The following is a 115,343-nucleotide window of genomic DNA, read 5'->3' as shown; positions in this document are numbered from 1 at the left end:
TCTTTAGATATACTGCTAAATCAGCTGAATCGGGATTTTGCCATACCCTTGCTGGCTCAGTGTAACAAAATTGCCCAGCTTGATAATAAGACTACACCACAAGAGCGAGAAATAATAGCAGCGATCGCCAGTAAATTTGATATTGATACAAATGGAATTGGGGCATAGGGAATGGGGAATGGGGAAGAAGCAAGGGGGCAGGGAGCAGAGAGAAGGGGGCAGAGGGCAGGGAGCAGCGGGGAAATAACCAATTCCCAATTCCCAATTCCCAATTCCCAATTCCCAATTCCCAATTCCCAATGCCCAATTCCCCACACCATGAAACAAGAATTTTGAGCAATACTGGTACAGGAAGGAATATTTACACAAAATCCCAAAATGACAATTCAACCTAGTGATAAGCCTTTGCTAGAGTGGGCAGGCGATAGTTTAGCAATTGGATTATTTGAAGATGCAGTGGAGTTAACTGGAGAACTGGCAACTTTAGATCAAAAGTTTTCTGGAGTATTAAAAGAATTAATTGCAGAAGAAGAATTTAAAGGTAAAGCCAGCAGTACTATCTTCACTCGTGTAAATGCTGGTAGCCCAGTGCGTAAATTGATTTTGGTAGGTTTGGGTAAAGCAGATGCACTAAAACTCGACACTTTGCGACGTGCGGCGGCGGCTGTAGCCAGAGTAGGAAAAAAGCAAAAAAGCAAAATACTGGGATTTAGTTTTCCATTATGGAATAACGATCCAGCAGCCAGTGCCCAAGCGATCGCAGAAGGTGTAGAATTAGCGCTTTACCAAGATATTCGTTTTAAATCAGAACCCGAAGATAAAGGCTCGCAAATCGAAACAGTAGATTTACTAGGTTTCGGTGGACAAGAAGCAGCCATCACTCGCGCCAATCAAATCGTTTCTGGGGTAAATTTGGCACGAGAGTTAGTGGCAGCACCCGCGAACGCAGTAACACCAATTACTTTAGCCGAAACTGCTCATGCGATCGCCAAGGAGTACGGTTTACAAGTAGAAATTCTGGAAAAAGAAGATTGTGAAAAGTTGGGAATGGGTGCTTTTTTGGGAGTAGCGCAAGGTTCCGAGTTGCCACCTAAATTTATTCACCTGACTTACAAGCCAGAAGGTACACCCAAAAAGAAACTAGCAATTATTGGCAAAGGTGTAACCTTTGATTCCGGCGGACTGAATATTAAAGGTGCGGGTAGTGGCATCGAAACCATGAAAATGGATATGGGCGGTGCAGCAGCTACCTTGGGCGCGGCAAAAGCAATTGCTCAAATTAAGCCAGATGCAGAGGTTCACTTTATCTCGGCGGTAGCTGAAAACATGATTAGCGGTCGCGCCATGCACCCTGGAGACATTCTCACCGCATCAAACGGCAAAACAATCGAAGTGAACAACACCGACGCTGAAGGGCGTTTAACCTTAGCAGATGCCTTGGTGTTTGCCGACAAATTAGGATTAGATGCGATCGTGGATTTAGCCACACTAACCGGTGCTAACGTCATTGCCTTGGGTGACGATATAGCTGGTTTGTACACTCCCGATGATGGCGTAGCTTCCCAGCTAGAGAAAGCTGGCGAAACTTCAGGAGAAAAAATTTGGCGGATGCCAATGGAAGAAAAATATTTTGAAGGGTTAAAATCTGGCATTGCGGACATGAAAAATACTGGCCCGCGTCCAGGTGGTGCTATTACCGCCGCCCTTTTCCTCAAGCAATTTGTTAAAGAGACACCTTGGGCACACTTAGATATCGCCGGCCCAGTGTGGACAGATAAAGAAAATGGCTACAACAGCCCAGGCGCAACCGGCTACGGCGTTCGGGCACTTGTTGACTGGGTACTGGGTACTGGGGAGTAGGGAGAAGAGGCAGGGGGCAGGGAGAAATCAATTCAAAATTCAAAATTCAAAATTCAAAATTAAAGAACTTCTGCCCCTGCCCCTTCTTTTCCAATCCCCAGTCCCCAATCCCCAATCCCCAGTCCCCAACAATTCGTGCTATCTTGAGCTTGCCAGCAAAAATTGTTGCAATAGTAACAGAAATAATTTGGCAATCAGAAAATTAAGCTTTTTCGGGCATTGCCATCTGGTAAAATTTATAAGGTTTCTAAAAGCTCTGAGCAATGGGATCGACTCGCGTAAAGATCGCAATTGACGCAATGGGAGGGGATCACGCACCCGGTGAAATCGTTGCTGGCGCACTGCGAGCAAGGGAAGAATTGGGTGTAGATATATTACTAGTTGGCGATCCCCAACAAATAGAAGCTGCCTTGCCGCCAAAAACGAATTTAGGGCAGATGGAGATCGTGACTGCTGAGGAAGCGATCGCTATGGATGAGGAGCCTTTAAATGCAGTTAGACGCAAACGCAAGGCTTCCATCAATGTAGCGATGGATTTAGTCAAGCAACAAAAGGCAGATGCGGTATTTTCTGCTGGCCACTCAGGGGCAGCTATGGCATCAGCTTTGCTCCGCTTAGGGCGATTGCCAGGAATTGACCGTCCAGCAATTGGGACTGTTTTTCCGACAATTGTTGCTGGGAAGCCAGTGTTAGTACTTGATGTCGGCGCAAACGTAGATTGCCGTCCGAAGTTTTTAGAGCAGTTCGCCGTCATGGGATCGGCTTACAGCCAGTATGTCTTAGGTACAAACGAACCGAAAGTCGGTTTGTTAAATATTGGAGAAGAAGACTCTAAGGGCAATGATGCTGCTGTCCGTGCCCACCAACTCCTCCGCGAAAATTCTCAAATTAATTTTATTGGCAATGCTGAAGGGCGTGATGTGCTTTCCGGTCACTTCGATGTGATTGTCTGCGATGGCTTCGTGGGCAATGTACTATTAAAATTTGCCGAAGCCGTTGGAGAAGTGATTCTGCAAATTCTGCGCGAAGAATTACCCCAAGGATTGCACGGTCAAATTGGTTCAGCAATCTTAAAACCAAACCTGAAACGAGTTAAGCAGCGAATGGATCATGCAGAACATGGTGGTGCTTTGCTCTTAGGCGTGGCAGGAGTTTGTTTTATCGGTCACGGAAGCTCACAAGCACCTTCAATTTTTAATGCAATTCGTATGGCCAAAGAAGCCGTTGACAACCAGGTACTACAACGAATTCAGTCCCAATATATCCTAGAGCGCGAGGGCAGTTAGTCATTAGTCATTAGTCATTGGTCATTTGTCAAGGACAAAGGACAACTGACACAGGACAAATGACACAGGACAAATGACAAAGGACAAAAGCTGAAAGCTTGGGAGATTAGGAGTGCAAAACTTAGGCATCGCAATTACCGGAAGTGGCTCGGCAGTACCAGCAACTTTCCTACACAACCAGACATTGAGTGAAGTAGTTGAAACATCAGATGAGTGGATAGCCACAAGAACGGGAATTCGTCAACGACGATTAGCCACCCCATCTGAGTCCTTGAGTGGACTTGCTACTGCTGCCAGCAGTCAGGCGATCGCAGCTTCAGGAATTAAACCAGAAGACCTAGACCTGATTCTGCTAGCGACTTCCACCCCAGACGATTTATTTGGTAGTGCTTGTAAAGTGCAGGCTCAATTAGGAGCCACCAACGCAGTAGCCTTTGACTTGACAGCAGCCTGCTCTGGCTTTGTATTTGGTCTGGTTACAGCAGCCCAATACATTAGAACAGGTGTATATAAAAATGTACTTTTGATTGGGGCAGATATCCTCTCTCGCTGGGTGGATTGGGAAGATCGGCGCACTTGTGTATTATTCGGTGATGGTGCGGGCGCAGTAGTATTGCAGGCAGACAACAGCGATCGCTTATTAGGATTTGCCCTTAAAAGTGATGGCAGTCAAAACCATCACCTCAATCTTGCTTATACAGGCGCTTCCCAAGAATTGCTCCCCAGTGTAAATATTACTAAAGGCACTTATCAACCTATTACTATGAACGGCAAAGAAGTCTACCGCTTTGCTGTGCAAAAAGTCCCAGAAATTATTGATAAAGCTTTATTTCAAGCCAACCTTAACGTTGACCAAATAGATTGGTTAGTGTTACATCAGGCAAATCAGCGCATTATCGATGCCATTGCCCAACGCCTGAATATTCCAGAACATAAAGTTATAAGTAATCTCGCCCAGTATGGTAATACCTCTGCTGCTTCCATTCCCTTAGCCTTAGATGAAGCAGTACGACAAGGTAAAATTAAACCCAATGACATCGTTGCTACATCCGGCTTTGGTGCCGGTCTTACCTGGGGCGCGGCAATTTTTCAATGGGGAAGATAAATATTTTGTCATTTGTCATTAGTCATTTGTCCTTTGTTAATGACCAATGACCAATGACAAATGACCAATGACCACTGACCACTGACTAATGACTAATGACTAAAACTGCATGGGTGTTTCCCGGACAAGGTTCTCAAGTATTGGGAATGGGAATGGATTTATTAGATATACCTTCCGCTAAAGACAAATTTGCTCAAGCCGAGGAAATTTTGGGTTGGTCTGTAACCGAAATCTGTCAAAACGAAGAAGCAAAGTTATCACAGACGCTATATACTCAGCCAATTCTTTATGTGGTAGAAAGCATTCTTGCCGATCTGCTTCGAGAACGAGGACAACAGCCAGATTTAGTTGCCGGTCACAGTTTGGGAGAATATTCTGCCCTTTATGTAGCGGGTGTCTTTAAGTGGTCGGCTGGTTTATATCTAGTAAAGCGTCGTGCAGAACTCATGGATAATGCCGTCGGTGGAATGATGGCGGCTTTGATGAACTTTGACCGCGAACAGTTAGAAAAAGTCATTGCCGAAAACCCTGATGTAGTACTGGCAAATGACAATAGTTCGGCTCAGGTGGTAATTTCAGGAACGGCTGAAGCTGTACAAGCAGTGATGACTCAAGTTAAAGCCAAGCGTGCTATTCCTTTAAAAGTTTCTGGAGCATTTCATTCGCATTTAATCGCACCTGCGGCTGCCCAATTCCAAGACATTTTAGAATCTGTGGAATTTCAACCAGCTACTGTACCAGTGTTATCTAATGTCGAACCAATTCCGTCTATTGATGCCGAGATTTTAAAGGAACGTTTAAACAAACAAATGACTGGTTCTGTAAGATGGCGAGAAATTTCTCTGCAATTACCAGTTAACGGTATCCAGCGAGTAATAGAAGTTGGCCCTGGTAAAGTCTTAACTGGCTTGATTAAACGTAGTAGCCCTGACTTAATATTAGAAAATATCCAGAATGCTGCTAATTTACAACACTCAGTGCTGAGTGCTGAGTAATGAGTAATGAGTAGCAAGAAGATTACTTAGTACTTCCGCACTATGGTAAAAGCCCCGCTCGCAAGTGGTGCGGAATCTTCTTATAGAGAGAAGGTTAATACCCTGCTTCTTGTGGGCGGTCTTTCAACTCTTAGCCGAGGCACTTGGAACTCAGCACTTTTCATCTGTTTAAATCTAATTACCGCGAATAAAAGACCTGCTTTGGAAACACTTCCTGACAATCGAAGCAATCATCAAATCATGGAATTAGCTTTTATTGGTAGGGTGACGAAAAATTCTGTACCCTTTCCTAGTGTGGAATTACAATGAAGTTTACCTTGATGCAATTCAGTCACAATTTGATAGCTGATAGTTAAACCTAATCCAGATCCTTTACCTACATCTTTAGTTGTGAAAAAGGGATCGAATAACCTTTTGAGAACTGTATCTGGAACTCCAAGACCATTATCTATGATAGAAATTATGATTTGGTTTTCTGATCCCAACTGAGTCTGAATCCAAATTGTGTTGGGATGTGAAGCAATTTCTGTAGGCGGGCGCTGCTGATTTGCATTTTCTAAGGCATCAATAGCATTAGATAGAATATTCATAAATACCTGATTGAGTTGTCCTGGGTAGCAGATTGCTAGAGGCAAATTACCATAGTTTTTTATCACTTCAATTGCTGGACGCTGCGGTTGCTCTTTCAGACGATGTTGCAAAATTAATAAAGTACTATCAATACCTTCATGAATATCAACCGCCTTAAATTCAGCTTCATCTAAACGGGAGAAATTGCGGAGCGATCGCACAATTTCCCGAATGCGATTAGTGCCAACTTTCATCGAAGACAGTATCTTGGGTAAATCATCTCGAATAAATTCCAGATCCAACTCTTTAGCCTCAATTTCAATTTCAGCGACAGGATTAGGATAGTAAGACTGATACAGTTGGATAAATTTCAATAAATCTTGGGTGTAATTTTCTATGTGGGTAAGGTTGCCGTGAATGAAGTTAACAGGATTATTGATCTCATGTGCCACGCCTGCCACCAATTGCCCCAGTGCTGACATTTTTTCACTCTGGATCATCTGGGCTTCAAAGCGGGATATGACATGGATATAGCTCACCCCAGCAGAGACGAGTACCACCACCGTTACTCGCAGTGCCATATTTATTAGTGTTTTGTGGGTAAGTGAGGTAGGGCGACTCTTAACGAAACGGACACACCAATGTTTGTGAAGGATTTGTCTAAATTGGGTAAGCATGGAGTCACAGAGATTAGTGTTTAGGCTGAATACTTCCAGAAAGTTCGCGTGGATATGCTAAATCGGTAGGTGGATCGCAAATTCAGTACCTTCACCTGGTCTAGAATTTAGCTCGATCGCTCCTCCATGTTTCTCTGTGACAATTTGACGTGCGATCGCTAATCCTAATCCCGTACCTTTACCTACAGCTTTTGTAGTAAATAAATGGTCAAAAATCTTTTCTTTTACTTCTTCACTGATTCCCTGACCATTGTCAGCAATAGCAATTTTAACCCCATGATTTTCTAGGGAAGTTTTAATTGTAATTCGGTTAGGATTAGACTTAATCTCATCAAAGCTCCTTCCCATATTTGATTCTTCCAGGGCATCAATAGCATTAGCCAAAATATTCATAAATACCTGATTTAATTGCCCAGGAAAGCATTCTATTTTGGGTAAATTGCCATATTCGGTTATAACTTCAATTGCTGGGCGGAGTTCGTTTTCTTTAAGACGGTGCTTGAGAATTAAAATCGTACTTTCGATACCTTCGTGGATATTAAATGCCACTTTATAATCTTTGTCACCACGGGAAAAAGTTCTTAAACTAGTGCTAATATTTTTGAGGCGATCGCACGCCATCACCATTGAATCAATAATTTTTGGTAAGTCTTCTAAGGTATAATTTAAGTCTATTTCTTCAGCATGGTCAATAATTTTATCGCCCGGATCGGGGAGACTTTCTTGATATAGTTTTAAGTGTTCAACAAGATCGGCAATGGTGGGTTGAGTTTGTTTAAGGCTGGCAGAAATAAAGCCCAAAGGATTATTCATTTCATGGGCTACCCCTGCAACTAAATTACCCAATGCAGACATTTTCTCACTCTGAACCATTTGTAATTGCGCTTGTTGTAAATATTCTAAAGCTGTTCCGAGTGCTTGAGATTTTTCTATTACCGCTTCTTCGGCTTGTTTGCGACCGCTAATATCAATAGTTGTCCCCACGAGGCGATAAGCTTTGCCCGTCTCATCTTTTAATGGACTAAGTGTGCTTAACCACCAAGTTTTTTGGCCATGAAATGTTAGGCATTCTTCATAAGTGATGGGTATTCCGGTTTGGAAACAATGCAGATATTTTTGCTCGACTGCTGCACCTTCATTAGGATTTATTTCTTGCGGAGTTTTACCCAACACTCCCCAAGCAGGTATACCACTCGCTAATTCGCAAGATTTACTCCATCCTGTGTACTCAAACCTACCATTATCCCGGACATCAACCACAAAGATGACACAGCCAACACCTTCGTAAATACTACTTAAAAACTTTTCTCGCTCCTGGAGATGATTATATAATTGGGCATTTTCCAAAGAAATCGCCGCTTGAGTGCAGAGGAGATTTAAAATAGAAAGGCGATCGCTAGTAAATACTCCTTGAGTCAGTTGATTTTCTAGGTAAACAATCCCCACCAAATGCCCTTGATTAATAATCGGGGTACATAATACACTCTGGGGTTGTGAGGAGTGCATATATTCCCCAATTACCCCAGGAATATCTGTTTGACAATTGTCTATAACAACTGTTTTGTGAGTATTTTTGACGTAATGAATAATATTTACGGGAATATCTTGACAATTGTCTAGTAATTGTGATTTGAGGATAGTTTGTATTTCCTCATCCTCAATAAAGGTAATTGCTCGTACTTGCCAAGTGTCATCTTGGGGAAGAATTAATGCAGATTTTTTCGCGCCAGAATTTTCTAGGATAATGCGGTTGAGGTTGGTAATAAGTTGATTTAATTCTAGAGAACTGGACAGAGCTTGAGCCGCTTTCAGGACAGAGGTAAAATCTAGAGTATCGGAAATACTGGTGCTACCAGCGCTAGAAGTGCGAGTGGAAGAAGTTCCACGAAAAGCAAGAGTTTCTGAGGGATTGAGGTTGATTCTTTGCTGTTGCAAAATGGGTTGCAGTAGCAGGGGATAGCGTTTTTCTAAATCTTCTACTTTGGCTTTTGCACCCCAGTGAGCGTAGGAGTAATATGCTTGCTGCATATATGCCTGAGCAACTTTTTCTTTACCCCAGTCTAGGTAAAATTTGGCTGCTAGCTCGTTGCTAATTGCTTCTTCTTGGATGTAACCGTTTTCTTTGGCGAGGGAGATGGCGCGATCGTAATGTTCCATCGCTTTGAGCTTATCTCCCATTACCCGCGCTGTTTCTGCCTCAACTAAGTAATACTTGTGCTGAAAATTAACAGGAGCATAGCCAGCCCAGTAGTGCATGAGTTTTTGGTTGGTAACTACCTGATTTAGCCAGCATTCTTGCCGATCTCGTAGCGTTTCATTCTCGCAGCTAGAATACTTTGCAAGTAAGCACAAAGAGTAGTAAAAGTTATGTCCCACAACTAATAGTAGACCAAAGGCTCCATCGATATACTCAGTGGCTTTTTCTGCACTGGTTGCAGCCTGTTCATACTGATCAAAAGTATAAAGGATAACTGTTTTGGCAACATAGATGGCAAATAGTGACTGATGATTGTGGGTGTTGTGAAGATGCACCAGCATTTCTTTCTCATCAAAATCAATACCAGTCAGGTAATATTGGTGAGAGGATCGTCCGAGTAAGTTTAAGGTGACTTGCCTCCAAATCTGGGCATAATCAACACAATGTTTTTGTTTGAGTTTTAAAAGTAGATCGATATATTTTGCTTGCCTTTCTTCAACAGCATCTAGAGTTTCTCCAATTAATAATAAATGCTTACACTCAGCCATCATCGAATAGCTAGCGTGTTCGATATCTCCAACTTCTAATCCACACTGTATACTTTCTCGTAAAAATGTAAGTGTATTTCGACCATGCTCTTTGTAAGCACAGATAAAAACACCAAACTGCATATAAATTTTTGAACTGATTTCTTTATTGTGGTATTGTTCTACTAGCTTTAAAGATATCTGACCTGAGTGATAACCAGTATCGACATCTCCGATTACAGCACAAAGAAATACACCATAACTTCCATAGGCGAAAGCAGCCAAAGATGAATGTCCCTGTTCCAGACAAAGATGAAGCATTGTCAGTGTTACTGACGGAAACATATCCGGTTTGACATGATGAACAGGAGGTGTGATGCTAATTAGCGATCGCAATGCAGCCAGAGATTCCAGATTGGTCATTTCTGGAATCTTAGCTAAGTTTGTTAAAGTTGGCAGTTGGGCTAAACGATTCTGCGGTTCTACATCAGGTGATATTAACGGAACTTTTAACTGCTCAAGTACTTTTAACCCTGTTTCAATCGCTTTAACTTGCTGATCTTGGGCAATATAAATCTGAACTTTCAACTCATAAGCTTTAATTATGTCTAATATCTGCGTGGTTTGCTGTAAAATCAGGTCTGTAAGTTTGATAGCCTGTTCAAAATTAGTGTTTAAATATTCTGCTTTTGCTACATCTTCATACAGCGCTAGGGTGAGATTATACTGAGTTTGCCAACTATCTGCTGTTAGCAGTTCTATTCCTAGCATTAGATAGTCAATTGCAGCAGTGTAGGCAGTGGCAGTAATAGCTTTCCGTCCAGCTAACAAATTTAACTTAACTAGTTGATCTCGTTCAGTCTGTTGAGTAATTAAGCTCAACCCCAAGTTCAATTGACTAACAATTTGAAAGATTTTCTCTTCTTGTTCGCTTACAGAACTATTATTTAATAGTAGCTGTCCCAGTTTTAAGTGAGTAGTCTGTTTCTGATCTTCTGGAATCAAAGAATAAGCAGCTTGTTGGACACGATCGTGTAAAAATTTATAGGTAGGGACTTGGAAATTGGAATTAAAAGGTTTTGAATCAACATCCTGCCCACTGTGTTGAAAGAATTTATAAACATCATCAGTAGTTAAAAGTAACCCTTCTTCCAAAGCTTTCCACAAATCAGCAGCCGTTTCAATTTCCGAAGATTCTGAAACAATTGCCAAAGTTGCTAAATCAAACTGATTGCCAATACAAGCAGCTAGCTGCAAGATATTTTGAGTTGATTTCGGCAGTCTTTGTAGTTGAAATACCATAAAGGTAACAACATCATCTGTAACCGCTTGCTGATTCACTTGTACAATGTCACATTCCCAACAGCATGATTCAAAGTTAAATTGAATCAGCTTGTCTTGATATAACGCTTTGATAAATTGTGTAGTAAAAAAGGGATTACCTTGAGTTTTCTGAGATACAAGTCGGGAAAGAGGTAACGCTAAATTCTCAGAACACTTAAGTGTATCAGCAACTAATTGATTCACTTGTCTTGGACTTAGCGGTGCTAATGTAATCGTATTAATGGTTGTTTGTGCTTTTTCAATCTCGCTCAAAGCCAACATTAACGGGTGTGCTGTTTCGACTTCATGATCACGGTATGCACCAATTAATAAAAGATGTCCTGTATCAGCCATTAATAATTGCATTAACTTCAGCGATGCTGAATCTGCCCATTGTAAATCATCTAAAAATATCACTAATGGATGTTCAACACTGGTAAAGACTTGAGTAAAGTTTTTGAATAATAAATTAAATCTAATTTGTGCTGCATTACCTGATAATTCTGGAGGCAATGGTTGTTGACCAATAATTATTTCTAATTCCGGAATTACTTCAATAATTACCTGTCCATTTTCACCCACAGCCTCTAATATTTTGCTTTTCCATTGCTGGACATGGGTATAACTTTCTGTTAATAGCTGCCCCATTAAATCTCGAAATGCTTGCACCAATGCACTTAAGGGTATATTCCGTTGAAATTGGTCAAATTTACCTTTGATAAAATAACCGCGTTGTCTAACAATCGGTTTATGAACTTCATTCACAACCGCAGTTTTCCCAATTCCCGAAAATCCAGCTAACAGAATTATTTCACTAGCACCCAGGCTAACTCTTTCAAATGCTTGGAGTAGGGTTTCTACTTCTGTTTCTCTTCCATAAAGTTTGTCGGGGATAATAAAGCGATCGCACACATCCCTTTTGGCAATTTGAAAGCTTTCAATCTTACCAGTTTTTTGGAGTTGAGTTAAACAATTTTCTAAATCAAATTTAATTCCTAATGCACTTTGATAGCGGTCTTCAGCATTTTTCGCCATCAATTTCATCACAATCTCTAAAATAACCTGGGGAATCTCTTCTTTATTCCCCAATACCGCAGGTATTTTCGCAATATGACAATGTACCAATTCCATTGCATCGTTGGAATGAAACGGTAAAACTCCTGTCAGTAATTCGTAAAAAGTTACACCCAAAGAATAAAAGTCTGTGCGATAATCAATCCCCCGATTCATTCTGCCTGTTTGTTCTGGAGATATATAGTCAAGCGTGCCTTCTAACACATTTGGATTGATTAACGTTTGAGTTTCTCGTGGTAAGAAAGATGCAATACTAAAGTCAATTAATTTAACTTGTTTGGTTTCGGGATTAATTAAAATATTCGCGGGTTTAATATCTTTATGAATAATGCGATGGCGGTAGAGTATATCTAAGGTGTTGCACAGTGCGATCGCTATCTGTAAAAACTCTTCACCAGATGCGATATATCGCGTCTGGTCAGCAGCAAAATAATCTTTGAGAGAAATCCCCCCAAAGTCTTCCATCACCAAGGCATAGCCATTTTGATGCGCTTCGAGGCTATAGGTTTGGATAATTAAGGGTGAGTTAAGATTTTTGGCAACGGTGTATTGATTGCGAAACTGCAAAAGTTCGCTAAAAGTAGGATATGGATTTTTCAGCAGTTTAATCACTACGGGTAATGAGTCAGCTTCTCGATACCCTCGATAAACTATGGTTCTGGAACCATTGTAAAGTTCTTCACTGATGCGATATCCGGGAATACTGACCATACGACTAAATCTTTAAGACTTTTAGATTTAGTATTCCCAGATACCTGAATTATTGTACCAAAAATAGCCAAAAACTATACTGGAATTTCAATTACAAATTCTGTACCCTGACCTAGAACTGAGTTAAAGCTCAATTTTCCGCCGTGGGTTTCTTCAACGATCTGACGAGCGATCGCTAATCCTAATCCCGTCCCTTTTCCAACAGCTTTGGTAGTAAATAAATGGTCAAATATTTTTGATTTTACTTCTTGACTCATCCCTTTACCATTATCAGCAATAGCAATTTTAACTAAATCATTTTCAACTGAGGTTGTAATTGTAATGCAGTTAGGATTAGCTTGAATTTCCTCAAAACTGCGTCCCTGATTAGCTTCATCCAAGGCATCAATAGCGTTTGCGATCAGATTCATAAATACCTGATTTAATTTACCAGGAAAACATTCTACCTGGGGCAAATCACCGTAATTTGTGATAACTTCAATGGCCGGACGTTGTTCATTTGTCTTCAGACGATGTTTGAGAATGAGAATGGTGCTATCAATACCTTGGTGGATATTGAAAGGCACTTTATAATCTTGATCGGCACGAGAGAAAGTACGTAAACTGGTACTGATATTTTTGAGGCGATCGCACGCCATAGACATAGAATCAATCATTTTGGGTAAATCTTCTAAGCTATAATCCAAATCGATTTCTTCGGCGTGGTCAAGAATTGCATTATTCTTATTAGGGAAACTTTCTTGATATAATTTTACGTGTTGGGTAATGTCAGTAATAGTGGGTTTAGCAAGTTTTAGACTAGCAGCAATAAAACCCAAAGGATTATTCATTTCGTGAGCCACCCCTGCGACTAAATTTCCCAATGCAGACATCTTTTCACTTTGCACGATTTGTAATTGAGCGCGCTGGAGTTCTTGTAAAGCGGCTTCTAGCTGTTGGGCATATTCTAGCGATCGCTCATACAGTCGAGCATTTTCCAAAGAAATCGCGGCTTGGGCGCAAAGTAAGTTGAGCAGTTCGACGCGATCGTTCGTAAACACCCCCGTTGCTAAATTATTTTCTAGATATAAAATGCCCACCAATTTCCTTTGACGCAAAATCGGGCTACACAAAATACTCTTGGGCTGCTGACGGATGATATAGGGGTCATTGGCTAAGGTGGGATCGGCGCTTGCATTCACCAGCACAGCAGTTTGCTTGTCATGCTTGACTTTGTAAATCAGCCTGTGGGGAATGTCCTGGCTATCTTCAATGGGAATACGCTGCAAGACAACTGGCTTTGAACCTGTGGTAATTGATCCTTTGATTAACAGGCGATCGTCTCGCAAAAGCATTAACACACATTTATTAGCCCCCGCATTTTCAATAACGATGGTCAGCAAAGATGAAAGTAGATTTTCCAGTTCGATTTCACCGGAAATCGCATGAGAAGCTTTGAGAATAGTAGCTAAATCTAAACCTACAGAAACATTACTACTGGATATGGCTGAACTGGTGAAGGTGACACTACCCAATGTGAACATTTCGTGAGTGGAGAGAGGAGAACGGGTTTGCTCTAATATAGGTCTAAGTAGTTGCGGATAGCGAGCTTCTAGGTCAGCGACTTTGGCTTTTGCACCCCAACGAGCATAAGCATAGTAGGCTTCAATCATGTAGTCCCCAGCAATGCGCTGTCTGCCCCAATCTAGGTAGAATTTTGCCGCCAGTTCGTTAGCAAGTGCTTCTTCTTGCGTATATTCGTTAGCTTTAGCTAGAGTTATCGCCTTATCGTAAAACTCAATTGCTTCGGCTTTTTGTCCTAATACTCGACATTTTTCCGCCTCTACTAAATCAAACTTATGTTGATAATTCATGGGTGCATAATCCGCCCATTTCTGTAACTTGGTTTGATTTTCTATGACACCCTGCAATGCTTCTGATGTTTCATTTAACTGTGAATTTAATTGTGCCAGAGTTAGCAGAGAATCATAAAGATAAAATACTGGTTCGCTGACTAATCCCGCACCAGCCATAAAATAGCGCCTGACTTCAATAGCATGATTTTTCGCTGGCTCAATTTCTCCAAACAAGAAACAAAGCATTAGTTTATACAAATGGAAAATATACAATCCATATCCATCTTTGGCAGACTCTAGTTGCTGGAGAAATTCTGTTTCTTCAAGGGCTTTCCCAGACAAAAAAGTGGTATGCTCTGTAAAACCCAGCAGATTTAAAACTGGCTGCCAATAAATCCGACAATAATTTGCGGTTGTCAATTGGTTTAATTGCATCAAACTATGGCAGTAGGCGCTAATATCCTGCTCTAAGGTAGCCAGGGGTTGACTGCTCCAAAAAGAATTGAGACAAAAACTGTGCCCATTGTACCCAGCAAGTACCAAGTTTCCAAATTCTATGGCACTGGTGTAACCTTCTTGCAACAGGGGTAGTGTTTCTTGAATGTGAGAGTTGCGGTGTACAATAAACAACCCCAAGATCATCAAAATCTCTGTTTTACCGGCTTTGGCATCGAGTTTTGAGATAATCTGGAGTGCCAGAGAACCAAACTGTGTTCCTGTATCCACGACTTGGAAGAAATTGCAGAGAATATTGCCATAGTTCGCATAGCCGTAAGCAGAAATCGATGTGTTACCGTACTGAATCGAGAGTTTAACCGACAAAGTATTCAGCAATGGGTACAACGTTGAGCCAGTGAGGTAAGCTGCTGGGCTGATGATATTGACCATTTTAAGAATAGCGAGTTTTTTGGCATCTCGCATCTGTGGCAAGTTAACCAAATCGGCAATTTGCCTATCTCCAATCAGTTCCTCGATCTCTTGAATTTCTTGTTGAATATCTGATGGTGTGGGTGTTTCAGGAAAGGTTATACCAAGCTGTTGTAAGACTGATTGGGCGATCGCGATCGCTGATGTCAGTTTACTTTGGGAAATATGAGATTGAATTCTAAAGCAGTAAACATTGACTTTTTCAGGTAAGGAGCGTGCCTGTTGAATGACAATATCAATAAACTGTTCCATCGCCTCAAAGTTGCCATTTAGCAGTGCCACTTCCGCAGCTAATTCATATAAGGCGAGGGTCATTTCATACTGCTGCTGCCAAGTATTTTCTGACAACAAAGACAATCCCACTGTGGCATATTCACGTGCTGCTTGATAGGCGGTTGAAGTTTTAGCTTTGCGACAGGCAATTAAATTGAGGCCAGCTAATTCTTCTCGTTGAGTTGCTTGGGTAATTAAGACAGTTCCGTGATTTAATTGATTGACGATTTCAAAAATCCGGTCAACTCTAGCTTGTGTGGAAATCTGTTGTAGAAGCAGTTGTCCGATTTTGTAATGAGTCGTTTGTTTTTGGTCATCGGGAATTAGGGAATAGGCTGCTTGTTGAACGCGATCGTGTAAAAATTTATAAGAAACTGTCATTTGTCCATTGTCATTGGTCATTTGTTTTTGACTATCTACTAATGACAGATGACTAATGACTAATGACTCTTGTTGATAAAATTTATAAACATCACCGATTGGTAAAATCAAACCTTCTTGCAATGCTTTCCATAAATTGGCTGCGGTTTCTACTTCTGAGTGTTCTGAAACAATTGCTAATGTTGTTAGCTCAAACTGATTGCCAATACAAGCGGCTAACTTGAGAATATTCTGGGTTGCTAAGGGTAACTTTTCTAACTGCAACGCCATAAATTCTACAACATCATCGGTTAAGGCTTGTTGATTAATTGTGGATAGATCGCATTCCCAACAGCCTAACTGCAAGTTAAATTGAATGAGCTTTTCTTCATGTAGGGCTTTGAGAAATTGGGTGGCAAAAAATGGATTGCCTTTAGTTTTTTGATAAACTAATTGTGAAAGGGGTAATGCTAAATTTTCTGTACTTTTTAGGGTATCAGCAACTAATTGATTGATTTGGGATTGACTCAGGGGTGTTAAAGTAACAGTATTAATGGCTGCTTGGTTTTTTTGAATTTCGCTTAAAGTCAGCATTAATGGATGGGCAGGATTGACTTCGTTATCTCGATAAGCACCAATGATCAAAAGATGACCTGTATCAGCCATTAATAGCTGCATCAACTTTAAGGATGCTGAATCAGCCCATTGTAAATCATCTAAAAACATCACTAATGGATGTTCTTTAGTTGTAAAGACTTGGGTGAATTTTTGAAACAATAAATTAAAACGATTTTGGGCTGCCGTTCCTGATAATTCTACTGCTGGTGGTTGTTCACCAATGATTTTTTCTAATTCGGGAATGACTTCAATAATTACCTGACCGTTGTCTCCTACAGTTTCTAATATTTGATTTTTCCATTGCTCTAGTTGGACATCACTTTCGGTTAACAATTGCCCCATTAAATCCCGAAATGCTTGTACAAAAGCAGAGAAGGGAATATTGCGTTGAAATTGGTCAAATTTTCCTTTGATAAAATAACCGCGTTGCCGAACAATTGGTTTATGAACTTCGTTGACAACGGCGGTTTTCCCAATACCCGAAAAACCTGCTACCAGCATCATTTCTGTTGCACCAAGACTGACTCGCTCAAATGCTTGGAGTAAAGTTTCTGCTTCGGTTTCTCGTCCGTAGAGTTTATCGGGGATGATGAAGCGATCGCACATATCCCGTTGGGCAATCTCAAAACCCTTAATCGTGCCAGAAACTTGTAACTGAGTTAAACAATTTTCTAAATCAAACTTCAATCCCAATGCACTTTGATATCTGGATTCGGCATTTTTTGCCATGAGTTTCATCACGATGTCACAAATAACTTGAGGAATCTCTTCTCTATTACCTAAAAGTGGTGGAAGTTTAGCAATATGAGAATGTACCAACTCCATCGGATCGTTTGATTCAAACGGTAAAACTCCACTGAGTAATTCGTAAAAAGTTACACCCAAAGAATAAAAATCAGTTCGGTAGTCAATCCCCCGATTCATTCTTCCTGTTTGCTCTGGAGAAATATAAGCTAGTGTCCCTTCTAACACATTGGGATTGATTAATGTTTGGGTTTCTCGTGGTAGTAAAGATGCAATACTAAAGTCAATTAATTTGACTTCTTTGGTTTCAGGGTTAATTAAAATATTGGCAGGTTTAATATCTTTATGAATAATCCGCTCTCGGTAGAGTATATCTAAGGTGTTGCAAAGTGCGATCGCAATTCGCAAAAACTCTTGTAGAACAGTGATATGTCGCGTCTGGTTAGAGATGAAATAATCTTTAAGAGAAATCCCGCCAAAATCTTCCATCACCAACGCATAGCCATTTTGATAGGGTTCCAAGCTGTAGGTTTGAATGATTAGAGGTGAGTTGAGATTTTTAGCTATGGTGTACTGATTACGAAACAATAAGAGTTCGCTGAAACTCGGATAAGGATTTTTGAGCAATTTAATCACAACAGGTAATGAGTCAATTTCTCGATAACCGCGATAAACCAGGGTTCGAGAACCGTTGTAAAGTTTTTGACTGATTCGATATCCGGGAATACTGACAAAAGTGTTTACCATAATTACTTCCTATCAACTTCTAGATTTAGTATTCCCAGATACCTAAATTTGTTTATGAATAACACCAAAATTTTAGACGGGAATTTCAATGATAAATTCAGTACCTAGACCCATAACCGAGTTACAACTCAATTTACCCCTGTGGGTTTCTTCAACGATTTGCCGAGCGATCGCTAATCCTAATCCTGTACCTTTTCCGACAGCTTTGGTAGTAAATAAATGGTCAAAAATCTTTTGTTGAATTTCTTCACTCATCCCTTTACCATTATCAGCAATGGCAATTTTTACCTTTTCCTTTTCGACTGATGTTTGAATCTTGATGCAGTTGGGATTCTCTTTAATTTCTGTAAAATTGCGTCCCTGATTAGATTCATCCAAGGCATCAATAGCATTAGCAATAAGATTCATAAATACCTGATTTAATTGCCCAGGAAAACATTCTACTTGAGGTAAATTCCCGTAGTTTGTGACAACATCAATAGCAGGACGTAGATCATTTGCCTTGAGGCGATGCTTGAGAATTAAGATGGTGCTATCAATCCCTTCGTGAAGGTCAAATTTCTGCTTTTGGTCACTATCAGCACGGGAGAAAGCGCGAAGACTCTTGCTGATGGACATGATGCGATCGCCACCATCTTTCATGGCTCTGACTAATTTAGGTAAATCATCTCGTAAATATTCCAGGTCGATTGTCTCTAATTCCTCTGCAATGGTGGGGCTGGGTTGTGGGAGTTCCTCCTGATAGAGGTCAATCAGCCCAAATAGGTCATTGATGGAATTTTGAACAGCACCAACGTTGCCAATAATGCAGCCGACGGGATTGTTGATTTCGTGGGCTACCCCGGCGACTAAGTTACCCAGCGCCGACATTTTTTCACTTTGGACTATTTGTAATTGAGCTTGTTGCAAGTCGGCAAGAGTCTGATGGACTTGATTGTAAAGTCGGGCATTTTCTAGAGAAATAGCCACTTGAGTACAGAGGAAGTCGAGAACAATGATGCGATCGCCGGTAAACACACCACTGGTTAAGCGATTTTTGAGATACAAAATACCAACTAAATGTCCTTGATTGAGAATCGGTAAACACAGGACACTTTTAGGCTGCTGTAGTGTTAAATAATCCTCAATTACAGGTAAATCGGTTTTTAGATCGTCAATCACCACGATTTGTTGAGTGTTTTTGACATATTGAATCAGTTTGACGGGGAGATTGGGGTTGTTTTCCAGGGGTTCGGAGCAGAGTTCGGTGGCGGTGGGTGTGGCGATCGCCCGCACTTCCCAAACATCATTTTCCGAAGGTAAGATTAACGCACAGCGATCGCCCCCAGAGTTTTGCAGAATAATTTGGGTCAGTTGGTGGAGCAGATCCTCTAACTGAATCGTCCTCGCAAGTGCTTGAGAGGCTTTGATAATGCCAGCAAAATCGAGGGTTGTATTGATGCTGGAACTGCTAGAAGTTTTGCGGGTGTTGGAATGAAGTGAATAGTTGGGAGTGGCGAGCGTTGCTAGCGTGCCTAACATTGTCACCGAGGCATCGGACTGTTGCAAAATCGGAGAGAGCAAGTCTGGATAACGAGTTTCTAAGTCATCAGTTTTGGCTTTAGCTTCCCAACGGGAATAACAGTAATAGGCTTCTTGCATATAGCTGGCGGCAACTTTCTCTTTACCCCAATCGAGGTAAAATTTAGCGGCAAGTTCGTTTGCTAAGGCTTCTTCTTGGATATATTCGTTGGCTTTGGCTAGAGTTATGGCGCGATCGAACAGTTCAATTGCTTCTGCTTTCTGTCCTGATAAAATACTTAAAATAGCATTAACTAAATCGTATTTATGAGCAAAGTTTTCCGGGCAACTAATTGCCCAGAGACTAAGTTGAGCTTGATTTGACTTAACTTTTTGAATGTAACTATTGTCTAAACCTAGAGCATGAGTTCGACAGTATTCTGCTATCGCAATAGATTGATAGAAATTGATGGCTGCAACTTGGTATTTTCCTGTAATTGTTCCAACAAGTTCTTCAGCCCCCTGTGCTGCTTCCACAGCCTCCCTATAGCGCCCGTAAAAACATAGAACTTTAGTTTTGAGCAGTAAATAATGGCAAATTGCATAGTCGCTATTGTTGACTCTACAAGATTCAAGATGCTGCTGCTCAGTTGGGAGATTCTCTACAGGAAAAGCTGTAAGTTCAGCTAGCCAAATATTTAATCCTGCGATCACATCCACAGCCAGTTGATAGTTAAGTTTCTTAGCACAAAATTCTAAATATTCGGGAAGATTTTGCTGAACTTCTAATACACTGTCTCCTGCATAAAATGAATTGAGCAACTTGTACATAAAAAGATTACCTGAGAAAACCATCTCTCCCGACTGTAGTCCAGCAATTAATCCTTCATCAAAAATCGAACCGGAGCTACGCAGAGGACGCACCCAAGAAAGGAGATTGTTGCCAAGCATATAGCAAGCTTTGCATAGATTGTCTGCTTGCCTAAATCGTCTAGCTAAATTCTCTGCCAAGACTCCAAATTCATAGCCCAATTGATAGTCATGCTGATAATATCCCAAGTACATCCCATAGGCGGAAAATCCGTTTCCTGATTCAGCTATTACGCCAAAGTTGAGAGATACTGAAACCATTGATAACGCAACGAGAAAGTATAGCTCTCCCTTTTGTAGAACATAAACTGGTACGATTAAATTATTGAGGATTTTGATAATCAAGCGCTTCTCTAGATCGGTAGCTTCTGGTTCATTGACCAGATCCTCTGGCTGGCGATTGGCTAATTTTAATTGAATCTCATTTTGGGATGATTCAAGTTTCTCTGGTAAGTCTATTTCTGATAAATCAAAATTCAAGCAAGATAATGCTTTTTGTCCATACTGAAGTGCTTGCAGATAATGACCTTGTAATGTGAGCATCAAAATTGCCAGGTTAAAGGCTTCGGCTCTTTCAATTTGTCGTTTGGCAAAGCTAGAGATTGTTTCAATAATGGCTAGAGAAGATTGAAAATCTCCAGACAAATACTTAGCTTCTGCTAAATTGAAATAAACCTTTAGGGAGTTTTCATAGTCTTGCTGCCAACTATTTGTCGGCAAACAGCGTTCAGCTGCTGTAAAGTAGTTTACAGCAACCCCATAGGCAGTAGCTTCTTTAGCCCTTTTCCCAGCAATGTAGTTTAGTCGTAAAAGTTCTGAACGTTCTTCCTGGGTTAGATGCAGATTGAAACCCTGATTTAAGTGATTAACGATCGCAAAAATTTTGCTACCTTGTTCTTCCGGTGAACCATTAGCCAGCAGAAGGTTGCCAATTTTGAAGTGAGTTGCTTGTTTTAAACCGTCAGGAATAAGAGAGTAAGCCGCTTGCTGAACGCGATCGTGGATAAAGAGATAACTCACGCTGAGGTTATTCATCGCTTCTATATCTTCAATATCATGTTCATTCCCTTGGAAAAACTTGTAGGTTGAGTTTTCTGGGATAACTAACCCCTCTTGAAGCGATCGCCACAAGTCTACTGCTACACTATCTTGACTAGCTTCACAGACTATGGCTAATGTTTCTAAATCAAATCGATTACCAATGCAAGCCGCTAACTTTAATACTTCTTGTGTTGCTACTGGTAGTCTCCGCAATCGTTCGGTAGTAAATGCAACTACATCATCTGTCAATGCTAATTGCGTCACTTGGCTTAAGTTGCACTGCCAATAACCGGATAAACGATCGAAAATAATACATTCTTCCTCATACAGTGCGGATAAAAACTGGATTGTAAAAAATGCGTTTCCCTGAGTTTTTTGGTAGACCAACTGCGAAAGTGATGCAGCGATATCATTGGAACACAGCAATGTATCGGCAACTAAACAAGTAATATCTGATTCCTCTAAAGGAGCCAAGATTAAAGTATTAAGATTGACACCTCGTTGTCTCATCTCATTCAGGGTTAACATCAGTGGATGAGCCGGAAAAACTTCATTATCCCGATAAGTTCCGAGTACTAATAAATAGCCTGCTTCCGACTCGCTCATCAACAATTTCAACAAGTTCAAAGAAGCAGAATCAGCCCACTGTAAATCATCGAGGAAAATCACTAAAGGATGTTCTTTCTTGGTAAATACCTGAATAAATTTGCCGAACAGCAGATTAAAGCGATTCTGAGAAGCACTACCAACTAGCTCAACTACCGGGGGTTGGGAACCAATAATGTGTTCTAGTTCGGGAATGACTTCAATCAGAACTTGTCCATTTTCACTAACAGCAGCCAGAATTTGCTCCTTCCAGCGAGCTAGTTCTACATCAGATGCGCTCAAGAGTTGTCCCATCAAGCTGCGGAAAGCTTGGACAAAGGCGGAAAACGGAATGTTGCGATTGAACTGGTCATATTTGCCTTTGATGAAATAGCCGCGCTGTCGGGTGATGGGTTTGTGGACTTCATTCACGACTGCTGTTTTGCCAATACCAGAAAAACCAGCTACCAGTATCAGTTCAGAACTACCACTAGCAACACGATCGAAGGCTTTCAGTAGAGTTGATACTTCGGTTTCTCGTCCATAAAGTTTGTCGGGGATGATGAAGCGATCGCACATATCCCTGCACCCAATTTCAAAATTCTGAATTTCACCAGTTTCCTGTAACTGATGTAAACAATTTTCTAAGTCATATTTCAACCCTAATGCACTTTGATATCTATCTTCAGCATTTTTCGCCATTAACTTACTAACAATTGCAGAGAGTACAGATGGAATTGCTGAATTAATTTCATGTACTAAGGTTGCTGATTTTGCAAGATGACAGTGTACCAACTCCATCGCATCCTCTGACTGAAATGGTAAAACTCCCGTCAGTAATTCGTAAAAAGTTACGCCCAAAGAATAAAAATCAGTGCGGTAGTCAATCCCCCGATTCATTCTTCCTGTTTGTTCTGGGGAAATATAAGCTAGTGTTCCTTCCAGTACATTTGGATTTATCAGTGTTTGGGTTTCTCGTGGTAGGAGAGATGCAATACTAAAGTCAATTAATTTAACTTGTTTAGTTTCAGGGTTAATTAAAATATTGGCGGGTTTGATATCTTTATGAATAATCCGTTGGCGGTAGAGTATATCTAAAGTGTTGCTAAGTGCGATCGCAATTCGTAAAAACTCTTGTAAAAAAGGGGTATGTCGCGTCTGGTGAGAGGTAAAATAATCTTTAAGAGAAATCCCGCCAAAATCTTCCATCACCAAAGCATAGCCATTTTGATAGGCTTGGAAGCTGTAGGTTTGAATGATTAGAGATGAGTTAAGATTTTTGGCAATGGTGTACTGATTGCGAAACTGTACCAGTTCACTGAAACTCGGATAGAAATTTTTCAGCAGTTTAATAACTACAGGTTTTTGGTCAGCTTCTCGATACCCTCGATAAACTAGGATTCGAGAACCATTGTATAGTTCTTCGCTAACGTGATATCCGGGAATAGGAACTAAAGTACTAACCATGCTGCTAAATCCTAAAGATTTCCAGATTTAGTATTCCCAGATAGGTAAAGCAATTCATTTCTACAGCTTTTTTGCGTTTGCTCTGGGTGTTGCGATCGCGTATGCTAAATTCAGTTTGATTTGCATTATCTTCTGTGGACAAAAACCGCGAACCATTCATCAGTCTGGCACTTTACCACGCTTTCAAATGGTCAGTTGTCAGCCCCATGCTTCACGCTTACTTTCGGGGTCAGATTTATGGTGCAGAAAATGTCCCCCAATCAGGGCCACTACTAGTAGTGAGTAATCACGCTAGTTACTTTGACCCGCCCATTGTCTCTAATTGTGTACGTCGTCCAGTGGCGTACATGGCGAAAGAAGAGTTATTTAATATCCCCGTTTTGGCACAAGCGATTAAATTGTACGGTGCTTACCCTGTGAGTCGGGGAAATGCTGATCGCAATGCCATCCGTTCCGCCCTAGAATATCTCAATACAGGTTGGGCTGTCGGTGTTTTCTTGCAAGGTACTCGCACCCCAGATGGTCGAATTACAGACCCTAAAAGAGGCGCACTGCTGCTAGCGGCGAAAGCAAAAGCCCCAATATTACCCGTAAGTGTCTGGGGTACTGAGAAGATTTTACAAAAAGGATCGTCCCGACCTCACGCAGTTCCCATTACTGTGAGAATTGGTAACTTGATTGATGCTCCCAGTTCCAGTAATAAAGAGGAATTGGAAGGATTGACACAAAAGTGTGCCACGGTAATTAACGAAATGCATGATTTAGGAAGATAAGTTAGACACGCAAGAAATATCTGCTTTAGGGAGGTAGCGATCGCCTTTTAGTCTCTGTATGTTTAAGGTCAACCCGCTCTAGCAATGAAGTCAGACTTTATGCTTAAATGCAACTGCTAGGCAAATCTACCATCAATTTCACCCTAAACAGCATTATGAGCGGCTTTGAAGCCAAGAATTTTTGGGAGCGATTAAATAATCTGGCGTTAGTCCGCTTTTTGCTTCTAGTTGCTTCTGGCTGGGCGATTGTACAGCTTTTAGCTTACTTTGAAGCAGTCATTGTTATTTTTACATTTGCGGCAATTTTAGCTTTTTTACTCAGCTATCCCGTACAAGGGCTGCGGCGTTTTTTGCCCCACGGTGTAGCTGTTGGCTTAGTTTTTTTACTCAGTATTGTGATTATAGGCGGTCTGATAATTACCGTGGGCTTAACGGTTTTATCTCAAGGACAAGAATTAATTAATAGTATCACTGTGTTTTTAAATTCTTTAGCACCTTTATTAGAAGGACTAGAAGTATTTTTGCGAAGCCGTAATTTACAAATAGATTTAAGTTTTATTGAAGAGCAATTGCGGAATCAAGCTGTATCAAGTCTGGTAACTAGTTTGGCTATTTTACAAGGATTTATGACAAATTTTGTGACATTTATCTTGATTGCAGTTGTAGCTTTCTTCATGCTGTTAGATGGAGACAAATTGTGGAATTTAATTTTGAAAGTAGTCCCAAAAAATCGCCGCAATAGATTTACAAGTATAATTAGACGGTCTTTTTTAGGATTTTTTAGAGGACAGTTATTATTAAGTGCATTTCTGACAAGTACAACTTTTCTGGTTTTCTTAATATTAAAAGTACCTTTTGCTTTGATACTATCAATAATAGTCGGATTTCTTGATATTATTCCTGGTATAGGAGCGACATTAGGAGTAAGCACAGTGACTCTATTTGTGTTGTCTCAAGGTGTTTGGTTAGCATTGAAAGTCTTGATAGCTTGTATTGTCCTCCAGCAGATACAAGACAACTTGATTTCGCCTCGAATTATGCAAGATGCCTTGAACCTTAATCCTGTAGTGATATTTTTTGCTTTGTTAGTAGGTGCTAGAGTAGCAGGATTATTAGGTGTTTTTATATCTATTCCAATTGCAGGAGTAATTGTATCTTTATTTGAAATTGATGAAATGAAATCTGAAGTTTAGCTCAAAGGAGAAAGAGACGCGATTCATCGCGTCTGTACAAAAAGAAAAGGTAGAGACGCGATGCATCGCGTCTATTAAATGTAAAATAGTTTATTAGGCAATACAAATTGAGGAATAATGTCGGATTTAAGAGCGGAATTAACAGAAATTTTGGATGAGGCAGAGTGGGAGTGGCTAATTCCTCATGTACAACGAGATGCAGTAATTTTGGTAGCACCGGAGTTAAACTTGGTGGATGTTGGAGTAGCGATCGCCAGTGATAACATTCCCTCAGTAGAACAATGGATTGATGAGCAATTAATTACCAAACCTACAACAGTACAAGTGGGAGAATGGAATCTTGAGCGCAGTAAGCGATTTAATACTCTCATCGTTCAGCCTTACGTTTTAGTGAAGGAAATAGTCGCTACTTAAATTAGTTTCTGTATTGTTTTCGATAACACTTGATGTTAGGGTAGTTTCTAAGGAAAGATAGCTTGATGTGCCAGTTATTACCACGCACTAACTGACTGATTTAACTAAGTAAATTGGTAGAAATAAATTTAACTATGTTATGAAATGTAAACAGGCTTCAAACTCCTACCAATGACAAAGGACAAATGACAGCCCCCACTAGTTAGCTTTAATTGCACCGACCGACTTAAAGCAAAATTTTCTCCTTTAAGATTTAGCCATCTAGGAGCTAGAATTGTTACGATAATTTCAGATTAGATGTTGAAACCTTGATCCAATCTGAAACCTTAGAACTATTAGAATGGCATCGCCTCTGCCAGCACCTTGCCACCTTCGCGGCAACTAAACTGGGGGCGACAGCTGCGCGTCATCTGAAAATACCCGATTCTCAGATCCAAAGCGAACAGTTGTTAGAGCAAACCAAAGAAGTCTATCAACTGGAAAGTCGGCTGACTACGGGATTATCATTTGAGGGAATTCAAGATATTGGCGATTCCTTAGAACGGGCAGAACGTAGCGGAATTTTGGCAGGAGATGAACTGTTAGCGATCGCCACCACCTTGGCTGGTGCTAGAAGTTTGCGCCGTGTCATCGACAATCAGGAAGATTTGCCGATATTGACTGAGTTAGTTGCTGATTTGCGGACTTATCCAGAACTAGAACAAGAAATTCACCGATGTATTGATGAACGGGCCCAGGTAACTGACCGCGCGAGTCAAAAACTGGGAGAAATTCGCACAGATTTGCGGCGAGTACGCAGCCAAATTACCCAAAAGCTGCAAAACATCTTACAGGCAAAATCTGGAGCAGTTCAAGAACAGCTAATTACCCAACGGGGCGATCGCTTTGTCATCCCGGTAAAAGCACCGCAAAAAGATGCCATCCCCGGTATTGTCCACGACACCTCTACCAGTGGCGCAACGCTATACGTAGAACCGAATTCCGTAGTGCCTCTAGGCAACCAACTGCGGCAAATCATTAGAAAAGAACAAGCCGAAGAAGAAGCGATTCGCCGTATTTTGACGGAACAAGTAGCCGCAGTCAAACCAGATTTAGAGAGATTGTTAGCGATCGCCACAACTTTGGATTTAGCAACCGCTAGATCGCGGTATAGTTACTGGCTAGGCGCAAATCCCCCGCGATTTATCCAGCGTCAAGACAGCGAAACCATTACCTTACGGAACTTACGCCATCCTCTGTTAGTGTGGCAACAACAGCACGAACAGGGGCAACCAGTAGTTCCTGTAGATTTGCTGATCAACCCGCTAATTCGGGTAGTAACGATTACTGGGCCAAATACTGGCGGTAAAACTGTAACCTTAAAAACTTTGGGGTTAGCAGCATTAATGGCGAAAGTAGGTTTATTTGTCCCCGCCCGCGAACCAGTGGAAATACCTTGGTTTGATAAAGTCCTGGCAGATATTGGCGATGAACAATCCTTACAGCAAAGTTTATCTACATTCTCTGGTCACATCCGCCGCATTAGTCGGATTTTAGAAGCATTGGGGAATGGGGAATTGGGATTGAGGACTGGAGACTTGGGACTTGGAACTGAGGAAAAGGAAATTCCTAATCCCCAATCCCTAATCCCCAATCCCCAATCCCTAGTTTTACTCGATGAAGTTGGTGCAGGAACCGATCCAGTTGAAGGTAGTGCGTTAGCGATCGCCTTGTTGCAATATCTAGCTAACCACGCCCAGCTAACGATCGCCACTACTCACTTCGGGGAATTGAAAGCCCTGAAATACGAAGATGAGCGGTTTGAAAACGCCTCTGTTGAATTTGACGAAAGTACCCTTTCGCCTACTTACCGTTTACTGTGGGGCATTCCCGGACGTTCTAACGCCTTAACCATTGCCCTACGCTTGGGATTAAAACCAGAGGTGGTACAACAGGCGAAAACCCAAGTTGGAGAGGCTACAGATGAAGTTAACCAAGTGATTGCAGGGTTAGAAGCCCAACGCCGCCGCCAGGAAACTAAAGCAGCCGAAGCCCAAAGTTTATTGCAGCAAGCGGAACGTTTATACAAAGAGGTATCCGCCAAAGCTGCAAGTTTGGAGGAAAGGGAAAGTAGTTTGCGGGCTTCACAGGAAATAGCAGTCCAACAAGCGATCGCCCAAGCAAAAGGTGAAATTGCCCAAGTGATTCGCCGCTTACAAAAAGGTACACCCACCGCCCAAGAAGCCCAGCAAGCCACCAATGCTTTAAATCAAATTGGCCAACAATATCAGCCAGCAACGCCAGCAAAACCAAAAGCTGGATTTATGCCCAAAGTAGGCGATCGCGTCCGCATTCCCAAACTCGGACAAATAGCGGATGTGATCGCCGCCCCCGATGAAGATGGAGAATTAAGCGTTCGCTTTGGGCTAATGAAGATGAACGTGAAGTTGCAAGACGTAGAATCTTTAGATGGTCAAAAACCCGAACCAATCGTCAAAGCTAAACCAGCCCCAGCACCAGTAACCCCACCAGCACAAAGTGTCCCAGAAATTCGGACTTCCAAAAATACCATCGATTTACGTGGTAAACGGGTAGCTGATGCCGAATACATTTTAGATAAAGCCATCTCCGAAGCTACTGGCCCAGTCTGGATTATTCACGGGTATGGTACTGGTAAGCTGCGCCAAGGAGTTCACGCCTTTTTGCAACAGCATCCCAGAGTGAACAACTACGAACCAGCAGAACAAGCAGATGGCGGTACTGGTGTTACCGTTGCTCACATCAAATAAAGAGCAGGAATGCTATGTTACTTGAACTGAATCAACTAATTGTTAGAGCCGGTCATCAGTTGTTGATTAAAGATGTCTCCTGGTCGGCATACAAACGCATTTTAGCAGAATTGGGAGACAATCGCAGTTCGCGCATAGGTTACAGTCAAGGGATGCTGGAAATAATGGCTCCCTTACCAGAACACTCACTCGATGAAAAGCAACGTATTGAATCGGGATTATTAGCGATGGCTGTGGCTATTGCTGTTCAATCTCCCGGCTGTACCCCATCATTAAGGCGATCGCAAAACATAGATTTTAACCAATGCCCATCAAATAATCAACCAAGCTCTAAAATCTAAAATTTTTATAAAAATCCCTTAACTGTCCTTGTCTTCTCCTAAAAATTGTGAAATATTAGAAAACTTGAGTGTATTATTGATAGATTTCAAAGCACTCCTATTTTTCTTATTTATTAAGCTAATCATTTCAAGCAGGTAACTGTATGTGCTGTTGCAGCACTACTACACACTATGCTAATGCCTTGAAGTGAAAACTGTTGTACGCCCGTTGTCTTCTACATTCATAGGAAAGAAAAAGGCTTACTCAGGTTCAAAATCTAGTAATTTGAAATGTTGATCTATCTTACGAGGTTCTGATGTCAGAAGGAGCAAAATTGATCGCCCTCAACGCAAGTAATGCACCGATAAGAACTAAGCTCTCAAACTATCCTGAACCATTTGCATCGCGTATGGTGGGCAGGGAGAAACACCCATTAGGTGACTTGTTTGGGATTACAAACTTTGGTGTAAACCTAACACATCTGGCTCCCAATGCCGTTTCTGCCCTTCGTCACGCCCACACCTTGCAAGACGAGTTCATCTACATCTTGGAGGGACACCCAACGCTACACACGGACGAAGGTCGCATACAACTCTCCCCAGGTATGTGTGCCGGCTTCAAGGCTGGTACTGGTAACGCCCACCACCTGATCAACGAAACAAAAGAAGATGTTCTTTACCTCGAAATCGGGGACAGAACATCCTCTGACGTTGGCAGCTATCCCGATGACGACCTTATAGCCATAAGAGAAAATGGCTTGTGGAAATTTGTCCACAAAGACGGCACACCATACTAAGTAAGTCGGGGTCATGACAAAATACGGATGTGTCACATAATCTGTTAAAAGTTCAATTTGTTAACAGTGACAAATAATTAGTTAATCCACACGCACTCTTTGATTTTTGATAAATCCGCATTGATTGATGTTCGTCCATCATCCGCCAGTAATACCCCGTAGGCGGCGACTGCACCCTACCACCGCAATGATACAAAAATATTGGCTCACCCCGCCCGCCGTATAACTTTCTTGACTACCTGCTCTAGGCTGGAGTTTGAGTTATTGCTGTCATACCAAATAATGTGCGACTTTCCTTCCTTGTCCTTGTTCTGCATCGCCATTAATAATAAGATTTTGCCCAAGGGTGGCTGCATGGATATGCTTATCAAGCAGAATAGTTGATGAAATTCGTGCTATCAAAGCTCTACTAAAATTTGATATTTTTTGAGATAAAAAAGGAAAAATATCGAGCTTCTTCATGTTTTAGTTATTTATTGGATGGCAAAAATTTTACTACCAACTGCAAGGCTTTATTCTTTAAAATTTGAGAGTTACCAGGTGTAATTTGATCTGACTTGTCAAATATCTGCCATGCATAGTTACCAGATGGATCTGCTATATGTGTGGAAGTTCCTAACTTGATTTCGGGTTGTAGCAAAAAATCCAACAAATTATTTGATGTGATACCAAGTCCCGATCGCACAACAGCAACCATGCGGTTACTAGTGAAGTTTACTACTGGTTCACTTAAACCTTCTTCAAACAATGTCTGAGGATTATCAATATCTGCACTAGCAAAAACATCTGCGGATTTTCCGGTTTCGGAGAATTCTTGTTCTATAAATTCTCGTGTTAAACCAGATGGCCCAAATCGCGTTTCTACTGGAATCCCATATTTCTCGCTAAAAGATTCAGCTATTTTAGTCAGGCTATCACGTAAACTACCAGCACCGTATAGATTAACTGCTAATACCTTAGTTGGTATCACACTGACAGCACAAGCTATCGGTGAAAAGGCAAAAAAATGCTTTTTCATTGTTATTATATTATTGTGTTGTTATTAGTACTCAGTGAATTATCTATAACCCATACTTAAGTATGGAGTTTGGCATACGTCTAAACTATTACCTCTATTCATCATAGTAAAAGTGAGCTTTGATATGTGTGGTTTGCGATTAGAGTTACAATACCAACTAAGTTGGATTAAATCAACTAGCAAACATCTTCAAACGCTGACTTTACCCAATTTTTAATGTGATTAGTTTCAAGGAGACATCAATTGTCCTGATGTTGTCCAGCCTATCCTGAAATAACAGGCTGCACCAAGCAAAACTGCTGTCTAGCAGCAAGAAGTATCTTGAGCAAACAACCAAAAGATTTGTATAGTAATTATGTATACATCAACCCGAAATAATAAACATCAATAAATTTCAAAATTTAAACCGCAAATAAATTAGGAGGCATTCTACACAATTACTTAGCGATAATTAACAGTTAGCATTCAAAACATAGTTTATTTATACTCTTGTACGGAATTAGCAGTGAAAGTCGGGTAAACCTTAATTAGAATTGATACTTTTCTACTTTGTTGAAAATAAATTTTCATCTAGAGTAGGACAAAGATACATGCTGCTTACCACATAGAAAAAATTTAGCTGAAGTCTCTGGCTCATAGCTATGGGAAACCAAGCTTGATGCTTGAGAGTCTGGTTTCAAAATGGGTAACAGCAACATCCCCTATCAGCTTGATCACCTATGCTTAAAGTTATGCACTCGGCCGCCAACTCAGCCACTCCAAATTCCCAGTGGGAGGATTTAATCAAGCTTCCAGCCCCAAACACAGTTCAATGGGATAATATCAAAACCCAATTAGACTTGGTGTTGTTGGCGCTAGAAACCTTAACTGGCATTGGTTCAGAGGCTATGCTTTCGGCGGCAACCGATCTGAATTTGGAGTCAAGAGTGCCAGACCGCGTAGCTTTATGGCGACTACGCCAATCAAATCCGCTACGCAAAGGTCAAGGAGGGCGAAAAAAGCTAGATGTCGAAGAAGCGCGATCGCTTGTTCTGATTGTCTGCTACTTAGCCAAACAGCACCAGGAATTGATTCGCCGCGCTGTCGGTCTGTTAGAACAAATGGCAGAAAATAACCGGGAACCTCACCAGGCTGCTTTACTTGGAGACTATATTGATGCTTTTTGCAACACCTACCAAGAGCGGATGGAAGAGGACGAGCAAATCTCAACGGATTTACTAACCAACCTGGCCCTAAAACTGCTTATAGATTTACTTTTTTACAGTGCCCCTGGTGGGCATCGCCGTCTCTGGCTAGCACTTATAGACCGTTCGACAAAAATTTAGATTTGAAATTTGAAATTCCTCAATCAAAATTCGCTTGTGATTTGTCCGCTAGATCGGGAAACCCTTTTGATAGTCGTTAGCCCAAGGGCGATGCACTCTCAAAACTGCTTTCTCCTAGCACAAGATTACATAACAGAAAAAATCTAACAAACTTTTGAGTGGAGGAATCCACCGTTTCAACTTTCCTTTGCACGCAACTGGCTTAACTTTTTGCAAAATCCTAAATAGTCTTCCTCGCAGTTCCTGCTATGCCTCTATCAAATTCTGTCATTCGTCGCTACACACCCCCTACTTGCACGCTAGAAGTATACGCGCAAAGCTCACCTCTGTCCCGTTGGATGGGCAAAACTGTCCTCAAACACCTCAGCTTTGAGCTACGTTTTGACGATCCCCGACTACCAGAAGAACACAGAATCCCAATTCGGGGCGATCGCGATCAACTTGAAGCTTTATGTGATGCAGTCACAAATTACGTACAGCAATTTCTCCAACAGTCTCCAGAGAGCTTTTGGGTCAGTTTCTCCGGTACTCAAGAGTCAAGCACAGCATTGGGTGAACCGGAATTAAAGTCCTCAATACAAACATTAAATTCTTTTAATACCCAAATTCCTGGGGCAAATATTCGCTTAGAACCAAGCAGCTATTTAACTCACAGTTTATTTCTCGGTTCTCTCGCCAACTACTCATCCGGCCCCGTAATTAAACTCAGTCTGCTGCAATTATTTGATTTGGCCAGTGCTTTAGATGAATACTCAACTGATGTCATGGCACTCCCAACTCTTAATAGCACGAGTTCGACTCTGAGGTTCCCTGCTTGGGCACCTGTTGCCGCAGTATTAGTGTTAGGTATAGGTTTCCTACCAGTTACTTGGCAATATGCTAACAACATTAGGGAAAAGGAACAGCAGACAGCCAAAACATCAGATCCAGCAGCAGTAAAGACTGCTTTAGAACCTTCAACCTCACTAAACTTTCCCACGCCCGATTCCGCACTCACCACTCCATCAGGTAATTTACCTAGTTCTACTGCTCCACTTTCCACATCTACTTTGCCGCAAGCACCTCTAACAGCCCCTAGTTCTAGTAGTTTCTCTGCACCGCCACCTCTATTGCCAAATGCACTGACTATACCTCAAGGGACAACTTCAACCACTCCTACCAATAGAGCAATCGCACCATCAAGCAAAAACTCAGGCCAAGAAATAGCCATACTACCAAATTTGGGACAGAACCTTACAGGGTCAAGTCCTCAAGCTGGAACTCTCCCTAAATTGCGGAATTTACCACCCAGGTTATCTTCTAACACAAGTATCTTACCAACTAATATCTCACCAATTTCCCCGCCGTCTCTTAGCACCATACCCAATAATAATGCTGGCAATATCCCAACTCAACCCTCCTCATCAACACAACAGCTAGATGAAAGAATCAATTCCTTACAGCAATCTTCTGCTGGAGAGAAACCTACTTCACAAACTTCCTCATCTAGAACTGCTGATAATAATCCATTCATCGACCAATTAGGGGACGCACGCAAAACCCCTAAATCTAGAGAAGTGGCTACTGGTACATTATTTGATACACCTCAAGTAGCAGAAGCGAGGACATACCTAAGTAAGCGTTGGCAACCACCTGCCGGACTAGGGCAAACTTTAGAGTACAGCCTGATAGTCAGTGTTGACGGCACAGTTGAACGAATTTTTCCTCTCAATAAGGCAGCAAGAGAATTCGTTGATAGCACTGGAATGCCTGAAGTTGGTAAACCTTTTGTTTCCGCCAATACAAGTGGGCAAAATGTCAGAATTAGAGTTGTTCTCAGTCCTGATGGGAAGGTGCAGACTTTTCCAGATGAATAATTAAATTAATCCTTTTAATGCCACTTATGAAACTGGTACAAACCTTGTGCCAGTTTTTATTTACTTCATTTGATTTGGAGAAAAGATACGTAGGGTGTGTTAGCGACAGCGTAACGCACCAAGCCCAAGATGATCGTGCGTTACGAACTGCGTTCTAACACACCCTACAATACCTAATTTTGTTCAAAAATCAAATATGATTCCTATATGATGTACGAAAAACAAAAGGACTGGATATACCCAGTCCTTCATTTATATTGATTTAACGTTTTTATCTTAATAACGGGATTTTTTGGTTTTTAACTTGTGCTTTTTACGCCGACGTTCGCTAGCAGCAACTGCCTGTTCTACCGGATAACCCACAAGAGGAATTACCTGATATTTTCGCTCTTCTTCTAACTTTTTCAGTGCAGTGTAATCAACCCAGTGAATGCAATCAACCGGACAAGTGTCAATTGCTTCTTGGATAATTTCTTCAGCATCCCCATCTTGGCGAACCACGCGCGATCGCCCGTAATCTGGTTCAATATAAAAAGTGTTACGCGCAACATGAGCGCAATGCTTGCAACCAATACAGGTGATTTCATCAACATAAACACCATTTTGGCGCAGCAAACCACCCAATTCGGGTTCTAAACCAGAACGTTCTGGGGCATCGCGTAAAAAACCCCCTAATTCTGGTTCCAAACCCGAACGGTTGTCAACTTCTTCTTCCGGCGACGGCAGAAAATCAGCCATTACGCACTCCAGCGCTGTACTACCAGGCGAATTGAACCATCTTCATTCTTTTGTTGTTCAGAGACTTGAAAACCAACACGAGCGGTTTCTTTAACAACTGTTTGATAAGCATAACGCTGTGTTACCTGGCGCAAGAATCCGTCCACAGACAGGTTTTGCTGCCAATATTGCAAGTCAGCTACCAATTCATATTCTTTGCCATTCCATCTAAAGCCGATGTCATAGCCATTTTCCTGCTCAATACTAACTTCCGCAGGATGGGTTTGACCGCGATAGCCGCGTACTTCCCGTGGGCCGGGTTTCCAGTCTATGCCCAATTCAGTCAGAGCATCTTTTAAAGAATCAAGGTTACGGATTTGAGTCTTAATTTGGCTAAAGTGTGACATGGTGGTTGTCAATTAATTACACTAAACTACTGTGAAAACTTACCAATCGCTGTAAGTGGTGTGTGTATTCGCCACATTAGACTGCTGCACCTTCGCGGCGAAATATTCTGAGGTTGGCTCATGATTAAGTACTTGCCCCAGCTGTGCCTCTATTGCTGCTGTAACTTCAGCGCAAGAATTACCCACAATGCCAGTGACTTTTTCTTGTACCCGACCGTCTGGATAGATTATGAACTCTAATGTCTCCATGCTCTTGGCCAACCACGATAAGTACGCTTAAAATTTTACTGCCTTAGCAGAAGGCTATATATATAGCCGTAGGAACATTTTTACTTAGATACAAATTTGCCATTTGTTAACTAATGTTCCATCTATCAACATATATATCTCAGAATCTTTACAAAACTTATTAATTTTATAAGCAGTCACATCAGTATTTAGTTAGTCTCTCTTAACCTCATCAATTAGTCAAGGTAAAAACTGAGCTTGCTAGGTAAGCGGCAAAAGTCCTAAGAATAAGCATTAGAGGTACTATAGCCAGCTAGATGGTTACAAAAATATAGAAATTATTATTTAGATTTACCTTATTTTCTTAAGGCTTTCTAAGTAAGTTGGGTGCAGTGTAGTGTCAGCTTAGAGCCAGATGATGGGTTACACGTAGGAATAACTTTATTTAGAATCGTCTATCAACGGATTTTTAGACTGCGATCGCCAGAATATAAAAAATAAATATAATCAAACCTTGGGTTTTCTTGCATCAACCCAACCTATGATTAGGCGATCGCTTGATGGTAGATTTGTAATATACGTAAGTGTAGGCTAATTAGGAAAGTCCTACTTCAATTACCTCACCAGGAAGGATGGCATTTAGCAATTTTTGTACTTCTGGTATGAGCGGTATCAAATCAGCAAGACCATTTTTTGAGGCGATCAACATAATAACCGCAACTCCTGCTTGTTCTAAGTTTTACTGGTATCGCAAATTTTGATCTGTAGTCAGTAGAATGGTGAAGCTTTGTTGTTTCATGAGTTGTAAAAGTTCACTATTCTTTTTCCCTGACCATCTCATCACGACAACTGTGCGTACTTCGTAATCTTTGAATTCACGTTTGAGAGGACGAGGAACATATTCATCAAGCAGGATTCGCATAAGCAGTCAGCATTTCTTTTGCTAATTCTAATGCTGCGTAGGCGTAGCCCGTCGTAGACATCGCTTGCTCACGGCTAACACTGGGAAAATGATCTAAAAACTCATTTAGCGAATCACCTGCTTCTAAATAATCAAGCAAAGTCTTAATTGGTACGCGAGTTCCAACAAAGACAGTAGTTCCCCCTAATATATCAGGGTCACTATGAACAATACGTGATGTTGGCATCATAATAACTCTAGGCATTTATGTGTCAATATTTAGCTACGATCCTAACTCGGAATTACTGCTACTAGAAGCGTAGGTGGATTATCGTTGTCGATATGGTAGCTTACTCTATATTTATTAAAGCATCGCTTTGGATACTACGATAAGCGATCGCTTCCAACACCTTAACTTTGCTTGAGATAAGTAATTATCCAGTGTGTACAATTCTTAGACACATTATTCAGCAAACATTTCAGCCAAAGTATCTAAAACTGCTTTTTGTTCATCAGAGTCAATCTGACCTAGCTTTTTGACTAATCGATTTTTGTCAACTGTACGAATTTGATCCAAAACAATTTGTCCGTCCTTGCCCTGAAACTGACAAGCAACACGAGTTGGATAAGATTGTCCTTTAGTTGTCATGGGAGCAACAATGACCGTGGCAATATATCTGTTCATCTCATCTGGTGAAATTACTACACAGGGTCTTGTCTTCTGAATCTCACTGCCAATCGTTGGGTCAAGGTTAACCAAAAATACATCAAATCGATTGACTACCACTCCCACTCTAGATGCTCCCACTCTGTAGTTACAGCATCATCGAGCAGTGCATCGTCGTGTTGCTTCGCCATAGTTGCAAATGCTTCCTCCCACCCCTGACGCGATTGAGAGGCTGCACGGATAATTAGGTGACAATCTTGAATTTCAATTTCCACCTCTTCATCAATACCACTTTGTTCCAGCAGAAGTTTAGGAATGCGAATACCTTGAGAGTTCCCAATTTTAACAATACGGGTTCTAATTGCTGTTCCCATGAGGATCATTATCCTTGATTGTAATTACATTGTGATTACCCTCAAGGATTTTGTCAACAAGCGCTCATTTTTCAATAATTTTTAAGGCGATGCCTACGGTGGGCTACGCCTACGCACTCATAACTACAATATGCGATCACACAATCTTCTTTGTGTATTATGTATAGAAAGCTTTCTGTTGCCTACGCTGTAACCATTTCCGGGCCTGAATCAGGGGATGCTGGCTCAAAATGTAACACCATAATTTGCTCTGGGCGTAAACCGACAGATTCATAAGTGCGGCCGTGGCGTAGGTATAGCCCAACCCAGGCATTGCTAAATTCAACTTCAAACAATCGAGCTTTATCTACTGTGCGAGAATTCAAGCTCATGATTACATAATTTCTTCAGCCAAAAGTTGACCTTTGACCCGTTCATATTCATCCTCAAGAAGCCACTCTTGGGCTGCTTGGTAGTTGGGGTGAGTGACTACGAGTTTATAGTTAGATGCAGGATTAAAAATACGACAAGTGCCGTCTTGAGCGCCAATTAGCATGAGAATCTTAGGCGGGAAAACAACCGGATCAACCCAGAGTTCTAGAAATTTCCAGGTTTTAGCTTGTTCTGCGAGGGCTGGTGCGTGGGATTGCATGATACTCACCTGTAGTTTTCACAATTTTAATCTCGCCGTAGTAAAGTGGAATTTGGCTCCCGTCTGCTTTAATTATGTAACCGATCGCCTCTGGAAAGTAGAGTCCATATCGTTCGTAATCATCCTCTTGATCGTCTATTCCGGTTCGCTCTCCCTCTGCAATGATAGCCTGCGTGACTTGTTCCAAGGTTACGCGATCGTTGAAAACATGCGCTCTGCCTTCTCTTCGGAGCAGTCGTTGGACTTGGAGAGTGTTCGGCAAATGGCGATCGATAAGGCTTGGTCGGGGATCGGGAGTAATATCTCGGTCAATTCCACTCATGAGTTAGGCGATCGCACGTTATCTCAGAACCGCCATTGTGAGCGATTGTACTGCTTAGGATTGCTAAACTCAACCAGATGTTTGAATCTTTTTGAAGCGATCGCTCTGAGTCCTATCGCTCAAGCTGTAACCATTTCCAGCACTGAATCAGGGGATGCTGGCTCAAAATGTAACACCATAATTTGCTCTGGGCGTAAACCGACAGATTCGTAAGTGCGGCCAGAGCGATCGCTAAATTCAACCTCAAATGCAGCACCATCGGCTAATAATTCGACTACTGTACCAACTTGACCACGGTGCAGGTTGTATTCAGGTAGATCGATTGTCAGTGCTACTACATTCAGCAATTTGATTGTATTTTTAGTCATCTTCTATCACTTCCAAATATTTACAGAGGATAGTAGGTTGTTAATCTTGGGACATCAGAACCATTTTCTATAATGTTATTGCTTCACTCCTGGAGGCAAGCTTATTTACGACCAAAATCTGCTGGAATCTCGCCCCAAGAGACAGTATTCCATTTGAAAATAGGATTGTTATACTCATTATTTTCCAACCACTTTAATGCTCTGTCTAACAAATTAAATATTTCTTGGTTGTCCGTACTTCGGGTTAACTTTGTTCTGACTCTCTTGTTGATTACCCAAAGAATACCTACCTCGGAATCAGAATAAATAGGTATATCCCTACCTTGTTTATTGAGGTATGCAAGAGCATGAACAATAGCCAAAAACTCTCCAAGATTATTTGTTCCGTTTGGCATTGGACTTTTATGGAAAATTACTTTCCGTGTTCCTGTATCAATACCTTTATATTCAACGTACCCAGGATTACCTAAACATGAAGCATCAACACAAACACTATCTATAATTAATTCTTTTGCAGGAAAAATTTTTGTTTTTGTTTCCTGCCGCTCTACTTCTTTCTGCTCACTTATAATCATAAAATTCTTTTCTGCAAGCTCCAATGCTGCTTCTGCTTCTTCTCTAGTCTTAAAAGATTTGTACAACGCACCACTAAAATTTGTGATATGTTCATTACATTCCTCCCAGCTTGTGAATATACCTATTTTTCGACCTTTAAAAACGGTGTAGTATTTCTTGGATGGCATTTAATCTACAACTCCACGAATTTATACATAAATCCTTTTAACTTTGAGAAGATACCTCATTTGATCGAGAACTACTATAACTAAATTAATACAGACAAGACTTAAGTATATCCACTAGATTTAGTCAATAATTTTCCGTAAATACCTTGGTAATACCCAGAAAAATTTTGGAACCGTAAGCGCTAACCTATGTCTTGCTGATGCTTTAAATACTGATTGCAAATTGACTTGATTATGGATTGGCGATGCCCAAGCTGCTTAAAATAGTAGTGATAGAAAAAATTGTAATTATGAACGTCGTTATTCCTAGTGAAATACTAACCGCAACTCGCATGACTGAAGGCGAAATGAAGCAGGAAATTGCGGTGATGCTCTTTCAAAAAGAAAAGTTAACTCTTGCTCAAGCCAGCCGATTTGCAGGCATGAATCGAATAGCATTTCAGCATTTACTCGCAAGCCGTCAAATTTCAGTGCATTACGATGTGGAAGATTTTGAACAAGATATAAATAACTTGCGGGCGATGGGTAGATTGTGATCGTTGTCAGCGATACTTCACCCATCAATAACCTTGCTGCCATTAACCACCTTCATTTGTTACAACAGCTTTACGGAAGAGTCCTAATTCCTGAAGCTGTCTACCGAGAACTGACTGATCCCAACTTTCCAGTTGCAGGTGCAACTGAAGTACAAACTTTTGTCTGGATTCAAACTTGTCCAGTTCAAGATCGTATACTTGTTGAAGCACTCAGCAATGAACTGGATATTGGTGAAGCTGAAGCGATCGCTCTAGCAGTGGAAATGAAAGCAGATCGAGTGTTGATTGATGAACGTCGTGGTCGCATGGTTGCGGCTAGGCTAAATCTCAGTTACACAGGAATTTTAGGGATCTTGGTTGAAGCTAAAAGTCAAAAGCTAATTTCTGCGGTGAAACCTCTGTTAGATGCTCTAATTAATCAAGCAGGATTCTGGGTGCCTAAACCTTTATACAAGAGGATTTTACAGCTTGTTGATGAAGATGACATTATTTAGTATGCTCCAGCCTAGACCAAAGTTGGTATAGCTTTCATCACTACCATCACGCATAGGCGTAGCCAGCCGTAGGGATCACTTCAACGTATATTCAGATTTTTGCTGCTACTTCGCGTGAAAATTTGCTCAAGCCTAAATCACTCAGCAAGAATTTCTGGTGAAAAAACTGATTTGGTTGGGGAAGAAACCAGGATAATAAAGCATAATTAACCTTTATAGCTAAAAGCTGTCAGCCATCAGCCACAAGCTGAGATGGTAAAGTTTGAAAGCTTGTGATTCAACTTAAGTAATTGACTATGAGTACAGCAAATATTTCGTCAGCGATACGCATAGGAGTACTAGGTTTCGGCGGACTCGGACAAGCCGCCGCCAAAGTACTTGCTGCTAAACAGGAAATGATTTTAGTCGCAGCAGCAGATCAAAAAGGTTACGCTTACGCTGCTGAAGGTTTAAATACTCAACAATGTATTGCAACCTACCAGTCCCAAGGTTCTGTAGGTTATTTAGAACCAGTTGGTACATTAACAAATCAAAGTATTCAGGATGTAATTGCAATAGCTCAACCTGTGGATGGGTATTTTCTGGCTTTACCCAACCTACCAAACGATTTTATCCCTTCTGTAGCCAAAGAATTTATTAAATCTGGTTGGCGGGGTGTGCTAGTAGATGCAATTAAGCGCACCACTGCTGTAGAACAACTACTAGCGATGAAAGAAGAACTCCTTGCAGCCGGGATTACCTACATGACAGGCTGTGGTGCTACACCCGGACTGTTAACTGCCGCAGCAGCTTTAGCCGCCCAAAGCTACGCAGAAATTCATCAAGTCGAAATCACCTTCGGGGTGGGAATTGCCAACTGGGAAGCTTATCGCGCCACTGTGCGGGAAGACATTGGACACATGCCTGGTTACACAGTGGAAACCGCTAGGGCGATGACTGATGCAGAAGTAGAAGCACTACTAGATAAGACTAATGGCGTGCTTACCTTGAAGAATATGGAACACGCTGATGATGTGATGCTAGAGGTAGCGGGAATAGTGGGGCGCGATCGCGTTACAGTTGGTGGTGTAGTCGATACTCGCAATCCTAAAAAGCCCCTCAGCACCAACGTTAAGGTAACAGGGCGCACTTTCGAAGGCAAGATTTCCACCCATACCTTTACTCTGGGAGATGAAACCAGTATGGCAGCTAATGTCTGCGGCCCTGCCTTTGGTTATCTTAAAGCTGGTAAGCAATTGCACCAACGCGGCATCTATGGAATATTCACTGCTGCCGAAATTATGCCGCAGTTTGTTAGGTAATAGTTAGGAGTTAGGAGTTAAAAAATTAAACTTGAGATTTTTAAATCTCTGGTTTTGTTTAAAAGTTGCAATTGAAAACTCTTAACTCCTAACTTTTTTAAGCTGGTGGGATTTCTGGACAAAAAGTGTCTGTGAAATTTTCCTCAAGGAGCAAATCTGGCGTTTGGATAATAAATGGAAGTTCGGCTCCTACAAGTCCTCGTTGAATGCGTTCTAAGGTATTACTAAAAACGACAAACAGAGGATATATAGTATTAGCTCCCTCACTCAAAATATGACTGTGGCGCAGAGGCATCAACCACTCATAATCATTGTCTAGGAAAACTTGGGTTTGTCGCCAACGTCCTAACAAATCAGAAAAGTCTTCGTGAGCGCGATGAATAAAGACTAAGATTTCGGCACCGGTTTTGATCTTCCATTCAGGATCACACATCAAAATTGCCACATCACAGGGTAAACAGATTGTTTGTGGAGTTGTTGTAGCTGTGTTGCGAAGACGGACAATTGGCAAAGGGATAGTGATGACACTTTCATCAGGACGGCGCAAACTGGGAATCATCTCTAAGTATGGCCGATATTGCTTTAGTAAGGCGATCGCAGCTAGATGATTGCTGTACTCTGCCAAACTCGCTTCGTAGTGAGATTTTTGCACAGTCATAGTTGATTAGATAGTTAGGAGTTAAGAGTTAGGAGTTTGGAATTTGAAATTATGAGTTTGGAATTTGAAATTTGAAGTTTATAGTTTAGAGTTACAAATAATATTAAGTAGTTAAGAATTAAGAATGAAGATGAAAAATAAATAGTTTCAACTCCTAACTCCTAACTCCTAACTCTCAATCCCTTATCCCAGCTTTTCAAATACTGCAAACATCGGCAAATACATTGCTAGCAAAATGGTTCCAACCATTCCCCCTAAAACTACAATCATCACTGGTTCCAAAATACTGGTCATTGCTTTTACTGCTTGCTCGACTTCATCTTCATAGAAATCAGCAACTTTCATCAACATTCCATCTAATTCTCCAGTTTCTTCTCCGATACTAATCATCTGAATTGCCATAGCTGGAAAAACAGCATCTTTTTGTAAAGCAATACTAATCATACCTCCCTGTTGAATTTCCATCCGGGCTGCGTCTATGGCATTAGCAATTACTTGGTTTCCTGATGTATCTCGGACAATTTCTAAGCAAGTTAAAATTGGTACGCCTGAACGAGTCAAAGAACCAAAAGTCCGGCTAAAGCGGGCAACTGAAGACTTTTGAATTAAGTCACCAAATAAGGGCATTTTGAGAGAAAGACGATCGATTGTTATGCGACCAACAGGAGTTTTAGCATATTGTCCATAGGCAAATTTCAATGCTATGAGAATACCTAGAAGTACGAAAGCCCCCGGACTTCTCAAAAATTTACTAGCATCCATCAAGAATTGCGTTAGAGGTGGTAATGAAATCCCAATTTGTACAAAAATCGTGGCAAAAATCGGAATGAGAAAAATAGTCATGCCAAGAAAGATTGCAACTGCGATAAAACCCACAACAGTTGGATAAGACAATGCTGATTTAATTTGGTTTTGTAGGCGAGCAACATCTTCTAGCAACTTAGCTAAACGATTCAATACTTCGTCTAGAACACCACCCACTTCACCAGCTTGAATCATACTCACATATAAACCATCAAAGCAGTCAGGATGCTTCCGCATTGCCTCTGAAAGGTTCATTCCACTTTGAACATCAGTGCTAATCTCAACTAGGGCTTGTTTGAGTTTAGTATTACTACACTGTTCAGAAAGTACCCCTAGACTTCTAACGATCGCAACCCCCGCATTCATCAAAACGGCAAATTGACGGGAAAAAACGGCTTTGTCTTTCACAGAAACCTTAACTAAGGAATTCTGGAATTTTTTGAAGGCAACATCTGGCTCAAATCCTTGAGATTGTTTGAGTTCTTGGACTACAAAACCTTGATCTCTGAGATTAGTCCGAGCTTGTACCAAGGATTCAGCAGTAATTTTTTCAGTTCGGGATTTTCCTTGAGAATCCCGAACACGGGCAACAAAGTTTGGCATAAATAAATTCAAAATAGTTGTTATTTATTGGGCACAAGGGAAAGACTTACTAAAATATCCTCTCCCTTATCTCCCTACTTCCTTTAATGCGCTTTAGCAGTCGCACCAGGTTTTGCACCTGCCGCCTGTGGTGTAGCATTACCAATGAGACGTTGGATTTCATCAGGCTTAGAAGTCTTAGACATCGCCGCTTCAAAAGAAATCGTTCCTGCTTTGTAAAAATCAGCTAAAACCTTCTCCAGAGTTTGCATCCCCAACTTACCGCCAGTTTGAATAGCTGAGTAAATTTGAGATGTTTTGCCTTCTCGAATCAAGTTGGAAATAGCAGGAGTGACAATCAGAATTTCTTGAGCCATCACCCGACCATATTCACCGGGTTTAGGGTTTTTCTTGGACACCAAGGTTTGACTAAATACCCCTACCAATGAGTTAGACAATTGCACCCGCACTTGGGTTTGTCTTTCATGGGGAAAAACGTCAATAATCCGGTCAACAGTTTGGGCGGCAGAACTCGTGTGTAGCGTACCAAATACTAAGTGTCCTGTTTCCGCAGCTGAAATCGCCAAAGAAATCGTTTCCAAATCGCGCATTTCCCCTACCAGAATAATATCTGGATCTTCCCGCAGGGCTGCTTTCAAAGCATTAGCAAAGCTTTTAGTATCTTCTCCCAGTTGTCGCTGGTGAACCAAGCTTTTAATTGGTTCATAGACAAATTCAATTGGGTCTTCTACCGTTAAAATATGCTCTGCCTTGGTGCGGTTAATCAAGTCAATCATTGCCGCTAGAGTAGTTGTCTTGCCAGAACCTGTAGGGCCTGTCACCAGAATAAGTCCTCTAGGCTTATCGCACATTTCCCGCACGATATCTGGCAGACCTAATTTTTCAAAGTTAGGAATTTTAGAACTTAATGCTCGTAAGCAAGCAGCATAAGCACCACGCTCTTTATAGACATTGACCCGGAAACGGGCCAAACCCTTAACACCATAAGAACAATCCAACTCCCAAGTCTGCTCTAAGGTTTTACGCTGGGTGTTGTTGAGCATACTAAAAATCAGCCTTTGACATTGATCGGCTGTCAATACATGCTCACCGATAGGGGTCAGTTTGCCACTGATGCGGAAGTACGGAGGCAAACCTGCCGATAAATGCATATCTGAACCACCCAGTTCAATCAACTGTTCCATCAAGTCTTCAATCATCATTTCCATAGTTCTGCTTCCTTTTAATGTTTTTTATTTGTCATTTGTCAGTTGTCCTACCCTGCGGGAAGCCGCAGAAGCGTCTATGTCATTTGTTTAAAGTTACTAACCATCGACCAATGACCAATGACTAATGACTAATCTCAAAACCGAGATGTCATACAGTAGGGACAATCCAGCCATTCTTGTTTCAATGTGGCCTTGCAACTCCGGCAGGTAAGACCAGTCTTGCGTTTGGCTTTTAATTCTGCTTCCAAACCAGTATCAGTAAACGTCACTCGTTCTACTTCTTCTAGGGTGGTAGAACCAAGGCGCACTAAGTCTAAACTGTAAGCCAGCAAGGTTTTCATGCCCTCTTCTATTGCCACTTCCTTGATGCGTTCGGTGGGTGCATCTTCGTTGATGAGAGTTTGCAGATTTTCGGTAACTCGCATAACTTCATAGACACCACAACGCCCTTTGTAGCCGCCACCATTACATTTTGAGCAAAGCTGATTTTTGGTTTTAGCTTCAGCAATCCCATCTAATGTCAAGGTGTTAGCTTTATAGAAGGTGACTCCTACATCAGAAGAAGCTGATAAACCATACCGAGCCAGTTCTTCGGTTGTAGGAGTGTAGGGAATGCGACATTCAGAACATACGCGCCGCACCAAACGTTGAGCTAGAACGCCAATTAGGGAACTAGAAACCATGAAAGGCTCAATGCCCATTTCTCCCAAACGAGCGATCGCACCTGGGGCATCATTGGTATGTAAGGTAGTTAATACTAAGTGACCGGTCAAGGCAGCTTCAATTGCTGTTTTTGCTGTTTCCTTATCCCGCGTTTCACCCACCAGTAGCACATCTGGATCTTGTCGCAAGAAAGCCCGCAAAGCGGTAGCAAAATCCAGCCCTTTTTCTCGAATCACCTGTACTTGAGTAATCCCTGGAAGACTGTACTCAATTGGGTCTTCTACAGTACTGATATTAATTCCAGGATCGTTCTTTTCTGATAGTGCAGAATACAGCGAGGTTGTTTTCCCAGAACCAGTTGGCCCAGTTACCAAAATTAGACCAAAGGGACGGCTAACCATATCCTTGACAATATTTAAAGTCTCTGGATCGGTAATTAACTTATCTAATCCCAGTTGGGTTGAGGAATTATCCAAAATCCGCAGTACCACCTTTTCCCCGTAGCGACTGGGCAAAGTATTCACGCGGAAATCCACCTTACGTCCCTCAAATAGCCGCCGAATGCGTCCATCTTGGGGTAAACGGCGTTCGGCAATGTCTAGATTCGAGATGATTTTAAATCGGGCTGTCACCGCCGGGATGATTTTTTTCGGTAGGGGATCGAAAGCTTCCTTCAGTACGCCATCCTTCCGAAAGCGAATGCGTAAGTTTTCTTCTTGCGGTTCGATATGAATGTCAGAAACGCCCTCATGCAAGGCTTTAGCCAGGATTCTGTTCACTAGGTTGATCACTGGGGCATCCTCTGCACCCTTCATCGCTGCCCCTAGATCGGCCTCCATTTCTTCAGGAGCATCGGAAATATCGAGATTTCCGAGGTTTTCTAAATCCTGATTAATATCTGTAAACTTTTCTTGTTCCAGATGCTTTTGCTTAACAGCCATTTCATCCAGATATTGGTTGATTAGCTGCTGATAGTCTTCCTGTGTAATCACCATGCGCTGCAATGCCAGTCCTTGGGGGCGCAAGATGCGATTCAGATCATCGGAAGCCTCTAGATTATCTGGAGCGACCATTGCCACTAAAACTGAGGGCGGGGTTTGGTCTTCGTGTTTCGATAGTGGTACTAAACGATGGCGACGGCAGATATCAACTGGGATGAGGGTTTCAATCAGGTTCCCCATCATCGTGTTGGCAATGGAACTGACCTCCGGATCGAGAAATTCAACTCCGTATAGTATTTTAAGTTCAAATAGCTGCTGTTTTTTGTATTGCCTGAGCAACTCAGGTGATAGTTGTTGTCCAGTAATTGACTCTAATACTTCCGTTAAGGGTCTGCCAGATTTGCGGCTTTCAATTAGTGCCTGCCTCATCTGTTCGGTATTGACATAGCCAGATTGCACTAGCTTGTTGCCGAAGGGCGAAAACTCTGTTCTGGTAGTTAGAGCGGTACTGCGCCGTTGTGGTGACGAGTAAGTCATAAATGAGCGAATGAGTAGGGGAACCTCTGCTTAAAGTATTCCCAGCCTGTGAGATAGAATTCTCATTTCCCAAAAAAGTCACTGAACTTCTGAGCAACGAAAACCTTTACTTAGAGTTATCGCTAAATGCTGAGTGAAAAATAAGTAATAGTAGAGAAAATATAGATTCCTGACTCATTCAATCAACAAATTTTTCGTCAGAAGGGCGAATGAGATTAAATGCCACTCTGACAAATTACTTACTCCTAGAGGTACACTACTCGTTCGGGTTCCCGCCTTGATGGTGTCTACACTAAGGTGTTCACCATTTGTCACAATAAGAAAACGGTTACATCACTTCCAGAAACTTGTCGGCAAAAAATCAGCCTCAGTTGCAAGTCGTGAATGACGACGGTTGCAAGCTATGGAGATACACTGCCATAAATAGCAAGCATCTGGAATGAGTAGACAATAATGGATGAAAATAAACAGATAAACAATACTAGTCAGCAATTGGGTGAACCAACAGAGGTAAAGCAAGCAATGAAGAGTGACTTCCCAGCCCAAATTAATTTCAATGAATCTGGTGGCGAGGCGACAGAGCAAGTGGCAGCCCAAACTAATGTATCGGGAGATGCAGCTACTACAAATCCAGAAACTGGTGTCGCTGCAACCGATAACACCGGAGTGGAAACGGCAGCTTTGGCAGAACTAACTCAACAAATTGAGTCTCTCAAAACGCAGTTAGAAGAGCGTAGTACTCAATATATGCGGATTGCTGCTGATTTTGAGAATTATCGGAAACGTACTAGCAAAGAAAAAGAAGAGCTAGAGACGCTGATGAAGCGGAACACGATTCTGGAATTGCTGCCAGTGGTCGATAATTTTGAGCGGGCGCGATCGCACCTCAAACCACAATCCGATGGCGAAATGACCATGCACAAAAGCTATCAAGGCGTTTACAAACAATTAGTAGATAGCCTGAAGCGCTTAGGTGTATCACCAATGCGTCCTGAAGGTCAAGAATTCGATCCTAACCTCCATGAAGCAGTAATGCGGGAACCTACGGATGAACATCCTGAAGGAACAGTGTTAGAAGAGTTAGTGCGCGGATATTACTTGGGCGATCGCGTACTACGCCATGCAATGGTCAAAGTAGCTGCTCCAAAGGAAGATACACCTTCTACGGAGGAAGATCAGTCGAGTCAAGCCAACAGTTAAGCTGTAGTCGCTCGTCTCGCTGACCAAAAGTGCCTGGGTTATAGCAAGGACGAGCATCGCGTGCCTAAAACTTGGACAAGGCTTTGGATAACTCTCTGTGTTTCACCTTCTCTCTTGCTACCAGCAATATGGGTTCCACAGATGTTATCCGCTAGCCTTGGTTCATAAAAAAAGTTAGTCCGCGACATACTAAAGCAGAAAGACTCAGTAAAAATACTGGCTAATATGGGAAAAGTTATTGGAATCGATTTAGGCACTACCAACAGTTGCGTCGCAGTTTTAGAGGGCGGTCAACCACTGGTGATCTCCAATTCTGAAGGCGGACGAACTACTCCAAGTATTGTGGGATTTGGCAAGAGTGGCGATCGCTTGGTTGGTCAATTGGCAAAGCGCCAAGCCGTAACTAATGCCGAAAACACAATTTACAGTATTAAACGATTTATCGGGCGACGTTGGGAAGACACTGACATAGAACGCGATCGCGTCCCCTACAACTGCATCAAAGGTCGAGATGATACCGTCGATGTTCAAATTCGCTCAAAAAACTACACACCACAAGAACTATCCGCGATGATCCTGCAAAAGCTCAAGCAGGATGCGGAAAACTTTTTGGGTGAAGAAGTCACTCAGGCAGTGATCACCGTACCAGCATATTTTACAGATGCTCAAAGACAAGCCACTAAAGATGCTGGCACGATCGCCGGATTAGAAGTCCTACGAATCATCAATGAACCAACAGCTGCGGCTTTAGCTTTCGGATTGGAAAAGCAAGACCAAGAGCAGCTAATTTTAGTATTCGACTTGGGAGGCGGGACTTTCGACGTATCGATCCTGCAACTTGGGGATGGCGTTTTTGAAGTTAAGGCGACTTGTGGTAACAACCACTTGGGTGGAGACGACTTTGATAATGCGATCGTGCTTTGGATGATGGAACACTTCCAGCAACAGGAGAAAATCGACCTTTCCAAAGATAAGATGGCACTGCAACGCCTACGGGAAGCAGCAGAAAAGGCCAAAATCGAACTTTCTAACATGATGAATACCTCCATCAACCTGCCATTCATCACAGCTGATGAAACCGGCCCAAAGCATTTAGAGATGGAACTCAGCCGCTCTAAATTTGAGGAACTGGCACTTAATTTAATTGAAGGTACCATTGAACCAATGATCCAAGCGCTCAAAGATGCGGATCTCAAACCATCAGCCATAGATCGGATTATTTTAGTAGGTGGTTCTACTCGTATTCCCGCAGTCCAAAACGCGCTGATTAAATTTTTCAATGGCAAAGCTCCCGATCGCTCTATCAACCCTGACGAAGCGGTAGCATTGGGAGCAGCTATCCAAGCAGGGGTATTGGGTGGCGAAGTCGATAATCTCTTGCTATTGGATGTCACCCCCCTGTCTCTAGGAATAGAAACCTTGGGTGAAGTGTTCACTAAAATTATTGAACGCAACACCACAATTCCTACAAGTAAGTCACAAATTTTTTCCACAGCAGTTGATGGGCAAACCTCGGTAGAAATTCATATTCTCCAAGGTGAGCGGGCAATGTCACGAGATAACAAGAGTCTCGGCAAGTTTCTACTAGCAGGAATTCCCCCATCGCCCCGTGGCGTGCCGCAAATTGAAGTATCCTTTGAAATCGATGTCAACGGCATCCTGAAGGTTTCTGCCCAAGACAAAGGCACAGGTAGAGAACAGAGTATCAGGATTACCAATACAGGTGGTTTAAGTAGCAACGAAGTCGAACGGATGCGCCAAGAAGCCGAACTGTTTTCCGAAGAAGACAGAAGACGTAAAGAACTGGTTGAACTCAGAAACCAAGCAGATAATCTGTTGTTCACTTACGAATCCACCATCAAGGATAATGGCAACTTTATCGGCGACCAGATGAAGACTTTGGCTAGTGAAAAAGTTTCACAACTCCAAGCGGCAATGGTTGACTCCGGCATCTCCACTCTAGAATTTAAGCAGCGCCTAGACGACTTCCAACAAACCCTGTTTGCAATTGGTGCTGATGTCTACAATCGAGCTAACAGCCAAAGTGATGAGATTGAGGAGGCTTCGGCTAGTCTCTTGACCCCAGAAGTAGACTCACCAATGAACGGTACGCTGATACCACAATTCAACTTTGATTTTGACGAAGAAAGTACCGCACAGGTGGATTATGAGGCAATAGATTAGGGAATGGATATGGGGAATGGGGAAGAAGCAAGGGAGCAGGGAGCAGGGAGCAGGGGGACAAGGGGGACAAGGGGACAAGGGGACAAGGGGACAAGGGGGAATTATTGAATAAGTCTCTCCCAAGTTTCCCCCCTCTACCTTGTCTCTTCTTCATGCCCAATTCCCAATTCCCAATCCCCAATCCCCAATATCCTAAGTTGCAGATTTTTATTAAGACATTTTAAAATATTTAATATTGATTATAGATTTAGCGAAGTTTCACAAGACCCCAGGGGTTTGCTAGATTGTAGAAGCAAATTACTGCTAGGCAGTATGCCGATTCAAATGCACTTCCATTGCATAAGGGTGGTTTTCCACACCGAATGGTGCGGCTAGCCCCTCTGGTTAATGGGCGGGGTTTTCCTCTACTACGTAGCACAATTGTAAAAGAGACAACCGACTCGGCAGTGATGAAGTTTGAGCAGAGGACTTCCCTACTCATAACTTCTTTAGCTTTTGTCGTCTTCCACGAGGAAAGCACCTGTTGCTCAAGATTTGTCGGTGATTTTTGTAAAAGGTAAAGGGTAAAATCAGTTATTAACAAAAATTAATTTTACTTTCTGCCTGACCTCCGGCAAGCTGCCCTTTAAAGGATAGTGTGTTGCTCTTACATATATGTAAAGCAAACCCCTTTTTGTAAAGTAGCAAGTGACCGTGAGTGACGTTCTGCTGACTTCTGCTTTCTTCCTTCTAACTTTTACCTTTGCTATATGGCCCGCGACTATTATGAAATCCTGGGTGTCTCTCGTGACACCGACAAAGAAGAACTCAAACAAGCCTATCGCCGTTTAGCCCGGAAGTATCACCCAGATGTGAACAAAGAACCCGGGGCGGAGGATCGCTTTAAAGAAATTAACCGCGCTTATGAGGTACTCTCAGAACCCGAAACCCGCGCTCGTTACGATCGCTTTGGGCCAGAGGGTGTGTCAGGTGCTGGCGCTGGCTTCCAAGATGTCGGCGATATGGGTGGTTTTGCCGATATCTTTGAAAGTATCTTTAGTGGCTTTGCTGGCGGTATGGGTAATCCCACGCAACAAAGACGGCGCAGCGGGCCTGCGAGGGGCGACGATCTGCGGCTAGACCTGAAGTTAGACTTTCGGGAAGCAATATTTGGCGGCGAAAAAGAAATTCGTATTTCCCATTTAGAAAATTGTGAAGTTTGTAGCGGTTCTGGTGCTAAACCGGGAACGCGCCCCCGCACTTGTTCGACTTGTAGCGGATCGGGTCAAGTCCGCCGTGTCACGAGAACGCCTTTTGGCAGTTTCACTCAAGTCTCGACTTGTCCAACCTGTAATGGCACAGGGATGGTAATTGAAGATAAGTGTGATGCCTGTGATGGCAAGGGCGCAAATCAAGTTACAAAGAAACTCAAAATTACCATTCCGGCTGGGGTGGATAATGGCACTCGCTTGCGGATTTCTAGTGAAGGAGATGCCGGTCAACGTAGTGGCCCTCCTGGGGATTTGTACGTTTACTTGTTCGTAAATGAGGACGAAGAATTCCAACGGGATGGCATTAATATTCTCTCGGAAATCAAAATTAGCTACCTGCAAGCGATTTTAGGTTGCCGATTAGAGGTAGATACGGTAGATGGCCCTGTAGAATTGATTATTCCAGCCGGAACTCAGCCAAATACGGTGATGAAGTTGGAAAATCGCGGCGTACCTCGCTTAGGTAATCCCGTCAGTCGTGGGGATCACATGCTGAACGTATTAATTGATATTCCCAACAAAGTCACCCCAGAGGAGAGGGAACTGTTAGAGAAGCTGGCTAAAATTAAGGGAGATCGCACTGGTAAAGGCGGTCTAGAAGGTTTTTTGGGAAATTTATTTAAGTGATCGAGTCCTCTTCTGTTTTAACTCCCGATGCTCAACTTGATTTACGTGGCACTCCTTGCCCGATTAATTTTGTGCGGACAAAATTACGTTTGGAAAAAATGCCATTGGGAGGTTTACTAGAAGTCTGGCTAGACCCTGGTGAGCCGATTGAGCAGGTTCCTGACAGTCTGACTATGGCAGGTTATCAGGTTGAAGAAATTACAGACTGCGCTGGTTATTTTTCTCTGTTAGTGCGCCGTCCAGTTGCTAGCCAATGACAGATGCCGCAACTGGACAGTTATTGGGTACGGTGGTGGCTGTACAGGCTAATTTTTACCGAGTACAGCTGGATCAAAAACAGGGGGAGATGAGGGAGATGGGGAATCAAGATTCTCATCTTCCTTATCCCCCTCTCCTCCTCTGTACTCGCCGGACACGCCTGAAAAAAATTGGACAACAGGTAATGGTAGGCGATCGCGTTGTGGTTGAAGAGCCAGATTGGGCTGGAGGACGCGGAGCGATCGCTGAGGTGTTACCCCGCCAAAGTGAATTAGATCGTCCTGCGATCGCCAATGTCAATCAAATCCTCTTGGTATTCGCCGTAGCCGATCCGCCTTTGGAACCTTATCAACTGAGTCGGTTTCTAATTAAGGCTGAGTCTACTGGCTTAGATGTGCTTTTATGTTTGAATAAAAGTGATTTAATTTCAGAGCAAGAACAGCAAAAAGTTAGCGATCGCTTACTCGGTTGGGGCTACCAAGCGATATTTATCAGCGTTAAAGATGGTATAAATACTGACCAAGCAGGCAGATATTTGAGCAATAAAATTACTGTAATTGCTGGGCCTTCTGGGGTTGGTAAATCCAGTCTGATTAATTCGCTAATTGATGCCAAGCTGCGAGTCGGGGAAGTTTCTGGCAAATTAGCTCGTGGTCGTCATACCACTCGCCATATAGAATTATTTGAGTTACCTAGCGGTGGTTTACTGGCAGACACCCCCGGCTTTAATCAGCCGGACATGGATTGTATACCAGAAGAATTAATCCATTATTTCCCAGAAGCTAGAAAACGGTTAGCAGTTGCTAGCTGTCGGTTTAGTGATTGTCTGCATCGAGACGAACCTGAGTGTGTGGTGCGGGGAGACTGGGAACGATATGAACATTATCTAGAATTTTTGGATGCTGCGATCGCTCATCAAACACAACTACACCAACAAGCCGATCCTGAATCCACCATGAAGTTAAAAAGCAAAAGCAAGGGCAAAGGGCATCAATACGAACCCAAGCTAGAAAGCAAAAAATATCGCCGAATTTCCCGCAAGACTCAGTTACAAGACTTGCAGGAATTATATCGGGATGAAGAATAAGGGGTGCAATAGACCTCTTGCAAAAGTGCTTTTTGCACTCTTAGGGAAAAGGGTAAAGGTTAAAGGGTAAGGGGACGATACAGAACTTTTTCCCCTTCCCCCCGCCCCTTACCCCCAGAGGGGGCCCCACCTTCCCCTTTTCCCGACTTATGCAAGAAGTCTAATGTCTACGATGGGCTGGGCTACGCCCTTCTATGGAAAGGGTTGTCGCCATAGTTTGGATACAAACAAAAAAACTATTTTGTCTGAGGAATTACGTTTTTTAATCCAGAAGAAGCAAGCCCAGAGTCAAATTAAGTGAGCGATATAAAAATTCAATTTATATGAAGAAATATAAATTTTAAGTAGAAAGAGGGTGTGTTATGCAATAGATTAACGCACCTTGAATTGTTGATGGTGCATTATCTGAAAAATTGGCAGAATGCTTATGATTAGCAGGTATTGAACCTGAGTAAATATTTTCAATACAAAATTATACAATAAACAAATAAGCAGGTTTTACAACTAGTTAACAATAAAAGGCAGTGGAAGCACAACAATGTTGTACTCTCACAAACACTGTATAGAACTCAATTGAAAACTATTTTTACGATTCCCATAAAGTCTTAAAATATTGTTAATTTCAGCCAAACCTCTCGACCTTCAACTTACAAGTATCACCCCAAAATCACTATGTCTATCGGCTACGTCGCGCTTGTACTCCACGCACATCTGCCCTTCGTTCGTCACCCAGAAAGTGACTACGTGCTGGAGGAAGAATGGCTCTATGAAGCCATCACTGAAACCTACATCCCCTTATTGAAAGTATTTGAAGGCTTAAAGCGAGACGGTATCGACTTTAAAATCACGATGAGCATGACACCCCCTTTGGTGTCAATGCTCCGCGATCCTCTGCTTCAAGAACGCTATGAAGCACACTTAGCCCAACTAGAAGAACTTATACAACTAGAAGCAGAACATAATGTCAATAACGGACATCTTCGTTATTTAGCCGAACATTACGCTACTGAGTTTAGCGAAGCGCGTCAGCTATGGGAACGTTACGACGGGGACTTGGTGACAGCTTTTAAAGGGTTCCAAGACAGTAACAACCTGGAAATCATCACTTGCGGCGCTACCCACGGCTATTTACCGTTGATGAAAATGTATCCAGAGGCGGTGTGGGCACAAATCCAGGTAGCCTGTGAGCATTACGAACAAAACTTTGGACAAGCACCCAGAGGCATTTGGTTGCCGGAATGTGCCTACTATGAAGGTTTAGAGCGGATGCTAGCTGATGCTGGGTTACGCTACTTCCTCACAGATGGGCATGGCATCCTTTACGCCCGTCCCCGTCCGCGCTTTGGTACTTATGCGCCAATTTATACAGAAACTGGTGTTGCTGTTTTTGGTCGAGATCATGAATCCTCCCAACAAGTATGGTCTTCTGAGGTAGGCTATCCTGGGGCGGCAGAATATCGAGAATTTTACAAAGATTTGGGCTGGGAAGCAGAATATGAGTACATCAAGCCCTACATTATGCCCAATGGACAACGGAAAAACACGGGCATTAAGTATCACAAAATTACGGGGCGTGGCTTAGGGCTGTCAGATAAGGCACTGTACGATCCTTATTGGGCTAGAGAAAAGGCAGCAGAACACGCTGATAACTTTATGTATAACCGAGAGCGGCAATCCGAGCATCTCTATGGTATAATGCAGCGCCCGCCAATTATCGTTTCGCCTTATGACGCAGAGTTATTTGGACATTGGTGGTATGAAGGCCCCTGGTTCATCGATTACTTATTCCGCAAGTCGTGGTATGACCAAAAAACATATCAAATGACCCATTTAGCAGACTATTTGCGAGATCAGCCAACGCAGCAAGTCTGTCGCCCTTCCCAGTCGAGTTGGGGTTTCAAAGGTTTCCACGAATATTGGTTGAACGAAACCAATGCATGGATTTATCCGCATTTGCACAAAGCTGCTGAACGGATGATTGAAATCTCGCGTTTGGAACCAGAGGATGAATTGCAGTGGAAAGCCCTTAACCAAGCAGCGCGGGAACTGCTATTAGCACAATCTTCTGACTGGGCATTTATTATGCGGACGGGAACAATGGTACCCTATGCAGTTAGACGGACGCGATCGCACCTGATGCGGTTCAATAAGCTCTATGAAGATGTGAAAGTCGGCAAAGTTGACAGTGGTTGGTTGGAAAAAGTCGAGTTAATGGATAATATCTTCCCCGAAATTAACTATCGCGTCTACCGTCCGCTATAGTTTCACACAAAGTAATCAACATTAGTAGGGTGGGCATTGCCTACCCTATATTAGTAGTGAGGAGCGTTTATTTTACCAACAACAGAGCAAGCCTTAGCCTGTGTAAGGGTTTGTCAAATGCTGTCAAATCTTTATAAAGACATCCGCTTATTTCGATTTGACGATCAAACTGGACAGGTTTACATCCTGGCTGGAGATGAAGTTCAAATCATCATTTTGAGTAATGGTATTTGGGATTTTGTCAATGAACCAGAATTATGAGCAAATGAGTTTTACAGAATTGAGAGCTTATGTCGTGGAAAACCGCGAAGACACTGAAGCTCTACGTTTTTTGATGAGCAAACGTGACCCTAATTCTAAAGGCTATCCTATGCCTGTTACTGAAGCTGATATGCAAGCCCAGATGGAAATCATCAGGCGTAAGATTAACGGAGAGCTTTAAAATTATTGTCCAACTTTAGTAAGCAAGAATCGGGTGGGTGTTATTTCCCTACCTTAAAGGCTATCTGGATCAATATTCAATTCTCGAAGTTTAGCAGCTAATCTTTGCGCTTTCTCTTCTGCGGCTTGTCGTGCGGCTGCTTCCTCTTCATGAGTTAAGAGTGTTTCACCAGTCGCTGGATTGTAAAAACGCAGTTTTCCTGCTTCTAGGCGTAACTCTAGCCCCAAAACTTCACTGGGTAGAGACACTGTACCATCTGGTAAGGTATTAGTTGCCACAGGAAAATAATTCCCATCGACCAAGTGTAAACCCTGGAGTTGGGGATTGAGATAATCGCCTGTGGGGTCATATTGGAAATATTCACGCACTCCCAGAAAGGCGTAAATTCCTTTCTTTGCACCTTGGTCTTTACTGCGGGTGGTTTTTGAGGTAATCTCTAGAACAAAATCTGGGGTTTGATTATTTTCTTCCCAAGTTTTGTAAGAGCGTCTGTCTCGGTTTTCTACTCCAAACACCACAAATACATCTGGAGCGACAACTGATTCTGGATAACCTTTTTCGTAGTAAATAAATAGATTACCAGCAACGTATACATCTGGGTGATTTTGGAAATAAATTTCCAGCACAGTGGTAGCGTATACGAGACACTTACGCTGTAAATCACCTTCAGCCATTGGCTTACCGTCCTCATCTGGGTATTCAATTGGGGTAACGGGGATATATTCTACTGAGGTTGTCATGGGTAGTACCTCAACTTAACTAGGGCTAGATTCAATAATATCGCTGCTTAATCTTCTTTTTCCTCGCCAGCATTTTCTAACTCACATTCTGCAAGCAGATTATTAATACTTTCAGGAAAATCCCCATTCTCTACTTTTTTGCTAAAAACTTGATAACAATCTTTTTTATCGCCTTCTTTCCGAGGATAACCTAACCAAAGAATAATAATGATTTTTGGCTCTTTGAATGCTCTAAAAAATAATCTATATCGTTCAGGTAGCCCCATCTTTTTGAGACGGCTATACTTTTGCAAAGGTTTTTGCAAAGCAAAATGACTAGCAAAAGGGTCTTGAGGAATTTTTTCTTTAATCCCAATATTCAATGCTTTTAAGAATTTGACATCTGAATGTGTAATAAATTCTTCTTTAGGTAACTCATTTTTTAAAACACGAACCCTATTACGCAATTCTACCCATTGTTCGTTAAACAATGGGTAGAAAAAAATCTGCCAACCATTACAAGTAAATGCAGCCATTAATCTATAACTACATCAGCCAGTAAATCATCCATTTCCTCGCTCATTTCTTGGGTATAAGGAACGAGTTTAGAAGGATTTTGCATAGCATCCTTCATCAGAAAGTCAAGAAAAAGGCTCATCATAATGCCCTCATCTCCATCAGCTTCATCAACATTATCAGTTTCTAATCTAACTAAGAACGTATTATCAGATAGCACTTCAATATGGCCTGAAGCATTAGCTAAATGGGGATAATCCTTAGAGAATGCGCGAGGTAAGCGAAACCCATCTTGATTTCCTACCTTTGCATGAGTTACGGGATAACTTTTTACAGCCATGAGCTAATTCCTAAGTAGGAAGATACTAGACATTTAAATAGAATACCTAGACACTACAAATTTGATGTGAGAAGTTACGGTGTGTTATAACAACTGTTATAACTTACAACTAAACTATAACAGATTCCCTAAAAAAAGACTAGAAGTTAATATAAGAATTTTTGATTAAGTAGATATACTTTTAAAGTAAATTGCATATCGAGACTTCAACATTTTTGAGGAATAAACAAGCTCAAACCCATGCACGGTAAGGCAAATACACCAAATGCTCAAAAATGGCTCAAACCCAGATATATCAATAAACCAAGCGAAACGATGTTAAAGTCTCTCTGTATATAGGCTTGAGGCTTTTTTCTTGGTGTTTTTTGTTTAAGTCCCAATATTAACCTCTGAGTGCTATATGCAGACTTGGAAGCATAACATATAAAAAAAGACAGGCAATATGCCTGTCCTATAAGAAATGATTTAGCAAAGAATTTAGAAATTCATTTCAGCAGCTTGAACTTTTTCAACCTGCTTCTTCTTCAGCACAAGCATAACTTGAGCCAACATTACAAGAGCGACGAATGCAATCATCCATTTGACTCTAGAGGAATCTTGCAGTACGATTTCTGCATCTATTTGACCGAATCCTCCGACGTTGGGGTTGTTGGTCAAAGCATCACCAGTCTTAACTGCTTGCCCTTCAGAAACAATCAGGTCTGGCCCTAAAGGAACTGTATCAACGACAACATCACCAGATTCAGGTTGGATGTTAACTAGATATTTAACGTTACCGTCTCCATCTTCCTCTTTGGCAATCTTGGTAATTGTGCCAGTAGCGGAAGCGTTGTAAACACCATTGTTACTTTTTTCGCCAGTGGGATAAACTTGTCCGCGTCCCCGATTACCACCTACGTGAACTGAATATTTACCGAAGTGGATGTTTTTGTCTGTTGCGGGGTTGGGAGAAAGAACTGGGAAGATGATTTCCTGATACTGTTCACCAGGTAAAGGGCCGACGATGACGATATTTTCTTTGTCTTCGCTGTAGGGTTGGAAGGCAGTGTCGCCAACTTCTTCTTTAAGTTCCTCGGAAATCCGGTCTTCGGGGGCAATCTTAAAGCCTTCAGGTAGCATCAGTACAGCACCGACGTTCAAGCCAACCTTGGAACCATCAGCACCAACTTGCTGGGCGCTAAGATCGTAAGGGATTTTCACCACGGCTTTGAATACAGTGTCAGGTAGTACCGCTTGAGGAACTTCCACTTCTGTAATCTTGGCTGCTAGGTGACAGTTGGCACAAACAATCCGCCCGGTTGGTTCGCGGGGGGTTTCGGGATAGGTTTGCTGTGCCCAAAAGGGATAGGCGGCAGCTGACTGGGGAAGAGCTAGATCGCTGGTCAAGTAAAATGTTACGGTAGCGATCGCAATGAGCAATGTTTTGACGATCGCTCTAGCACTGCGAGTTAACCTCGCTTTTAAGAAAACATTTCTCATCTCTAGTAAGGGCAACGATTGAATTTAGTCATTAGTCATTGGTCATTAGTCATTAGTCATTAAGCCCTGAACAAAGGACGAGTGACTAAGGACTAAGGACGAAATTATTAAGCCCACCAAGCTGCATCACCGGTGCGGAAGTCGGTTTCAGTCCAAGGGGTCAAAACGATTTTGTCGTCGCTTACATTGGCATGAGCCAAAGGCAGAGACAGAGGCGCAGGGCCACGAATAACCTTACCAGTTTCGTCATACTGGGAACCATGACAAGGACATTTAAATTTGTTCTCGGCAACGTTCCAAGGGACAACACAACCTAAATGAGTGCAGATGGCGTTAATGCCATAATCTTTGATCGCCTCTTTGCTATCTACCACAATATAGGTAGGATCTCCCTTAAGTCCTTGGACTAGGTTGCGATCGCCTGCATTCCGGTTTTCTAGAAATTTTGCGACGCTAACATCGTTACCTAGCTCATCTTTTGCCGTTACACCGCCACCAGCACCACCTGCTGCTGGTGGAATAAAGTAGTTGACAACGGGATACAATGCACCCAGAGCTACTCCAGTGACAGTCCCAAAAGTGAGCAGATTCATGAACTGACGACGACCCATATCGGGCACGTCTGCTGATTCAGAAAATTGAGCCATAATCTACGCGCTCTTTGTGTATTTTGTTAAGCATTTTGACAAAAGTACTTGTACTTGAGGAACTCTTGTCTAAGTCGAAATGCTAGCGCTCACAACGATGCCATACTTCTTTGTTCCAAGATATAAAAAGCATCTTTTCTGTTAGCATTACATTTCTTTATATCCTTATCATACTGGAGTCACGGAACTTAACATCATAACTAAATGTAAAATCTGATTGAGAAAAGCTATGACAGGACAGGAATTACGTCAGATGTTGCTTGATAAGTGGGGATATTCTTATGATGTCCAGTTCCGGCGGGCACAGGGCAAGATATTCTTGCAAGTCATGTGGAAATACGTTGAGCAAGCTTCTTTTCCCTTGAGTGAGGCGGAGTACCAAGAGCATCTTGACAGCATTGCTAATTATCTTCATGCCTTGGGTGGGTCAACGCAAGTACAAACATTTATTGCACAAACACGCGATCGCCCCCGACTCGGCAAAGCTGTTAGCATCCCTCTTGATTTGGGTGAACGTTCTTCGGAATGGATATTATGACCTGCTATTGCATTAATGTTAATCAATTTCTGAGTAATTACAGTATTTTTTATCCAAAAATACCTTAGTAAAAGATATTGAAAAATTGGAATAAACTCAAATGAGCCGCAAACCATTACTTGACCCAAATCGCTCGTATACTTTTAGCAATTACTTTGAGTTAGGGTTTGCCGTTGACGATTTAGTTGCTGAATTTGGTTATTCGCTTGAGCGAAAATTTATTGATTTACCACAATATTCTGGCACGTTAGACCGACTTAGCAACCTCAAACTTCGAATTGAGGAAGTCTTACCGTATGTAGATTTAGAGAACGAAGCTACACGCCGGGAAATACTAATTGCGCCAATAGTTACCGATTTAATTCACTATTCCCGCGCTAAATTACGAATTGAATACAATATCAAAATTGATAACCGACTTCAAGGAAATTTTGATTATTTCCTCAAAACACAAACTAATTTAATTGTGATTGAAGCCAAGCAAGCAGATATAAATAGGGGATTTACACAACTGGCAACTGAGATGATCGCTCTTGACAAATGGACTGATTCTACTCAAACAGAAATATTAGGAGCAGTAACAACAGGTAATGTTTGGCAATTTGGTAGATTATATCGACAGACACAGCGTATTGAGCAAGCAATCAACCTGTATCGTGTTACCGAAGAGTTGGAAATAGTGGTTAGAATTTTACTAACTGCACTCATTAACTAAGTTGAGATATTTGGGAATATAATTATTTACCTGTGAGTTTAACCAATCCAACACCACCGAAATAAAGCCCCAGAACTGCTCCTGCTAATAGACTTTGAGTTAGAGGATCAGTAGAAGGTGTAAGAACGGCTCCTAAAACCACTGCTCCCATGATTACGTAACGCCAACCAGAAACCATCCGTTCAGACGAGACAATATTTAAATTACCGAGCAATAATTGGATGATAGGAATTTGAAATGCTAAACCAGTACTGAATAACAGTAGCAGCACAAATTCAAAATATTTATCTATTGACCAAAGTTGTTCAACTACATCTGCTCCGTAGCTAATGAAAAATTTCAAAGCTGCGGGGATAAGGAGTAAATAAGCAAATGCTAAACCTGCGGCAAACAGTATACTAGAACCCAAAACTACAGGCCCTAGTAAACGGCGTTCGCGGCGAGTCAGTCCAGGAAGCACAAACTGGATAATTTGGTAAAGAATGAAAGGACTAGAAAGTACTAAACCAGTGTAGGCTGCAACTTTGAAGGAGACAAAGAAATATTCTCCGGGTGCAAGTTGGAGAAATTTTACTCCTTGTGCTGGAACCTCAAGCAGTTGGACAATCGGCTTCACGGCAAAGAAACAGCCAATAATACCTATCGCTACGGCAATCAGCGAATAGAAAATGCGCTGTCGTAACTCTTCTAGGTGGTCGAAAAGGGACATTTCGACTTCATCGGGCAACTCATTAAGAGGATCTGTATCTGAATTGCCATATCCTTCTGGGTCGATGTTGGGAACGTTTACAGTATCTACGTCTTGTAAAGGCGGCATGAGTCAGCTAGTAGGCAATATTTATAACTGAGTGCTGAGTAATGAGCAAAATTTTTCACTCAGCACTTTTAAATTAACACTCTTCATTATTTTATCTGGGGAATGCAGCTACCAAGATATGTTTTTGGATGCTGTGGGTTTTTTGTCCTGTTTTTTAGGGTTGCATCTGCATAAGTTAGTAGAAAGCCATCTTGTAGGCAATGCCTAACCTAAAAAAAGGGTGGAACTGATAATTTAGAAATCACGTCTCTGCGGCTAGTAGCCTGTAAAACTAGTTTTTGATGGTTTGTAGTAAACACTTTAGTGCAAGAATAAGGACTAAAATCCTTACTACAAGGTTGTCTACCCATCAATTTCAAGTTGATAGACTACTAGTAGTGCTGGGTAAATTCACACAACATTAATATTTAATACTCAGTTTTGAAAATCCGGTTCATCAAGGTGGCATCTATACATACATAGCGCAATCGGAAATTTTTCGCTGAGGTTGAGTATGAACCGGACAATTTGCTTTGTCTTAATGGCATTGCCTGTTTATTTATATAATGTTGGGCTAAGTAATGCTCTTAGCAGTGATGTGACAATTGTCAAAGAGCAACTTCCTACAATAGCTGGTCTAATTGCCCACAGCGCAAATGCTCCGTTACGGATATTGCCGTGGCAAATATCAGCTAGAGACGATCAAACAGAAGATTGTCTTAGGTTTGGTACTTGCAAAGATTGATACTAATTGAGAATTGGGAATTGGGAAGAGACAAGGAAGACAAGGGAGAGGGGGGAGACAAAGGAGAGACTTATTCAATAATTCCCCCCTTGTCCCCCTGTCCCCTTGTCCCCCTGATCCCTGCCCCTCTGCCTCTTCGGTGATTACGGTAGTCACATTATAAAAAAAGAAAATTAATGGTTGTAGCAAATCAACGTACAGTAGTGGTTACGGGAGCTTCAACAGGAATTGGCCAAGCATCTGCTTTGCTTTTAGACCAGTTGGGCTTCTCTGTTTTTGCTGGCGTGCGTCAAGATATTGATGCTCAAACACTTAAGCAGAAAGGATCATCAAGACTCATTCCGATTTTTTTAGATGTTACTGATGCTGAATCGATCGCAGCTGCGGTTGATAAGGTAACAAATGCAATCGGTGATACTGGAATTGTAGGTTTAGTGAATAATGCGGGTATTGCTATCCCTGGGCCTTTAGAATTATTAGCGATCGCAGAATTTCAACACCAAATGCAGGTTAATGTCACCGGACAATTAGCGGTGACACAAGCATTTCTTGGGCTTTTACGCCAAAGTCGGGGTCGAATTATCAATATGGGTTCCATTGCTGGTAGGAGTCCTACACCGTTTTTGGGAGCTTACAATGCTTCTAAATTTGCCTTGGAAGCACTTACTGATGTGATGCGGATGGAGTTACGGCCTTGGGGAATCTCGGTTTCAATTATTGAACCTGGTTCTATTGCTACCCCAATTTGGGATAAGTCTTTAAGTCAATCGGAAGTAGCACAGCACGATTTACCAGAATCGGCACAAAATCTTTACGGTAAAGCAATGAATATTGTCCGCAAGAAAATGCAAATCCTCGCATCTAAAGGAATTTCTGCGGATATTGTCGCTCAGACTGTTGTTCATGCGCTGACTGCAAAACAACCCAAGACACGCTATCTGGTTGGTTCAGATGCCAAACTCGGAGCGGTGCTAAAGCATATTTTACCCGATCGCCTACATGACAAGATAATTTTATACTCAATGGGATTGTAGATTAGTGATCGCCAACACTTTAGGGCTAGGGTGTGTTTTCAAACTACTCGTTTAGCCTCCTAATTTTTTAGCTCCCCCTAAATCCCCCGATAAATTGGGGGACTTGAAGAGATTTTTAGCGCCCTTAAAAAAGCTAGGGTGTAGGAGGGGCTATGATTTACCTTCTATGATTAGGAAGCGTTAAACTGAAAACCATAAGTAAAATCTCGTATATTTTGACAAACTTATGGAGCCAGTATCGCTGACAGCAGCTGCGATCGCAACCTTGGTAATCACCAAAGCCTTTGAAAAAACTGGGGAAATCATCGGCGAAAAGGCTTGGAATGAAGGCGAAAAGTTGTTAGTTCTGCTGAGACGCAAGGAACCTAGCACGGCGAAGGTTATCGAACAGGCTAAAGCACAATCTTTAGATTATGGTCAAGCTTATCTCATTGGGCAGCAGGTAGAGGAAGCGGCAAAGAAAGATCCTGAAATTGCTCAAGCTGTGGAAGCTGTAGCCAATGAAGCACAACCTCAACTGACGAACACTATTATTGAAAATTGGCAGGGGATAAATATAAAAGGTGGAACTAATACCATTTCTGGTAACACCTTAAACTTCTGACTAAAGTCGCCCCAAGGGGAATCGATAGTTTCTACTGAAATACCGCAAAATTTGCCCCTGAGTGGGGTAACGGAGTTTGTCGGGCGTGAAGAAGAATTGCAAAAACTCCACCAACTTTTGCAGGATAATAAACAGGTGGCAATAGCTGCTATTGCTGGCATGGGTGGAGTTGGTAAAACAGAACTCGCCTTACAATATGCCAGCAAGCAACGCAACACTTACAACGGTGGGCTTTGCTGGTTGCTGGCAAAAACTGGAGATGTGGGTATTCAAGTTGTGCAGTTTGTGAGAACGCAGCTTGATTTAAAGCCGCCAGAAGATTTTGATATAGTCGCGCAAGTGCAATACTGTTGGCGGCGTTGGCGTGAAGGTGATGTGCTGCTAGTGTTGGATGATGTCAGCGACTATGAGGAAGTCAAGCCTTACTTACAGTCGCTACCTTCTCGATTTAAAGTGTTGATGACTACGCGCCAAAAGTTGGGACGCATCGCACAGTTATCTTTGGATGTGCTGCAACCAGAAGCGGCGCTGGAGTTATTAAAGTCTTTACTCAAAGAAACACCGCAGCGAATTGAAAAAGAATTAGCTTTAGCAAATCAGTTGTGTGAGTGGCTGGGATATTTACCTTTGGGTATGGAATTAGTGGGGCGCTATTTGGCGCGGAAACAGGATTTATCTTTAGCAGAAATGTTGCGGCGGTTGGAGAACAAGCGATTAGATGAGCGTTCTCTGTCTAAATCTAAGTCGGAAGCTGATATGACAGCACAACGAGGTGTGTTAGCAGCCTTTGAGTTGAGTTGGCAGGAATTAGAGGACGACGATAAACAATTGGGTTGTTTATTGAGTTTATTTGCCGCCGCACCTATACCTTGGAAGTTGGTGGAACAGTGTTTACTAGAGGAAGATGTAGAAGATTTAGAAGAAATTAGAGATGATACCTTGCTGAATCTGCATTTACTCCAGCGTAAAGATGAGGGGAGCTATCAATTACACCCACTGCTACGGGAGTTTTTTCAATATAAGCTTACAAGTTTAGATAAGGGGGAGGAATTAAAGCGAAGTTTTTGCCGGGTAATGGTAGCACTTGCTAAAGATATTCCTGAAACTCCCACCCTTAAGCAAATCACCGATGTCTCCCCCTACATATCTCATATAGCTGAAGTAGCGAAGAATCTTGTTCAGTACGTTAGCAATGATAATTTACCTTGGCCTTTTGTCGGTAACGCTAGATTTTACGATGGTCAAGGATTGTATGACCAAGCTGCACCTTGGTATGAGCTATGTTTAGAAGTTATCAAAGAATACTTGGGAGAGAAACATCCATTTGTTGCTAGTAGCCTCAACAACCTGGCATTACTCTACAAATCTCAAGGAAAATACAGCGAAGCCGAACCCTTATTTCTGCAAGCTTTAGCACTCAGGCAACGCTTGCTGGGAGTGGAACATCTAGATGTTGCCATTAGCTTCAACAACCTGGCGAATCTCTACAATTCCCAAGGAAGATACAGCGAAGCCGAACCGTTATTTCTACAAGCTTTGGCACTATGGCAACGCCTCCTAGTAACGGAACATCCAGATGTTGCACTGAGCCTCAATAACCTAGCGTTACTTTACAAATCCCAAGGAAGATACAGCGAAGCCGAACCGTTATTTCTACAAGCCTTGGCACTATGGCGACACCTGCTGGGAGCAGAACAGCTACCTGTTGCAAGTAGCCTTTACAACCTAGCGGGACTCTACCATTCGCAAGGAAGATACAGCGAAGCCGAACCGTTATTTCTACAAGCTTTAGCACTCAGGCAACGCCTGCTGGGAGTGGAACATCCATCTGTTGCGATGAGCCTCAACAACTTAGCGGGACTCTACTGTTCCCAAGGAAGATACAGTGAAGCTGAACCTTTGTTCCTGCAAGCTTTGGATATTCTTGAGCGACGGTTAGGGGTGAGTCATTTCAATACTATTGCTGCTCGTGAAAACCTGGCAAATCTTCGCGATCGCCTCCCCCCAAATCCAGAATAAGCTAGTTTTGTGCAAAGCGTACCGTGATAAAACTGAAAAGTGCGTTAGCGAAGCTCACCGAAGTTATTGCTTAAACTCGAAGTTTCATGTTCTGAGGTGGAATGATGTTGTTGTAAAGGCGATCGCTCTAGTTTAAATTGTAAATCGACAAGCGATCGCCCAGACTAAAATTAATATTGAATTAAGTAAAAATGCCTGATTACCATTCAAAAGCAGCTTTTACTTTCTCAAAAGCAGCTTTTAATTTCGCATTTTAGTGTTTTCCACAAATAAAAGCAGCTTTTACTTCTTCAAAAGCAGCTTTTAATCTCGCATTTTAGTGTTTTCCACAAACAAAAGCAGCTTTTACTTCTTCAAAAGCAGCTTTTAATCTCGCATTTTAGTGTTTTCCACAAACAAAAGCAGTTTTTAATTTCGCATTGTAGTGTTTTACGCAAGCAAAAGCAGCTTTTAGTTTCTCAAACCCCAGTTTCCTTACTCATTTAAGTAATTCACACATTCATTTTGGTATATCATTGAGCCTAAAACTGGCGTAGGCGTAGCCCATCGGAGACATGGCTTTAGAAAAGAAGTATAAATTGACAAGCGATCGCTGTTGTCGTCAGACATCCCTTCTTGGTAAATCTTAAAGGCTATTCCATTCATCTAGCGTCATTTCCCGCTCTAAAATCACCTCAACTTCCCCAATCATCATCCGCAATTGCGGTACAGAATACTCATCATTAGAGGGAATAGTTAGACGATGTTGGCCATAGACCATAAACTGATGTCTTGTTCCAGAATAAGTCCCCTCAAACCCAATCCGTCGTAATTCACAAAATCCCGACGCTTACACGGTATCCATCGGCTCAAGGCTCGGCTCCTTGTTGAGGTCAATATTATCAATTACTGGTAGAGAATGTCCCAGCTTTAACCCAAGTAAAATCCAGTCTTCCAGCGTTGAGCGTAATTCATCTTCACACTCGCGCAAAGTCGATGCAAAGGCTATCACTCCTTTGCAAACAGGAATTCTACCTGTAAATGTACCATCTTCTAACTTGTCATAAATTGCCTGGGCGATCGCTCGGTCAACATAGTCGCTCAGAATAAATCTTATCGCCATGAAATCTCGCGTTGTTCTACCAGTTTAATCTTACGTTAAAAAATTGATTCTTCTGATGGATTACCTCAGTTGAATGATGTTGTCCGTGCGTAGGCGTAGCCCGTCGGAGACATGGCTTTGGTAAAATTTCTTGGGTAATGCTGTGCGATCGCTAACCCACAGTTAACATCAGTATCATTTTACTTATATAGGTAGATAATGGAAATTAAAGTTATTAACGAACAATAAAATTTATAAGAAGTAATGCAGGTTTTGCTTACTCATTTAGAACCATCGAAGGTAATGAAATTTTGGGCAGCTTATAAACTAAGTGAAGATGATTATTTGCAAACCCCTCATGTAGAGACACGATTTATCGCATCTAAAAAACTGACACGTTAGAGAGACGCGATAAATCGCCGTCTCTACAAAGAATGGACTTGTCGATTATTCCTTTACAGACTAGTCAAAAATTAACTCTAAATTGAAGTTGTAATTAACCAACGCTTTTGCTAAAAGTCCTATTTTGTTGGGATTGTAGATTATTCTCTCGCCAAAGTGATAAAAGCTCTTTAATCACTCAAGCTGATGATGAGTTCAATAGAGCTACAAAATTGTACTTAACAGTACCTTTTTTTGGATTGGATATTTTTAATATTCATAAGAGTACCTTATTGAATATTAAGCATTTTTGCTATTTATACTTATAAGAGTATTTCTGCTTACTTTAACTAAAATCTCAGCATTGCTATGTGCTACATCTAACTAATGTACAAACAATTATCAGAAATGTTGCTAGTGTAGTTAATAGTTAGATGAAAATAAAGCATAAATTCCCTAAAATCAATATATTTATTCAGTAAATTTTGTCATCCTCATTCCTGAGTGAACTTGATTAGATATGCTCCTAGATTTAGAAAGATTTTATCAGGCTTGCAATCCGAGCAGACCTCTAATTATAGGAAACGCCAGCGATCGCAGGTACTATATCGATTTTGCTGCGGTGCGGGGTGGCAAAATCATCGAAGCTTTGCAACGCACGATCGCCCGAATCTCTCCAGATGAACCAACTTGTCAGCTATTTACAGGACATCTCGGCTGTGGAAAATCAACGGAGTTGTTGCGACTCAAAGCTGAGTTAGAAGCGCAGCAATTTCATGTAGTTTACTTTGAGTCTACCCATGTCTTAGAAATGGCAGATGTGGATGTGACTGATATTTTGTTGGCGATCGCTGGACAAGTAAGTGAAAGCCTAGAAGCCATGAAAATTAGGCTCAAACCTGCTTACTTTACCAAGTTGTTCGGTGAGATTGTGGATTTTCTGCAAACGCCAATTGACCTTGGGGTAGAAGCAGAATTATCTATGGGAATTGCCAAAATTACAGCTAAAACTAAAGAAAGTCCTCAATTGCGGCGGCGGTTAAGAGATTATTTAGAACCACGAACAGCAAATATTTTACAGTCAATTAATCAAGAATTGCTGCAACGTGCTACCAACGAACTGAAAATCAGAGGTAAAAAAGGACTGGTGGTTATTGTTGATAACTTGGATAGAGTTGCAATTCGACCTTTACCATCGGGGCGATCGCTGCCAGAATACTTATTTATTCAGCGTGGCGAACAGTTACGCAAACTGAATTGTCATGTAGTCTACACTATTCCGTTAGCGCTGACTTTCTCCAACGATAGCGCCGAACTTCAGCATCGTTTAGGGGGAGGAGTTGCGCCAAAAATGCTACCGATGATCCCTGTACGCCTGCGCTCTGGAGAGATTTTTCCTCAAGGGCTAGCAATGATGCGGCAAATGATATTAGCTAGAGCTTTTCCAGACATTTTACCTAGCGATCGGTTAGGCTTAATTACAGAGGTGTTTGATAGTCTGGAAACCTTAGATCGGTTGTGCTTGATTAGTGGTGGTCATGTCCGCGACTTGCTAGGGTTACTGTTTGACTGTCTGCGAGAACAAGATCCACCTTTTGAGCGGGAATGTGTCGATTTGGTCATTCAAAGACAGCGAGATTACCGAGCCAATGCCATCGACCCTCATGAGTGGGAACTAATCTTTCAGGTGGTGCAACAGCAGAGAGTTAGAGGTGATATAGAATACCATACTTTATTGCGAAGTTTATTTGTATTTGAATACCGAGATCATCAAGGAGCTTGGTTTGCCGTCAACCCAGTTTTAGCAGAGACGGAAAAATTTAAATCATGGTTGAACGACACCCACAAGCAGATATAAGAGCAGCTAATGAGCGGGCTTTACGGAGTTTGGGGAGAGCAATTACCCTTTCTAGCGGTCAATTCTCCCTAGTTTTGGTGTGCTGCAATTATCGGGTTTTGCAAGAACAAATGTTGCAACGACTCGAAGAAATTTCTTCAGGTGTACACCATATTCAAAAGGTAATTCTGCCGCATAATGCTAGAAGTCTTTACACAAGTATTCATTTACAACTGGTAACTGAAGAGAATCCGCCATCGGCGTTGATGATTTTGGGTTTAGAGTCAGTAGATGGAATTGACGATTTACTCAGGTCTGTCAATCATATTCGTGATGAGTTTCGCAAACGCCACCCATTTCCGATGATTGTCTGGGTGAATGAAGAAGTGTTGCAAAAGATAGTCCGTTTAGCACCCGATTTTGCTAGTTGGGCGGCTACACCGATTCGGTTTGAGATGACAACTCAATCATTGCGGCAATTTCTACAACGGGAAACTGACTCTTTATTTGCTACGGTGTTACCAAGTGATGCTGCACAACACCAACCTCCTCAAGTTGCAAAGCATTATTTGACTGTGGAGCAAGTCTGGAAAAATAGCTATGAACTTCACTTTGCAATTGAAGAGTTGCACAATCGTGGGATTACCTTAGAGCCAGAATTACACGCTAGTTTAGAGTTTGTTTTTGGTTTAGATAATTATATTAGCGATCGCATCAGTACAGCTTTAAGCCATTTTCAGCAAAGCTTACAAGTTTGGCAAAAGTTGGAGGAAATAGGGAGCAGGGGAGCAGGGGGAGCTAGGGGAGATGAGGGAGTATTTTCTTTGCCTACGCCTCCTAATCCTCCATCTGTGCTACCTCTGCGACAGGGAATTTTGCTGTTTTATATTGGGCTTTGTTATTGCCGTTTCGCAGAGCAAAATCAAACAGAAAACCGTCGTCATTGGTACACAGCTAAATTTTATTTTCAGCAATGTTTGAATGTTTTGCAGGTGGCTGGGCGTTTAGATATAGTTGCTGGGTTTATTGGGCAACTTGCTGAAGTTCTGCAATATCTGCAAGAGTGGGAAGAATTGCAGACTGTTGCTCAAAAGTCTTTGGAGTTGCATCAAACTTATGGTAGTCAAATCCAATTAGCTTGTGACTACGGTTTTTTGGCACAAGTGGCTGTGCAGCAGTCGCGGTGGGTACAGGCGAGTATATTAGCACACGTATCTTTGCTGAAATTAGGTGAAGCGCAAAAGCATAATGACCCTTATAACTGCTTTTTTCCATTACTGTTAGCGCAAATTTACTATTTAGTTTTGGCGAAAGCACAGCGAAATTTAGGTGAATTGGTAATCGCTGATGAATACTTAGGAAAAGCGACAAAAGAATTGCCAGCAGCTTTAGAAAGCAGTGCCCATCAATACGATGCCCATCGTTATATTCGCTTATTGCGGACACTGCGATCGCTATACTTTGAAGAAAGTTGCTATTTGGAAGCTTATTACATTCGACAGAAGCGGCGTTCTGTTGAGCAGCAGTATGGTTTTCGGGCTTTTATTGGTGCAGGACGTTTGCAACCTCAAAGACAGGTGACAAACCCAGCATTGATGTCACATTCTGGGAGTAGCAGCGTTGCTTTAGAAATTGCTGCTTCTGGTCGAGAGCGTGATATTAATAACTTAATTGGCAGAATTAGCCGCGCCGATCAAAAGCTGACGGTGATTCACGGTCAATCAGGGGTGGGTAAGAGTTCTATTGTCACTGCTGGTTTAGTTCCAGCACTGCAAAATCGAGCTATTGGCGATCAAATAGCTGTACCTGTAGTATTGCAAGTTTATACCGAGTGGGTGCGGGAATTAGAGAAATCTTTAAATGAAGCGATGTCTGCTGACACATCCCTTGCCGTCTATGCCGATCTTAACTTAGAAACAGGCATTGAAGCAGAGGCTTTGCCTTACTCTGACACACCCATTACCATCGTCAGAATTATCCAACAACTCAAACAAAATGCTGATAATCACCTGATTACAGTTTTAATTTTTGACCAGTTTGAAGAATTTTTCTTTGGTTATAGCGATCGCAAACAGAAGCAAGAATTTGATAAATTTATTAGCGATTGCCTGAATATCCCCTTTGTCAAAGTTATCCTTACCTTGCGAGAAGATTACTTACATCGTTTGTTAGATTTTAAACATCTCTCGGCACTAGAAGCGATTAATAACAACATTCTCGACAAGCATATCCGCTACCAATTGAATAACTTTTCGCCAGAATATGCCAAAGCAATTATCCAAAAATTGACCGAGCGATCGCAGTTTAATTTAGAACCAGCTTTAATTGATGCCTTAATCGAAGATTTATCCACAGAATTTGGAGAAGTCCGCCCCATTGAATTGCAAGTTGTCGGAGCGCAACTTCAAGATGAGCGCATTACGACACTAGAAGAATATCAGCCATATAGACCCAACAAACTCATCGAGCGATATCTTAAAGAACTGATTAAAGACTGCGGCCCAGAAAATGAACGAGCCGCATTACTCGTCTTATATTTATTAACAGATGAAAGTAACAACCGACCTTTTAAAACTCGTGCTGAGTTAGCGGCGCAGTTAGCAGAATTAGAAGATGCTGGCAAATTAGAGTTAGTATTAGATATTTTAGTGCGCTCCGGTTTAGTAGTACTATTTCCTGATGTACCAGAACGCTATCAACTAATTCACGATTATTTAGTAGACTTGATTCGCTACCTGCAACAACAAGAATCAAGCTTACAGGTACAACTAAATCAGTTGCGCCAAAAAGTAGAACAAAGCCAAACTGAAATTGAGCGACTTAAGAGCGAACTTAGTCAAAATGAACAGCGTTCAAAATTAGTAGATCCTTATCCCCAACAAGGTTTGGACTTATTAACAGAATTACGAGAATTACACAAGCGCGAAGAATTGAGTCAGTTAGAAATTGAGCAATTACGAGCCGAACTCAAAGAAAAAGAATTAACAGCTAAACTTGCAGAAAGTCAAAAGAAACAGAGACTTAGTGAAGCTCAATTAAATCGTTCGTTGAAAATTGCTCTAACTGCTTCTTTTCTCGCCATATTGGGATTAAGTGTTTCCATTGTGACAGCAGTAGATAGCGAAATTAAAACCCTTAGTGCATCCAGTGAAGCGCTCTTTGCATCGCAAAAAGGTATTGATGCTTTAAAAGATAGTTTAAGGGCGGGAAGAAAATTACAACAAACAGTTTGGGTCGATTCCTATACAAGAGAGCAAGTACAGACGGCGCTATATCAAGCAGTTTCTGGGTTGAGAGAATATAACCGTTTAGAAGGGCATATATCTGGAGTAAATAGTGTTACATTCAGTCCTGACCGCTCTTTAATTGCCTCAGCCAGCGCAGACACTACAATTAAACTTTGGCTTCCCGATGGTAGCTTGTTCAAAACCTTATCGGGTCATGAAGATGTAGTTAATAGCGTCAGTTTCAGCCCAGATGGTCAAATTGTTGCTTCCGCCAGTCAAGATAAGACGGTGAAACTGTGGAGTCGAGAAGGCGTACTGCTTGTTACCTTATTAGGACATCAAGGTGTAGTAAATAGTGTCAGTTTTAGCCCAGACGGTCAAATTATTGCTTCGGCGAGTACAGACAAGACAATAAAACTGTGGAGTCGGGATGGTAAACTGCTCAAAACCTTGCAAGGGCATGATGGTGCAGTTTTGAGTGTCGTTTGGTCAACCGATGGACAAACCATTGCTTCCGGGAGTGCTGACAAGATAGTGAAATTGTGGAGTCGGGATGGTAAACTGCTCAAAACCTTGCAGGGACATGAAGATGCAGTTTTGAGTGTCGCTTGGTCAACCGATGGACAAACCATTGCTTCTGCTAGTTTAGACCAGACAATCAAATTGTGGAATCTGGAGGGTAAATTACTGCGAACCTTATCAGGGCATAGTGCTGGAGTTACCAGCGTTACTTTTAGCCGTGATGGTAATACGATCGCTTCCGCAAGTACCGACGAAACGATCAAACTCTGGAGTTCCAGAGGCGTGCTGTTAGGAACCCTGAAGGGACATAATAATTGGGTCAACAGCGTCAGTTTCAGCCCAGACGGTCGCACCCTAGCTTCTGGAAGCCGCGACAAAACTGTTAAACTCTGGCATTGGGACGATGTGTTATTGCGAAAACCCAAAGCCGATAATGATGACTGGATAACTAGCATCAGTTTCAGCCCAGGCGATCGCACTTTAGCCGCAGCAAGTCGAGACAAAACTGTGAAACTCTTCAGTCGAGACGGTAAACTACTCCGTACTTTCACTGGGCATGAAGGTCAAGTTTGGGGAGTTAGTTTCAGTCCCGATGGTAAAGTAATTGCCTCGGCTAGTAAAGATAAAACAGTAAAGCTTTGGACTGCTGACGGTAAACTCCTCAACACCTTACAGGGTCATAATAGTACCGTCTTGGGTGTAGCTTGGTCGCCTGATAGTCAAGTAATTGCCTCAGCCAGTAAAGATAAAACAGTAAAGCTTTGGAGTCGAGACGGGAAACTACTCAACACCTTGCAAGGGCATCAAGATGCAGTAAATTGGGTAAGTTTTAGCCCCGATGGTAAGTTGCTAGCCTCAGCCAGTGATGACAAAACCGTAAAAATCTGGAGTATAGAAGGTAAATTGCTATACACCTTAAATGGTCATAGCCGCCGGGTAAATGGAGTTGCTTGGTCGCCTGATAGCCAAGCGATCGCTTCAGCTAGTATTGATAGCACGGTGAACATTTGGAGTCGGGACGGTGATTTGCTAAATACTCTTACAGGGGATGGTGATAGTTTTATTAGTGTAAGTTTTAGCCCAGATGGTAAGACTTTGGCCGCTAGCAGTGATGACAAAGTGAGGATTTGGAACCGAGAAGGGACATTACTAATTGCTTTGAAAGGCTATGAAGCAGAGTTAACCAGCGTCAGTTTCAGTCCTGACGGTAAGACTTTAGCTGCGGGTAGTGGTAATGGCACAGTGATTTTCCAAGATTTGGCAGATATCCAACTGGAAAAGTTACTGGGACGGGGTTGCAATTTGCTGCATGATTATTTGCAGACTAATCAGAAAGTCATGAAGAGCGATCGGGCCTTGTGTTCTGGTAGGTGATGGAGAAGAATTATAAGAGGCGATATTGAGATCCCAAAGGCGCGATAAATCGTGGTCAAGATAAAGGACTGATTATTGTAAAGACGGCGATTTATCGCGTCTCTTACCTTAACCGAACAGTATTAGGAGCGATGCTAAGATAAATAAACTGATTCACTCGCGCCAAAGTTCAATGACTATTGCCAAACTGTCCGAACTAGGCATTACTCACCTTCCCGACCATACTGAGTTACCAGATTCAGATGGAACCTTTGTGAAAAATTTTCAAGAACATCCACAAAGCATACTCTTAACTGACTCCCTTCAAGGTGTATTACAAGAAATTCATCCAGATAAACAGTATTGTATTGGTCAAGATTGTGGCATTTACTGGCGTTTGACCGAACCACCTGAACGCGGTGCAGAAGCACCCGATTGGTTTTACGTCCCGAATGTTGCACCTATGTTAAACGGTCAGTTTCGGCGTTCGTATGTGTTGTGGCAAGAATATGTTGCTCCCCTAATTGTACTGGAATTTGCTTCTGGGGATGGTTCACAAGAAAGAGATAATACTCCAATTACTGGTAAATTCTGGGTATACGAGCAAGCAATCCGCGTACCTTTTTATGGCATTTACGAATTTAGCAAAGCTGCGATTGAGGTTTATCACTTAGTTGATGGTAGGTATCAGCAACTCACAGTTAACGAACGTGGACACTATGAGATTTCCTCGATGGGTGTCGAATTGGGTATTTGGCAAGGACAGTATGGAAATACTACAGCGCCTTGGTTGCGTTGGTGGGATACACAGGGAAATTTATTACTAACTGGTGAGGAAAAATCGCAGTTATTAACACCTCAATTAGAACAAGAACAAGAAAAATCGCAGTTATTAACATCCCAATTAGAACAAGAACAGCAAAAAGCCCAGCGTTTAGCAGAACGCTTGAGACAGCTTGGGATAAATCCTGATGAAGTTTAATATCTGATTGGGGATGGATTCACGAGTGTTATAAGCAGTACTTAGCTTTATAGAGACAACGCTAAGAGCGATCGCGCCTTGTGTTCTGGTAGGTGATGTAGAAGAATTATAAGAGGCGATATTGAGCAGTAACCGCAGAAAATCCTGGCTGTAATGAGTCAGTACGTTTAAAATAACTACACTATTGGACAGTAAACTACCCACAAACAACCCTTTGGTTAGAGTGGTGCGAAGATAAATAAACTGATTCATTAGCGTAGCTCTAGTTCTGCTGCTGCATATATTCCACCACCCGGAATCATTGAAGTCGTTAGCAACAACTGGAAAGACGACTATTTGACAAAACTTGCTGAATATGAGGACTTAGGCGTTTTCGAGTACATCATTGTGGACTATGCTCCTTTTGGTGGCATTCGCTTCATTGGCTCTCCCAAGCAGCCAACCATTACAATCTACCAACTTGAAGATGGAGAGTATTTACCCCCAAAGGTATTTCGAGGGCAGGATCGAATTGATTCTAGATTGTTCCCGAACATTCCCTTAACAGCTGAACAGATTTTTGCAATGAGTCGCTGATTAGTATTATTGAGGCTGCTGAGGGCTTTCGATTTTGTCATAAGATAAAATTAGTAATTGGATACCTTAAATAAATAATCCTCGTTTATGCAAAAAATTGTATCCGACCCAAAAATAATGATGGGCAAACCTGTCATTTCAGGAACTCGTATTACAGTTGAGTTAATTATTGAAAAACTTGCTGCTGGTGAAACATCTAAACAAATAGTTGAAGCGCATCCGCGACTTACCGATGAAGGAATTAAAGCAGCTTTGACATTTGCGGCTCAAGCTTTACGGTATGATGTGGTTTATCCAACGATTGAGAGAGTTTCTTGAAGATTTTAGGGGACGAAAATTTAGATTGGCAAATCGTTGAACGTCTATGGCTTGATGGTCACTAAGTTTTGTATGTTGTGGAAATGGAGCTAGCAATTGCTGACGATGAAGTTTTAAATTTGGCTATAGCGGTTCCCATTCAGATGCAGTACAACATTATCACCAGGTATAGGGGCACGGGCAATGCCCTGCCCCTATGGGTGTACCTCACGTAAACGAGAACCGCCATAATAATGAAGTGCAATTCTATTAACATTAGATAAAAATTCTGGTGAGTTAGTTTTCCATTTAGTTAAAAGTTATGCAAGACAAATTTCCCGCAATTGAACGTAGTGCTTTAGAAGTAATTCAGACAGCCTTAACGTATTACTTAAATAATTTACCTTCCCAACTGAGTGAAGGACAGTTATATGTATTAAAAAACATAATAGAAGATGTTGAAAAATCACTAGAAGATAAAAATTGTTATGAGGAAAAAACAAAGTGTATATACTGTAATGGGACAGGATATATAGAGAATTCAAGTTACTCTATCTGAAAACTATTGTTCTGTCTGCATTGGTAAAGGTTATATTGATTAATATGTCATCTTAAATGGGACTATCCAAACCGTATTGCGTGATGCATAAGAATTATGAGAGGTATCAGATAGAATTTGAGTTCAATTCCTTCATACATTCAAAGCAATGTCAATACGCTTGGGTTAAAGCTAAAACTCTTTGTCAAAGTCAATTAATTTTTTTAACGACGTAGACGCATAGCACTTGCCGCAGGCTACCGCTACAGGCGCAAAGAGAATCCTAAACGAAAAAGAGGAGCGGAGGAAACCTAGTTAATTATCTAGGACTTACGCAAAAACCCTCTCAAACTCTCATTCCTCCGTGACCTCTGCGCCCTCTGTGGTTCGTTTTCCGTTACCCATGTGTAAGTCCTATTATCTTAAGATACTTTTACTGCTTTCCAGGAAATATTATAAAAATAAAATCCCTATGACCTGCTATTAATCAAGGTCTTAGGGATATTTTCGCTTACGGGACTGGTGCGGCTCGAACGCACGACCTGACGCTTAGGAGGCGTCCGCTCTATCCAACTGAGCTACAACCCCAACTAGGAAGCATATATGATTATAGCAGTAGTTTTAGCGAGACTGCCAAACATTATCCCAAGAACCACCGCCTACTTCTAAGCCACAAAGAAAACTTTCTGCTTTTAGAATTATTTGAGATTTTCTCCCATTTAATTCTCGTAATTCTAAATTTAACTTTCCTTGCATGGTATCTCGGCAACAATATCTTAAACCTTCTGCTGTAGGCGCACGCAGAGGTGTACCAGGTAAATCTGTGATTCCTGTCAATTCAATTTCATAATTAGAGTTAGCAGCTTTCATTTTCCATCTACCCCAAGGCTGAATTTCCCAGTCTACTTGTGAATTCCAGGGAACGAATTCATAAAACTTACCCTGATAGTGCAACCCAATCATCGCTACAGATTCCATCCACCACAGCACACCCCGCCGTCCACCGCCAGCAGTTAAGGCTAAGTCCGGTTCGCCTTCAAAGCAATTACAATTTATCCAAAACCATTTTTGAGGAAAAGCACCGCCCCAATTTTTCTCACCGTAGGCTGGGGCGTTAGTAAATTCGTAGATTTTGCCATTCCAGTCAATTTTCCCACTGGCTAAACCGTGAGCCATCAAAATCTGCCATCCAGGTTCAAAAATCTGTGAGAATGAGAGCCAGCCTGCGGTTGATTGCTGAATGCTATTTTTATTGCCCCAGCCATATACTGGTTGAATTTCATACTCCCAACGGCAATAATTATTGGTGGCGCGTTCGCAAATCACTCCCTGATTCAAGGTGGCTGTAGCTTGATAACCTTCTTGAACATGATGCTCAAACTCTGCTGGTAAAAGATATAGAGGAGCAATTTGCAAATCCGTTTTACCCCAATGACCTAAACCTAAAACATCCCGACTACCCCAAAATTTCTTCACATCAGGAAAAGTACGCCATAAATACTCATCATCTGGACCGAGGATTTGGGCCGCACCGCCACTGTGGGGTTTACCGCCGATAGGATCTTCGATGGAGTACATAAAGGCGAATGTTTGCCCAATTTCTGGTAAAGTGACGCGATAATACCAGCCTTCAAAGAAACGGCGACTACCGCCATCCCAGTGATAACCAGAATGGGGCGTTTGGGTTGATTGGAGGAGATTTAGAGGAATGGTTAACATATATCTATATAGTTATAGTTGCCGATTTTTCCAGTATGCGCGATCGCTCCGATATTAATGATGCTTATGAAATTCTTGGGCTAGAATCCGGTGCATCTCAAGCAGAGGTGAAGCGAACTTACCGTAAACTGGTGAAAATTTGGCATCCCGATCGCTTTGTCGATCAAAAGCAAAAACAGGAAGCTGAGGAAAAAATTAAATTAATTAATGTAGCTTACAATAAGCTCAAGTCAGAAAGTCCATCCGAGCCTCCCATTCCAGAAAATCCCTCTTCATCTTCGCCTAAAAAACCCACAAAAATATCTGTCAATCGTTGGGATGCACAAGCTTTCTATACTTTAGGAGTAGAGAATGCCACCCAAGGAAGATATGAGGATGCGATCGCAGATTTTACCCATGCAATTCGTCTCAATCCTCGCTATATTGAAGCGTATAAATATCGTGGGCTAGTTTGCTCACAACTGGGATATGAATATAGAGCCGCTTCAGATTTAAATAAAGCTGCACAAATAGAACAAGAGTTGAGAAATCCGGGCGCTGCAAGGAGAGTGCGATCGCCTAGATATGTATCAAAGCCTAGACCTTTGCTAGAAAGATTTTGTCAAGGGATTAAAAAAATATTACGGCTAAATCGGCGTTGGAGATGAAAACCGCTTAGACGGCGATACCATACTTTGAGTTAGCTAATACTTATGCTTGGGAATACTAAGTGTAGTAAGCTTTGCTGCTGATTTTTTAGTATTCCTTGTATGAGCGATCGCTTTGATATAAATCATGTTTACAATATTTTGGGGTTAAAACCAGGTGCATCTGTTGATGAGGTCAAGCAAGCTTACCGCCAGATGGCTAAGACTTGGCATCCAGATTGTTTTTTTGAACCGCACCAAAAGCTAGAAGCGGAAGAAAAAATCAAAGAAATCAATCAAGCTTATGCAAGGTTAAAGTCTTATCAGCCAAATGAGACAAATCAATCTGCTTCCACTTCCACCAAAATTGATTTCACTCCATCTAATGCTGAAAGTTTCTACAAACTGGGCATGGAGAAAGCTCAAAGAGGAAAATATACTGAAGCAATAGAAGACTTTACCCAAGCGATTCGTCTCAACCCCAACTACTTTGAAGCTTATAAATACCGAGGACTTGCTTGCTCGAAACTAGGATATGAAAATAGAGCTTGGTCAGATTTGAAAAATGCCAGAGAACTGGAACTGAAACAGACAAAAACACCGCCCAAACCTACATCACCACCGCCAAAGCCAGCAACGCCACCACCACCACCTAAACCTACATCGCCACCACCAAAGCCAGCAACACCACCGCCACCTAAACCTACATCACCATCGCCAAAGCCAGCAACGCCACCACCTGAATCACAGTCTCAACCTTCACCGTGGAAATGTGTACACACCCTGACTCATCTCAACTGGGTTTTTACAACTGCAATCAGTCCAGACGGGCAAACTTTGGCTAGTGGAAGTAGTGATAATACTATCAAGATTTGGCATCTCGACACAGGGAAATTACTACATACTCTCACTAGTCATACAAAATGGGTAAGATGCCTAGCTTTTAGCCCAGATAGCCAAACTCTGGTTAGCGGCAGTGATGATAGCAGCATAATAATTTGGCAAGTGTCTACAGGTAAATTACTCAAGACGCTCAAAGTACATTCAACCCCAGTTTTTTCTGTAATCTTTAGTCCAGATGGTCAGACTATCCTGAGTGGCGGTACAGATACTACTATCAAGGTTTCCCATATAGAGATGGGACAATTACTGCAAGTCCTCAAAGGTCATTCTGGCCTAGTTTACTCCCTTGCTATTTGCCCAAAACAACAGATTTTTGTCAGTAGCGGTGCGGATAAGACCATTAAGCTGTGGAATTTGAAGAGTAACAAACTACTGCAAACTCTCAACGGACATTCAGGTTGGGTGATGTGTGTCACCATTAGCCCTGATGGAAAAATTTTAGCTAGTAGCAGTTATGACCAAACTATCAAGCTATGGGACAGTAGTACAGGTAAGCTAATTAACACACTTGCCGGACATCACAGCTATGTTTGGTCTGTTGCTTTTAGCCCCGATGGTCAGCATCTTGCCAGTGCTAGCGCAGACTATACTATAAAGTTATGGCACATTAGCACTGGACAACAACTTTACACTTTGGGCAACCATTCGGATTGGGTGAACTCCGTCGCTTTCAGTCACGATGGCAAAACTTTGGTTAGTGGTAGTCGAGATATGACAATCAAACTTTGGCGATGCGATGTCTAATTCAGGGTTAAATCGATGTTGAAGAGAAGAAGCGCTATGTAGCGCTTCTGTGTTGAATCCAATACATACTGGACTAAAGCATTGATACTGAATCTATGCTCTAGATAGTTGGTCGTTTACTTTCGAGGATTTCTGTTGCTTTCTGGACAGAAAGTGGGCGGTAGAATAAATAACCCTGTATCTCATCACAGTTGATAGATTTTAAGAACTCCAATTGCTCTTCTGTTTCTACCCCTTCGGCTGTTAACTTCAATCCCAAGCTTTGTCCCAAGGTAACTATGGCCTTGATAATATGAGCTACTTTAGAATCCGGCTTCAAATCTTTCACGAAAGACTGATCTATTTTTAGAGTGTGGAGTGGCAAAAGCTGTAGGCGCGAGAGCGAGGAATGACCCGTACCAAAGTCATCAATGGAGATGCAAACACCCATCTGCTTTAACTCCTCTAATACCGTTCTGGTAAAACCCAAGTCCTCAATGGCTGTGGTTTCCATAATTTCTAATTCTAAAAAGCGGGCTTCTAGACCTGTTTGCTCTAAAACTGTGGTTATAATCTCCACCAATTTGGGTTGGCGAAATTGCTTTAGAGAAAGATTGACAGCCATAGTAATAGGTGGCAATCCTGCATCTTGCCAGATTTTATTTTGGATACAGGCTGCCCGTAGTACCCATTCGCCGATGGCGATAATTAATCCGCTTTCTTCAGCGAGGGGAATGAAGACACTGGGCGCAACTAATCCCATTTCTGGGTGCTGCCAACGTAACAGAGCCTCCATACCAGTAATTTCTCCTGTGGCAATGTTCACACGGGGCTGATAATACACCGTAAATTCATCACGTTCTAGGGCATAGCGCAAACTCTTTTCTAAAGTCAGAAGTTCAGGATTCTTGGCGCTCAGAGAAACACTATAGAATTGGTAGTTATTCCGCCCTTTATCCTTAGCGTAGTATAAAGCGGCATCTGCGTGCTGGATTAGTGTTTCCGCATCAGGACTGTTGTTATCAAGCAAGGCAATACCGAGGCTGGCAGTCACATAAAGTTCATGCCCTTGGAGATGAAAAGGATCTTCTAAGGCTTGTAAGATTCTGTACGCTACCTGCGTTACCTCTTCAATATCAGTGACTCGCGGGAGCAAGATAGTAAACTCATCGCCTCCCCATCGGGCTATAGTGTCTCCGCCTCTGAGTAAGTCTTGTAATCTTTGAGAGACGCTTTTCAACAATTGATCGCCTAGAGTGTGCCCTAGAGTATCATTAATGACCTTGAAGCGATCTAGGTCGAGGAAGATTACAGCTAAACTTTCGTTATTGCGCGTGGCGTTGGGTAGAGTTTTACTGAGCAGTTCATTAAATAGTAAGCGATTGGGCAACCCTGTCAGCATGTCATGAAGGGCTTGATAGCGAATCTTTTCTTCTACTTGCTGACGCTGCCGCGCACCAAGAATACTGGCAGCCATCGTTAAAAGAGTAGATTCTTCATGCTTTGACCAATGACGCTCAAACGTGCAGTCTGCCAAGCCAAGGTATCCCCAGCATTCATTCTCCAACCGGAGAGGAACCAGAATCAAGGATTTAATGCCATCTCGAATTAGAAATTCTTGTTCGGTGACAGGAAATTTTTGGGTGAGTCCGCTAATGGACTGGCCGTTAGAGAGAACAGAATACCAACGGGCTAATCCAGAACCTTTATAAAGCTGATTCTGCCAATAGTGCTGGGTAGATTCAATAGAAGATTTTGTCCATTCAAACCGTAGACTGACTGCTATTTCTCCTGTAGCAGGATGGGGATGGTTATGAAAGAGATAAGCACGATCTGCCTTGGCAGCTTCGCCCAGTACAGCTAAAGCCCTCTCAATACCAGTTTCATAATTCATTTCCCCTAGCAAATAATTAGCGGCTTCTGCAACTGCTTGAAGCAAGCGATCGCGCTGACGCAACTCAGATGTTGCTTGTTTTTGCTCCGTAATATCCCTAATAATAAAAGTTCTAATTAAATCACTTTGAGGAAGGTAGAGAACAGATTGTTCAAAAATTTCTGTACCTACTTCCACCTCCCGTACAAAAGAATTTTTTTCTAGATTCTTAACTGTACTCACAAGTCCTGCTAATATTGGATGTTCTGTCCCAACTTCTCTCAGTTTAGGAAACTTGAGGGCTGCGGCTGGATTAAGATAAGTCACTATTCCGTCAAAATCCATCTCAATAATCGGATTCGGGATGAGTTCAAGGAACGATGCTAGGCGAGCTAAAGCAGACTCACTAGCTGCTTCAAAAGCAGGATCGATCGCTAGGGTTTGAAAAGGATTGGCAGGACTAGCTTGCTCTGATAAAAAACCAGATAAGTCTTCAACATCAAAAGATTCAGAAAATGCTTGTTCTGAAATATTAGAAATAGCATAATATTTAGCCTGAGCTTGATTACTGCCAAAAGCAATAGTATCTCCATTTCTAAGATTATGAGAAAAGCATTTATATCCATTTATAAATAAGCCATTAGTACTTCCTTTACCCTTGAAGTTACCATCAATAATCTGGAAGCCATATTGATCAGTCTCAGGAACAGTAACTCGCAATAAGATTGCATGTTGCATTGATACTGATCGGGAAGCCAAGATAATAGTGTTTGCAGGATGTCGCCCCAGAGAATAAGTAGTCTCTCGCAAGGCTACAGTTCGCCGTCCTTGCAGGTCTTTAATGACCAACAGATGGCGTATTTTTTCCCGCTCATTTCCTAGCATGGCTGTTCCTCAAATTCTCATATATTTATGTCTTATTCTGAAAAATACCGTTCCCAAAAGTGCGATTTTAAAGTCTGAACTTATAGGAAAATTCGCTTAATCAAAATTGCAAACCAGCCCTTGTATTCATGATTTATCTTATTAAAAAAGATGACTAATTGTTCAATCGCTTGTTGTGATATGAGTGTTAGTTGTTTTCTCAGATTATTTGGAATTCCGAAAAATAAATTATCCAATTAGGTGTTTTATGACGTTAAGCGCAGCAAACCACCTACAGATAACAGGTGCGTTACCTGCCGCAGTAACACACCCTACAACCACGGTGATTGGTTGCAATATTGTTAACTGGAAGTTCCAAAGATAAGTTAGAAACTTTGTCACTTCGTCTATATAGTGCAACTGTGCCTTTCTTAGGATACCCAGAATCAAATCAAACACTGAAGAGAAAACATGGTATATTTACTGATTTTTATCAATGAAGGCAGGAGGAAAACTGCCAATAGTCTCTAACTGTATTTCCCTGCATTTCCCGCAGGGGTTGAATCCTCTTTTGATTTTTTAAAAGCCGAAACCCCCGATTGCTGAAGCCTATAGTAGAGTAAAACAACTTGCCAAAAGCTAAATTTTAAAAAGGATTATAGAGCAAACTAAAATACAGACCCTTTTCTTGTAATGTTCTCTCATTTGAGTCAACAGAAATTAAAGGAACACCCCAGTCAAGACGAGCAGTGAAGCGATCGCCCTGTGACCAACGCAACCCCAGACCAACAGCAGCTAAAGTATTAGGGTTGGGAGTTTCTCTATTTGAACTATTCCAGCCAACACCAAAATCTACAAAGGGCACAACCTGTAAGGTGCTATCTATTTTAGGTAAGCGCAGAATTGGTACTTGAACTTCCGCAGAGACAAAAGTACCATTATCTGTTAGCAGGTAATCTTGACGATAGCCCCGAATACTATCTTGTCCACCTAAGCCAAATTGCTCTAAAGGCAGAAGTGTTCTAGATGCAAGTTGCGTATTTAAACGAAGTAACAGTAAGGTTTCAGGAGCTAAAAGACGTACCCACTGCGCTTGTGCTTGCCAAGCAAAAAAACGGCTATCGGGGGCATTTTGATTAATCGTGGGATTCAATATATCTATGCCCAAACTAAATTGAGAGCGGAGGGCAATGACTTGACGGCTGTTACGACTCGTCCATTCTTGAAAAAATCGGAATGCAGATACCTTGGTGCGTCCCTGTTCATCAGCCCCAGGCGAAAGCAGAGAGGGGGAAAACTGTGGTTGTAGATTCCACGAGATATCACTTTCGCGTCGGGAGGCTGTCAACCCAAGGGCGAATTCTTGGGTAGGAGTTTGAATTATGGGTTGGCGGAATGTCACTTCATAATAGCGAGAAGCCGATTCGATATCTAAATCTTTAAAATCGGGTTCAATAACATTACTCGACGTAGTGCCATAGTTGAAAGTCAGTGTGCCATTGCGGGGATTGAGTGGTAATGTGTAGTTTGCATCCAATGAGTTGCTACCATCAGTATTAGTGTAAGCAACACCAAGAGAATCCCCTAATCCCAATAAATTGGCTTCATTCAATTGTAATCGGCGGCGAAAACTGCCAACACTAGGCGATCGCCCATTATCAAGAACTATCTGGCTACTAAAGGTTTTTGCCTCAGTAACGTTGACTTCTAAAAGACTCGAACCAGTCCGTGATCCTGCTGAGAGTTCAGCAGACACGTTTTGAATCAAAGGATTAAGTTGCAATAGTTGCAGTGCTTGTAGTAGACGCTGGCGATTCAGAGGTTGCGATGTAGCTATTGCTAGTCGGCTGCGGACATAATTCGGATTCAACCGTCGAGTTCCAGTTACCTTGATATCTTCTAATTTACCTTCGACCACCTGAATTTTGACAACACCAGATTTGATTGTTTGTGGTGGGATATATGCACCAGAGGTAATATAACCATTTCTTACGTATAAATCGGTAATTTTAGAACGTGCTTGATACACTTCAGTCAACGAGATCGGTCGTTTGGTAAATTCAGCAGTGGCGAGGGCTAACTCTTCAGGACTGAAAACTGTGCTACCAACAACTTCAAACCGTTCAACAACAATAGTTTGAGGAAAGTTGCCAGGAATTGGTTCATCAGGTATGGGATTTGGAGTAGAGGGGGGAAATAATTCTGCGGGTGGGGGAAGTGGCTGTGGTAGTTCAGGTGAAGGAAGCGGCGAAGGTATGGGTGGTTGGACATCCTGTGGTGGTGGGAGTTGTTGTTGTGACAGAAGGAAATTACTCGTTGGTAATTGTGTAGTATCAACAGCCTGAGCTTTCAGTAGATTAGAAGATATACTGCTGAGTAATATAAGCATACTCAGTGGTAAGTGGGATGCTATAAGATTCTGAGGATATTTTTTATTAATCATCACACTGGACTATTTTTTGTCAGTAACTATGGGATTACACGGGGACTGCCTCAGATGTGAATCTTACTTCATCTTTTGTCGCTAAAATTGATATCTTGGGCAAATCTCAATTTCAAAGCATTTCAAAGCTCAACAATCTGGTTAATGCAGATTTATAGCAAGGGACTGGGGACAAGGGGACAAGGGGACAAGGGGACAAGGGGACTGATTCATCGACCTCAGAACTCCGTTCATCCACCTTGGAACCTCATTCCCAATTCCCAATTCCCAATTCCCAATTCCCTTTCATTCCATATCCCTTTGCTGGAACATTCCCATCAATTTACGTTTCCGAGCATGGGTTTGCATCAAGTTTTCTCGATAGTTTAACCAGTCAGCTTTCTTCCCAGACTCCAAGTAGGCAGCGCGGACTTTTTTTAACCATTCAACTGCATCGTAGTAGTACTCGGCTTTACCTCCATCCATAATCTTTTCGGCACGGCGACGCGCATTAGCAATCACCCAGCTAGGATTGTGAGGGATAGCAGCATCCATAACTCGATAAATTAACTCTGAATCATAAGAACTAAGTTCACTAGCGATCGCAATTGCATCATCAATTAGTCCCTCATGCAAGAATATATCTACTTTGGCTGATTCTGCTCCGTAACCACTATAAGTACGGACAATTCTCAGCAAATCTGTTTTAACAGTTTCCCAGTTTTCCCCAGCTAATTGTGCCATCCTTTCGTAGTCAACAAAGGAGGGTTTGACTTGAAAAGCCGCTTTAATTGCTAATAAAGCAGCTTTACTATTACCCAACTCAACAGCTAAATCACTTGTCCAAATTCCCAACTCGTACTGGCAATTACCCGCTAAATTTAATCCACTCTGGGCTATATCTAGTGCTTGCTGTAATGCCTCCCGTTCGCTTAGTGCTTTCGCTAGGGCAAAAGCTTCTTCCATTGAGTTCATCTGAGTTTGAGCAGCATCAATTGCTTCTTCCACCCTGCCCAAACGCCCCAACATTGTCAGATACTGCTGGGTTTGCCCTTCAGCTTCTGCTAAATACAAGTATTCTTGATAGCGTTCCTGACGTTCGAGGATTTTTAGCCGAATTAGTGCCAAATCATCTGCATAGTCTGGTACATCTTCTTCCCAAGCTCCCCTTTCGGTAATATTACCTTGGAGAACTTGCACTAAGGGCGGATAATCCCAACCTTGGCGTAAAGCTTCCATGACTAGACTAAAATCAGCATTCCACTCATCTTGCCAAGCTTCTAAATTTATTTGAATATCAACTTTTTCTTCTGGGGTGAGTTCAGCAGTTAGAATTGCTTCACACCAAGCCTGATTTAATTCCGCGACAATTTCATCATTTTCAGCGCCGTAATCGGCAATATCGTCCCAATTTTCCACACAGGTAAAGGTAATCGCCTCTAAAATTGCGATCGCATTTTCACCCTCTCCTCGTTCGCTAAAACCTACCGCAGTTTGCACCACATTCAGCAAATCTTCGGCAATTGGGTCTTCTTCACACCCCTCCTCAAAGTAGCGTACAGCATCTCGGATAATTTGCCGGACTTGCCGCCGAAAGAGAGCCGGATCGATAGTAAGGCAGCGCACAGGTTTTATGGTTGTTTGCTCGACAAGAGGATTCGTCATCCAACCTACATGACGGTCAATTGCCTCAATTAATGGTGGATATTCTTTTACCAACTCTTGTAGCAGCCTTTGAGTTTGGATCAGATCCAGGCGATCGAGTAGTTGTTCTAGAGTAGGGCGCTGCTCAATATATTCTGAGTTACGCGCACAGACGAGCATCGTCGCTACAATGTGTTTGCACCACCCGTCAAAGTCGTAAGCACAGGTGCAGTTGGCTGAGGTTAACCCACTGCTATCGAAACTCAGATTGACATGATAAGGTCTAGCTTCAGTTCCTGCAACTTCAGCCTGAAGGATATGACCGCGTTGGGTAATAGCATTGACAGCACCAGCCTCATAATATGCCTCGCCGCGTTGGAAAGATTTGGTGTTGGCATGACGGCGGATAGTAAATTCAGTAATTTGGGGAATAGACATCGAGCGATCGCCTGTGTAAATCCTCTGGATCAATCCTAAATCAAGCTTAGGTGTTAGCGATCGTGCTGTAAAGTTATTGGGGAATGGGGAATGGGGAATGGGGACTGGGGACTGGGGACTGGGGACTGGGGGACAAGGGGACAAGGGGACTGATTCATCCACCTCAGAACTCCGTCAACGAGTCTTTTATCCTCGTTAATCCATCTCAGAACTCCGTCAACGAGTCTTTTCTCCTCGTTAATCCACCTCAGAACTCCGTCAACGAGTCTTTTCTCCTCATTCATCCATCTCAGAACTCCATTCTTTTACATCCTACTTCTTGCCCAATTCCCAATTCCCCATTCCCCATTCCCAATTCCCAATTCCCAATTTCCAATTCCCAATTCCCTTTAAAAAAAATAAGTATCTAGATTTGACTATAATTACTGAAAACATCCATCTTTTCGCCAGAAGTTAGTGAATCATAATTGAAGTTAGCAACTCCTGAAGTTAAATCAGAAAGTTATCAGGCGGATGGTAGGGGAATTAACTCAGTTAGCAGTTTCCAGTGTTCACTCATAACTGTATGCTGGGGGCTTAAACCCAGCAACGAAACTGACAACTGATAATTGATAACTGTTAAAGGGGTTGCGCTGATTGTCGGTCAAGTTGAGAATAAATAGGCGAAGCAGACGGGGAACCTAACGTGAGTCAAGGATTTGATTACGATTTAGTCATTATCGGCGCTGGTGTAGGCGGACATGGCGCAGCCTTACACGCCGTAAGTTGTGGTTTAAAAACAGCGATTATTGAAGCTGCTGATATGGGAGGAACCTGTGTTAATCGGGGTTGTATTCCTTCTAAAGCGCTGCTGGCGGCATCTGGGCGGGTGCGGGAGTTACGCGATGCCCATCACCTCAAATCGCTGGGAATTCAAATTGGTAATGTGGAATTCGATCGCCAAGCGATCGCTAATCATGCTAATAATCTCGTCTCGAAAATTCAAGGGGACTTAACCAACAGCCTCAAGCGTCTAGGAGTCGATATTATCAGAGGTTGGGGAAAAATCGCTGGGGCGCAAAAAGTCTCTGTAACCGGAGACGGTGGCGAAAAAATCATCACAGCCAAAGACATCATCCTTTCCCCTGGTTCAATTCCTTTTGTGCCTCCAGGGATTGAAGTAGACGGCAAAACGGTCTTTACCAGCGACCAAGGCGTTAAGTTAGAGTCCTTACCAGACTGGGTGGCAATTATTGGTAGTGGTTACATCGGCTTGGAATTTTCTGATGTTTACTCAGCTTTGGGTTGTGAAATCACCTTGATTGAAGCCCTAGATCAGTTAATGCCAGGATTTGACCGCGATATTGCCAAACTTGCCGAACGGGTACTAATTACTCCCCGCGATATTGAAACTAAAGTGGGGATATACGCTAAAAAAGTCACCCCTGGTTCGCCTGTGGTAATTGAATTAGCAGATTTTAAAACCAAAGAAGATGTAGATGTCATCGAAGTAGATGCTTGCTTGGTAGCTACAGGACGCATCCCAGCGACCAAAAATCTTGGTTTGGAATCTGTGGGTATAGAACTCGATCGGCGGAATTTTATCCCAGTTGACGATCGCATGGCAGTACTATCAGCCGGTGAAGTAGTACCCAATGTGTGGGCAATTGGCGACGCTAACGGAAAGATGATGTTAGCACATGCGGCTTCTGCTCAAGGCATCATCGCCGTAGAAAATATAGTTGGGAGGGAAAGAATAGTAGACTATCGCAGCATCCCCGCAGCAGCTTTTACCCATCCAGAAGTCAGCTATGTAGGTTTAACAGAAACCGCAGCTAAGGAATTGGGACACACCGAAGGGTTTGAAATCGCCACAAGTCGGAGTTACTTCAAAGGGAATTCCAAAGCGTTGGCAGAAAATGAAGCCGACGGTATTGCCAAAGTGATATATCGCAAAGACACCGGAGAAGTCTTAGGCGTTCACATTTTCGGGCTGCACGCCTCAGACTTAATTCATGAAGCATCAGCCGCGATCGCAAACCGTCAATCCGTCCAAAGCCTCGCACATCTAGTTCACGCCCATCCAACACTCTCCGAAGTCCTAGACGAAGCTTATAAACGAGCGATCGCCATTTAGGAATTGGGGATTAGGGATGAGGGATTAGGTACTACGAATTGAGAAGAATTCTTCCCCATTCCCCATTCCCCATTCCCATTTCCCATTCCCCATTCCCCATTCCCCATTCCCCAATTATGCAAATCCGTCGTCGTTCCCCTAATCCAGCTATTGATGTATCAATATTGCGTTACCAGGCTGCCGTGTCTGATTCAGCGCCAAACAATATCTTGGAAGAGATTGTCTGGCAGAAAGAAGTAGAATATGACCTGATGCGGGAAAAGGTTCCTTTACAAGAATTGCAGAAGCAGGTACTTACTGCGCCGCCAACCCGTGATTTTGCCGCCGCTTTGCGCCAAGGGAAGACGAAACCAGCATTGATTGCCGAAGTTAAAAAAGCTTCGCCAAGTAAAGGCGTTTTCCGAGAAGATTTTGACCCAGTAGCGATCGCCCAATCTTATGATCGAGGTGGTGCTAGTTGTCTTTCAGTGCTAACCGATGTCAAGTTCTTTCAAGGTAGTTTTGAAAACTTAGCCAAGGTTCGGGCTGCTGTAGATTTGCCTTTATTATGCAAAGAATTTATCATTTATGCTTACCAGATATACTTAGCGCGGATTCATGGTGCAGATGCTATTTTATTGATTGCGGCTATCCTGAGCGATCAAGATTTGAAATACTTCCTCAAAATTGCTAACAACCTGAAAATGGCAGCCTTGATTGAAGTCCATAGCTTGGAAGAACTTGACCGTGTGTTAGCTTTAGATGGCGTTTCCTTAGTAGGAATCAATAATCGCAATTTGGAAGATTTCTCTGTTGACCTGCAAACTACTTGTCAACTTTTAGCTGCAAGGGGTGGCCAATTGCAGGAGAAAGATATCCTTGTAGTCAGCGAGTCAGGACTACACAACCCAGATGATTTGAGTTTAGTGCTTACAGCAGGTACATCTGCTGTACTAATTGGAGAATCTTTGGTAAAACAACCAGATCCCGGTGCTGCGATCGCCAGTATATTACCAAAGAATTTCTGAAAAATACTTTCCCTGTACCTATTAGTGCAGGGCAACTAATAGGGCATACTATGCGTAGACACGCAGCACTTTGCTGTCTACTCTTATCGATATCTTTGCCAAATCTTCATCGCTAATCAAATCAAAGCCATAAGCAACTAGTTATTTATTATGTAACAATTTATTTACAAGAGATGAAATTTGACTAATACAAAATTCCAAATATGAAATCAAAATTAAACTTCATGGAGCAAATTCCTCTACCTTCGCCTATTCACTACGAACTTATACTTCAACTCTTAGAAAGACAAACTATGTTAGCTGTAAATGATAATCCAGATTTACGACATCAGGTAAATCAACTAATTATTACTCTCCGTAAAGCTGCGGTACAGCAAAAAAGACTAGAAGAAATTTGCGAGTTTTCCTCTATGGCTGTCGATCATCGTTGGTCAATCAACCATCATAACGGTAACAAAGTTGTTGCCCCCGATTGAAGCTAATAACTTGATATCTCAACCTCAAATTTGGCATCTTTGTTAAGATATATTACTATTATCAGGAAATTTCTCTTTTCTCTGTGTATTGAAGGAGATAGTACTAAAAGCTTCCACCACACTTGCTTGACTCAAATGCACAATTTGGGGTGTCATTTAAAATGATTCTACTTAATATATAAAATTCTTTTTACTTTGTAAGAATATCTACAGATGCTAGATGAGGAGTTGAAATCGGCATTCTTAATAATCAAATTTTTGTTGATATAAATTTTACTTGATTGAGCTATTTACTTAAAGTTGTATATAGTTGTTTTTCCTCTAAATCCTAACTTTTTACTTACAATTTATACAATAATTCTATCAATTAATGCAGTATAGGAATCTGGTTTGATTTGGAGAAAATATCCGTAGGATGTGAGCGCGGAAAGTACGGCATCAAACCAGTGATAATAGTGCGTTACGAACTCCGTTCTAACACACGTTACAATACCTAATTTCGTTCAAAAATCAAATAGTAATTTTATATAAAAATATTGTCATCTTTCTCAAACTTTAAATTGTACAAAGTTCATACTGATTTAGCAGAAACTTTAATTCAGCTAAAATATCTATGAGATTCTCTCTCTAGTTTGACGAAAGATGAAATATAACAGCATTGATGAAATCTTCAGAAATAATCAGGCTTGGGTTGCTGAGAAACTTGCTATAGACCCAACTTACTTTCAAGAATTATCTAGCGGACAAACACCACCTTTTCTATACATTGGGTGTTCTGATAGTCGTTTAGCCTTAACAAGGTTTACCTGTACAGAACCAGGAGAGTTATTTGTACATCGTAATATTGCTAATCAAGTTTCTTTAACAGATATTAATTTTTTAGCCGTTTTAGAATACGCAATATCACATCTTAAAATAGAACATATTATCGTTTGCGGTCACTACGACTGTGGAGGAATTAAAGCGGCCTTAGAAGGTAGAACCATCGGAATCTTGGATAACTGGGTGAATCCGATTCGGGAACTGTATTTACAAAAACAAGAAGAAATTGATGCCTTACCAACCAGAGAAGAACGTCTGAATCGTTTGGCAGAAATCAATGTAGTGGCGCAAGTGAAAAATCTCTACCAAACTTCTATCATGCGTCAGGCACTTTATGAGCGAAAAGCGCCTATGGTTCATGGTTGGGTACTAGATATACGTACTGGCTTAATCAAAGATTTGAACGTGTCAACTGTGCAATGGCAATTACACATCTGCCCCTTGCTTCTAGAGTTTAGACTTTATGCTATGTTAAAAAATGAGAGCTAATTCAGGATTGACTGCCACAAAAATTTATACTTTAGAGACATGATTAATTATGTTTTTAGAGATTATTTATAAAGTAAATGTAGGAATCATATTTGATTTCTGAAAAATCTAAGTATTTGTAGGGTGTGTTAGGCGTAAGCCGTAACGCACCATTCTTAAGGCTTTGGTGCCGTACTCTCCGCACTCACACCCTACGTATCTTTTCAAAAATCAAATAGTAGTCTTATATTTAAGTAGCGTGTATTACGGCTTTAGCCTAACGCACCGTGTTACATAGCGGTGTAAAGTATTTTAATCTACTCGTGCATATATCCAAATCGCAAGTTTTTTTAGAGGCAATTCATGAATTGCCTCTACGGGGATGGTTACACCCAAGCTACTCGCACAAAAAATTATTTCTTAGCAATTATCCACACCGCATGAATAATTCCTGGAATGTAACCAAAAAGAGTCAATACTATATTAATCCAAAAATCCATGCCAAAACCTACTTGTAAAAAAACGCCCAAGGGTGGCACAAAAATAGCACACAAAATCCGAACTAAATCCATTTAAACCTCCTATTAATCTCACCAAAAATAGCCTGTTTGGTAACTCATTTACCACTCTTCAAGCATATTTGTACCTCTCAAAGATAACATTCTCTTTTTCAATCAAGGTCACGCTTAAGATGCGGGAAACCGCACTCAATATTAGCCACCACTAATTTTAGCTTTATAACCTAGCTTGGTTAAAATCTCGACAATTTTCTGTTTGTGTTCGCCCTGAATTTCAATTTCGTTATCTTTAAGTGTCCCACCTGTCCCACACTGGGTTTTCAACTGCTTCACCAAATCTGCCAAGGTTTCTGGTTTAGCTTGAAAACCGCTAATCACGGTGACAGTTTTGCCTTTGCGTCCTTTGCGGGAAGCTTGTACTTTAAGATTTTGTTGCTGTGGAGGCAGTTCTGGAATTGGTCTTTCTGTGGCGGCGGAGTTGTCATTGCCAAATTCGCGGTAAACAAAGCTTTTGTCAGAAGATTTAGAATTGGAAGAAGACATAAAATAAATGTTTAAGAAAAATTAAAAGGCAGTGGAAACTTCTACGCAACCATTCTGCTGGGATATCAATTTCTAGGCTAACATCACAAATTCATTGTAAGGAATTGGGAATTGGGAATTGGAAATTGGGCATTGGGAATTGGGAATTGGTTATCCTGCCCCCTGCCCCCTGCCCCCTGCCCCCTTGCTTCTTCCCCATTCCCCATTCCCCATTCCCCATCCCCTAGATATACCCAGATATGTCCCAGACTTTTCTATAATAATTAAGTTATTTCCGTCATTGAAAACAGCCTGTGACTACCACTCCCCTCTCTCCAAGTTCAACTGCTCAGGTTCCCGATTCGCTAGGTCGCTTTGGCCGCTTCGGCGGTAAGTATGTACCTGAAACGCTGATGCCTGCCCTTGCTGAATTAGAAACAGCTTATCAGCAATACCGCAATGACCCCGGTTTTCAAGCAGAATTACAGCAGTTGTTACGAGACTACGTGGGACGTGCCACACCATTGTATTTTGCTGAACGCCTGACTGCTCATTATGCCCGACCCGATCGCACCGGGCCACAAATTTATTTAAAGCGCGAAGATTTAAATCATACTGGCGCTCACAAAATCAATAATGCCCTTGGTCAGGTATTGTTGGCAAAACGCATGGGTAAGCAACGGATTATTGCCGAAACTGGCGCTGGACAACATGGAGTTGCTACAGCCACAGTTTGCGCCCGTTTTGGGTTGGAATGCGTAATTTATATGGGCGTTCATGATATGGAACGCCAATCTTTAAATGTGTTTAGAATGCGGTTAATGGGGGCAGAAGTGCGTCCGGTGGAAGCGGGAACTGGAACCCTGAAAGATGCCACTTCTGAAGCAATCCGCGATTGGGTGACAAATGTGGAAACAACTCACTACATCCTGGGTTCGGTAGCAGGCCCCCATCCTTACCCGATGATGGTACGTGATTTCCATGCAGTCATCGGTCAAGAAACTCGCGCCCAAGCAATGGAAAAGTGGGGCACACTGCCTGATATCCTCTTGGCTTGTGTGGGTGGTGGTTCCAATGCGATGGGACTATTTTATGAGTTTATTAATGAGCCTTCTATCCGCTTTATTGGAATTGAAGCAGCCGGAGAAGGTGTTAATACCGAAAAACACGCAGCAACCTTGACAAAAGGACGAGTTGGTGTGTTACACGGAGCAATGAGCTATCTATTACAAGATGAGGATGGGCAAATCATTGAGGCGCACTCAATTAGTGCGGGCTTAGATTATCCCGGTGTAGGGCCAGAACATAGCTATTTGAAAGACATTGGTCGCGCCGAATACTATAGTGTGACGGATGCAGAAGCTTTAGAAGCATTTCAGCGATTGTCGAAATTGGAAGGAATTATCCCAGCATTAGAAACAGCCCATGCGATCGCATATCTCGAAACCCTATGTCCTCAACTAAGCGGTAGCCCCCGAATTGTAATTAACTGCTCTGGACGCGGTGATAAAGATGTACAAACGGTAGCTAAGTTATTAAATCCAGCGTAAATCTACGTAAAATATTTGCGAGGAAGCAATGATGGATCAACAGTTCCAACACGCTATGCTACCACAACCCACTCACGAAGAATTTGCAGGTCAAAACTTTGTGCAAAGTTTGAAAATACACATTTTCAGGCATCTGATTCCTGGTAGTTTGGCTATTATTTGCGTAAGTCTTGGATATCAAAACAATCATACTAATGGTAGAGGAAAGTTTTTTATAAATAGCGCAGTTTCTTCGTAAGATTGTGAATTTAAAGGTTTGCTGCCAGTTTTTAACCATAAAACTGGCATAAATAAAGGTATATAGACTTATAATCAATTTGTCACATTGACATTAGTTTGCTTAGATGGTCTGGAAGTTTACTTTCAGCAAATGATTAAAACAACCATCTACGGCGTTGTAAGTACCATTTTTCTCAGTAGTGGAGCGATCGCTACTCCCGTAACAAGTTCAAATTTTACGCCAGTGTCATCAAACGTATCAAGTAATACTTTCAAAATTGCAGCAGCTAGTATCAATACTACTGCTCTGGAAGAGTCGGTTCTTACCCAAATTAATAACTATAGAATTTCCCAAGGGCTACCGGCGCTGACTCGTAATTCTGCCATCGATAATCAAGCCAGAATTCACAGTCAGAACATGGCTACAGGGAAAGTTCCCTTTGGACATACAGGATTTTCAGAACGTATTCAAGCAATCGGTATTTCTTACAGAGCAGCTGCTGAAAATGTCGCTTATAACCAGGGATATAGCGACCCTGCTAAGACAGCTGTTCAAGGCTGGCTCAAAAGTCCAGGGCATCTAGCCAATATCAAAGGCAATTATGATAAAACGGGAATTGGTGTTGCTGCAAACAATAGAGGCGAAGTCTACTTCACGCAGATTTTTCTTCGCTGATAGGTTTAGAAAAATTTAGATTTTTTCTGAAATTCCCCAGATTTATGTCTGTTGACAAAGCTGTTGTTAGATGTTGAATAATGTATTTTCAATGACATTTTTTTATTGAATACTACATTATTTTTTAGTAATTTATAAAAATCGTAAATTCTCAACAAAAATAAGCATAATTTTATAAAGTCAATCTATTGAAATATTGACAATTAGAAAAGATTATTTCTATTTACTGTAAAGGGTTTAGGCAAATCGCCGAAATTCATCAATACTTAATAGTATCGTGGTATATATCTTCGGAACAATAAGTTAGAGTAGAAGTCTTATTATCTCTAAACATAACGCAATTCTCCATGTTCCGACAAACTGCTTTTGGCATCGCTTTAAGTGCGCTTGTCCTTGCTAGTGGATTAACGACTGTTCCGATACCAAATCAGCCTTCTACGAATACATCCACCCGTAATAAGCTGTTGTCGCTTTTTTCCAGTCAGGCTGCTATATCGACTCCTACTTTTAAAACTACTGAGCTAGAAAAATCAGTTTTTGAGCAAATTAATCGATATCGGGCTTCTAAAGGACTGCCAAAGTTGACCCTAAATGCAAATATTACTCGACAAGCAAGAATTCATAGTCAAAATATGGCTAAGGGGAAAACTCCATTTAGCCATCAGGGATTTGAAGGACGAGTCAAAGCTATCCCTCTTCGCTACAACAGTGCGGCGGAAAATGTTGCTTTCAACCGGGGATATAGCAACCCTGTGGAGGAAGCTGTTACTGGTTGGATCAATAGTCCGGGACATCTCAAGAATCTGAAAGGAAATTATAACCTCACTGGAATTGGTGTTGCTACTAATAATCAAGGCGAAGTTTACCTGACACAAATGTTTTTTCGCACTAGGTAGATTTAATTTCTGGTTTTTTTGCACAATAATAATGTAGTGTCTGACAAGACTTTTTTCTGGTGGACACTGCTATTATTTTTGAATAATTCATGACATTACAAGATTTTCAGGTGAGCGATCGCGATCTTAGTGACGCAGCCCTTGGACAGTATTTAGAATCAAGTGCGATCGCAGTTGATACAGAAACGATGGGATTATTGCCACAGCGCGATCGCTTGTGTCTTGTCCAGCTATGCAACCCAGAAGGGAAAGTCACTGCAATCCGCATAGTCAAAGGACAAGCTGAAGCCCCAAATTTAAAAAAACTCTTGGAAGCGGCAAATATTGTAAAAGTGTTTCACTTTGCTCGATTTGATCTTGCCACTTTGCGGGTCAATCTGGGGATTCAGGTTAACCCTGTTTTTTGCACCAAAATTGCTAGTAAGTTAGCTCGTACTTACACAAACCGCCACGGACTCAAAGATGTGGTGCAAGAATTAGAAAAAGTGGAACTGGATAAAAGCTCTCAAAGTTCTGATTGGGGTAACGCCATTAGCTTATCTGAAGCTCAACTTAGTTATGCTGCTAATGATGTGCGCTATTTACTTAGTGTGAAGCAAAAATTAACAGAAATGCTCAAACGAGAAGAACGTTGGAAAATTGCTCAAGAATGTTTTGAATTTCTGCCAACTATAGTTTCCTTAGATTTATTGCAATTTAAGGATTTGTTTGAACATTAATCAAATATAGGAATCCGATTTGATTCCTGAATTACTCGTAGAGAGAGGGAATGGGGAAAAGTTTGTGAATGTCGTTCCTCCTCTCTACAACATGCTGTTCGCGTTCGCAATAACGCAAGGTTAGATTTTACAAAACTTATTAATACTGAAGGATAGCATTACAAAACAATCAAGATTAGACCTCTTGAAAAATCTTCTAATATTCCCCTAGTGTTTCGCTACAAGCAAAGAGGGGAAACCTTGATGTCATATCAAAGGTGCAGTAGGGTCTTTATTTTTGATTTTTGCAAGAGGTCTATGGTCAACTATCTAAGTTTACCTAAGAGCCAAGATTGGAATCATCTCTATCGGTAGCATTTTTAATGCCTTCTTTGACATTATTGGCTCCTTCTTGAATGCCTTCCTTAAGGTTACTAGCTCCCTCTTGAATGCCTTCCTTAAGCTTACTAGCTCCTTGCTTAACAGCTTCTGTCGCGCTAGTACCTCCCTTTGACTCATGTTCTTGATGACTTTTCAACCGATCTACAACATTGTACTCATCTGAACCTGGGGGAGTTTTTGATTCAACAATACCTTCTGTTGGCCCACCTATAGCTTTCCATGCGGCAAGACCACCTTTGAGTTGAGAGACATGCTCAAATCCATTAGAACGCAGTTGTTGTGCGGCTTGGGCGGTTTCTTCTTCATTAGCACCGTAAAGGTAAATATCACGGCTTTTATCCAAAGAAGGTACTGCACGCTGTACCAATTCATCTATTGGCATGGGCATTGCTCCCATAATGTGACCTTCGTTGAAGGTGTTGCGATCGCGTACATCCAGGATTGTAAAAGCTGGTTCGCCCCATTCTAGGCGAGATTTCAGCACATGAGCATCAGATTGTGATTCTATTGGTGGCTGTGGGGGAATGATGCCGCCGACTAAATTGTTAACCATACTTATCCTTTTGTGACGATATTAATAGCAATTTAACGGACTAGATATATTTAATTGCTCTTTCTATGGGATGAATTTATTCAAAATACCTCTGAGGATAGAGTAGCTAATTAAAATTTTTTCTACCATTTAATCCATTGCAAATACAGTCAAGTTAGACTATTAAGAAGGCTTTTTGTTTGTATTGATTTTAATAAAATATTTTGATTTTATATTTTAAATATTTAATTATTTTAAGATTTTTTGAAAAATAAGTTTTATATTAAGTTATTAAAATCCTATTTTAAATAGTCTAAAATTTAGTAAGCATTTAGCCATCATTCCTGGAATTACATAGCTTTTCGATATCTGCGATCGCTGAGAATTATGTCTATTCAATCTATTGCCGCACTATTAGAGTTACAAAAGCGGCAATATTGAGGCAATCTAATACCTATTTATTCACATCGTAAGATTTTGGGAGCAATTATTTTTGATGTTCATTGAATTGCCAATCTAACCAATATATTCATTGGTGGAGATAGGGAATAGGTTACAGGTTACAGTAAAAAACTTGTGTAATTAATTCTGTCTGATTACTTAACAAGACATTGTAGGGGTGCAAGGTCTTGCGCCTCTGCAAATATGCAAATAATTTCGGATAATTTATTTTTTGCAAGTCCCTAATGCCTAAAGCTATTGCTAATTTATGCTGACTCCAAGTTTTGTCTGTTAAAGCTGTTTTTGCTGTCGAAAACCTTCTGGTGATACTCTCATTCCTTGACTTGTCATAATCTCAGGCTGAGATTTGTAGTATACTATATGCTTAAAAGGGTAGCTATATGTAAATGCACGCTGAGTAAATTTTCGTAGTTCCTCTTCAGGAGCAAATACTCATTGGGTAAAGTACGACTGGGTAGAATCTGATTGGCTTATGGCTTGGTTTATCAGCCTTTATAGATAGCTAATTAATCATGGAGTGCGTTGCTTTTCCAAAGTTGTAGCAACTGCTGTCATGTCTGGTGTTTATCTAAAACTACTTGTGCTTGTAGAAATGGTCTTCAATTACACTTATTGTCAGTAAGTATAAAATTTATCTATTATACAACATGATTTCAAAAAGTATACAAACATCATACAATAGTTATACATTTTGTAAGCATTGCGATGGCTAAAGTTTTTGTAAGCTTCATGGAAAATTAATTGTATACAAGTACTACAGTAGCGATCGGACTCAGCAGAGACGCGCGTGAATCCACTCTCAACAGAAACACGTACAGCAAAACTGACGCAACAGCGCATCGCCCAATCTACAATAGGCAGCATTATGGTTATGATTACCGCTACTACTCCCAAAATTCTGATTGTTGATGACGACTTCGGCGTGAGAAATCTCGTCCATCGTTTTTTGAGTCGTAAATATCAAATAGAGGCGGCAGCAGATGGTAAAACTGCATTATCGATGTTTGAGCAATTCAACCCAGCTTTAGTAATTCTGGATTGGAATTTGCCGGATGTTAATGGTTATAACCTCTGTCAAGAAATGCAGAGTCGGACTAATGTTTTAGTCTTAATACTGACTAGTAGGACTGATGAGGCTGATAAAATTAAAATCTTGAGTGCAGGTGCTGATGACTTCATGACTAAACCATTTAGTCTTGCAGAAGTAGAAGTTAGAATAGAAGCACTTTTGAGGCGGATACGCTACATTAACCCTTCACCAACACAGCGGATTATTTTTAAGCAGCTGGTAATTAACCCAGAAGGCCGGGAGGTAACACTTAATGATAAGCTTCTTGCTTTAACAGCACTGGAATTTAATATTTTACATTTTTTGGCAAGTCATCCTAATCAGGCTTGGAGTCGCCCACAGTTAATCCAAAAAATCTGGGGTTGCGACTACGTAGGAGATGGCCGAGTGGTTGATGTGCATATTGGTCAACTTCGCAAGAAGATGGAAGTCGATCCTAGCGTACCAGAGTTTATTAAAACTGTGCGGGGCTATGGTTACAAGTTTGAAGCACCCGACGAAAATACTACTTCCTGAGCTTTCCAATTTCAGGAGTAGTTTATAATAAAGAATTTGCCAGCATTGTTTTCTTACTTGCTTAAGTAATTTTTCTGAGGCTTGACTTTATAATTTGCGTTACACCTCATACGTCTCAGGCGTTAGCCTTCTTGTTACAACCAAAAAGATACAAAAAAATACTAGCCATCCAAGAGTGAATGACTGGTTAAATTACCTTTACTTGAAATTAGTAAACAACTTCGAGAGGCAATTTATAAATTGTAAAAATAAATTGGGAAGGTATAAGACTGAGCGATTTAAACTGTACTTAAAAAATCACCTCATACTGACTTCACTGTTACTGCTAGCTGTAATCCCAATGCATCCAGTAATTTCCTCAGACAATAAAATTCAATTTCTCCTTGCTCAGATAACATCAAGTCAAGTTGCTCATAGGATTGCTTAACTTGCGCTGAAAACCGATCAATTCCACCCTGTGCCTCAATTAAATTCTTGAGCGCTTTTCCTAACATTTTAGGATCGCCCTCTTCTAGAACTACTTCGATATAAGATGCTGCTTCTAGTGGATCTTGGAGATGTTTAACTAGTCCTTCGTGATAGTTTACACTTCTAGGCATTATCTCTACTCCTATAGTCTTTCCAATATTCCTGAGCTTTATCAACATCTTGTTTCTGAGTGCTTTTATCTCCACCACATAAAAGAATAATAATTGTTATACCTTCTTGTCCAAAGTATATGCGGTAGCCTGGCCCATAGTCGATTCTCAATTCAAAAATACCTTCTCCAACTGACTTACAATCACCTAAATTACCATCTTCAACTCGGTCAAGTCTGGCTCTTATTTTAGCTTTTGCTCTTCTATCTCGCAGAGAATCAAGCCATTCATTAAAAATATTTTTTCCATCTACTGTCAGATAATTCCTAATTTCTCTTGGTTGCACTTCCATGATTCTTTGGACAAGTCTAGTTATAAATCATGAAATAATTCATAGTTTTTTCACCGCCAACTTTTGACTAACCAATTCAGCCGCTAAATGTATTGCTGCCTTCATACTCGTAGCATCAGCAATTCCTTTACCTGCAATATCAAATGCTGTTCCATGATCCGGTGAAGTGCGAACGAAAGGAAGACCTATAGAAGTATTAACTGCCCGATCAAACGCCATCAACTTTACAGGAATCAAGCCTTGGTCGTGATAAAGTGCCAAATAAGCATCAGCAGGATTTTTTACTACAGAATTTCCATACCAAGCTTGACCAGGTTTAACCCACATCGTATCTGGTGGTATCGGCCCATCTAGCTGTAATTGTGGTCTATTTTGCCGCTCTTGCTCCAACCAGGGAATTAACCAATCTTGTTCTTCATGTCCTAATTGTCCCTGTTCGCCACTGTGGGGATTCAAACCTGCGATCGCAATTCTCCCATTTTCTATCCCAAAATCTTTCTCCAAACACTCCACCAATAAATCTAGTTTTTGTGTCAACAACTGCGGTGTCAATGTATCCGCTACTTGACGTAAAGGAATATGTGTGGTAGCTAGTAAAGCGCGGAGTGTCCAATTAGTATAGGGCGATCGCGCTACAAATAACATCCCAAAACGGTCAACACCTGACTTTTGCGCCAAAAGTTCCGTTTGCCCTGGATAATTATATCCTGCGGCTTTCCAAGCAGATTTTGCGATCGGCCCTGTGACAATAGCATCAAATTTACCAGCAAGTGTTTGTGCGATCGCATATTCCATATAGGCGAAACTAGCCGCACCACTCGCCGCATTACCTATTCCTGGGATAATTTGACCTTTAATTTTTTCATCCAACTGCACGTCGCTGACAGACAACTCTTCTAGATTTGCCAAAGGTACTAAATTTTCAGTTAAATTCAATTTGTGATAAGTCTGTGCCAGCAAATCCGAGTTCCCTACCACTGTTACGTCGTATTTTTTACTAATTTCCGGTTCTGCTAAAGCTTTCAAAACTACCTCCGGCCCAATGCCAGCAGGATCTCCCAGTGTCAGCGCCAAACGCGGACGGTTATTTTGGCGAGAATTCACTAAGTTAATTTGGTTATTTTGATACATAGAATTTATTCATAATAATTATCATCAAGTTTTCTCCAATTTCCCTATTTTTTCCTCTCTCCAGTAGGGATTGCCCCCCAAACCAGTAGGGATTACTTGCTAAACTAGTTTAAAATTATTTACACGGGTCTAATCCTACAGTAACTCTTGAAAAGCTTCTGGTAGACCTAGTTTACACACACTAATTTGCATAAGGAGAATCACACTAATGGGCGGCGAAATTTTGAATGCAGCTGTATTGTCCTTCGGTTTAATCTTCGTAGGCTGGGGCTTAGGTGCTTTGTTACTAAAAATTCAGGGCGGAGAAGAATAATTGAGTGCTGAGTTAGGAGTGCTGAGTTAGGAGTTAGTAATTATTTCCCCTCATCTCCCTCATCCCCCTTATCTTTCTCATCCTCCCCCACTCCCCCACCCTTCTTTTCAAAAGTTCTGTTCGCCCCAAGCTGGCGTTCATACTTTTCCCTAACTGGGAAAAAAGCTTGTCCGTTTACCGGACAGCCATTTTCCCATGATTTTTTCCCTAAAAACCGATTTCCTGAGAAAAGATGTAAACTTTTGTTTGCATAGGTTATTCTGATAACATTCTTTTCATAAAACATTAAAATTTATTACAAACCTCATGACATTATTAATCGTCGGTGCCACTGGCACCTTAGGTAGACAAGTGGCTCGTCGTGCAATCGATGAGGGATATAAAGTACGCTGTCTCGTGCGGAGCAGTAAAAAAGCAGCTTTTCTTAAAGAATGGGGTGCGGAACTCGTAGCAGGAAATTTACGTTACCCCGATACCTTAACGGAAGCTTTAGTTGGTGTAACCCAAGTTATCGATGCGTCAACATCTCGCCCTACAGATTCACTGAGTATCAAACAAGTTGACTGGGAGGGCAAAGTAGCATTAATTCAAGCAGCAAAAGCAGCTGGTGTAGAACGTTTTATTTTCTTTTCAATTTTGGATGCCGATAAATATCCAGAAGTACCGCTAATGGAAATTAAGCGATGTACAGAACTTTTCTTGGCTGAGTCAGGCTTGAATTATACCATCTTGCGGCTAGCTGGTTTTATGCAAGGCTTAATCGGTCAGTATGGGATTCCTATTTTGGAAGGACAGCCAGTTTGGGTGACAGGTAATTCTTCTCCCATCGCCTATATGGATACTCAGGATATTGCTAAGTTTACAATCCGTGCATTGAGTGTACCTGAAACGGAAAACCAAGCTTTTCCTGTAGTTGGTACTCGTGCATGGAGTGCAGAAGAAATCATCAACCTGTGCGAACGCTTATCTGGAAAAGATGCCAGAGTAACGCGGATGCCGATAAGCGTACTGCGTGCTGTGCGGGGCTTAATGCGGTCTTTTCAGTGGGGATGGAACGTAGCAGACAGGCTAGCATTTACAGAAGTATTGGCTAGTGGTAAACAGCTAAATGCTTCAATGGATGAAGTATATACAGTTTTTGGTTTAGATCCGCAACAAACCACAACCCTAGAAAGCTATCTACAAGAGTACTTCAGCCGAATTATGAAGAAACTCAAAGAAGTAGACTACCAGAAAAATAAAAATAAAAAGCAAAAACCTAAAAAAACTCCTTTTAAACAGTCTTCAAAAGCCAATAGTCAATAGTCATTAAAAAACAGACATTAGTCATGAAACTCTAGACTTTGGATATCTGAATTTTAGATTAATGACTACATGACCAAAAATGTGTAACGATTACATAATACAAAGCATCGCCTAAACTTGGATATTTGAGTGTGCCGAAAGCAGGCATTATCTACAATGACGTTAAACCGGTAGCGGGTCGTGTCGCTATTGAGTTGAAAGACAAGCTAACCGCAGCCGGTTGGGATGTGTGTGTCACATCGAGTATCGGTGGAATACTGGGCTACTCTAATCCAGATAGTCCTGTATGCCACACCCCCATTGACGGTCTAACGCCCCCTGGTTTTGACTCAGATATGGAGTTTGCAGTGGTGTTAGGGGGAGACGGCACTGTTTTAGCAGCGTCTCGTCAGGTAGCCCCCTGTGGTATTCCACTATTAACAGTGAATACCGGTCACATGGGATTTTTGACAGAAACTTTCTTGAATCAATTGCCCCAAGCGCTAGAACAGGCAATGACGGGGGAGTATGAAATTGAAGAACGAGCCATGCTCACCGTCAAAGTATGTCGGGGAGATGCAGTGCTGTGGGAAGCCCTCTGCTTGAACGAAATGGTTCTGCACCGAGAACCATTGACCTCTATGTGCCATTTTGAAATTGTTATAGGTCGTCATGCACCAGTAGATATTGCAGCGGATGGTGTGATTGTTTCTACGCCTACTGGTTCTACAGCTTACTCATTGAGTGCTGGTGGCCCAGTTGTGACTCCTGGCGTACCTGTTTTACAGCTAGTACCCATTTGTCCCCATTCCCTAGCTTCTAGAGCATTAGTATTTCCAGATACTGAATCGGTCAACATTTATCCAGTTAACATTCCTCGGCTGGTGATGGTGGTAGATGGTAATGGAGGGTGCTATGTCTTTCCAGAAGATAGAGTATATATGGAGCGATCGCAATACAGTGTCCGATTTATTCGCCTACAACCGCCTGAGTTTTTCCGAATTTTACGAGAAAAATTAGGTTGGGGTTTACCACATATTGCCAAACCAACATCGGTGGAATTGCCGTAGTTATTGGGCATAGGGAATTGGGAATTGGGAATTGAGTATAATTATTCCCCTTGTCCCCTTGTCCCCATTCCCTAATTTCCTTCCAGAATTACTGGTATAAGGATGGTATTTGGATGTAGTTATTAAGATTGCATCAGAGAATTCGATGGCTGACACCTGAACGTGCTAAAAGATTCTTAGCCGTGCGTCAAATCAGGATTGCTCCATCATTCAAAACTCGTAATTGCACTTTATAACTGATGTAAAGATTTTCTCTAGAACATCTTTACAATCCCAAATCCAATATCCCAAATTGTTATGACAGTTGCTTCAAGTCCCTGTGTTTTGGTGATTGAAACCGATGAGAGCCTAGCAAATCAGCTTGCTTGCGATTTGCAAGAAGCTGGCTATGAATCAATATTGGCTCATGATGCAACCAGTGGTTTGCAATACTGTAGCGATCACCAACCTGCTTTAATTGTTGTAGACCGGATGCTAGCAGGAGAATCAGGACTCTCATTGTGTAAGAATCTGAGAAGCATTGGTATGCGATCGCCTGTATTGATTTTAATGGCAAGGGATACAGTTGACGATCGTGTAGCTTGTCTAGAAGCAGGGGCGGATGATTATATCCTCAAGCCTTACCGTTCAGAAGACTTTTTAAAGTTAATTCGCCTCTACTTAAAACCCGATGTCGATACCACGGAACAATTACGTTTTGGGGATCTAATTTTGGACATCGCCACTCGCCGCGCTATCCACGGCGGACGGGCAATTGACTTGACAATGAAGGAATTTGAACTATTAAAATTCTTAATGGAACATCCCCGTGAGGTGTTAACCCGCGAACAAATTTTAGAGAATGTTTGGGGTTATGACTTTCTGGGTGAGTCAAATGTTATTGAAGTATACATCCGTTACTTACGTCTCAAAATCGAAGATGAAGGTCAAAAGCGCCTCATTCAGACAGTACGGGGCGTAGGGTACGTTTTGAGAGAATCCTAATACAGATGCCGGGAGTTTGCCTAGCTTTGACAATGGGTTTAAGCCCATTGTCTAGTTAATTGAGGCTAAAAACGGCTGTGTATTGCCAGACAAATAAAAGCGTGAGTTTTCTAGCTGAAATTCTGTAAAATTGAAATCTAAATTACAAAACCACAAATAATTATGAATCGTTGGCTAGGTTTATTCTCAATGTTACTGAGTGTTTTGTTGATGGGCTGTTCTGTGCCAACAACGGCTAAACCTCCAACTCCTACGTCTGGTTCTCAAACTCCAGCACCAGAGAGTTTAGGTCAAAAACTACCAATTTCAGCTAAAGCTATTCTTCCTAATGGCACAACGATTCAGCTAGAAGTGGCAAAGACACCACAACAGCAACAGATGGGGTTGATGTATCGGCCAGCTTTGCCAGATAACCGAGGAATGCTATTTGGGTTCCCTTCACCACAACCAGTTAGTTTCTGGATGAAGAATGTACCTGTAGCCTTGGATATGGTATTTTTACAAAACGGTGTAGTTAAATATATCCAAGCTTCTGCACCTCCTTGTGCAAGTGAACCTTGCCCTACCTATGGCCCGAAGACACCAATCGATAAGGTAATTGAACTTCGCTCTGGAAGGGCTGCCGAATTGAAGTTGAAGGTGGGCGATATTGTGAAAATTCAGTTTTGAGACTTAGCTACTTTGCGGGGATAAAGATTTGGATGGTTGCTCTGTTCAGAGCCTATACTACCTAAATCTATGTTTTTTTTGTAAAAAATGTGACCTCTTGTGGCAAAAAGTCATCTGTAACGCTACTATTTAAAAACTGTGGTAATAATGTAAATTTCTACTGTCTCCAACCTGAAATCGTGGTCTTAAGGTTTGGCAAAAATATACCCTTGGGCGTAAGTGTAAATAGCCGCCAATAAGAGAGTATAGGCTATGGAAAGTTGGTTACTACTTATGTAATTAAATAAAGTACACAAGTAAATAAAATGGAGCCAATTTAACTAAGTAAAAATACTGCTTGAAAATCGAGCAGATGGAAAGCCTCTCTTAAAGGCAAATCAAAAAAACTGTGCTGGGGTGTATAGCCAATAACGGCACAGTGACAGATGAAATACTGGCTACTGGCTACCGAGCAATGGTGAACTGATATATGACAATACATTCTGCACTAGGAGGTGAGATCCAAATGTCACCATCAAAATATTCTCGACTGATTCATTTTTTGCAAGAAGATTTGGCAATTTCCACAGCATCGCTGGCGGTTGCACTGCGTCATCGGGAGCAAGATCCAGGCCCTTTGGCAATGATTCTTTGGCAGTATGGTTTGATTACTCTAGAGCAGTTAGACCAAATTTATGATTGGCTGGAAACGGCATAGGAGATGCCGATTCTGGATTTTGGATTTTGGAGTAAAAGTATCTAGCAAAAGGTTGTTACTTGAATCTCAAGCAATACTCAATCAATATTATTTATCATACAAATTTGGGATTATACTAAGTCACCATTAGTATTGTTTGGTGTCAAAGTATTTGTGTGACTATCTCTCTATCTCTGAAGCAAATAATACTATCTAGGGCAACTTGGTATCATTTAGGAGAATTCAAGCATGTCACATGAACTCTAGATTAGACAAAGGTTGATATATAAGTTTATGAACTCTGACGGTTTTTACACATTTACATACAACAAATAAAAAGAGCAAGTTGATCATTTAACTCGCTCTTTTTATTTAATGCTGAGTAATTAGGACTGATTAAACACTCTAACTGCTGCTGCTATACCAGATCCAGGTGTGAAGTCTTCGTATCCAAGTTCTGTTAGGGTAACTTCTAAAGATGCTATACAGCTAAGGATATCGCGATCGCTCACAAAGCCCAAATGACCAATGCGGAAAATCTTATTACTCAAATGGTCTTGACCACCAGCTAGGGCGATATCAAAGCGTTTTTTCATCAATGACCGAATCTTATCCGATTCAATGCCCTGTGGTGCTACGGCCGTAATTGCTGGGCTAGCGGAACTATCTGCTGCAAATAGGGGTAAATTCAACCCTTGAATGGCGGCGCGGGTAGCATTCTTAAGGCGTTCATGTCGAGCAAATATTGACTCCAAACCTTCCTCTTTCATGATTCGTAACGTGGTGTGCAGCGCTACGATCAAATTCACAGGGGGAGTAAATGGAGTTGTATTTTTGGCTGTGGCTTTGCGATATTTGCCTAAATCCAAATAATATTTTGGTAGCTTCGCAGTTTTGTAAGCTTCCCAAGCTTTAGGGCTGACAGAAACAAAACCCAATCCTGGCGGAATCATGTAACCTTTTTGAGAACCAGAGGCGACTATATCCAAACCCCAAGCATCCACGGGGAGATTGAACGCGCCCAAGCTAGTGACGGCATCAACGATAATTAAAGCTTCACCGTGTTCTTTGACGTGGCGGTTGATGCTTTCTAAATCATTCAACACACCAGTCGAGGTTTCGCTGTGGGTAATGATTACGGCTTTGATTTGCTTTTGGGTATCTGCTTGGAGTTTTTCGGCAAATACTTTGGGGTCTAAGGGTTTTCCCCATTCCACCTTAACTTCTTCTACATTCAAACCGTAGGCTTGACCGACTTCTACCCAACGTTCGCCAAATTTACCATTAGAGCCAACTAAAATGCGATCGCCTGGAGAGAGAAAATTAATTATTCCGGCTTCTACAGCACCCGTACCACTGACATTTAGCGTCAGCACATCACTTTGAGTTTGGTGCAACCACTTGAGGTTTTCCGTCACCTCTGCCAAGATATTGCTAAATTCACTAGTCCGGTGTCCAATCGGATGCTTGGCTAATGCCAGTAAAGCAGCTTCTGGCACCGGCGTTGGGCCTGGAATCATTAGCATCAGCTTATCGTTCATGTTTCTATCCTAAAAGTCAAATAAAAGTCAAAATTGTGGGAATTTGGTTTAGTCTGGTAGCAAATTCTAGATATTTCTCTACAAATTACACTCAGATCGCCACCAGTCTTGTTGTATATTTTCCAAATCCATAGGAAAAGTATCGTGGGAGTTAATTAACGGTCAGCTTGACCTTCGCAATTATACGAGACTCCAACTCAGATAAAATCTCTGTTCTAGGCGATCTTACCATACACTTAGACACCAGATTCAGTCCCTTGGCTGTAGGTGAGCGCCTATTGGAGACTAGCAGATTCGTCGGTGAAAAAGCTGTGTTTTGCTTCAACGAAGGAAGTAACGGCTTACACTATACGGAATTGGGTGTCACCGTTTGCGAAGAGATAGAAGATACCTAACCCAAAATGAGTGAATTTGCTTTGCTTAAGAATTGCTATTCTCTAAACAATACTTCTATCTATTGAAGAGGTAATAATTTCTTTCGGTCTAAATCACTTTTCTGTCAATATCCAAGCTATCTTTCGCTTACTAAATAACAATTTCCATTGATAATTTAAGGTTTATTTGCTACCAAATTGGAAATATTTATGCTGATAATTGCTGCATATTTTGAATCAGTACCTAAAGATAGTAATCGCTAATAAACTATAATTTTTTATACTATACTTATAAATTTGCTACAGTTGTGCTTAGTTTTTTTAGTTACTATTCATGGTGAGTCGTTTTTAACTAGTGTTCAGTTTATAAACTGTCACTCACCAGAACCCTTGTTTTCTTGTAAAAGAGATATTCTTAGTTAGTGCAAGGAGTGATACCATTTCACCAAATGTTTGTCACAAGTTATCCCCGCAATGCTCCCTAATAAGGGAGTGTTGCAGGTTTCAAATGTTGCATCAAACAAGTGAGTTGGTATAAGCTTTTACGAAGGAGCGCTTGAGTGAGCAAAACTCTCAAGCGTTTTTTCGTGTATAAATAAAACAGTTTAACTCTCTGGACAATAATAGAATTAATAATATTTTTACCAGTAAACTTAATTCTCAGTATCACCAGAATATCTAGGTGAAATAACAATGATGGTCTGAATTATCAGTAAGATCATGTTATCGACAGTATCTACAATTTGCTGGTTATTTGATTCCCTTTCCACAGCAAATACCACGCTGGATGATACAAATTAAAAAAGTTTAGGTGCAGAGATTACTTCAGATAAATTAGCAAATTCAATCCTGGAATTGTGCGGGAAAGAGTCCACAAAACTAATGTGATGTAAATTACACCTAAACTCCATTGATACCAAGCAAGTGTAGAAATGATACCTGGTAAGTGTTCGTCTCGTAGGCGAATGTCGTTAAATCCTAATTTGACTAGGTTGTTGAGACTAAAATCATAATAGTTGAGCCAGTTCCAACGGCGATCGCTCAATAGAGGCATATATCGTTCCCGAAATGTCTGATTCCTGGGGATGACTGGTAAACGCCCAATCAACAATCGTAACTGGCGAAATGTGCCGTCTTCGGTAAAATAAGAAACGTTCATTAAGTCATGATAACGACCTTGTTGGTAAAGTCGGATTAATAACGCCAGTGGTACAGGAACAAGAATTATGAAAAGACACCCCAATGTCAGCCAAGGTTGTTGAGCATTACGAAAGATAGCTAGTAAACTCAAGAATTCTAAAACGCTAAAACTGACTAATATCGAAATGGTTTCGTAGGATGTGGGAATAATTGGTACGGGATGCAAGCGACGATAACGATCCACTAGCCAGAATAGTAAACCGAAATAGGCGATCGCAACTCCTCCCACGCCAAACACTAACCAAAAATTTGTACCATAGCCACTCAACAACAGCAGTACACTCAACCCCAACCAACTCCAAGCTTGTAGTAACCACCCACCGATAGAAAGGGATTCACCAACACTTAAGCGATGGCTAAGTTGAGTATATTTTTCTAAATCGATGTCTGCTAAAGTTAGTAACTCATTGCTATTACGAAAATATTTTATCAAACGACGCTGGGCGATCGCTGCGGCTTGAGTTGCAGAAAAACCTAATTTAATCAAACTTGTAACACTTGCACTATTAATATTCGTAGCTGTCAAACGGCGACTCATTTCTACTAATCGCAGTTCTTGTTTTGTGTATTCCAGTTCATTAGCATCAGCAACTTGTTGTTGTTGACGAAAATTTTGCCCCAAATTTCGCAAGATATTTTGATTCCCTTGCAATGTTGGGATGCAGAACATCTTACCAATCTGACCGGGATTACCTAAAATTTTTGCTTGGTTAGAATTAAAAGTTAAACCAGGTACGCTTAAACAAGCTTCTGTAGAAAATCTGGCATCACTGAAATCTGCTTGATTAAGAATGCTTGCACCTTGCAAATTCACCGATTGATTAAACTCCACTTCTCGAAATATTACAGCTTGCTCAAAAGTTGCTTCTCTTAAAAGGAGAGACTGATTAAAGTTTGATTTACTAAACTGGGCTTGATTGGCAAAGCGAACATCAGAAAAATCAGCGTTTTCCTGCCACTGGATACTACTGAATTTAGCTAACTGCTTAAAAGTTGCTTGGTTGAAGTTGGCAGGTTTTTCAAAGATAATACCTTGAAAATCAGCGATTTCTTGAAATTGGGTTTGCTTAAAATTAGCTTTTTCAAAAAAAATACTGCCCTGAAAGTTGATTGGTTGCTTGAATTTAGTACCGTTAAAGGTGACAGGACGAGCAAATCTGGTTTCAACCCAATTAGTTGATTGGAGAAAATTTGCACCTTGGGCATCCACAGACTGAAGAAAGAATGTATTAGAAAAGTTCATTTCCCCATTGAAGCGAGTTTGCACGAGTTTCAAGACACCGCGAAAGACAGCAATTTCACTGGCTGGGGTAGATTCTGTTCCTAATAGCGATCGGCAATCTTTAGAATTTACTAATGACTCTAGACAAACAAATCGTAAACGTTCTAGTTCTTGTTTTTCTATAGCAGTGAAAATTGGAGCAATGCCTTGAGCATACAATGGTGTTCTTAAGCCTAAATCGCTGCCTACAAAATCCCCCAAAATCAAAGCATAACTGAGGTCTAAACCCAGAGGTTTTGCACCTAACTCTTTTCGTAGTAGTTTATAAAAAGCATCACTAAAGCTAGCGTTTTCTGGGCGCAAATCAATCACCATCTTCTGCAAATCTACCGTCAAATTGCCTTCGCGGAGTGTTGGTGTGCGTAGACGTTCTTGCAATAATTCTAGGGTTAAGGGTGTGCGTTCTGGTTGCGCCTGTGCTGCCGAACCAGGGAGGGGGAGGAAGAGGAGAATTGATAAAACATAAAGGTACGCTAAGGAAAGCGCAAAGAAGCGCTGAGAAACTCCTCTGCGTACCTTTGCTTTTAACCTCTGTGTACCTACCCTACAGGAAGGCGTTCGCGTAGCGTCTCGTAGAGAAGCGCCTATGCATTTAAAAAATAAATTATGCAAATTGTCCGATCATTCGTCGTTAATTAGTAGAACAATTTTACCCGTCACTGAACCGTTTTCAATTAGTTGGTGCGCCTTAGCCGCTTCTTTCAAAGGAAATTTGTGGCTAACATGGATTTTTAACTTGCCTTCATCAATCCACGTGGCACATTGTTCGAGAATTTCTGCTTGGTGCTGGAGGCTTTCTTCTAATCCTAGCAACGCTGGTGTGAGCATTAATTCTAAACCAATGCGGAGATTGCGTTGTCTAGCAGTTTTCCAAACAGTATTGGCATCTGGTTCGAGAATCGTCACAATATCACCATAGACTCGTACTGCGGGGAAGGTTTTGTGAAAGGTTTCGCCGCCTACGGTATCAAAAGCCAAGTCTACGCCTTCGTTGTTAGTCCAATCTAATGCTGCTTGTACAAAGTCTGTTTGTTTGTAAAAAATTACATGATCGGCACCTAATTGTTTGACGAAATCAGCTTTTTCTTCAGAACTGACTGTAGTAGTAACAGTAGCACCTTTGAGTTTCGCCAATTGAATTGCGACATTACCGACACCACCAGCACCCGCATGAATCAAAACCCTTTCCCCAGGTTCCAATCGTCCCCGTTCGTATAAAGCTTCCCAGGCAGTGATTAATACTAAAGGCGCTGCTGCGGCTTCAGCAAAGGAAATAGACGCGGGTTTACGTGCGACAAATCGCTCATCCACAACGGTATATTCAGCATAATTACCTTGGTGTGCGCCCAATCCGCCGTAGCAAAAATATACTTCATCGCCTGGGCGAAAACGCTGAACACTAGAACCTACTGCTTCGACTACACCAGCACCATCACATCCTAAAATTGTCGGCGTGCGATCGGGGTAGAAAGTGCCTCGGCTACGAAGTTTAGTGTCAATGGGGTTAATGCCCGCCGCCACCAAACGCACTAAAAGTTCAGTATTCCCTACAGGAAGCATGGGATTTGGGACTTCCTGCAATTGCAGAACTTCAGGACTGCCAGCTGTTGCCATCAAGACTGCTTTCACAATTCTTTCCTCCTGGCTTTAGATGCACGTTTATTTGCAACTTTAGCGCAAGAGGGTAGACACAAAGTTATATTTGGGGGAAAACTGCGTAGGCGTAACCTATCTTAGACATCACCTTAAAGTTATAAGCTGAAGGGATATCGTAGTGTCAGGGCTGTTGGTCAACGCTACAGAATTATTTATAAAGTAGAACTAGAGAAAGTGGTGGTTTTAGTGGTTGGGGTAGGACTACGGAAAGAGGGCGACAAAGGGGACATTTATACACTCTTGCAGAGATTGTTATAGGATTACTATTTGATTTTTGAACGAAATTAGGTATTGTAGCGTGTATTACAACGAAGTTCGTAACGCACTATCATCAGAAGTTTGATGCCGTACTCTTTGCGCTCACATCCTACGGATATTTTCTCCAAATCAAACCGGATTCCTGTAGAAGAATAAGTAATGCTCGATCAAGGCTCCTCTATATCTGATTTTTGAAAAGAAAAAACCGCGAAACATTATGTTTCACGGCTTTCTGTGTGGTGTGAGGAGTTTAACTCAATATCATCATAAAGTAACAGCCCAAAAACAACATACTGGTAACAATTTTGGTAACAGACTTTTTTAGCAACCTTACAACAAAGCACCACCACAGCTAGAACCACACCCAGCAGTACAACCATAGCAATAAGCAGCAGTTTGTATTTCACTAATCAGGTCTAAACTGCCAGCTTCTAACAATTTGCTAACTGTTAAGGTTTTACCCTTGCCAGTTTTTGCAGGCAAATTCATCATTTGGTTAAAGTCACAATCATAAACATTTCCTAGATAGTCAATTGATAGTTCATCGCGGCACATCAAATGTTCAACCGTATCAGCATTAAAGTGTGACTCTAAAAACTGCAAATAGCTGGTGTACAGTTTTCTCCGTTCTAAATGCATTTTGGTTCTACCAACTGGAAGGTTGGTAATGGTGAAGAGGTTGTTGAACACTATATTAAA

Annotated in this window: 96 protein-coding genes, 1 tRNA gene and 3 pseudogenes (2 of these 100 only partly in view); 54 read left to right on the top strand and 46 right to left on the bottom strand. The window is 41.6% G+C overall.

Annotated elements, in window-relative coordinates; all coding sequences use genetic code 11:
- The 5 genes from RMZ41_RS02750 to fabD form a co-directional block, all read left to right on the top strand.
- Positions 1-168, top strand: partial view of an EcsC family protein gene (locus RMZ41_RS02750; RefSeq protein ID WP_322644372.1) — the 3' portion only. 1,002 nt of this gene lie to the left of the window's left edge; only the last 168 of its 1,170 coding nucleotides appear in the window; its start codon lies beyond the left edge, outside the window; its stop codon occupies positions 166-168.
- 210 nt (positions 169-378) lie between these two features.
- A complete protein-coding gene (locus RMZ41_RS02745) occupies positions 379-1,860 on the top strand; it encodes a leucyl aminopeptidase (RefSeq protein WP_322644373.1) in 1,482 nt (493 codons plus the stop codon).
- Positions 1,861-2,123: 263 nt separating this feature from the next.
- The gene (plsX, locus tag RMZ41_RS02740) at positions 2,124-3,146 is read left to right on the top strand and encodes a phosphate acyltransferase PlsX (RefSeq protein WP_322644374.1); all 1,023 of its coding nucleotides are present in this window, start codon (positions 2,124-2,126) and stop codon (positions 3,144-3,146) included.
- 112 nt (positions 3,147-3,258) lie between these two features.
- Positions 3,259-4,251, top strand: a complete 993-nt coding sequence (locus tag RMZ41_RS02735; RefSeq protein ID WP_322644375.1) for a beta-ketoacyl-ACP synthase 3 — start codon at positions 3,259-3,261, stop codon at positions 4,249-4,251.
- Between the two features lie 95 nt (positions 4,252-4,346).
- Positions 4,347-5,246 carry an ACP S-malonyltransferase gene (gene fabD / locus RMZ41_RS02730; RefSeq protein ID WP_322644376.1) on the top strand — a complete coding sequence of 300 codons (900 nt, stop codon included), beginning with the start codon at positions 4,347-4,349 and terminating at the stop codon, positions 5,244-5,246.
- Positions 5,247-5,479: 233 nt separating this feature from the next.
- Here the strand turns inward: fabD and RMZ41_RS02725 are convergent.
- The 4 genes and pseudogenes from RMZ41_RS02725 to RMZ41_RS02710 all read right to left on the bottom strand — a co-directional run.
- Positions 5,480-6,337 (bottom strand): annotated as a pseudogene (locus tag RMZ41_RS02725) (sensor histidine kinase); the annotation flags it as partial.
- A 213-nt stretch (positions 6,338-6,550) separates the two neighbouring features.
- Positions 6,551-12,325 (bottom strand): AAA family ATPase, encoded by a 5,775-nt coding sequence (locus RMZ41_RS02720; RefSeq protein ID WP_409874698.1) that lies wholly within the window; start codon positions 12,323-12,325, stop codon positions 6,551-6,553.
- A 74-nt stretch (positions 12,326-12,399) separates the two neighbouring features.
- Complete coding sequence (locus RMZ41_RS02715) at positions 12,400-17,829, bottom strand: AAA family ATPase (RefSeq protein ID WP_322644982.1); 5,430 nt, start codon at positions 17,827-17,829, stop codon at positions 12,400-12,402.
- A 72-nt stretch (positions 17,830-17,901) separates the two neighbouring features.
- The gene (locus RMZ41_RS02710) at positions 17,902-23,292 is read right to left on the bottom strand and encodes an AAA family ATPase (protein WP_322644983.1); all 5,391 of its coding nucleotides are present in this window, start codon (positions 23,290-23,292) and stop codon (positions 17,902-17,904) included.
- A 134-nt stretch (positions 23,293-23,426) separates the two neighbouring features.
- On the opposite strand from RMZ41_RS02710, the gene RMZ41_RS02705 reads away from it, so the two are divergent.
- The 6 genes from RMZ41_RS02705 (at position 23,427) to RMZ41_RS02680 (ending at position 29,557) form a co-directional block, all read left to right on the top strand.
- Positions 23,427-24,065, top strand: a complete 639-nt coding sequence (locus RMZ41_RS02705) for a lysophospholipid acyltransferase family protein (protein WP_322644984.1) — start codon at positions 23,427-23,429, stop codon at positions 24,063-24,065.
- A 155-nt stretch (positions 24,066-24,220) separates the two neighbouring features.
- Complete coding sequence (locus RMZ41_RS02700; protein ID WP_322644985.1) at positions 24,221-25,258, top strand: AI-2E family transporter; 1,038 nt, start codon at positions 24,221-24,223, stop codon at positions 25,256-25,258.
- Positions 25,259-25,375: 117 nt separating this feature from the next.
- Complete coding sequence (locus tag RMZ41_RS02695; RefSeq protein ID WP_190934277.1) at positions 25,376-25,672, top strand: DUF2288 domain-containing protein; 297 nt, start codon at positions 25,376-25,378, stop codon at positions 25,670-25,672.
- Between the two features lie 308 nt (positions 25,673-25,980).
- Complete coding sequence (locus tag RMZ41_RS02690; RefSeq protein ID WP_322644986.1) at positions 25,981-28,440, top strand: endonuclease MutS2; 2,460 nt, start codon at positions 25,981-25,983, stop codon at positions 28,438-28,440.
- A gap of 14 nt (positions 28,441-28,454) precedes the next feature.
- The gene (locus RMZ41_RS02685; RefSeq protein WP_322644987.1) at positions 28,455-28,781 is read left to right on the top strand and encodes a hypothetical protein; all 327 of its coding nucleotides are present in this window, start codon (positions 28,455-28,457) and stop codon (positions 28,779-28,781) included.
- A 296-nt stretch (positions 28,782-29,077) separates the two neighbouring features.
- Complete coding sequence (locus tag RMZ41_RS02680; RefSeq protein ID WP_322644988.1) at positions 29,078-29,557, top strand: cupin domain-containing protein; 480 nt, start codon at positions 29,078-29,080, stop codon at positions 29,555-29,557.
- A gap of 270 nt (positions 29,558-29,827) precedes the next feature.
- Here the strand turns inward: RMZ41_RS02680 and RMZ41_RS02675 are convergent, their stop codons facing one another.
- Positions 29,828-30,019 (bottom strand): hypothetical protein, encoded by a 192-nt coding sequence (locus RMZ41_RS02675; RefSeq protein WP_322644989.1) that lies wholly within the window; start codon positions 30,017-30,019, stop codon positions 29,828-29,830.
- A gap of 7 nt (positions 30,020-30,026) precedes the next feature.
- Entirely contained in the window at positions 30,027-30,575 is a 549-nt protein-coding gene (locus tag RMZ41_RS02670; RefSeq protein ID WP_322644990.1) for a substrate-binding domain-containing protein, read from the bottom strand.
- A 719-nt stretch (positions 30,576-31,294) separates the two neighbouring features.
- Here RMZ41_RS02670 and RMZ41_RS02665 point away from each other — a divergent pair.
- Complete coding sequence (locus RMZ41_RS02665) at positions 31,295-31,900, top strand: DUF3038 domain-containing protein (RefSeq protein WP_322644991.1); 606 nt, start codon at positions 31,295-31,297, stop codon at positions 31,898-31,900.
- A 248-nt stretch (positions 31,901-32,148) separates the two neighbouring features.
- Positions 32,149-33,756, top strand: a complete 1,608-nt coding sequence (locus RMZ41_RS02660; protein WP_322644992.1) for a DUF4335 domain-containing protein — start codon at positions 32,149-32,151, stop codon at positions 33,754-33,756.
- 276 nt (positions 33,757-34,032) lie between these two features.
- On the opposite strand, the gene RMZ41_RS02655 is transcribed toward RMZ41_RS02660, so the two are convergent.
- The 11 genes from RMZ41_RS02655 to RMZ41_RS02605 form a co-directional block, all read right to left on the bottom strand.
- Complete coding sequence (locus tag RMZ41_RS02655; RefSeq protein ID WP_322644993.1) at positions 34,033-34,494, bottom strand: ferredoxin; 462 nt, start codon at positions 34,492-34,494, stop codon at positions 34,033-34,035.
- Positions 34,494-34,880 carry a DUF1257 domain-containing protein gene (locus tag RMZ41_RS02650; RefSeq protein ID WP_190727888.1) on the bottom strand — a complete coding sequence of 129 codons (387 nt, stop codon included), beginning with the start codon at positions 34,878-34,880 and terminating at the stop codon, positions 34,494-34,496. The genes RMZ41_RS02655 and RMZ41_RS02650 overlap by 1 nt, the downstream gene beginning before the upstream one ends.
- Positions 34,881-34,919: 39 nt before the next feature.
- Positions 34,920-35,129 (bottom strand): DUF2997 domain-containing protein, encoded by a 210-nt coding sequence (locus tag RMZ41_RS02645; RefSeq protein WP_094328129.1) that lies wholly within the window; start codon positions 35,127-35,129, stop codon positions 34,920-34,922.
- Between the two features lie 884 nt (positions 35,130-36,013).
- Positions 36,014-36,259, bottom strand: coding sequence for a DUF433 domain-containing protein (locus tag RMZ41_RS02640; RefSeq protein WP_322644994.1), 246 nt, complete (start codon positions 36,257-36,259; stop codon positions 36,014-36,016).
- 213 nt (positions 36,260-36,472) lie between these two features.
- The gene (locus tag RMZ41_RS02635; protein WP_409874697.1) at positions 36,473-36,817 is read right to left on the bottom strand and encodes a type II toxin-antitoxin system PemK/MazF family toxin; all 345 of its coding nucleotides are present in this window, start codon (positions 36,815-36,817) and stop codon (positions 36,473-36,475) included.
- Positions 36,790-37,050, bottom strand: a complete 261-nt coding sequence (locus RMZ41_RS02630; protein WP_322644996.1) for an AbrB/MazE/SpoVT family DNA-binding domain-containing protein — start codon at positions 37,048-37,050, stop codon at positions 36,790-36,792. Before RMZ41_RS02630 ends, RMZ41_RS02635 begins: the two co-directional genes overlap by 28 nt.
- Before the next feature lie 182 nt (positions 37,051-37,232).
- Positions 37,233-37,421: a hypothetical protein gene (locus RMZ41_RS02625; protein ID WP_322645127.1), complete on the bottom strand. Its 189-nt coding sequence runs from the start codon at positions 37,419-37,421 to the stop codon at positions 37,233-37,235.
- Positions 37,422-37,423: 2 nt separating this feature from the next.
- Positions 37,424-37,681: a hypothetical protein gene (locus RMZ41_RS02620; protein WP_322644997.1), complete on the bottom strand. Its 258-nt coding sequence runs from the start codon at positions 37,679-37,681 to the stop codon at positions 37,424-37,426.
- The gene (locus tag RMZ41_RS02615; protein ID WP_322644998.1) at positions 37,644-38,003 is read right to left on the bottom strand and encodes a DUF6972 family protein; all 360 of its coding nucleotides are present in this window, start codon (positions 38,001-38,003) and stop codon (positions 37,644-37,646) included. The genes RMZ41_RS02620 and RMZ41_RS02615 overlap by 38 nt, the downstream gene beginning before the upstream one ends.
- Positions 38,004-38,122: 119 nt before the next feature.
- Positions 38,123-38,371, bottom strand: a complete 249-nt coding sequence (locus RMZ41_RS02610) for a DUF4926 domain-containing protein (RefSeq protein WP_322644999.1) — start codon at positions 38,369-38,371, stop codon at positions 38,123-38,125.
- Positions 38,372-38,472: 101 nt separating this feature from the next.
- Positions 38,473-39,114, bottom strand: coding sequence for a ribonuclease H family protein (locus tag RMZ41_RS02605; RefSeq protein ID WP_322645000.1), 642 nt, complete (start codon positions 39,112-39,114; stop codon positions 38,473-38,475).
- 290 nt (positions 39,115-39,404) lie between these two features.
- Here RMZ41_RS02605 and RMZ41_RS02600 point away from each other — a divergent pair, with 290 nt between their 5' ends.
- The 3 genes from RMZ41_RS02600 (at position 39,405) to RMZ41_RS02590 (ending at position 41,445) form a co-directional block, all read left to right on the top strand.
- The gene (locus tag RMZ41_RS02600) at positions 39,405-39,650 is read left to right on the top strand and encodes a UPF0175 family protein (RefSeq protein ID WP_322645001.1); all 246 of its coding nucleotides are present in this window, start codon (positions 39,405-39,407) and stop codon (positions 39,648-39,650) included.
- Entirely contained in the window at positions 39,647-40,144 is a 498-nt protein-coding gene (locus RMZ41_RS02595) for a DUF3368 domain-containing protein (RefSeq protein ID WP_322645002.1), read from the top strand. Before RMZ41_RS02600 ends, RMZ41_RS02595 begins: the two co-directional genes overlap by 4 nt.
- Before the next feature lie 296 nt (positions 40,145-40,440).
- Complete coding sequence (locus RMZ41_RS02590; protein ID WP_322645003.1) at positions 40,441-41,445, top strand: saccharopine dehydrogenase-like oxidoreductase; 1,005 nt, start codon at positions 40,441-40,443, stop codon at positions 41,443-41,445.
- 97 nt (positions 41,446-41,542) lie between these two features.
- Here RMZ41_RS02590 and RMZ41_RS02585 read toward each other — a convergent pair whose 3' ends face one another.
- The 4 genes from RMZ41_RS02585 to RMZ41_RS02570 form a co-directional block, all read right to left on the bottom strand.
- Entirely contained in the window at positions 41,543-42,103 is a 561-nt protein-coding gene (locus tag RMZ41_RS02585) for a hypothetical protein (protein WP_322645004.1), read from the bottom strand.
- 183 nt (positions 42,104-42,286) lie between these two features.
- Positions 42,287-43,510 (bottom strand): type II secretion system F family protein, encoded by a 1,224-nt coding sequence (locus RMZ41_RS02580; RefSeq protein ID WP_322645005.1) that lies wholly within the window; start codon positions 43,508-43,510, stop codon positions 42,287-42,289.
- Positions 43,511-43,593: 83 nt separating this feature from the next.
- A complete protein-coding gene (locus RMZ41_RS02575; RefSeq protein ID WP_322645006.1) occupies positions 43,594-44,718 on the bottom strand; it encodes a type IV pilus twitching motility protein PilT in 1,125 nt (374 codons plus the stop codon).
- 134 nt (positions 44,719-44,852) lie between these two features.
- On the bottom strand, positions 44,853-46,859 hold the full coding sequence (locus RMZ41_RS02570; protein ID WP_322645007.1) for a GspE/PulE family protein: 2,007 nt from the start codon (positions 46,857-46,859) through the stop codon (positions 44,853-44,855).
- A 450-nt stretch (positions 46,860-47,309) separates the two neighbouring features.
- Here RMZ41_RS02570 and grpE point away from each other — a divergent pair, with 450 nt between their 5' ends.
- From grpE to RMZ41_RS02530, 8 genes are all read left to right on the top strand, one after another.
- Positions 47,310-48,059 (top strand): nucleotide exchange factor GrpE, encoded by a 750-nt coding sequence (grpE, locus tag RMZ41_RS02565; protein ID WP_322645114.1) that lies wholly within the window; start codon positions 47,310-47,312, stop codon positions 48,057-48,059.
- Positions 48,060-48,284: 225 nt separating this feature from the next.
- Entirely contained in the window at positions 48,285-50,243 is a 1,959-nt protein-coding gene (gene dnaK, locus RMZ41_RS02560; RefSeq protein ID WP_322645008.1) for a molecular chaperone DnaK, read from the top strand.
- 749 nt (positions 50,244-50,992) lie between these two features.
- The gene (dnaJ, locus tag RMZ41_RS02555) at positions 50,993-52,120 is read left to right on the top strand and encodes a molecular chaperone DnaJ (RefSeq protein ID WP_322645009.1); all 1,128 of its coding nucleotides are present in this window, start codon (positions 50,993-50,995) and stop codon (positions 52,118-52,120) included.
- Positions 52,120-52,377, top strand: coding sequence for a sulfurtransferase TusA family protein (locus RMZ41_RS02550; RefSeq protein WP_322645115.1), 258 nt, complete (start codon positions 52,120-52,122; stop codon positions 52,375-52,377). Before dnaJ ends, RMZ41_RS02550 begins: the two co-directional genes overlap by 1 nt.
- Positions 52,374-53,465 (top strand): small ribosomal subunit biogenesis GTPase RsgA, encoded by a 1,092-nt coding sequence (rsgA, locus tag RMZ41_RS02545; protein ID WP_322645010.1) that lies wholly within the window; start codon positions 52,374-52,376, stop codon positions 53,463-53,465. The genes RMZ41_RS02550 and rsgA overlap by 4 nt, the downstream gene beginning before the upstream one ends.
- A gap of 672 nt (positions 53,466-54,137) precedes the next feature.
- Positions 54,138-55,727, top strand: a complete 1,590-nt coding sequence (locus tag RMZ41_RS02540) for a glycoside hydrolase family 57 protein (RefSeq protein WP_322645011.1) — start codon at positions 54,138-54,140, stop codon at positions 55,725-55,727.
- 69 nt (positions 55,728-55,796) lie between these two features.
- Positions 55,797-55,988, top strand: a complete 192-nt coding sequence (locus RMZ41_RS02535) for a DUF6888 family protein (RefSeq protein ID WP_409874714.1) — start codon at positions 55,797-55,799, stop codon at positions 55,986-55,988.
- Positions 55,972-56,169 carry a DUF6887 family protein gene (locus RMZ41_RS02530; protein ID WP_322645013.1) on the top strand — a complete coding sequence of 66 codons (198 nt, stop codon included), beginning with the start codon at positions 55,972-55,974 and terminating at the stop codon, positions 56,167-56,169. Before RMZ41_RS02535 ends, RMZ41_RS02530 begins: the two co-directional genes overlap by 17 nt.
- A 53-nt stretch (positions 56,170-56,222) precedes the next feature.
- On the opposite strand, the gene RMZ41_RS02525 is transcribed toward RMZ41_RS02530, so the two are convergent.
- The 5 genes from RMZ41_RS02525 to petC form a co-directional block, all read right to left on the bottom strand.
- Positions 56,223-56,909: a Uma2 family endonuclease gene (locus RMZ41_RS02525; RefSeq protein ID WP_322645014.1), complete on the bottom strand. Its 687-nt coding sequence runs from the start codon at positions 56,907-56,909 to the stop codon at positions 56,223-56,225.
- Between the two features lie 47 nt (positions 56,910-56,956).
- Complete coding sequence (locus tag RMZ41_RS02520; RefSeq protein WP_322645015.1) at positions 56,957-57,424, bottom strand: type II toxin-antitoxin system YhaV family toxin; 468 nt, start codon at positions 57,422-57,424, stop codon at positions 56,957-56,959.
- A complete protein-coding gene (locus tag RMZ41_RS02515) occupies positions 57,424-57,744 on the bottom strand; it encodes a hypothetical protein (RefSeq protein WP_322645016.1) in 321 nt (106 codons plus the stop codon). The genes RMZ41_RS02520 and RMZ41_RS02515 overlap by 1 nt, the downstream gene beginning before the upstream one ends.
- Before the next feature lie 477 nt (positions 57,745-58,221).
- Complete coding sequence (gene petA, locus RMZ41_RS02510; RefSeq protein WP_322645017.1) at positions 58,222-59,223, bottom strand: cytochrome f; 1,002 nt, start codon at positions 59,221-59,223, stop codon at positions 58,222-58,224.
- 107 nt (positions 59,224-59,330) lie between these two features.
- The gene (gene petC / locus RMZ41_RS02505) at positions 59,331-59,870 is read right to left on the bottom strand and encodes a cytochrome b6-f complex iron-sulfur subunit (RefSeq protein WP_185585130.1); all 540 of its coding nucleotides are present in this window, start codon (positions 59,868-59,870) and stop codon (positions 59,331-59,333) included.
- Between the two features lie 229 nt (positions 59,871-60,099).
- On the opposite strand from petC, the gene RMZ41_RS02500 reads away from it, so the two are divergent.
- Together RMZ41_RS02500 and RMZ41_RS02495 are read left to right on the top strand one after the other, a co-directional pair.
- Complete coding sequence (locus RMZ41_RS02500; protein WP_163928162.1) at positions 60,100-60,408, top strand: DUF3067 family protein; 309 nt, start codon at positions 60,100-60,102, stop codon at positions 60,406-60,408.
- A gap of 100 nt (positions 60,409-60,508) precedes the next feature.
- A complete protein-coding gene (locus tag RMZ41_RS02495; protein ID WP_322645018.1) occupies positions 60,509-61,123 on the top strand; it encodes a hypothetical protein in 615 nt (204 codons plus the stop codon).
- Between the two features lie 22 nt (positions 61,124-61,145).
- Here RMZ41_RS02495 and tatC read toward each other — a convergent pair whose 3' ends face one another.
- Positions 61,146-61,940: a twin-arginine translocase subunit TatC gene (gene tatC / locus RMZ41_RS02490; RefSeq protein WP_322645019.1), complete on the bottom strand. Its 795-nt coding sequence runs from the start codon at positions 61,938-61,940 to the stop codon at positions 61,146-61,148.
- Positions 61,941-62,433: 493 nt separating this feature from the next.
- On the opposite strand from tatC, the gene RMZ41_RS02485 reads away from it, so the two are divergent.
- The 4 genes from RMZ41_RS02485 to RMZ41_RS02470 all read left to right on the top strand — a co-directional run bounded on the left by RMZ41_RS02485 (position 62,434) and on the right by RMZ41_RS02470 (position 66,321).
- The gene (locus RMZ41_RS02485; RefSeq protein WP_322645020.1) at positions 62,434-62,664 is read left to right on the top strand and encodes a hypothetical protein; all 231 of its coding nucleotides are present in this window, start codon (positions 62,434-62,436) and stop codon (positions 62,662-62,664) included.
- Positions 62,665-62,840: 176 nt separating this feature from the next.
- Positions 62,841-63,698, top strand: a complete 858-nt coding sequence (locus RMZ41_RS02480) for an SDR family oxidoreductase (RefSeq protein WP_322645021.1) — start codon at positions 62,841-62,843, stop codon at positions 63,696-63,698.
- Between the two features lie 226 nt (positions 63,699-63,924).
- Positions 63,925-64,302: a hypothetical protein gene (locus RMZ41_RS02475; protein WP_322645022.1), complete on the top strand. Its 378-nt coding sequence runs from the start codon at positions 63,925-63,927 to the stop codon at positions 64,300-64,302.
- A gap of 51 nt (positions 64,303-64,353) precedes the next feature.
- On the top strand, positions 64,354-66,321 hold the full coding sequence (locus RMZ41_RS02470; RefSeq protein WP_322645023.1) for a tetratricopeptide repeat protein: 1,968 nt from the start codon (positions 64,354-64,356) through the stop codon (positions 66,319-66,321).
- Between the two features lie 625 nt (positions 66,322-66,946).
- Here the strand turns inward: RMZ41_RS02470 and RMZ41_RS02465 are convergent.
- Together RMZ41_RS02465 and RMZ41_RS02460 are read right to left on the bottom strand one after the other, a co-directional pair.
- A complete protein-coding gene (locus tag RMZ41_RS02465; RefSeq protein WP_322645024.1) occupies positions 66,947-67,081 on the bottom strand; it encodes a hypothetical protein in 135 nt (44 codons plus the stop codon).
- A gap of 69 nt (positions 67,082-67,150) precedes the next feature.
- Positions 67,151-67,423 carry a type II toxin-antitoxin system HicB family antitoxin gene (locus RMZ41_RS02460; RefSeq protein ID WP_229473067.1) on the bottom strand — a complete coding sequence of 91 codons (273 nt, stop codon included), beginning with the start codon at positions 67,421-67,423 and terminating at the stop codon, positions 67,151-67,153.
- An 880-nt stretch (positions 67,424-68,303) separates the two neighbouring features.
- Between RMZ41_RS02460 and RMZ41_RS02455 the strand changes: the two genes are divergently transcribed.
- The 3 genes from RMZ41_RS02455 (at position 68,304) to RMZ41_RS02445 (ending at position 75,704) form a co-directional block, all read left to right on the top strand.
- Positions 68,304-69,641: a P-loop NTPase fold protein gene (locus RMZ41_RS02455; RefSeq protein WP_322645025.1), complete on the top strand. Its 1,338-nt coding sequence runs from the start codon at positions 68,304-68,306 to the stop codon at positions 69,639-69,641.
- Complete coding sequence (locus RMZ41_RS02450) at positions 69,611-74,743, top strand: eIF2A-related protein (RefSeq protein WP_322645026.1); 5,133 nt, start codon at positions 69,611-69,613, stop codon at positions 74,741-74,743. Before RMZ41_RS02455 ends, RMZ41_RS02450 begins: the two co-directional genes overlap by 31 nt.
- Before the next feature lie 172 nt (positions 74,744-74,915).
- Entirely contained in the window at positions 74,916-75,704 is a 789-nt protein-coding gene (locus tag RMZ41_RS02445) for a Uma2 family endonuclease (protein WP_322645027.1), read from the top strand.
- Here RMZ41_RS02445 and RMZ41_RS02440 read toward each other — a convergent pair.
- Positions 75,657-75,956 carry a hypothetical protein gene (locus RMZ41_RS02440; protein WP_322645028.1) on the bottom strand — a complete coding sequence of 100 codons (300 nt, stop codon included), beginning with the start codon at positions 75,954-75,956 and terminating at the stop codon, positions 75,657-75,659. The genes RMZ41_RS02445 and RMZ41_RS02440 overlap by 48 nt on opposite strands.
- A 6-nt stretch (positions 75,957-75,962) precedes the next feature.
- Here RMZ41_RS02440 and RMZ41_RS02435 point away from each other — a divergent pair.
- From RMZ41_RS02435 to RMZ41_RS02425, 3 genes and pseudogenes are all read left to right on the top strand, one after another.
- Positions 75,963-76,280 (top strand): annotated as a pseudogene (locus RMZ41_RS02435) (Uma2 family endonuclease); the annotation flags it as partial.
- A gap of 87 nt (positions 76,281-76,367) precedes the next feature.
- The gene (locus RMZ41_RS02430; RefSeq protein ID WP_322645029.1) at positions 76,368-76,598 is read left to right on the top strand and encodes a DUF433 domain-containing protein; all 231 of its coding nucleotides are present in this window, start codon (positions 76,368-76,370) and stop codon (positions 76,596-76,598) included.
- 301 nt (positions 76,599-76,899) lie between these two features.
- Positions 76,900-77,136: a hypothetical protein gene (locus tag RMZ41_RS02425; RefSeq protein WP_322645030.1), complete on the top strand. Its 237-nt coding sequence runs from the start codon at positions 76,900-76,902 to the stop codon at positions 77,134-77,136.
- A 493-nt stretch (positions 77,137-77,629) separates the two neighbouring features.
- Here RMZ41_RS02425 and RMZ41_RS02420 read toward each other — a convergent pair.
- Positions 77,630-77,703, bottom strand: a tRNA-Arg gene (locus tag RMZ41_RS02420).
- Positions 77,704-77,736: 33 nt separating this feature from the next.
- Positions 77,737-78,834 carry a tocopherol cyclase family protein gene (locus tag RMZ41_RS02415; RefSeq protein WP_322645031.1) on the bottom strand — a complete coding sequence of 366 codons (1,098 nt, stop codon included), beginning with the start codon at positions 78,832-78,834 and terminating at the stop codon, positions 77,737-77,739.
- 35 nt (positions 78,835-78,869) lie between these two features.
- Between RMZ41_RS02415 and RMZ41_RS02410 the strand changes: the two genes are divergently transcribed.
- Together RMZ41_RS02410 and RMZ41_RS02405 are read left to right on the top strand one after the other, a co-directional pair.
- Entirely contained in the window at positions 78,870-79,481 is a 612-nt protein-coding gene (locus RMZ41_RS02410) for a J domain-containing protein (protein ID WP_322645117.1), read from the top strand.
- Positions 79,482-79,583: 102 nt separating this feature from the next.
- Positions 79,584-81,107, top strand: coding sequence for a DnaJ domain-containing protein (locus RMZ41_RS02405; protein WP_322645032.1), 1,524 nt, complete (start codon positions 79,584-79,586; stop codon positions 81,105-81,107).
- 100 nt (positions 81,108-81,207) lie between these two features.
- Here the strand turns inward: RMZ41_RS02405 and RMZ41_RS02400 are convergent, their stop codons facing one another.
- The 3 genes from RMZ41_RS02400 to RMZ41_RS02390 form a co-directional block, all read right to left on the bottom strand.
- Positions 81,208-83,844, bottom strand: a complete 2,637-nt coding sequence (locus RMZ41_RS02400) for an EAL domain-containing protein (RefSeq protein ID WP_322645033.1) — start codon at positions 83,842-83,844, stop codon at positions 81,208-81,210.
- Positions 83,845-84,469: 625 nt separating this feature from the next.
- Complete coding sequence (locus tag RMZ41_RS02395) at positions 84,470-86,266, bottom strand: ShlB/FhaC/HecB family hemolysin secretion/activation protein (protein WP_322645034.1); 1,797 nt, start codon at positions 86,264-86,266, stop codon at positions 84,470-84,472.
- 285 nt (positions 86,267-86,551) lie between these two features.
- A complete protein-coding gene (locus tag RMZ41_RS02390; protein WP_322645118.1) occupies positions 86,552-88,327 on the bottom strand; it encodes an SWIM zinc finger domain-containing protein in 1,776 nt (591 codons plus the stop codon).
- Positions 88,328-89,012: 685 nt separating this feature from the next.
- Between RMZ41_RS02390 and lpdA the strand changes: the two genes are divergently transcribed.
- The 4 genes from lpdA to RMZ41_RS02370 all read left to right on the top strand — a co-directional run bounded on the left by lpdA (position 89,013) and on the right by RMZ41_RS02370 (position 93,237).
- On the top strand, positions 89,013-90,443 hold the full coding sequence (gene lpdA, locus RMZ41_RS02385) for a dihydrolipoyl dehydrogenase (protein WP_322645035.1): 1,431 nt from the start codon (positions 89,013-89,015) through the stop codon (positions 90,441-90,443).
- A 116-nt stretch (positions 90,444-90,559) separates the two neighbouring features.
- Positions 90,560-91,450 (top strand): indole-3-glycerol phosphate synthase TrpC, encoded by an 891-nt coding sequence (gene trpC / locus RMZ41_RS02380; protein WP_322645119.1) that lies wholly within the window; start codon positions 90,560-90,562, stop codon positions 91,448-91,450.
- Between the two features lie 224 nt (positions 91,451-91,674).
- Positions 91,675-91,926, top strand: a complete 252-nt coding sequence (locus RMZ41_RS02375) for a DUF5340 domain-containing protein (RefSeq protein ID WP_322645120.1) — start codon at positions 91,675-91,677, stop codon at positions 91,924-91,926.
- A gap of 642 nt (positions 91,927-92,568) precedes the next feature.
- Positions 92,569-93,237: a carbonic anhydrase gene (locus RMZ41_RS02370; RefSeq protein ID WP_322645036.1), complete on the top strand. Its 669-nt coding sequence runs from the start codon at positions 92,569-92,571 to the stop codon at positions 93,235-93,237.
- Positions 93,238-93,629: 392 nt separating this feature from the next.
- Here RMZ41_RS02370 and RMZ41_RS02365 read toward each other — a convergent pair whose 3' ends face one another.
- Positions 93,630-93,788, bottom strand: coding sequence for a YqaE/Pmp3 family membrane protein (locus RMZ41_RS02365; protein ID WP_322645037.1), 159 nt, complete (start codon positions 93,786-93,788; stop codon positions 93,630-93,632).
- Between the two features lie 141 nt (positions 93,789-93,929).
- Entirely contained in the window at positions 93,930-94,277 is a 348-nt protein-coding gene (locus tag RMZ41_RS02360) for a translation initiation factor (RefSeq protein WP_012410518.1), read from the bottom strand.
- A gap of 293 nt (positions 94,278-94,570) precedes the next feature.
- Here RMZ41_RS02360 and trpB point away from each other — a divergent pair, with 293 nt between their 5' ends.
- From trpB to RMZ41_RS02340, 4 genes are all read left to right on the top strand, one after another.
- Positions 94,571-95,806 (top strand): tryptophan synthase subunit beta, encoded by a 1,236-nt coding sequence (trpB, locus tag RMZ41_RS02355; RefSeq protein WP_322645038.1) that lies wholly within the window; start codon positions 94,571-94,573, stop codon positions 95,804-95,806.
- A gap of 370 nt (positions 95,807-96,176) precedes the next feature.
- Positions 96,177-96,701, top strand: a complete 525-nt coding sequence (locus RMZ41_RS02350; RefSeq protein WP_322645039.1) for a CAP domain-containing protein — start codon at positions 96,177-96,179, stop codon at positions 96,699-96,701.
- A 347-nt stretch (positions 96,702-97,048) separates the two neighbouring features.
- Complete coding sequence (locus tag RMZ41_RS02345) at positions 97,049-97,597, top strand: CAP domain-containing protein (RefSeq protein ID WP_322645040.1); 549 nt, start codon at positions 97,049-97,051, stop codon at positions 97,595-97,597.
- An 89-nt stretch (positions 97,598-97,686) separates the two neighbouring features.
- Positions 97,687-98,316: a ribonuclease H-like domain-containing protein gene (locus RMZ41_RS02340; RefSeq protein WP_322645041.1), complete on the top strand. Its 630-nt coding sequence runs from the start codon at positions 97,687-97,689 to the stop codon at positions 98,314-98,316.
- A 487-nt stretch (positions 98,317-98,803) separates the two neighbouring features.
- On the opposite strand, the pseudogene RMZ41_RS02335 reads toward RMZ41_RS02340, so the two are convergent.
- A pseudogene (locus tag RMZ41_RS02335) lies at positions 98,804-99,250 on the bottom strand (rhodanese-like domain-containing protein); the annotation flags it as partial.
- A gap of 1,306 nt (positions 99,251-100,556) precedes the next feature.
- Between RMZ41_RS02335 and RMZ41_RS02330 the strand changes: the two are divergent.
- On the top strand, positions 100,557-101,276 hold the full coding sequence (locus RMZ41_RS02330) for a response regulator transcription factor (RefSeq protein WP_322645121.1): 720 nt from the start codon (positions 100,557-100,559) through the stop codon (positions 101,274-101,276).
- Positions 101,277-101,578: 302 nt separating this feature from the next.
- Here RMZ41_RS02330 and RMZ41_RS02325 read toward each other — a convergent pair whose 3' ends face one another.
- Genes RMZ41_RS02325 through pdxA form a run of 3 tightly spaced genes read right to left on the bottom strand, consistent with a single transcriptional unit; the run spans position 101,579 to position 103,337 of the window.
- Positions 101,579-101,875 carry a hypothetical protein gene (locus RMZ41_RS02325; RefSeq protein WP_322645042.1) on the bottom strand — a complete coding sequence of 99 codons (297 nt, stop codon included), beginning with the start codon at positions 101,873-101,875 and terminating at the stop codon, positions 101,579-101,581.
- Positions 101,868-102,206, bottom strand: coding sequence for a type II toxin-antitoxin system RelE/ParE family toxin (locus RMZ41_RS02320; RefSeq protein WP_322645043.1), 339 nt, complete (start codon positions 102,204-102,206; stop codon positions 101,868-101,870). The genes RMZ41_RS02325 and RMZ41_RS02320 overlap by 8 nt, the downstream gene beginning before the upstream one ends.
- Before the next feature lie 39 nt (positions 102,207-102,245).
- A complete protein-coding gene (gene pdxA, locus RMZ41_RS02315; protein WP_322645044.1) occupies positions 102,246-103,337 on the bottom strand; it encodes a 4-hydroxythreonine-4-phosphate dehydrogenase PdxA in 1,092 nt (363 codons plus the stop codon).
- Between the two features lie 208 nt (positions 103,338-103,545).
- Here pdxA and RMZ41_RS02310 point away from each other — a divergent pair, with 208 nt between their 5' ends.
- Positions 103,546-103,650 carry a PetM family cytochrome b6-f complex subunit 7 gene (locus RMZ41_RS02310; RefSeq protein ID WP_094330898.1) on the top strand — a complete coding sequence of 35 codons (105 nt, stop codon included), beginning with the start codon at positions 103,546-103,548 and terminating at the stop codon, positions 103,648-103,650.
- Between the two features lie 40 nt (positions 103,651-103,690).
- On the opposite strand, the gene RMZ41_RS02305 is transcribed toward RMZ41_RS02310, so the two are convergent.
- Positions 103,691-103,936 carry a hypothetical protein gene (locus tag RMZ41_RS02305; protein ID WP_322645045.1) on the bottom strand — a complete coding sequence of 82 codons (246 nt, stop codon included), beginning with the start codon at positions 103,934-103,936 and terminating at the stop codon, positions 103,691-103,693.
- Positions 103,937-103,956: 20 nt separating this feature from the next.
- On the opposite strand from RMZ41_RS02305, the gene RMZ41_RS02300 reads away from it, so the two are divergent.
- The 5 genes from RMZ41_RS02300 (at position 103,957) to RMZ41_RS02280 (ending at position 108,354) form a co-directional block, all read left to right on the top strand.
- Positions 103,957-104,955 carry an SDR family oxidoreductase gene (locus RMZ41_RS02300; protein ID WP_322645046.1) on the top strand — a complete coding sequence of 333 codons (999 nt, stop codon included), beginning with the start codon at positions 103,957-103,959 and terminating at the stop codon, positions 104,953-104,955.
- Between the two features lie 131 nt (positions 104,956-105,086).
- Entirely contained in the window at positions 105,087-106,004 is a 918-nt protein-coding gene (locus tag RMZ41_RS02295; protein ID WP_322645047.1) for an NAD(+) kinase, read from the top strand.
- Positions 106,005-106,301: 297 nt separating this feature from the next.
- Complete coding sequence (gene nblR / locus RMZ41_RS02290) at positions 106,302-106,988, top strand: response regulator transcription factor NblR (protein WP_322645048.1); 687 nt, start codon at positions 106,302-106,304, stop codon at positions 106,986-106,988.
- A 162-nt stretch (positions 106,989-107,150) separates the two neighbouring features.
- Complete coding sequence (locus RMZ41_RS02285; RefSeq protein WP_322645049.1) at positions 107,151-107,657, top strand: DUF192 domain-containing protein; 507 nt, start codon at positions 107,151-107,153, stop codon at positions 107,655-107,657.
- A 469-nt stretch (positions 107,658-108,126) separates the two neighbouring features.
- On the top strand, positions 108,127-108,354 hold the full coding sequence (locus tag RMZ41_RS02280) for a DUF2949 domain-containing protein (protein ID WP_322645050.1): 228 nt from the start codon (positions 108,127-108,129) through the stop codon (positions 108,352-108,354).
- Positions 108,355-108,719: 365 nt separating this feature from the next.
- Here the strand turns inward: RMZ41_RS02280 and RMZ41_RS02275 are convergent, their stop codons facing one another.
- Positions 108,720-109,874 (bottom strand): alanine--glyoxylate aminotransferase family protein, encoded by a 1,155-nt coding sequence (locus RMZ41_RS02275; RefSeq protein WP_322645051.1) that lies wholly within the window; start codon positions 109,872-109,874, stop codon positions 108,720-108,722.
- 167 nt (positions 109,875-110,041) lie between these two features.
- On the opposite strand from RMZ41_RS02275, the gene RMZ41_RS02270 reads away from it, so the two are divergent.
- A complete protein-coding gene (locus RMZ41_RS02270; RefSeq protein WP_322734407.1) occupies positions 110,042-110,269 on the top strand; it encodes a hypothetical protein in 228 nt (75 codons plus the stop codon).
- Positions 110,270-111,068: 799 nt separating this feature from the next.
- Here the strand turns inward: RMZ41_RS02270 and RMZ41_RS02265 are convergent.
- The 3 genes from RMZ41_RS02265 to arsS all read right to left on the bottom strand — a co-directional run.
- Positions 111,069-113,342 (bottom strand): pentapeptide repeat-containing protein, encoded by a 2,274-nt coding sequence (locus tag RMZ41_RS02265; protein ID WP_409874696.1) that lies wholly within the window; start codon positions 113,340-113,342, stop codon positions 111,069-111,071.
- Positions 113,343-113,351: 9 nt separating this feature from the next.
- The gene (locus RMZ41_RS02260) at positions 113,352-114,359 is read right to left on the bottom strand and encodes a zinc-dependent alcohol dehydrogenase family protein (protein WP_322645052.1); all 1,008 of its coding nucleotides are present in this window, start codon (positions 114,357-114,359) and stop codon (positions 113,352-113,354) included.
- 615 nt (positions 114,360-114,974) lie between these two features.
- Positions 114,975-115,343, bottom strand: partial view of an arsenosugar biosynthesis radical SAM (seleno)protein ArsS gene (gene arsS, locus RMZ41_RS02255; protein ID WP_322645053.1) — the 3' portion only. The gene runs 642 nt beyond the window's last position; only the last 369 of its 1,011 coding nucleotides appear in the window; its start codon lies beyond the right edge, outside the window — the gene reads right to left on this strand; its stop codon occupies positions 114,975-114,977.

Source organism: Nostoc sp. DedVER02, from assembly GCF_034530675.2.
Lineage (GTDB): Bacteria > Cyanobacteriota > Cyanobacteriia > Cyanobacteriales > Nostocaceae > Nostoc.
The sequence above is the reverse complement of the archived record's forward strand: the minus strand, read 5'-3'. Positions and strand labels throughout refer to the sequence as shown.

Bases quoted from the DNA above. Each gene is read 5' to 3' on its own strand.
- RMZ41_RS02515 (WP_322645016.1), bottom strand. From the start codon at position 57,744: ATGGCTGTAAAAAGTTATCCCGTAACTCATGCAAAGGTAGGAAATCAA.
- RMZ41_RS02300 (WP_322645046.1), top strand. From the start codon at position 103,957: ATGACATTATTAATCGTCGGTGCCACTGGCACCTTAGGTAGACAAGTG.
- nblR (WP_322645048.1), top strand. From the start codon at position 106,302: ATGACAGTTGCTTCAAGTCCCTGTGTTTTGGTGATTGAAACCGATGAG.
- RMZ41_RS02475 (WP_322645022.1), top strand. From the start codon at position 63,925: ATGGAGCCAGTATCGCTGACAGCAGCTGCGATCGCAACCTTGGTAATC.
- RMZ41_RS02425 (WP_322645030.1), top strand. From the start codon at position 76,900: ATGCAAGACAAATTTCCCGCAATTGAACGTAGTGCTTTAGAAGTAATT.
- RMZ41_RS02350 (WP_322645039.1), top strand. From the start codon at position 96,177: ATGATTAAAACAACCATCTACGGCGTTGTAAGTACCATTTTTCTCAGT.
- RMZ41_RS02685 (WP_322644987.1), top strand. From the start codon at position 28,455: ATGTTACTTGAACTGAATCAACTAATTGTTAGAGCCGGTCATCAGTTG.
- RMZ41_RS02285 (WP_322645049.1), top strand. From the start codon at position 107,151: ATGAATCGTTGGCTAGGTTTATTCTCAATGTTACTGAGTGTTTTGTTG.
- RMZ41_RS02390 (WP_322645118.1), bottom strand. From the start codon at position 88,327: ATGTCTATTCCCCAAATTACTGAATTTACTATCCGCCGTCATGCCAAC.
- RMZ41_RS02710 (WP_322644983.1), bottom strand. From the start codon at position 23,292: ATGGTTAGTACTTTAGTTCCTATTCCCGGATATCACGTTAGCGAAGAA.
- RMZ41_RS02415 (WP_322645031.1), bottom strand. From the start codon at position 78,834: ATGTTAACCATTCCTCTAAATCTCCTCCAATCAACCCAAACGCCCCAT.
- RMZ41_RS02275 (WP_322645051.1), bottom strand. From the start codon at position 109,874: ATGAACGATAAGCTGATGCTAATGATTCCAGGCCCAACGCCGGTGCCA.
- trpC (WP_322645119.1), top strand. From the start codon at position 90,560: ATGCAAATCCGTCGTCGTTCCCCTAATCCAGCTATTGATGTATCAATA.
- fabD (WP_322644376.1), top strand. From the start codon at position 4,347: ATGACTAAAACTGCATGGGTGTTTCCCGGACAAGGTTCTCAAGTATTG.
- RMZ41_RS02465 (WP_322645024.1), bottom strand. From the start codon at position 67,081: ATGGTCTATGGCCAACATCGTCTAACTATTCCCTCTAATGATGAGTAT.
- RMZ41_RS02340 (WP_322645041.1), top strand. From the start codon at position 97,687: ATGACATTACAAGATTTTCAGGTGAGCGATCGCGATCTTAGTGACGCA.
- RMZ41_RS02375 (WP_322645120.1), top strand. From the start codon at position 91,675: ATGGAGCAAATTCCTCTACCTTCGCCTATTCACTACGAACTTATACTT.
- RMZ41_RS02675 (WP_322644989.1), bottom strand. From the start codon at position 30,019: ATGAAGAAGCTCGATATTTTTCCTTTTTTATCTCAAAAAATATCAAAT.
- RMZ41_RS02500 (WP_163928162.1), top strand. From the start codon at position 60,100: ATGACAGGACAGGAATTACGTCAGATGTTGCTTGATAAGTGGGGATAT.
- RMZ41_RS02530 (WP_322645013.1), top strand. From the start codon at position 55,972: ATGAACCAGAATTATGAGCAAATGAGTTTTACAGAATTGAGAGCTTAT.
- RMZ41_RS02585 (WP_322645004.1), bottom strand. From the start codon at position 42,103: ATGACTGTGCAAAAATCTCACTACGAAGCGAGTTTGGCAGAGTACAGC.
- RMZ41_RS02575 (WP_322645006.1), bottom strand. From the start codon at position 44,718: ATGGAAATGATGATTGAAGACTTGATGGAACAGTTGATTGAACTGGGT.
- RMZ41_RS02400 (WP_322645033.1), bottom strand. From the start codon at position 83,844: ATGCTAGGAAATGAGCGGGAAAAAATACGCCATCTGTTGGTCATTAAA.
- petA (WP_322645017.1), bottom strand. From the start codon at position 59,223: ATGAGAAATGTTTTCTTAAAAGCGAGGTTAACTCGCAGTGCTAGAGCG.
- RMZ41_RS02520 (WP_322645015.1), bottom strand. From the start codon at position 57,424: ATGGCTGCATTTACTTGTAATGGTTGGCAGATTTTTTTCTACCCATTG.
- RMZ41_RS02360 (WP_012410518.1), bottom strand. From the start codon at position 94,277: ATGTCTTCTTCCAATTCTAAATCTTCTGACAAAAGCTTTGTTTACCGC.
- RMZ41_RS02310 (WP_094330898.1), top strand. From the start codon at position 103,546: ATGGGCGGCGAAATTTTGAATGCAGCTGTATTGTCCTTCGGTTTAATC.
- RMZ41_RS02620 (WP_322644997.1), bottom strand. From the start codon at position 37,681: ATGCAATCCCACGCACCAGCCCTCGCAGAACAAGCTAAAACCTGGAAA.
- RMZ41_RS02305 (WP_322645045.1), bottom strand. From the start codon at position 103,936: ATGTTTTATGAAAAGAATGTTATCAGAATAACCTATGCAAACAAAAGT.
- RMZ41_RS02670 (WP_322644990.1), bottom strand. From the start codon at position 30,575: ATGAAAAAGCATTTTTTTGCCTTTTCACCGATAGCTTGTGCTGTCAGT.
- RMZ41_RS02455 (WP_322645025.1), top strand. From the start codon at position 68,304: ATGCTCCTAGATTTAGAAAGATTTTATCAGGCTTGCAATCCGAGCAGA.
- RMZ41_RS02330 (WP_322645121.1), top strand. From the start codon at position 100,557: ATGGTTATGATTACCGCTACTACTCCCAAAATTCTGATTGTTGATGAC.
- RMZ41_RS02700 (WP_322644985.1), top strand. From the start codon at position 24,221: ATGAGCGGCTTTGAAGCCAAGAATTTTTGGGAGCGATTAAATAATCTG.
- RMZ41_RS02570 (WP_322645007.1), bottom strand. From the start codon at position 46,859: ATGACTTACTCGTCACCACAACGGCGCAGTACCGCTCTAACTACCAGA.
- RMZ41_RS02745 (WP_322644373.1), top strand. From the start codon at position 379: ATGACAATTCAACCTAGTGATAAGCCTTTGCTAGAGTGGGCAGGCGAT.
- RMZ41_RS02615 (WP_322644998.1), bottom strand. From the start codon at position 38,003: ATGAGTGGAATTGACCGAGATATTACTCCCGATCCCCGACCAAGCCTT.
- dnaJ (WP_322645009.1), top strand. From the start codon at position 50,993: ATGGCCCGCGACTATTATGAAATCCTGGGTGTCTCTCGTGACACCGAC.
- RMZ41_RS02720 (WP_409874698.1), bottom strand. From the start codon at position 12,325: ATGGTCAGTATTCCCGGATATCGCATCAGTGAAGAACTTTACAATGGT.
- RMZ41_RS02460 (WP_229473067.1), bottom strand. From the start codon at position 67,423: ATGGCGATAAGATTTATTCTGAGCGACTATGTTGACCGAGCGATCGCC.
- RMZ41_RS02525 (WP_322645014.1), bottom strand. From the start codon at position 56,909: ATGACAACCTCAGTAGAATATATCCCCGTTACCCCAATTGAATACCCA.
- RMZ41_RS02660 (WP_322644992.1), top strand. From the start codon at position 32,149: ATGCCTCTATCAAATTCTGTCATTCGTCGCTACACACCCCCTACTTGC.
- RMZ41_RS02395 (WP_322645034.1), bottom strand. From the start codon at position 86,266: ATGATTAATAAAAAATATCCTCAGAATCTTATAGCATCCCACTTACCA.
- RMZ41_RS02645 (WP_094328129.1), bottom strand. From the start codon at position 35,129: ATGGAGACATTAGAGTTCATAATCTATCCAGACGGTCGGGTACAAGAA.
- RMZ41_RS02370 (WP_322645036.1), top strand. From the start codon at position 92,569: ATGAAATATAACAGCATTGATGAAATCTTCAGAAATAATCAGGCTTGG.
- RMZ41_RS02600 (WP_322645001.1), top strand. From the start codon at position 39,405: ATGAACGTCGTTATTCCTAGTGAAATACTAACCGCAACTCGCATGACT.
- RMZ41_RS02410 (WP_322645117.1), top strand. From the start codon at position 78,870: ATGCGCGATCGCTCCGATATTAATGATGCTTATGAAATTCTTGGGCTA.
- tatC (WP_322645019.1), bottom strand. From the start codon at position 61,940: ATGCCGCCTTTACAAGACGTAGATACTGTAAACGTTCCCAACATCGAC.
- RMZ41_RS02630 (WP_322644996.1), bottom strand. From the start codon at position 37,050: ATGGGAACAGCAATTAGAACCCGTATTGTTAAAATTGGGAACTCTCAA.
- RMZ41_RS02485 (WP_322645020.1), top strand. From the start codon at position 62,434: ATGAACCGGACAATTTGCTTTGTCTTAATGGCATTGCCTGTTTATTTA.
- RMZ41_RS02450 (WP_322645026.1), top strand. From the start codon at position 69,611: ATGGTTGAACGACACCCACAAGCAGATATAAGAGCAGCTAATGAGCGG.
- RMZ41_RS02695 (WP_190934277.1), top strand. From the start codon at position 25,376: ATGTCGGATTTAAGAGCGGAATTAACAGAAATTTTGGATGAGGCAGAG.
- RMZ41_RS02280 (WP_322645050.1), top strand. From the start codon at position 108,127: ATGACAATACATTCTGCACTAGGAGGTGAGATCCAAATGTCACCATCA.
- RMZ41_RS02325 (WP_322645042.1), bottom strand. From the start codon at position 101,875: ATGCCTAGAAGTGTAAACTATCACGAAGGACTAGTTAAACATCTCCAA.
- RMZ41_RS02680 (WP_322644988.1), top strand. From the start codon at position 29,078: ATGTCAGAAGGAGCAAAATTGATCGCCCTCAACGCAAGTAATGCACCG.
- RMZ41_RS02640 (WP_322644994.1), bottom strand. From the start codon at position 36,259: ATGATGCCAACATCACGTATTGTTCATAGTGACCCTGATATATTAGGG.
- RMZ41_RS02590 (WP_322645003.1), top strand. From the start codon at position 40,441: ATGAGTACAGCAAATATTTCGTCAGCGATACGCATAGGAGTACTAGGT.
- RMZ41_RS02445 (WP_322645027.1), top strand. From the start codon at position 74,916: ATGACTATTGCCAAACTGTCCGAACTAGGCATTACTCACCTTCCCGAC.
- RMZ41_RS02480 (WP_322645021.1), top strand. From the start codon at position 62,841: ATGGTTGTAGCAAATCAACGTACAGTAGTGGTTACGGGAGCTTCAACA.
- RMZ41_RS02495 (WP_322645018.1), top strand. From the start codon at position 60,509: ATGAGCCGCAAACCATTACTTGACCCAAATCGCTCGTATACTTTTAGC.
- RMZ41_RS02665 (WP_322644991.1), top strand. From the start codon at position 31,295: ATGCTTAAAGTTATGCACTCGGCCGCCAACTCAGCCACTCCAAATTCC.
- pdxA (WP_322645044.1), bottom strand. From the start codon at position 103,337: ATGTATCAAAATAACCAAATTAACTTAGTGAATTCTCGCCAAAATAAC.
- petC (WP_185585130.1), bottom strand. From the start codon at position 59,870: ATGGCTCAATTTTCTGAATCAGCAGACGTGCCCGATATGGGTCGTCGT.
- RMZ41_RS02715 (WP_322644982.1), bottom strand. From the start codon at position 17,829: ATGGTAAACACTTTTGTCAGTATTCCCGGATATCGAATCAGTCAAAAA.
- RMZ41_RS02605 (WP_322645000.1), bottom strand. From the start codon at position 39,114: ATGCCATCCAAGAAATACTACACCGTTTTTAAAGGTCGAAAAATAGGT.
- RMZ41_RS02650 (WP_190727888.1), bottom strand. From the start codon at position 34,880: ATGTCACACTTTAGCCAAATTAAGACTCAAATCCGTAACCTTGATTCT.
- RMZ41_RS02345 (WP_322645040.1), top strand. From the start codon at position 97,049: ATGTTCCGACAAACTGCTTTTGGCATCGCTTTAAGTGCGCTTGTCCTT.
- RMZ41_RS02625 (WP_322645127.1), bottom strand. From the start codon at position 37,421: ATGAGCTTGAATTCTCGCACAGTAGATAAAGCTCGATTGTTTGAAGTT.
- plsX (WP_322644374.1), top strand. From the start codon at position 2,124: ATGGGATCGACTCGCGTAAAGATCGCAATTGACGCAATGGGAGGGGAT.
- RMZ41_RS02610 (WP_322644999.1), bottom strand. From the start codon at position 38,371: ATGACTAAAAATACAATCAAATTGCTGAATGTAGTAGCACTGACAATC.
- RMZ41_RS02320 (WP_322645043.1), bottom strand. From the start codon at position 102,206: ATGGAAGTGCAACCAAGAGAAATTAGGAATTATCTGACAGTAGATGGA.
- dnaK (WP_322645008.1), top strand. From the start codon at position 48,285: ATGGGAAAAGTTATTGGAATCGATTTAGGCACTACCAACAGTTGCGTC.
- RMZ41_RS02430 (WP_322645029.1), top strand. From the start codon at position 76,368: ATGCAAAAAATTGTATCCGACCCAAAAATAATGATGGGCAAACCTGTC.
- RMZ41_RS02405 (WP_322645032.1), top strand. From the start codon at position 79,584: ATGAGCGATCGCTTTGATATAAATCATGTTTACAATATTTTGGGGTTA.
- RMZ41_RS02440 (WP_322645028.1), bottom strand. From the start codon at position 75,956: ATGAATCAGTTTATTTATCTTCGCACCACTCTAACCAAAGGGTTGTTT.
- RMZ41_RS02540 (WP_322645011.1), top strand. From the start codon at position 54,138: ATGTCTATCGGCTACGTCGCGCTTGTACTCCACGCACATCTGCCCTTC.
- RMZ41_RS02365 (WP_322645037.1), bottom strand. From the start codon at position 93,788: ATGGATTTAGTTCGGATTTTGTGTGCTATTTTTGTGCCACCCTTGGGC.
- RMZ41_RS02655 (WP_322644993.1), bottom strand. From the start codon at position 34,494: ATGGCTGATTTTCTGCCGTCGCCGGAAGAAGAAGTTGACAACCGTTCG.
- rsgA (WP_322645010.1), top strand. From the start codon at position 52,374: ATGACAGATGCCGCAACTGGACAGTTATTGGGTACGGTGGTGGCTGTA.
- RMZ41_RS02580 (WP_322645005.1), bottom strand. From the start codon at position 43,510: ATGCCAAACTTTGTTGCCCGTGTTCGGGATTCTCAAGGAAAATCCCGA.